Raw genomic sequence first — 113,722 nt, forward strand, 5'->3', positions numbered from 1 at the left:
CGTCCAAGCCGCTCACCCACGCCTGGATGTCCTCATCAACCAACACAAGATCGACAAGCTAGCAGAACATGATCACGAACTGCGGCTGGAGTACTAGTCTGGCTGAGCTGTCCGGGTGTATCGAGCCGTGGTAGTTGTCGTCGTGTGCTGGCATCACCCCCGCCGGGCGTTGGCTGTTTGACGATGAGGATCAGCGATGACCGTGTCCACTCTGTTGCGTCCGTCCACGCTGGCGGAATGGCTCGCGTCCACGGCTCCTGAGGGGACCTTCGGGCCTGCGGTCGAGGGCCCGTTGCGGTTTCTGTTCTACGGGAGGGCGTCCACCGCCGAGCACCAGGACCCACGGACGTCCCGGTTATGGCAGGTCGACGTCGCTCACAAGCTGGTGGCCGGTCACGGCAGGATCGTGGCCGAGTACTTCGAGGTCGGCTGCTCCCGTCAGGTGCCCTGGCACAAGCGCCCGCAGGCCGCCGCGCTGCTCGCAGCCCTGGGCGACCCGGCCAACCGGATCGACGCGATCGTGGTCGGCGAGTACGAGCGGGCCTTCGACACCGGACAGCTCGACGCCCTGCGCCCCATCCTTGAGCGGCATGGAGTGGGGTTGTGGTTGCCGGAAGCCGGTGGACCGGTCGAGTTCGGGAGCCCTCTGCACGAGGCGTTGGCCGCGGTGCTGGCGGCACGGTCGCACGCCGAGGTCGTGCGCGCTCGCCATCGCGTCGTCGCCGCGATGCGCCTGCAGACTGTCGAGCAGGGTCGTTACCTCGGCGGGCGGCCTCCTTACGGCTACCGGCTGGTCGACGCGGGCCCACACCCCAATCGGGAGCTGGCCCGTCGTGGTGTCCGTGTGCAGCGCTTCGCCCCCGACCCGAACACCGCGCCCCACGTGCGATGGATCTTCGGGCAACGGCTCGCGGGTCGCAGCTGCGCCCACATCGCGCGCCGACTCAACGAACGCGCCATCCCAGGCCCGTCGGGCGCCGACGACGGCTGGTCGCTGCGCACCGTCACCGAGATCCTCCGCAACCCCCGCTACACCGGATACCAGGTGTGGAACCGCACCAGCGCGGACCGCACCGACCGCTCCGCTACCGGACGACGCCCCACGACCCGCAACAGCCGCCACGAGTGGGCGCTGTCCCGCCGCATAGCCCACCAGCCGCTAGTGTCCGAACAGGACTTCCTCGCCGCCCAAACCATCCACGCCGGACGCCCCAACGCCGAGGGCGGCAAGCACGTCTACATATTGACCGGAAGCCTTCACTGCGCGGTGTGCGGGCGGCGGATGGAAGCGCACCGGGTACATGACCGGCCCGGCTAGCTGCCGCCACGGACACACCAGCGCCCGGACCCGCCCCGACAACGCACCCCGCAATCTCTACCTCCACGAGGACCACCTACTGGCCCACATCGCCGACCAGCTCACGTCGGTGGGCATCGCCTCAAACCCCACACCCCAGCAGACTGCCCGGCTCGTCCATGACCTCGGCCTGGCCTTCCGCTGCGACGCCGCCACCGTCACCCTCTTCGACCGGCCCGTCGTGGCACCGGCACCACGACCGGAGACGAGGACCGCTCGACGGTCGTCCGCTGAGCTGGCAGTGCCCAGTCTCCATACCGAACCGCCTCCGGTCGACCCTCTGCAAGATGAGGACGACACCGGTCAACTCGTGCTTGACCTGTGCTTCGAGCCCGACACCGCCGAGACGGGGCGGTCAGGTGCACCCTCCGATCACAGAAGCACCACACGCGGCTCGCAGCCCTCCGGACGTGAGGACAACGCTTCGGTCGGCTCCTCTGCCAGCGTCTGCGGTACAGCACACGACCGCCCTGCGAAACAGCGCGTGATAGCGACTCCAGCGCCACCGCCACGCAGTCCCGATCTCGTGGGACCCAGCCAACGGCGCAGACTGTACGAACGACAAGGGCGTGGGCTCAAGCTGCCATCCCCGGGCTCCACCTCGTCAGTTGTCAACGAGCGAACAGCTCAGGACCAACACCCGGACGGCCCACGAACAGCAAATACCCCACGCCGCCGTCCTGATAAGATCAGAAGTAGCGCCGTGGGGTAATGATGTGTCCGAGGGGGGACTTGAACCCCCACCCGTGGGATACATTTCCACCGGGGGGTCGAATCCCCGCGCCTCGTCACCGCGATGATGTTGTTGGTGCCCGTCCCGCCGTGGGGACGTGTCACACGTAGAACGTAGCACAGACGATCTTCGGTGTCACACCGTCCACAATGGCGGCGGCACTACCTGAACCTCAGGCTGGGATTCGGTTGGTGGCCGCTTATCCGAGTCGCGGCCCGGGATGGATCGTCGAACTGCGTTGGGGTCACGTCGGTCGGCTCAGCAACACAGGACGACCGGAACCAGCTCCGTGCTCGGCTGAGGGGTTGGAACTGCACGATCCGCGTAGGCAAGAGGTGGCCATTGGAGTCCTGTACTTCGCTTTGGTGCAAGCGATGTACAGCTTCCGGTCGATCTCTTCGGCGTTGTCCGAACCGCAGGAGCCTCACCATCAGATCGTTAGCGTTCGTTCGGTGATCACACCGTCTCGGACTGGAGAGGGTCACTGTCTGATCCGCTTCCCCGCCGCATGGGGATGCCTTGTGTTGTGCCAAGTGGGGATCTGGGTATCTGGTCCTCATGGACAACTGCAGCTCACGTCGTGATCGTTGTCGTGATGCCGACCTGCTGTGCTACAGGTGTCCAGATATCGGTGTCGACGTCGGGGGTCGCGATCGAGACGATGAGGCTGTAGCGGGCTTCGTGGTCAACACGGCCGCGTGCGGCTTGTTCCTTCCACCAGCCGCCGACTGGGTAGACGGCGACGAGTCCGCGCTGCGCCAGGTCGGATGCTGTTCCGGTCCAGATGTCCGTGTGCAGCGAGCCTGGGGCGCGTTGCGCCTCCGGGCCGAACAGCCAGTCACCCGTCTCCCCTGCTGATTTCGGACGTTGCTCGCCTTGTTGCAGTGCTTTGAGGTTGAGGCGCTTGTGGAAGTCCTGAGTGGACTCGGTCGCTCGCCGTACGTCGAACCGCAAGCCGTGGGAGGCGTAGTTGTAGCGGCCGTTCCACCCGCGTCGGGCAGGGTTGGGCTCGATGAAGTACGACAGGGTGATCCGCAACCGGACGAGGGTAGCTCCAAGGTTGACGAGTTCATCGGTTGGCCAGGGCAGGTCATGAAAGTGGATCTCGCCAAGCTTGTCGCCTGTGAAGGGTGTGATGGTTTCCTGGGCGATGAGCGTCAGGGCGTCGCTAGCGCTTCGGGTGGCTCGCGTGAGGTCGGGTACGCCCATGCCGTAGCGGCGTAGGACGGTGCGCTTGGCACGTTTCGTGGATGTCTGGTCGAGGTGGGTGCGCATGGCGGGTGTCCACTCGGCGGAGTGGACGATCAGCCCTCGCACGGCTTCCGGCCACAGGCTGGGATAGTCGGCCATGATGCGGGCAGCCAAGTGAGCCGCCTGGGCAGTGGCGGCGCTGGTGGCGCCTGCGGTGGTCAACTGGCGACTGCTTCCCGCTGTGCCGGGAGTCATTGGTGCAGCGGTGGTCAGCAGTTCGAGGGCACCGAGGGGATGACGCTCGGCTCCGTCGGGAGATTCCGCGACGTTGCCGCCTTCCATGACGATCTCGGGTTTGACCGGCCATGTGCTGTTGAAGGCGACGGACGTGCGGCTGAACGGGGACAACTCGCCGCGCTGCGCGAGCGGGCTCCACCCGTCGTAGACACCGGGTGGGTGTAGGAGGGTGTCTCGGTTGGTGAAGGCGCCGACCGTGAGCACGTTCCATGCCTGTCCCGGGTCCTGCACGGGCTCTAGATCGCTGCGCGTCAGGTGGTCTCGGTCGAAGGTGGTCACGTTGCCCGCGGAGACGACAAAAAGCCTGTGGGCTTCAGGGTCTGCGTCACTGAGCAGTGCCAAGCCGGTGTCGGACTCGACGACTCCGCGTCCAGCTGCGAGAGCGTCCAGAGATGCCGACCATGAAGTGGGTTGTCCGAGGACCAGGCCAGCGTGTTCGTCCGGAGACGGACCAGGTGTCACGGCGGTGACGGCCATCGAGTAGGCGCGAGGACGTTCCGTGCCCTCCACTTCGACGGTGGAGACGCCCGCGGCGGTGATCGCGCCGTAGAGTGCGGGCTCGTTGTCCGGGAAGCCCGGTGGTGGTAGCAGTTTCAGCGATTCGAGCCTGTGTCTCAGTGGCAGCGGGCCGGTGGCGTCCATCGCTTCTCCGAGGTCGCCATAGAGCGCCAGCCCTGCCATCCGCGTGCCGTGACCGTTGTCGTCGAATTCGGCGGGCCAGGTGGGGTCTGCGGAGTGGCAGTTGTGCGGCTCCAGAGAGCCTGTCAGCAGCGTGTGCGTGTGGTGCACGCCGGTGTCCATCACGCACACCACAGGAGCGTCTGCCGGCGCCGGAGTGACTCGCGCTACCAACTCGTCGACGAACTCCCGCTGCGTCGCGGCGTCCTCGTCGGCAAGGAACTCGGCGCGGTGGTGAGGGCTGCGCAGCTCGGCGATGTCGTCGAGGATGTCCATGGCCAAGGAAAGTTGGCGCGCCGTTGTGCGTGCAAGGACGACTGTACGGGTGTTGAACCCGAGCGCCCGGCGACCGATCCGCATGTCAACGCCGTCGGCTTCCGCATACGTGCGCAGGCGTGTCAGCTCGTTGCCGTCGCGGCGTCGTAGCCACAGTTCCCACCACACCTGCTCGTCAGCCGGCGGGAACTGCGAGGTCGGATCGGTCCACAGGGCCTCGACAGTGGCCAGATGGACGGCCTGGATCCGGTCCACCAGGTTGCGGTGGTTGGGCTTGCTCGCGTCGACCGAGGACAGGTAGGCGTCGAGGCGATTGAGGAAGTGACTCATCGTGCCGTCGGGAACGAACACTGTCGCGAACTCGACGAGTTGCCCACTCACCTCATCGATCCGGACCGCACGGAGCTCGGGGTGGGTGGTGCCTGAGCGGGGGTCGAGGCTGTCGAGGGCCAGTTCGACATCGGGGAAGCTTTCGAAGGTTACGTAGGTGCCGGGGATGGATTCGGGCACCGCTACGGAGTTGGCCTCTCGTCGAAGCCGCGCTTCTTGTTCAGCCGACTGAAGCCCACCGCGAATCGCACTGGCGTGGGCCTGACGGTCAGTTGGTTCAGGTGGCTGCTTGGAGTCGCCGCCCGATCCGACAGGCGTGTAATCGGAGGTAGCGCATCGACCGGATATGAGTAGGTGCGCCTTGTTCCGTTGCGCCATGCGTCCTCGAACTGTCGGTCAGCTGGTCCTGTCGGGTTTGCGGGCCTCCAGCGCTTGGCACAGTGCCGCCGTCGTGACTGGGCCGCCGCCGGTGAGGATGGCGTCCTTCGCAGCAAGTTCGGCGGCGATGGTGACCTCGCCCTGACTCAGTCCCGCCGCAGCGTGGTCGATCTTAGCCCAGTTCAACCGCGTCACCTCAACAGTGGCCAGACGATTCTTGATCACCCGTCGAGCCACCGCTGAGTCCGGAAGAGGGTACTCGATTACGGTGTCGAAGCGACGGAACATCGCCCGATCGAGTAGTTGCGGGTGGTTCGTCGCAGCGATCAACAAACTTTCGGACGAATGCCCCTCGAGGAACTGCAGGAAAGAGTTGAGCACCCGTCGTATTTCGCCGACGTCGTTGCCGTTGGCCCTCTCGCCTGCCAGTGCATCGACCTCGTCGAACAGGTATACCCCACGCGTCTCGGACAACGCATCGAACACCAGCCGTAGCTTGGCTGCGGTCTCGCCCATGAACTTCGTTATCAATCCGTCGAGACGGATGACGAACAGCGGGAGCCGCAACTCGCCTGCCAGGACCTTGGCAGACATCGTCTTCCCAGTTCCGGGAGCCCCGGTCAGCAACAGCCGTCGAACCGGCTGGAAGCCGAAGGAGTGCAGCTTGCCAGCCTGTCGCTGCTCCAGGATGACGCGCTCGAGACGGTTCATCACATCTGGACTGAGCGCCATGTCGGCTAGAACGAGTTCCGGGTAACTCACGGTCAGCAGTTGAGCCAGCTCACCGCGTGGCTGCGCGACGGCGACGAGCCTACCCTTGGCGCCTGTCCGTCCCGAGCCCTGACGCAGTGAGTCGACCAGGTCCTTCAGTTCCTGGGCGAACCGCCCGTGGCCGTTGCGAGCAGCACCGGCAGCCACCTGAAGCGCAACTGAGTAGAAGCGCGTGTCATCACCATCCGCATGACTTTTGACCAGCGCTTTGACCTGATCCGCCGTCGCCACCGCTCTCACCTCCCCGCTGCGCACACTGGTGTCCTGCCGACGCCGAACGATAGCGCCACCATCCCGTCAGCCTCCCACGCCTGACACGTCCGTGGGTCGTCATTGATTCGAGTGGGCTATGCGAAGCGTGGCGAGCCGATGACCGACCGCGACACATGGTGTCGCATGCTTCCAACAGGAAGACGAACACGCAGCGCGCCCGCCTGGCGACTCATAGGCTGGCTACGTCGCGTTACCCACCCATGTCTGTGGTCAGCCGAGGTCCTGCAGCCAGAGCACGCGTTCGATGATGACGCGTTGCTGCTGTTCGAGGATGATGTAGATGACGAGGCCGTGGCCGAAGCCGTAGATGAGTTGGCGTAGGGCTCCGGTCGGGTTGGCGCGGTGGTAGGGCTCGCCGTGCCAGGGTTCGTGGGTGAGCAGGGTCATCGCCTCGGCGAGCGGGGTGGCGGCTTCGGCGGGTAGCGCGTGGACCTGGTCCCAGACCTCGTCCGGGAATTCGATCGTGTAGGTCACCTACAGGCCGCGTTCCGTTCGCAGTTCGTCCCAGGTGCGCAGCCGCGGCGGGGTCTGGCCGGTGAGGGTCTGGTCGACGCGGGCGAGCATGCGTCGGTGGGCGGCGGGGTCGTGTCGGGTGACGGTGGCGATGCGCCACCAGTGGTCGAGCACGTCGCGGACGGGTTGCAGGCTGGACTGCTCGACGGCCTGGCCGAGGGCGTGGCGGCAGTCGGCGTCGAAGGCGTCGCGTTCCTCGGGCAGCAGCGCCGCACGGATCGCCTCGGGAGTCTTGGCGATCTCCGGGTGCGGTTCGTGTGCGGCGGCTGCGGTCACACCGACACGATAGCGCCACCGGCGGCGTCCGGCGCGGCCCACCGGCGAAGGGCTGTCGCCAGAAGCTCGTGGCGGACGGCGAGGTGACATCGGGGTTCGCCGGGCAGGCCGTCGAATCGGACATCCAGGGCGCGTTAACCGTGCCGGACCGCCGTGACGGCATCCAGAACCAGCTTGTTTGCAGCGGTTCTCGCGGCACCTGCCCAGCGGTGATAACACCGTACCCGCCTGCACGCCGGCAGAGGCAGTGGAGCTGTTCAGAGGTATGGCCTGCTCCATACAGGTGTTCGTAGAGGTGTCGCTGTCATGGTCGTGGGCGGGTGTGGTCCCAGGGGTGTCGTGTCCTTTGAACGAAGGTGTGGCACCCATGACGACCAGCGCGGCTTCTATGGATGATCAGGGCTTGTTGGACTGCTGGTTGCACAGCAGGCAGCGCGAGGGTGAGCGAAGGCGTTCACAGGACCCGCACGTCCAGCTCGGCTTGCGGTTTGCGTTCTACGGGCGGATGTCGACCTCGGAGTACCAGGACCGGCGCTCGTCAAGTTTGTGGCAGCGGGAGGTCAGCGAGCGCCTGGTCGCCGGGCACGGGACGGTCGTGGCGGAGTTCTTCGACGAGGGCGCCTCCCGACGACGCCGGTGGTCCAACCGACCTGCCGCTGCCCGGTTGCTGGAGGCGCTGGCCGACCCGGACCGCGGGTTCGACGCGATCGTGGTCGGCGAGTACGAGCGGGCGTTCTGCGGTCGACAGTTCGACGAACTGGTGCCGCTGCTGCGCGCGGCAGGGGTGCAGGTGTGGTTACCGGAGGTCGGCGGGCGGGTCGACCTGGACGACGGCGAGCACCGCAGGTTGATGGCGTTCCTCGGAGCGCAGTCGGAGCGGGAGGTCATCCGGGCCCGCAACCGGGCGCTGGCCGCGATGAAGGCCCAGGCCGAACTGGGCCGCTACCTGGGCGGCCGGCCCCCTTACGGATACATGCTCGTCGACGGCGGACCACACCCCAAACGCGCCGACGCACGGTGGGGACGGCGGGCGCGGAAGCTGGCACCGGATCCGCGGACCGCGGGGCACGTCAGGTGGATGTTCACCCGCCGGCTCCAGGGGATGTCGCTGGCCGGGATCGCCCGCGAACTCAACGACCGCGGCGCACCCTGCCCCTCCGCCGCCGACCCGGAACGCAACCCACACCGCCACGCCGACCGGTGGAGCGTGCAGTCGGTGCGGACCATCCTGGAAAACCCCCGCTACACCGGCCGCCAAGTCTGGAACCGGATCGGGACCGACCGCGACGACGTCAACCTCCGCACCGGGCGCCCCGGGCAGGTGCCCAACCTGCCCGGGGAGTGGGCGGTCTCGCCGGAGGTCGTGCACACGCCGCTGGTGAGCATGCGGGACTTCGTCGAGGTGCAGCGGGTGCGCGCCCGACGTCCCAACGACAAGGGCGGTCGACGCGAGTACCTGTTGGCGGGCTTGGTGGTCTGCGGAGTGTGCGGGCGGCAGATGGACGCGCACTGGGTACACGGCCGTCCGGGCTACCGGTGCCGTCACGGCTACGGCAGCGCAAGCCCGCGCCCGGCCGACGGACCCACGCCGCTCTACTGGCGCGAGGACCACCTGCTGGGACACATCGTGGGCGCCGCGGCACCCCGGCAACCGGAATCGACTGCCGCCGCCATGGCGGAACTACATGAGCAACGTATCGTCGTGCTGTGCGGGCGCAACGCCGTCGAACTTCGCCGGATGCCCTCCGAGCGCACCCTGTTCGATGCCCACTGAACAACGGTGGAACCACGCGGGGGCCTGACATCATGGGGTGTCGAGGCCGCCGCACCACCCAGTTCGCCCCCGGCGCAGCCGCCTGAAAGCTCGCTCCCAACATCCGCACATGTCGATGGCAGCGCCGTGCCGAGCCGCCCGCCACCCTGACTCACGATCCAGGTTGTGGATTGCCACTGCCGGTCAGCGGCAGTTGCCGCAGGGCGACACCTCGCCACCGACCTGTGTCCGGGCGAAGTGTTCGAGTTCGGCCCGGGTGCCGCACAGCTTGATGTACTCCCCGGTCCACCGGACCCCGCGTGCCGGGACTCCGGCGATCGTGTGACAGGTGGCCCGGTGGAGCTTCAGGTAGGCCGGTGTGGGGGTGCGGGTGGTGTTGAGCACGTAGAGGTCGGGATGACCGGCCAGCCACCGCTCGTAGCCGGCGTCGTCGTCCTGGAAACGTTCCACGCCCACATCCTCCACCCGACGGGAAGACAAACCTCCGCTCATGCCGAGTGGCGGACCTGCACCCTGTGACGTCGCCGGTCCGATAGCCATGCGCGCCTGACGACGGGCACGTGATCGAGCACGGCGGAAACTAGCCTCGGCCACCACGGGGCCGCCGTCGCCATCTGCACCATCGCCGTCGAGCGCGCCGACGAAGTCGGCGACCCGTGGCTGCAGTCCGGCGCGCTGTCCACCCGCGCCCGCGCCCACCCCAAGGCCAACGACCCGCACGCCGCCCTGCCGGACCTTCAACGGTCCCTGACCATCGCCGAGGAGATGAACGACGCCCGCAGCATCGCCCTGTGGCACCGCCGCCTCGGCGAAACCGCGCTGCACCCCAAGATCGGCGACGCCCGGCTCGCGGCCCACCACCTGCGGCTGGCGGCGAGCATGTTCACCGGCATCGGCGACGACATCGGCCACGCCCGCACCGTCCTGCACTTGGCGCAGGCTCTGACGCTGAACGGGCAAGCCGCCGAGGCGCTGTCCGAACTGGCCGCGATCGAGCAGGCCGTGCACGACTACGGCTCGGTCGGCTACCTCGCCGACCAGTGCACCGTGCTCGGCGAGGTTCACGCCGCGCTCGGCGACACCGCCCAAGCCAACCGCCGCTACGGCGAGGCCGTCGACTACTACACCGCCGCCGGCCCCGGCGCCGACAAGAGCAAGGCCGCCGTTATCGACCGGCGCGCCGCCCTCGACCGACCGGCCGCCCTGAACGGCGAACAGGAGGGAATGGCATGACAGCACACACCACGATCAAGGGGAAGCGGATCACCGGGAAGCCCGCGTCAGGATGGCCGCCAACCTGAAGTTCCCTGTCAAGTTCTTCTGTTTAGCTTGACACGAGCCGACGCCCTGCGAGCGCCCTTAGATACCCGGACCGGGTGTCGCGGCGAGATGATCATGGCGTGAGTCGACGTCTCCGACGGACCTGTCGCGGTCCCGCAGATTGAAACGGCCGTGCACGACGCGGCTCGAGACGTACCCGTGCGCCCTTCGGCGTGAGGTGGTTCGCAGCGGAGCCGTGAAGCAAGACTACGATGTCGGCTATTTGGTTTCTGTACGCCCTTCGGCGTGAGGTGGTTCGCAACCCTGCGTATTCTCGGCCGACCTGACCAGGGGTTTTGGCCAGGGTCTGCACGGCAGGTCGCACACCGGCGAGTTGAAGATCGTTCCGAGCGGTCGATTCCGGCATTCGTGCAAGTAGGCGCTTTGCGCGCGAGACAGGTTCTTGATCTTCGCGGCGTCATCCTCCAATCGGTGTAGTTGCTGGCGGTCACAGGGCGACCCAATAAGGCCGATCTGGTTCGTGGTCGGCTTGTCCGTGGACGGTGCTGCGGGTCCAGCAAGTCTGGCATAGGGGGACGATGTGGACCACGTCGGTGTCGGGGGTTGATCAGCGTATCGACGTGGGTGCGAAGTTCGGTGAGTTTGTCGGGGTCGAGGTGGCAGAGGAAGACGCTGCGTTGGATGCGGTTTCCGCGGTGTTGGAGGTAGGCGGCGAGGCGGGCTCGGGTGATGTCGTCGCTGACGTCGTAGCAGACCAGGGTGGTCATCGCCATGTCAGGCCGACCAGGGTCCGTGGTGGGTCGTGGACGCACGCGGCGAGAGTCTGGGCTTGGCGGTGCAGGTGGCGGCGGAAGCTTCCGGCGAAGTCGGGCAGCGCGCCTTTGGTGGTGTGGAGCATGCGGCGTTCGTAGGCGTCGAGGGCGATCTCGCGGCCGGCGGTGGTGAGCAGAACTCCGTCGCATTCGGTGTCGTGGCGGGCGTGCTGGAGGGTGAGCCGGTTGCGGCGGGCGGCTTCGAAGGCGAGTTGGTCGACCACGAGTCGTCGGAAATCCTCGGCGAGGTCGAGGGAGAGGCTGGGGCGGCGGTCAGCGTGCCAGGGCGGAACTTCCCGGTGCCCAGCGCGGCGGCCAACTCCGCGATCCGGTCCTCGGCCGCGTCCAGGAAGCGCCGCACAACCGCCGACAGCACGTCATCCTCGGCATCGGCGGCCAGCACGTCCGCCCACGCCCGCGACAGCGTCGCCACCGACGCCACCCGCTCCATTAACGCGCCCACGACGGCCTCACCCCGGCACCACCCGCACACCGCCGAACCCACGCGTGGTGTGCGCACCCACCCCCGCATACCGGGCCAACTCGAACAACGCCGCGACCGCCCCCGCCCCGACCGGCGCGTCGACCACGTAGGTCACCCGACCCCGGAACCCGCCCGCGGTCACCCACACCGGCACCAGACCGCCCACGGCGTCCCGACGCTCGTGCAGCACAAACCGCTCCACCTCACTGGCCCCCTCCACGGCCGACACCACCACCGGCTCGTCGGCCAGATCCAACTCCACATCACCCACCACCGGCGCCCCGAACACCCGCCACACCGCCCGCAAACCACCCAACACCGCCGACGGCGACGGCCACGGCAACAACCGGTTCCCGCGCCGGAACGTCACCGGCGACACGAACTCCACCCGCCACCGCGACACCGCCGTCGCGACGGGCGCACGCCACGCCCACGACGACACCTCCTCAACCGTGGACCCGGCACCGGCCCTCAACCGGCCCACCAACCCGTCATCAAGCAACCCCACCTCGACACCACCCACGACCGGCTTCCACGACCACGCCTTACGCCGCGCATGATGATCCACATCAAGCCACGACGCCAACCGCGCGTGCACCACCCGCCGATCCAGAGGACCCGACCACCCCACCCGCCACAACCCCGGCACCGCCCAACCCCTTTCACCCCCCAATCGCCACCCCGACAGCCGCCGTTTCACAACGACCCGACCAAGGCCACGAGTCGACGGCGGACAGGTTGCAAGCCTCGACGCGCGCTCGGCATCCGCCACGCGCCGCCGACGTAGCGGACGTCAGCCCGGCCGGTCCAACTGGACCACCAACGAGGACCACAAGTATCTGTACGCCCTTCGGCGTGAGGCGGTGCGAAACCATCACCACTTCGGCCCCGGTACAACACCGGGTTTCTGTACGCCTTTCGGCGTGAGGTGGTGCGGAACCCTGAGCTGATCGGAGATGGATCGTCGCTTCCAGTTTCTGTACGCCCTTCGGCGTGAAGTGGTGCGGAACAGAGCGGATGCTCCGGATCGGGAAGAGCTAAGGATTTCTGTACGCCCTTCGGCGTCAGGTGGTGCGGAACCCCTGGTTGGATCGCGAGCATGGTGAGCTGCAGAAACGGGTGCCCTCCGCACGGCGGCGCTCGCAACGAGCTCGCGAAGATCATTCCATAGCAGCCGAATCGGCGTTTGCGCTGGTCACGGTGTTGCACGCGAGACGGGTTGTGGATCTTCACCACATCCCCCCGTTCGGGTGAAGGCGGCGGTACGAGTTGGGCGAGCGCGGTGCAGGCTGACGTTGCCGTTCGGGTGGCGCTGGAGGTCGACCGGGACGAGCAGGTCGTGGCGGTGGGGTGCGGCTGCGGCGACGAGGCGGGCGACGATCAGCCAAGGGGCGGGCCGGGGGTCGGGCAGTTCGGTGGTGGCGTCGGGTGTCAGGTCCGGCGGGGCACGGTGAGAGTGTCGGTGACCAGCGGCTGGCGGGGGTGCGCTGGTCGGTGACGCGGGCGGGGATTGGTGCCGGGGGCAGGGTGAGGGTGCCGTCGTCGGTGGTGATGACGACGGGGTGCGGGGTGGGGTTGAGCAGCGTGGTCATGGGTTGGCGGCGAGTGTGGCGGGGTCGAAGGTGTGGCCCTGTTGGGTGTGGGGACGGGGTGTGCCGTCGGGTCCGGGTTGGGTGGCGACGTAGACGCAGCGTGCGCCGTGGGTGGCGGCGGTGCGCAGCATGGCCAGGGTGAGCGGGATGTTGCCGCCGGTGACGTCGACGAGGACCCTGTCGGGGGGCGCGGCGAGGTCGCGGAGCCGCTGGACGATCTTGTCGGTGCCGGCGACGGTGGCGGTGGGGTCGTGGACGTCGTCGAGGTGCACGGTGACCAGGGTGATGCCGTCGGCGGCGAGTTCGGTTTCCAGGTTCTCGGCGCGGTCGGCGGTTTTGGGGTTGAGCACGGCCACGACGGTGGTGGGCCGGACGTGGTCGCACAGGTATTCGGGGACTTCTGGGTTGCCGGTGCGCCCGGCGGCGCGGGTGTAGGGGGTGCCGCGGGGGCTGATGGGCAGGACGAGCACGTCGGCGCTGGGCAGTGGGGTGAACGGGGCACGCGAGCGCGCGGCTCGGCGTCGGGTCCAGGCGTTGCGGGCCGCGCCGACCAGGACGGCCACGACGAACACGGCGGCGACGGCGGCGAGGCGGAGCAGGCCGTCTCGGGCGGGGTTGTCTGGTGTGCCGAACCAGTCGACGAACAGGTCGGGCAGGACGGGCACGAGCAGGACGGCGACGAAGACGCTTTCGAGGTTGCGTCGGGCGCCGAAGACACGGTTGCCGGCCCAGGTCAGGATGCTCACGGTCGTTCCTTCAGCGGCGGTCCGCCCAGGGGCGGCAGGGACTGGGCGCGGTCCTTGGCTTTGTCGTTGGCGACGAACCAGTCGTAGCCGGGATCACCGGGCGCGGCGCGGGGGTAGTGGACGTCTTGGTCGGCGGGGAAGCCCGCGGCGGCGTGGCGGTAGGCGGCCAGCAGTGCCCGGCACGGCGGGTTGTTGCTCATGGCCGCCTCGAACTCCTCGGCGAGCGCGCCGGTGGCGGTGGTGGGGTGTTGCGCGCCGAGCGTGCGCAACCGGTGGGCGATCTGGGTGCCGGTGCTCGCGGTGACGGCGGTGGCGCGCAGGTGGATCGAGCCGAAGCCGAGGGGTTTTGCGTGGCCGAGGCGGAATCGGGCGGGTCTGCCGGTGTGGCCGGTGCGGTCGGGGTCGAGCAGCCACAGCAGCGCGCCGAGTTCGATGCGGCTCAGGTCGCGGAACTCGACGGTGGCGGTGAACGTGGCGCCGGGGCGGATCCAGTCGTGCAGGGTGCTGTTCTGGCTGTCGCGTTCCGAGCGGCCTTCGGGTGGCCGGTGGCGGACGCGGTCGCGGATCGTGTCCGGGTCGGCGTTTTCCATCCACTGCTGGTGGGGGTAGACCTTGCGGCCTCGCGGGATCTGTCCGGTGGTGAACCAGTCGGCGCCGGTCAGTGTCGGATCCAGTGGGGTGACGCCCTTGTCGGGGTCGGGTCGGCCGAGGTAGAAGCGGCCTTGGGCGGGTTTGGGGGTGGACAGGGGCGGCAGGGTCAGCGGCTCGATCGGGGTGACGGCGTCGGCTGCGGCGGGGCAGGTCAGGCGGGTGACGGCCAGCTGGGCGCGGTGGGCTCCGGAGCCTGCGGGGTGGGTCCAGCCGAAGACCCGGTCGGCCGGGGACAGTCGGGCGGGGTCGTCGGCCGGGCGCAGCGTGGAGTGGAGCAGGTCGGCGGCGGCGTGCTCGTGCAGCAGGCGGGAGACCATGACCGGGCGCAGGCGTCGTCGGCCGCTGGTCTCGACCCAGCAGGGCAGCGGCGCGGTGGCGGTGTCCAGGTCGCCGTGCTCGGTGAGGGTGTCGGGGACCGAGGCGGGCGGGTGCGCCGTCGCGGGTCTGGTAGAGGTGGCGGGACCAAGCGGTCTTGCCGGGCTCGTGGCCGAGGTAATCCCACGGGTTGCCGTCGCGGTCCTCGATGTCGTTGGAGTGGGCGTGCTGGTGCAGGTTGCGCTGGTGGCCGACGAGTTCGACCAGATCGGCGATCAGGCGTTCGGCTTCCCGTCCGGTGATGCGTCGGCCGCCGGTGAGGGTGAGTTCGCCGTGCCCTTCGACGATGTCGGTGACGAAGAGCCGTTCGTCGCGTTTGTTGTCGACGCTGGGGCCGGTGACGCACAGGATGCCGCGCACCTGGTACCACTCGTCGGACTGATCGCGGGTGAGGTCGAACTGTTCGTCCTCGGTCAGCAGCGACTCCACCCGCCACGTCCTGCGGCGGGTGCGGGACAGGACGGCGTCGACCTGCTGGCGGTGGCCGAACGGGCCGAGGTCGTAGTCGCGTCGGTCGCCGCGGGTCCAGGTGGGCACGGGGATGGCGGCGGAGGCCCGGTCCCGGCCACGCAGGACCAGTTCGCCGAGGACGTCGATGGTCGAGCCGCGCACGAGGGCGGGGGCGAGGCGGCGGGCGGACTCGACGGTGGCGCGGTGGCCGGTGCGGTGGGTGTGGTCGAACACTGCCAGCCGCGAGTTGGTGACGGCTTCGTAGGCGGCGCGCAGCATGCCCTTGACCGAGCTGGCGGCCAGGTCGACGCGGGCGGTGCCGTCGTGGTCGGTGACGGTGGCGGTCTCGTGGTGGGGGTGGTTGTCGACGGTGTCGCGGGTGCGGGTGATCAGCAGTGGGGTGACGGTGGTGAACTCGATGTCGACGGTGCCGGTGAGCAGGTCGAGGTGGTGGCGGTGGTGGCCCGCGGGTGGGGCGTCGCGCAGCCCGTCGGGCATGGTGTGGCGGGGGAAGGCGGGCAGGAAGTTGTAGGGGTTGTGGAAGGGCATCAGCGGTCCTTGCCGTCGGCTGGTGCGGCGGTGGTGATGCCGGTGAGGCGTTCGTCGAGCACCGACAGGTTGCCGTAGGTGTCGGTGACGAGGTATTCGCGGTAGGTCAGGCACAGGTACCGGGAGGGCCAGTCCTGCCCGGCCGGGGCGGCCGGGTCGGGAGGCGGGTGGGGCAGGTCGAGCCGGCCGATGCGGCCCTCGACCGCGCGGCACCAATCGGGGTGGCCTTCGACGGGCTGGAACCGCCTGCCCCACAACGCGTACTGCCCGTCCACTGTGGAGTCGACGGTGGAGTGTTCGGTGGTCCAGCCGGGTGGCGGGTCGTCGGTCTCGGTGAGGATTGCGGCCTCGCCGAAGCCGTTGTGGTCGTGGTGCCAGCGCAGGTCGATGCCGGCGTCGAACAGGCGGGCGGTGAACACCCGGTCCAGCGGGCACGGCCCGTCCGGGGTGGTGGGGCGGCCGTCGCGGCAGCGGGCGACCCGGTGGTCGGTGGCGGAGCCGAGGAACGCGACCAGATCCCGGTCGGCGACCGCGTCCAAAGCCTGGCGCAGGGTCAACGGGGCCGGCGGGGTGTGCACGCGCAGGGTCACGACGGTCCTCCGATGCCGAGCAGGATGTCCAGCGGTGCGCCGTCGGCGAGCGCCCGCAGCCAGGCCCACCAGTCGCCGGTGTAGGCGGGGCCGGGCAGCCCGGCGACGGTCACCCCGAGCGGCTGGATGCCGCCCAGCCCGCGGGTGGTCGCGCGGCCCAGGCGTGCGGTGCCCTCGACCAGGGGTGCGGCGGCGATCCCGAGCAGGACCAGGGTGGCGGTGCCGTGCTGGTCGGGGACGCGCGCGAGGTCGAGGTCGAGGGTGATGGGTTCCCAGTCCGGGATGTGGGGTTCGAGGGTGGTGTAGAGGCGGGCGTCGGCGGCGCCGCCGGTCCACCGGTCGATCGCGGCACGGGCGCGAGCGCGGCCCCACGGCGGTAGCGGCGGTGGCTTCTCGGTGTACTGGCGGGCCCACTCGTCGGGTGGGACGCCGGTCGCGGGCGCGGCGGCCACGTCGGGGACGCGCAGCGCCCCGGCGCGTTCGCGGGACCCGAACAGCACCGCCATCGCGGGCACCCGGGCGGCCAGTGCCTCGGCCGCAGCGACCGGGTCGTCGCCGGGGTCGGCGGTGGGCTCGCTGTCGGGGTCCAGCAGGGTCCGCACGGCGCGTTCGGCATGCGAGCGCAGCATCCCCTTGATCGACGAGCCGGGCAGCACCGGCACCAGCACCCCGTCCACGGTGGTGGTGGTCAGTGGCAGCAGTCGGCCGTCGCCGCCCTCGGCGGAGGCCCCGACCAGCGCCGGCTCCGTCGATCGCCAGGCGATCCGCACACCCGCGGCGATCTGGCCGGCGGCGGCGGGGTCGACCGGTTCGGCGGGGGTGTCGTCGACCAGCAGGGCGAGCAGGCTCGCGCGGGAGTTCAGGTCGGTGCGGCGCACGGTCGCGGACAGGCAGTCCAGCCGGCCCAGGCCGCGGCTGCCCGCCGCGCCGACGGTGAGACCGGCGGCGCGGACGTGGGCGACCAACGCCGCCAAACCGAGGCTGGGCGGGCCTTCGTAGCGCAGATCGAGTGTGAACTCCCAGCCCGGCGGGATGACGACCCGGTCGTAGAGCAGTCGCTCGGCCGCCGCGCCGGTGCGCCGGTCGATACCGACGCCGGTGCGCAGCGCCAGGTCGCCGCCGGGCGGCTGCTGCACGACGGTGTCGAACACGCTGAGTCCCGAGGCGTGGCCGCGGCGCCCTCGGCGAACCCGAAGACCGCGTTCTCCTCCTGTGGCGCCACCGTGCGCATCACCGCGCGCAGCGTCCCCGCCCACGACGTGCCCGGGATGATCAGGCGGCCCAGACCGTCCACGGCGAGAGGCAGGTCGACGGCGCTGTCCGCGCCGGCCGCGCCCACGTGCACCGGGGTGCGGGCGCGGAAGGTCAGCCGGTAGTCCTCCCGGACCAGTGTGCCGGTCGTGCTCACGGGGCCTCCCCCTCTCGTCGCAGACTGTCGACGGCGTCACAGACCAGCGCGGCGATAGCCGCCGCCCGGTCCACCTCGCCTGTCACCGGCACCCCGTGTTCCTCCAGCACCCGCCACCACGATCGGATGTCCGGCCCGGTGCGGCGGCCGATCAGACAGTCGAGCGTGAGCGCCACCATCTTGTCCGGGCGCCGACGCGGCAGGTTCGTGGCCACCGCCCGGTCGATGCGGGCCGTCAACGGCTCCAGCGAGCCCGCGACGGCGGCGGCCACGCTCGTCGCACGCCACTCGCCGCGCCCGCTGCGCGTCAACCGCCGCAGCACCGCCACCAGCTTCGGGTACTCCACGGAGCCCCTGGTGTCGGGCAGCAGGTCACGCGCCCGGTCGGCGACGATCGCGGCACGCAGCCGGTCGGGCAACCCGGCCACTCCGGTCGACCGCGCCGGCGCGGCCCGTTCGGGTGGCCGGGCGCTGACTTCGCGGGCGGACAGCAGCGGGGCGTCGGCCACGACCTCGCCGCAGCCCTCGACGGTCCGCTCGCCGATGCCGATGGTCAGCAACTCCCGCCACGCCGCGGGGTCAGGCGGGCCGTCAGGGAACCGCAGCAGCAGCACGCTCCCGGCGGCTACGCCGATCACGCTGTCGCGGGGCAGTTGCCACCGGCCCTGCCAGCCGTCGCGGCGCCGGGTCCGCGCGGTCGCCGACACCAACTCCACCGCCACCCCCAGCCGCCGCGCCACGGCCGCGGCCACGAGATCCGGATCGGCGGACAACCGACCAGCCCGGGTGCGGACCACCACGTCGGATACCGCCCACAACGCGCACACCACACCGGGCCGGGCCGGTTCCTCCACCGGACAGGGCACGGCGGTGACGGTGACCGCGCCGTACTCGCCGCGCCGCCGCGCACCCCACCGCGCAGGACCCGACAGCAACGCCCACGCCTCACCCGGCACCGACGCCAGCAGCGACTCCCGCACCAGCACCCGGCCGCGCAGCCGTGTGCCCGCCGGGATCGCCTCCACCTCGAACACCCCGGTGCGCGACGTGGGCCGACCGCTGTCCGGGTCGACCGCGTTGTGGCTCACCCGCGTCAACGGCACCGCCGCCAAGCCGATCATGCCGTCGGAGACCTCGCCGGTGGTGTAGCGGCCACGCACCTGCCGGCCGCCGACCGGAGCGACACCGTCCGGGTCCGCACCGTCCGGGTCGTGCGTGGCGAGGTGGAACCGGTGCTCGTCGTCGCGCGAGGCGTGCAGGGTCAGCGGCGCGGGCAGACCGCGCACACCGTCGACCTCGGGCAGCGCGTTGCGCACGATCAGCGCCCGGTGCCACACCCCGGCGTCCACCACCGCCTGCCCCCACCGCTGCGCCAACCACGGCAGCAACAGACTGCCCGGCACATGGTCCAGGCCGCGCACGATGTTCCCGGCAGCCTGGTACGGCACCCGCAACGGCGCGTCCACGTCCACCACCAGATCAGCGGCCACCCACGGGCCCGACGGCGGCACGTCCACGCCCAAGTCGTGCGTCAGGGCGGCGGAGCGGGAGTCGGGCGGGTCGGCGGGCACGAACCCGGACTCGGCCAACCACCGCGCCCACACCCGCGCATCGTGCCCGCCGATATCGAGGCGCACCCGACCCAGACCACGCCGGCGGTCCGCGCCCACCTGCTCGCACCACGCCGCGCCCAACACCAGCAGCGCGGTGACCGCCGTCCGCGCGTCCTCGCCGTCGGGCAGCGGGTCCAGCGTCAACTCGGCGTGCAGGTCCAGCCCTGCTCGCACCACCTCGACAAACCGCAGCGCCTTATCCAAGGCCCGCCCGGTGTCGGGGTCGATCGCCACCCCCACCCGCCGCGCCAGCAGGCCCTCCGCCGCGCCGGCCGCGATCACCGCCTCCCGCACCTCCGCCGCCGGGCGGGCCGCGCCGATCCCGACCAGCGCGGGCCGCAGTCGCCCGTCGGCGCGACCGCCGGGCTCAGCTGGCGCGGTGCCGAACACGACGGTGTGCCAACGCCGCCACACTCCGCCGGGCACGCCGTCGTCCAACGCGACCGCCACCACTCGGCACGCCTCCCGCAGCACCCCGGTCAACGACGTGCCCGGCAGATACGGCACCCCGTCCGGGTCCCGGCGCGCCACCGCGTTCAGATCACCCGGTATGCCCTGACCCGTGCCCACCCTCCAGTCCGACAGGGTGTGCACCACGACCGGCTCGGCCGCCGACAGCACCGGTGGACGCGCGCTCCCGCCGCTCACGCCGGCACCTCGGTCACCGCGAACTCCGCCAACTCCAGCAAATCCAGCACCGGTGGCGTGCCAGGGCCGGACAACGCCGCCGCCAACGCCCGGTCCTGCGGCGACCGTGCCGAACGCCGCCACTGCCCGACCCGCCGCGCGGCTCGCACCGGGTCAGTGCGTAATTCCCCGCGGAGCGCGTGCAGCTGGGTCCGCGTCACCACCCGCCCACCGTCGGCCCGCGCCGCGTCCCGCACCAACCCCGCGTGCCCGGTCAGCCACCGCCAATCCCGCTCCACGGGAACCTCGACATCCCCGGAGGCAGGCAGCAGGAACGGCCGGCGGGTCGCCGACGACCACGCCTGACCGTCCCACACCCGGTAGCCCTCGCGGATCGCCTCCAGATCAGCCACCGACGTGTCCAGCAACACGTGCACGTCCAACCCGTGACACCCCGGATGCGCAGCCACCACCCGCTTCGCCGACCGGCACAACTCCTCGGCCAACCCGTAGGCGGTCGAGAACGGGAAATGCGGCTTGACCACCGCCACCCCAGCCGACGCCGTCACCCCTCCCACGACCCCGGCCGTCACCGCCGACACCAGCGGGTCTCGGGCCGCCCACGCGCCGAACCCCGCCACGAAACGCTGCGCGAACGCCGCCGCGTACCGGCCGTCCACCAGCACCGTCAGATCGTCACCGCCGACCACCAACGGCACCACCGGCAACTCCCGGGTACGTCCCACCAGGCCCGCCACCACGGCAACCGCCTCGCCGAACGCCTCCTCCGCGCACCGCCGCACCGCCGCGCTCAACGCCCCCAACGACCGGTCCCCCGCGAACCCCTCCAAACCCGCCAACACCTCCGGCGCGGACTGGAACACCCGCCCCAACCGGTTGCCGTCCGCGTGCACCACCCCCACCCACTCCACCCCGTCGAGCAGATCCCCGGTGTCCACCAACCGCAACCCCGCACCAGCGACCGTCGAATCCAACAACTCCGCCATCCGTGCCTGCGCCGCCCACCGCGCACGCCGCCTCGCCACCACCGACGCCGACAACGCCACCGGCGCCTCCCCCTCCGGAAACACCCCACCCACCCGCACCCCGTCGGAGAACCACCCGGACGCCGGCAGATCCGCCGACGCGCACGCCGCCACCACCGGCAACCGCGGCCACCGCCCACCCACCCCAGCCGCCCAGTCCACCCGCCGCCGCCACAACCGGTGCACCACGGCGATCTCCGGCCCCGTCGGCTCCGCACCCGCGATCGGCATCCACACACCGGTCACCGACAACCCCGGCGCCTCAAGCACCGCGAACCCCGACACCGCACGCACCAGCGACCACGCCGCCTCCCGCGACCCGACCACGACCAGCGCCGAGCCCGAGGACACCGACACCACCCGACCGTCGCCCAAGTGCCGTCGCACCGCCGACGTGGTCGCCTCCGCGATCAGGAACGACGCCCCCACCGCCTCCCGCAGCCGGTTGCCCGCGAACACGAACGCCTGATTCCCCGACGTCGCCACCAGCACCAGCCACACGCGGCACCCCTCCGATCAGCATTCCGTGCCCGTCAGATCGCCCGCACAGCCGAACCGGTTACACCCAGACACCGAACAGGTGTCATGCAAGCCCAAGGGTTTCGTCCCGGTTCGCGGCCTGGACTGGCTTTCGCGCGTCCAGATGTCCACAGCGCGCTGCGTCGATTCAGCCTGTCCAGCCGTTGCAGCAGACACCGGCAGCTGCCTGATCAACCCACCGGCGAAGCACCACGAACCGCCTCCACCGGCCAGCTCGGCTCGGGAATGGGCCTCCAGTGCCAACCGGCGTACCAGAGCCTCGCGGCAGCTCGCGAGTAACAGTCACACCGCCAACTTGCGAGCCGTCATCGCGAACTCATGGCGTACGTTCTCCAGCCCACGGCTGGCTTCATGTATCGCTTTCGGCGGCTGATTCCTGTCGAAGACGGCACCGTCGTCGCCGGTGAACCTGGCGGCGCGCAGCGCACGTTCAGCCTCCCACACGGCCATCGCGGCTTCTACCAGCTTGTCAGGGCCGCTCAGGCGTAACAGCATCACCGTCTGTCGCAGCTCCTTGCGCGCGACGCGATACAACTCAAACAACTCGTTCTCACGAGCCGGGTCCGCCTCGGTCCCGGACGCGACTCTGCGGTGTTCAAGATTGAGGGCCCACAAGCGGGCACGGCACTTCATCGCGGCCTCGATCAACGTCGCGCACCGCGCTGCCCGCTCCTCACGGACTCGGGCACGTCGAGCCGCACCCAGCTTGAGCGGCTCTACGAGGGCACCGACGGTCACACCGCCGAGGGCGGCGATCGCGGCGACCAGCGCAGGTGCCAGAGTGGTCCACATACCTGCGAAGTGCAGTCAGCGGCCGGTCAGGTACGCACGCGACACAGTTCCCAGCCGAATGGATCAGTCGCCCACCTGTTCAGCCGCACGGAGCGAATCACGGCTAACTGCCGCCTCCGGTGCCTGCTCGGTTCGGAGCGCCCGGCAGACTACGTGCACCACCACTTCGGGCCGGGCGCTGCTGCGCAGGCTGCCCGTCGAGCCTTGCCACATCAGTCGGTTCGGGCTCCAGCCGCCGGGCCGAGTGGCTAGGCGGTGGGCCGACTGTGACGGGACCGTCCACCGCCTACATGCTGTTCCGCGCGTCGGCGCAGCAGTCGCCGTTGGCGATGTCACCGTCGCTCTTGGAGCCGTAGGCGGGCTGAGTGACGGGCCCGCACGCTCACCGTCGACATCTCTCTTAATCTGCACGGCCCCAGCCGAGCGGCTACGAGCTTCCATCAGGACGTCTCTACCCGCCGTCACCCGAGACTCGCCGAGGCGCCTCGGACGGCGGATTAGGCGTGGATGGTGAAGGCCGCCTCGTACGCCGGGTTGCGGTTGAGGTCCTCGTACACGGTGGTTGTGCGGAGGCGGTTCCAACGGTGGCCGAGCATCAGCGCGAGTCCCATCGGGCTGGCCAAGAACAGGTGGATCTTGTCGGTGTCTCGGCATGCTCGCCGTACAGCGTCGCGCATGCCGGTGGCCAGCGCGTTGGCGGTCGCGCTGTCGGGTACCGAGTGGTCGTTGGTGCCGCCGGGTGGGCGCAGGACGAGGAGCCGCTTGGCGGGGAGGTTCTGCTCGCGGATGAAGTGTTCCACGTCTGGAGCGAGGTCGGCGGCCACCGCGACGGCGACCGCGAGGTCGGTGCCCAGGTCTAGCGGGGTTTCCTCCAGGAGCGGCTGCAGTGGGGCCTCGTAGGGTTCGTTGGTGGACCACGACTGGCCGCGTTGGGAGACGGCGAGGTCGGTTCCGGTGACCATGCGGAACGACGTGCCGAGAAGGAACGCCGGGGCCAGACGCAGGGATCCGGTGATAGCGATTGCGGTCGCGTCGGCTGGCAGCCGACGCGGTGCTTGTTCGATGTCGGTCTGGAGCTCAGCCCAGGTGGCAGGGGGAGCTGGCCGTCGCTTGCTGTAAGGGTCGCCTCCTTCGAAGCGATCGGTCCAGTCCAGCGCGTAGTCGGCGTCATTCCGGACGGGATCGGGCTTGAGCGTCGCCACGGAGAGGATCGCGCGCGTGGGTCCGCGGTGAAGGCCAAGATCTTCGACAGCTTGGCGGATCAGGTCGAGATCGAGGCACCGGTGTCCGTCCCGTACCTGCCGGGCCACCCAGCCGGTTCCGCTGTGCACGGCGGCCTCGTCGTGGCGCAGGCCGGTCGCGAACATGAGTTGCTGGAGGAGTTCGACGACGTGTTCGGGGTCACGCGCGATGTCGAACCGGAGCGCGCCCAGGAACTGGAGCAACTCCTCCTCGGTGGTGCTCAGTGCGGCGGCCCACCGCTGACGGGCTTGCCCCGCCTGGGACGCCGGTCCTTGGGTTCCCGCGTGTGGCAGGAGGAGCTGGGTGCGGGAATCGCGGCGGGACACCAGCGGGTCGTGGGGGTCGGGTGCGCGATTGCTGATCAACCGGAGCTCGAACGGCTGACCCTGGGTGGTGAGGTTTTGCCAGGTGGCAAAGATCTTGCCCAGGATGGAGTTGCCTGTGGGCGAGCTGGCGTCGAGTAGGTAGTCCTCGTTGATCGGGGTCTGGTTGTCGACGGCGTACTTGACCTGGGCGTAGTCGTTAGGTGGGCTGGCCCGGTAGAGCGCGACGTCGTCGAGGTTGCCGATGCCGTTTACCTCGACACCGACCGCGACCACCGGGTTGTCGGTGTGCAGTTGCGCGTCGCGGAGCGCGCGGAGGCATCCCTGCCAGACAAACAGCCACTGGTAGAGGTCGCCGGCGATGCGTACGCCGGTACGGCTGGGCCTGGGCAGTGCGGTCATGGTTGCTCTGTGAACACTGGGGTGGGTGCGAGTTCGGAGGCGAGAGTGAGGAGGTGCTCGTCGGTCACGGCCCGGTCGGGGAATGCGGTGATCAGCGCAGCGGGGACGAGCCGTTGCGTGAGGTCCGAGCTGGTGAATCCCGGCTGGTTGCCGGACGGGCCGGTGAGCTCGACGAGCTTGGTGATCGTGTCGGTCCGCACCCCCAGACCGTCGAGGGCCGCCGCCAGGATGGCGTGCCGTTGCTGGTCATCGGGTCGGGTGAAGGTGAAGGTCGCGGCGGATCGCCGCATGATCGCAGGGTCCAAGGCGCCGACGCGGTTGGTGCACAGCACCACGAGCACAGGCAGGCCCGCGCCGGCCAGGCTGTCGACGCCTGCCAGGAACGCGTCGACGCCGGCGCGGTCCTCGTGGTGCATCTGGCGGGCTTCGCGGGACTGCACGAGGGCGTCCGCTTCGTCCACGACGAACACCGTGACGGACGTGGGCCCGCTGGCCGACAGCGCGCGGTCGGCGACATCCCGCAGGTGGGTGAACGCCTCACCGATCAGGGACGTCATCTCCCCTACTAGACCGTTGCCGCGGGTGGCGAGCTTGAGTCGGTAGAGGAACACCGGCAGGTCCAACATGTCGGCCAGGTCGCAGCCGAAGGACTCGGCCAAGGCGGACTTCCCGGAGCCTACGTCGCCGGCGAACACGAACAGCGGTGCGCGGTCGGTCAGGAGTCGCAGCGCGGGGAGGTCCATGCCGGGGTGGAACCGTTCGGCCCAGGCTCGGAGCCGATCAGGGGCGGCCAGCAGCGCGGCCTCCTTGCGCAACCGGAGCTTGGTGTCGTCCAGCCCGACGAGCCGGTCGTAGCGGGCTTGGCGCACGGGCTCGGGCAGTTCGACGACGGGGTGGAACAAGTCGTCCTGGGTGCTCATGTCACTGCTCCAGTGCGGTCAGATGTCGAGGGCTGTGAAGACGTCCCGGCTGACGCCGGTGCCGTGGCGACCGTAGGTACGGCCTGGGGTGCTGCCGCCCAACGCGAGCGGCGTCTCCTCGGCGCCGTTACGGGTGATCGGCAGGGTTTGCTTGAACGCGGACTGCTCGGCACGCGGGAGGCTGGTGAAGACGTTGGAGTAGGAGAGGTAGCTGTAGAAGGGCAACCCGGTCACGTTCCTGGATCGGGGAACTCCGCCCGGGTTGGTGTCGACGAGGTTGCCGCCGATGGTCGCGCGGTAGCGCAACCGCAGCTTCCAGACCCCGGCGTTGGTGTCGCGGAATCCGTAGTCGACGGTGCCCAAGTACCCCTTGTTGAGCAGGAGCGCAACCTCCTCGACGTAGTTGTCGATCATGGTCAGGTCGCTGGGCTTGCCGTACACCGCGCGCAGGATGCGGAGGTCGGCGGCGATCTTGGCTCCGACGTAGCGGGCGTCGGTGAGCGTGAAGGACGCTGACCGGGTGAGCGAGGAGGTCATGATCATGCTCCGGGAAAGGTCGGGCCGAACAGGGCACGCCAGGCGTCGTTGGCAGTGCCCTTGGCCGGCGTCGTGGCCGCCCAGGTGATGCTGTCCAGGGCCTCGCCGGCGAGGTCGACCAAGCGCTTGCGGTCCACGTCGGTGTACAGGGACGTCACGTTGTTCTGAGGGTTTACCGGGTCCCAGACCTGGACCGGGTCGGAGCACGGGGCCACGGCGGAGGGGGCGTAGTAGTCGCCGAAGGTGATCGGGTCGGACAGCCCGGTGTGCGCGATGTAGCCGAGAACCTGCTCGAACGCCTCGGGGTAGTCGTTCACCTGCAACGGCCGACCGTTCCACCCCTTGTCCCACAGGTGGGCGACGATCAGCTCGAGCAGGAAGCTCTTGCACCGAAGCTGTGGGTCCAGGCGCTTGGCTTCGCGGATCCAGCCCTTGAGCAGCCGGATCAGCTCCGGGTAACCCAGGCCAGCCTTGTTGCGGCGCTCGCGGATGAACGCCAGGTGCATGGTCACCGAGGTGAGAACCCGCTGGCCCTCTTTGGTAACGAGGTAACCGCGATCCTGCTCCTCGCCCTCGTACAGCACCGGCGCGACGTCGATCTTGAGGCCTGACCCCCGCAGCGTGATGCCGACCGCGTGGTGCGAGATCTTGAAGTCTTCGGCCACCTTGGTCGCGCCGTAGACCTCGCGGCAGCGCTCCAACAGCCAGTCCAACAGGGTCGACTCCTCGATTTCGAGGTCCGAGACCCGCAGGTAGGCCGCGACGTCTGCGTCCGAGCCCTCGCCCCGACGGCTCTTGATCGCGGTGTGCTTGGCGGTGCTGCCGGACGCCCGCAGCTTCACCAGGTCGAACCCCGGGTTCGCCGCGATGTGTACCTCCAGCCGTGTGCGCAGGTAGTTGACCTGCCTCCGGCGCTCCTGCGCGACCTCCTTGTCCACGTTGATCTTGTCCCGCGCGAACCGCGCAAGAACGCGGTGGTCCACGTGCTTCTCCCCTGCCACGCCAAGCCTCCCAGCTCTCGTCTCCGTCCCGGCTCCAGCGTCCGCAGCTACGAAGAGTTACATATACCTATCCGGTGCATGTCATCGCCGACCGCAGCGAAAGGTATCATGCGCCTGTCCGGTACACGGAACTCAGCCTCGGGGTCGGTATGAACGTCGAGTTCCGCTCGAAGGAACTGGCTCGTGTGTGCAACAGCGACTCCGCGCGCCTGGCCACGTACGGCCCCGATGGCAGCGCAGTGATCCGTCGACGTCTCGGACAACTCCTCGCCGCGGTCCGTCTGGCCGACATGCGAACGTTCCCCGGCACCCGGATCCGGACAGCCCTCACCGGCGGCCGGCACACGGTCTTACTCGCGGCCGGACCGACACTCGACGTACTCCTCCGTCCCGGCAAAGACGATGCACCCGCCGACTTACCTCTCGACGAAGAGTGGGTGAAAAGTGTCGTGATCGACGACATCGTCTCGATCACCGCAGCCTCAAAATCCGCACGTTCGACCGCCGCCCCGGCGCGAAAGAGGATTTCCCAATGACCTCCCGCCAGCGTTTCTACGCCTACCAGCCGGAGTCGTTCGCACCGCCGGGTGAGACCCTAAAAGAATACCTTGACGAAGAGGGAATCAGCCAAGCCGACCTCTGCCGCCGCACCGGACTTTCCACAAAACACATCAATCAAATCGTCCAAGGCGCCGCTAGCCTTAGCCCCGAGACAGCAGTACTTCTAGACCAAGCGACCGGAATCCCCGCAATCGTTTGGTCGCGCCTCGAAGCAGCTTGGCAGGTCCACCAGAGCGAAATACAAACGCGAGCAAAGCTCGAAGAGCACGTTTCCTGGGTGTCGAACTTTCCCCTCGGCTACCTTCACAAGATGGGCATTCTTCGGGACAGAAAACCAAGCCTAGAAAACCTACAGGCGATCCTCAAGTTCTTCGGCGTTGCCAGTCCCGATGTCGCACAGCAGGCATGGCGCGAATACAGGACGGCTTTCAGAAGGTCGACCTTGGTCGATGGCGACGAATACGCCGTGGCTACCTGGCTGCGCTTGTGCGAAAAAGCTGCACGTGAAGTCGGGTGCTCGAACTACAATAAACAGAACCTCGTCGAAGCACTACCCGAGCTCCGCAAACTGACAATGGAACCACCGCAGGTGTGGATTAAGAAGCTACCCGATCTGTGCTCGAAACTCGGAATAGCGCTCGTCTTCAAGCCCGCACTGAAGAATACCCACGTCTCCGGTGCCACACGCTGGCTCACTCCCGAAAAGGCAATGGTGGCACTCAGCGATCGCTTTAAGACCGATGACACATTCTGGTTCTCCTTCTTTCACGAAATAGGGCATCTGATCCTGCACGGAAAGAGGCTGACCTTCCTCGATGAAAACCCTGGCGAGGGTGGCGAACTCTTGCTGCACGGGGACTCAAAGAGCGATCGCAAGGCCAGCCCGGAGATTGAGGCGGACAATTTTGCGCGCAATGCTCTTATTCCAGACGCGGTGTTCGACAAGTTCGTGACGCAAACCTTCACGAACGACCCCGGGAGCATCGCGCGGTTCGCAAGGAAAGTCGGCGTCTCGCAGGGGATTGTGCTGGGTCGCCTTCAGCATGAAGGTATCGTTCCGTGGTCACGCTGGCGTGACATGAAGCAGTCCGTCACTTTCTCTGATTGAAACGGTCCCCGAACCTCGGCCTCGGATGCACCCAGCAGCTGTCCTCCATGTAAACCACGCGCTACCTTCAGTCCTCAGTCGTGCGAGGGGTACTCCCGACGGCTATGTCCGACCAGCGCGAAGGCGCCGTACGGTCCTTCAGTAGTTTTCTCTTACGTACTCGTTGTCCTGTTGAGGATGCCGATGGTCGGGTCGAGCCCGGCGGCGTGCAGGGCGCTGGTGGTCTCGGAGGTCAGGACCGCGTAGCCGAAGGACAAAGCGGCGCTGACCAGGTCGCGGGGCGAGCGGCCAGCACCACGGCTTCGCCGAGATGGAGTAGCGGGCCGGCACCTCGCTGGACGCGTCGACTGTCACTGCCAAGCTCGAGTGGGATACTGGGCGCTCAGGACACGAAGCCGGACAAGGGGCGATGGCTGTGACCACAGCACGGCGTCTGGATGGCTACACGCTGGACGATTGGGAGAGCCTTGAGCCTGCCGAGGGGCACCGGGTGGAACTGGTCGACGGACGTTTCGTCGTGAACGCCGCCCCCTCGGTCCGACACCAACGGGTGGCCGACCGGCTCTGCCGACTGCTGGACGACGCAGTGGCACCGGAAGGCATGGAAGCCCTGACCGCGGTCGGTGTGCGCATCCGAGAAGGGCTGGCCTACATTCCTGACGTCGTCGTGGCCACCGAGCGGGTCGAAACCACCTCGGTGGACGTCGACACCGTCGCACTCGTCGCCGAGGTCGTCAGCCCATCGACCAAGAAGACCGACCGGCTCGAGAAGCCCGCAGCGTTCGCAGCGGCCGGGGTACCGGCGTACTGGCGGGTCGAACTTGCCGACGAGCAAGGTCCCACGATCTACTGCTACCAACTCCGCGAGGGCGTGTATTCCGAGGTCGCAGTGCTGACGCCGGGGCAGGCGGGCGAGGCTGCCGTGACCGGTGCACTCAGGCTAGCCTTCGATCCTGCGGACCTCCACCGCCCTCGACGGTGACACCCCGGCTACCCCACGCCCCTTACGACTCCACACCAGGCCGACACGCCGTCCCGTTGAGCGCTGCGCTGGACCAGTGAGTCCACTGAGCCATTCGACTGCCTCCAAGCCCGGACAGCACCACGATCACCGCTCACGGCGGTCCGGTCAGCCTGCTAGCCCGGTCCAGGACGTCGGCCATCGAGCCGTGAACGCGCCGGAGAGGATCACTGGCCCGCGTGCCGCCCGGACGTCGGCGACCTGAGCGCGCCGTTCTCACACGACGTGGTGGCCTCAGAGCGTGGGGCTTGGCGTCGGATCGGTAAGCGCGCCACCAATCCGTCACCAGAGCGGGCATCCCGGCGGCGAAGCGGTTGGCGCCGTCATACAAGTGCACCAGCGCCAGCCCGGGTAGCACCGGCCTGCTGCGGGTCGCTGACATCTCCTAACGACGAGTGGTCCGGCGAGCCCGTGCGCCAACGCCTCGAACGACGCACGGGCGTGCCGATGTACCCGGTAGCCCGGACCTACAAGGGCATGACCCACGGCATGACCGAACTCATGACCCTGACCCGCTCACGCGGCTGGTCCCACCACGGCAACCCCGTCGCCGAGTGGTGCTTCGACGCCGTCGAAGTCCGCCACCCACCCGGCGAACCCGACCTCATCCGCCCCGACAAACCCGAACGCGGCACAAACCGGACGCCAAATCGACACCGCCGCGATGGCGATCGGCGGATGGAAGTTGCGTGGCCCAGAGATCAAGAAGTCGAGTCGGATGGCGGTGATGAGGTAGGCGGGGCCGCGTGTCGCCCGCTCGCGTAGTCCGAGATCACCTCCTGGATCTCTCGTTCCTGCGCATCCCATTCCATCAACCCAAGGTCGCGACGGAACGCCTCTTGCAGGCGGCTGCCGTACATCAGGGCGGCATTGAAGGTGCGCACGAGGTCGGGCTCGACGTTCAATCCGGACACCAGGGTGAGACTGAGACGACTTAGACTGTTTTCCGCATTCACAGCCACGAGCCAGGTCTCATACGAACCCAACGTGCGAACACGAGTAATCAAGTCTTTGAAGGTTTCGCCGTGTTCAGTTAGCCCCCTCTTCACATCGTCGTCCGGCTCCTTGAAGGTCCGCCTCGATGCATCGAAGTGGGGACGCAAAGATGCCAGCCAACGCTCATATCCATCGAATAGTTCGAGGTAGACCTCGAAGCGCCTGTCTAGCCAGTGCTTTCTCAATTCATGTGAGCGATCATCATTCAGCCGAGCACGTTCACGTTCCCATCGAAGATCTTCACGTTGTAGCTCGCGCCGCCAACGACGATCTTCCTTCCAAGCATTAATCAACTGGCCCGCGATGACGCCGATGATGCCCAGTACGGCGACCACTACCGGCACCCAAATAGAGACCTGTCCTGAAGGCACGTCCTGACCGTAGCGGGTTCAACGGCGGTGATCGTCTTGATCTCGACGAAGTTGGACCTCGCTCCCATCCAGTGGATCGCCAGGCTAGCGCGGCTGCACAACGCCGAGATTCCCGAGCTGGAGTTGTTGGACGTCTACTACGAGGGCGACGAAGCGGCCCTCACCCGTCAGCCTCCCCGCGGCCAGCGTGCTATCCGGTCGCTTCGGCGATCCGGGAGCCCTTCGCGGATGGCGTGCCCGATCTCCGCGCCAGCGAACATGACCGCCGAGGCCAATAGGATCGACCCGGCGTTTCGCTCAGCCGCCGTGACGGCCTCCTCACTGTCGCCGAAGGGCAGATGACCTCCCAGGCCCTCCGAGCGGCCCCACCCCCCGTCGCCGTCTCCAACGCCTCCTGGAACAGACGTAAGTACCGCGCCGACGGAGAACGGTCGCCGCACTCGGCCAACTCTTCTGGATACTCGCCAGGACCGTGTCCCGCTGCATGATCGCCTCCCTGCCTTATCCGCCACGGCGACGTCCGGCGACCGGCCACCGCACGGATCGACTACCCGGGAGGGACCTACCAGACCCGCAAGACAGGCCAGGCCATACGGAGCGTCCGCGCGGTCGCGGCGGAACGGTCTGGTTCTCCAGCGCCGCAAGGGAAGCGCTGGCGATCTGCTTCGGGGTGAGGAACTGGTTCGGGGTGGCGGGCCTCCTTGGTTACTTGCCGCCGAACACCAGGCGGGCGATGGCGTCGGGGGTGTCGCCTTCGGCCTGGCCCTCGATGCCGGTCGCGCTGGCCGGGGTCAGCGCCTCGACCGGGCGACGGCCCGGCGGCAACGGCGCGGCGGCCAGCGCGGGCGGGGTGGTGGTGGGGGTGGCGGCGGTGCGGATTAGCTCGACCAGGGCGGCGGCGGCGGCCGCCAGCTCGGTCTCGTCGGCCCCGCGAAGCCGCTCGGCGAACGCGTCCAGGAGCCCGGCCGCCCTGGTGACGGTCAGGCGGGTCCCCTGGGACTCGGCGAGCCGGGCGCGTTCCTCGGCGGCCTGGGCCGCCGACTCCAGCTCGGGCGGCCGCGCGGCGGCGGCCTGCGCTTCGGCGAGCTGCGCGGCCAGCGCCGCGCCGTCGGCCTCGGCGGCCGGGGCTGGCCCGGCGCGACCGGGGCGGGTGAAGTGGTGGGCGCCGGGGCGGGTGGTGCCGCGCCCAGTTCGGCCGGGGCGGGCGGCTGGTCGGCAGGGGTCGGGGCGGTCACGGGTGCGCGGCTCCTTCGCAGCTGTAGATCGGGGGGCGGGAAGGGGGCGCCCGCCCGGGCTCCACCGGCGCTCAGCGAGCGGTGGTTGGGCTGTCGCGTGGCAGCGCGGGCGGGCACTCAGGAGGGGGAAGGGGGTTCAGGCCGCGCGCTGCCGCGCCTCGAAGGCGCGACGGAACGCGTTGCGGGCCTTGCAATCGGACAAGCCCTTGGTGGAGGTCGCCCACAGCTCGGCGAACTCCACCGAGGCGGCGGGCGGGGAACCGTCGCGGTAGACCGGTTCCACGGTGCACAGCCGTCCGTCGTGGAAGGTGTCCGGGTCGCCGTCGCGGATGGTGAACGTCGCGGCGCATTGCGAGGCGTAGAACGTGCGCCGGTCGGGCGGCATGGCGGAGCGGGCGGCGAGCATCGCGCAGAACGCGCACGGCTTGGCGCTGGTGACACGGTGGTAGCCGATGATCGCCTGGTCGACGCGGCGGGCGTTGTGCAGCAGGTCGCGGCCACCGGCCGCGCCGTGGCGCAGCGCCGAGGCGGCCAGCAGCGGCGCAGCCTTCCCAGCGGCGGCCTTTGGCTCAATACCCCCGGCGTCAACCGTTTGACCGTGCTCGGCCCGGTCACCAGCAACGACACCGCCGCCGCGTCGCGCCACCCGGAGTCATCCAGCAGCGTGAGCGGGTTCGGTGGGGTGGTGCCGATCTCGGCCAGCCGGAACCGGGTCAGGTAGTCGGCGGCCAGCCGTGCCGACCGGTCGCGGTAGTCGGTGACCAGGTCGAGCACCAGGCGCACCCACGCCGGGGCGGTCGCGTCCAGCCGAAACGGGTTCAGCAGCGGCCACAGCGACAGCACTTCGCGCACCAGCAGCGCCGAGGTCGGGCCTGCTCACGGCGGTGCTGCTCGGTTGCTCGGGTGCCCGCAGGGGTGGCGGCCATGTGCACCCCGAAACGGCACCAAGGGCGCTTCGCCGCTCCACAGCCTGTTACTTAACGGCTGTATACCTTCGGACGGAGTAACAGGCGGGCTTGCCGAACACTAGGGTTCACCCTGTCTACTGGGCCTGGGAGGTGGCCATGTGGACAACCCTGGGCACAGCCGGAACAGTGGGCGGTCTGGTTGCTTGCTGCGTCGTGGTCGGGCGTGTGCTCGGTCTGCTGATCGCGCTTCGCGGTACCGCACCAGCGGACCGACCCGAGATCATCCGCGCGTTGAACGACAGTGGTTTATCACCGCGCCGCCCCAGATCCGCACGCGCGCCAGCCCGTGCGGTCCGAAGTCGGCAAGTTCCTTAGACGGTCGGGTCGGTGGCGCGGGTGAGGACGTCGGCGAGCAGCCCGTGACCGTCCGGGGTCACCAGCATCTTGGCCCAGCGCTGCACGTCGGTGTCGGTAACGCCGGGCAGGCGTCCCCAGGTGGCGCGCTCCGGCACGCCAAGCACGGTCACCGCCTTGCCCCAAGCGTCGACCACGGCGGCCAGCGAGCGGGTCTCGGTGTCGCGCCGCCGGAGCCGAGTAGTGGTGTCCAGCCATCCGGCCAGCAGGCTGCACAGCCGCAACACCTGCTCCCATGACTCGCCGTAGCTGGCGCGGCGTACGCCGACCCGGCGCTGTAGACCGGACTCGGCCGCCGCCAACGCATTCTCCGACAGGTCCTGAGGCTGCCGAGCAGGGCCTGGGGCGGGGTCTGGGTGATCGCGGCCAGGTGCCGCAACACCTGTTCCAGCACCTCGACGTAGCCGCTCAACGGGGTGACGTCGAACGACCCGAAGCGGGTTTCGGGGCTGTCGGAGTGCAACAGCCGGTCCGGCCCGATGGGCGGTTCCTCGCCCTCGTCCAGCTCCAGCCTGGCGGCCCAACGCTGCCGGTGAGCGCCGTGCTCCCGGCCATGAGCAGCAGGAACGTGGAGTAGTTCAGCCGGTCCTGAATGTCGATCACGGGTTCGACCACGCCGGGGATGTCCGAGTCCAGGTCGTCCTCGTCCACGAACCGGATCACCGGCACGACCCCGGCGTTGTGGTCGCGGTGCTCGACGTAGGACAGCGACCCGTCACCCTCGGCCCCGAGGAAATACATAGAGGTCTCGTCGTAGAGCCGGTAGAGCGTGCGCGGCCCGGACGGGGTCCACGACCGGGCGCGCTCGACCGCGTACACCGGCCACTCGTTCGCCTCGTCGGCGTAGAACGCGGTCATGCTGCGCGGGGAGTGCCCCGGATCACCGGGCCGGGCTCACCGGGCAACGCCGAGACGAACGCGAGCCCGTACTTTAACGCCGCACGATGCACCGCGGACTGCCGCCGCGTCATCCGGTTGGCCGTCCAGAACTGCCACGGCCCCGCGTCGCCCTCGGTCCGACCGGTGGCGCGAATGCCGTCCACGAACAGGTTCTGCGCCAGGATCTGCACCAGCAGACGACACCAGTTGGTGCGCGACTTGCGCAGCGTCCACATGTAGAGCGCTTTCGACCCCCGCGGCGCGAACGGCAAGTCATGGTCGCCCTTGACGTACCGGTGGATGCGGTCGTTGCGGGCCCGGTCGGGCCAGCACTCGACAATCCGGCGACCGACGTCGGCGGCGTCACGAGCGGATGGGGGCAAACATACCCCCTAACGAGCTAATGCCCGTAACACCTCCGCCCGACCGGCGAATACCGGGGCAGGAACGGCAGGGCAGATCGGAACAGGTGATGGTGAACCGTCGGGGGTTTCTGGGCACAGCGGGCGGCGCGATCGTGGTGACTGCCGCCGGTCAGCTCGTCGCACCCGCTACCGCGCAGGCGGCGCCACAAGCCGGCTGGAGGAGGTGCTGCTGGAGGAGGACGGCCATACCGAACATCGGGAATGGCGCTCCTGCGCGGCGTGCCAGTGCCTGTGGTGGGCGGGAGGTTTCTCGGGTCATTGCCCCGGCGACCCCAACGGCCACCGGGTGAACAGCAGGACCGTTCGGGCGTCGTTCGCCTACGTCGTCGAACATGACCTGAGCAACCCGGAGCACGTGCACCAGACGCGCTGACGTTCGTGCTTCAAGTGCAACAACCTGTTCCTGCCCGCCTACGGAACCATTCCGGTGGACAACGGCCGGTGCATGGCCCCCTACAGCACGGGGCACGACGCCACCAACTCGTTCAACTACGCGGCGAGGGTTTTCTCCGCCTAGCTGGCTAGTGGAACACACGGAGCTTGCCGCCGCGCTTGCGCGCCCGCTTCGCCCAGCCGGGCGAGGCTAGCGCCAGGCGGCGGACGTGACGAGCCACGATCAGGCACACCAACAGGTCGATCTTGTGCGGCGACTCGCGGCCTTCCTTGGCCACCGACGTCCCGTAGCGGTTCGGGGCGCGGCGGGCGTTGAGCGGGTGGCGGCGCAACCGCCGGTCCCCGTCGTGGGTCAAGGTCCGGTCGCGGATGTCGACCAGGGTCCGGCGAGTGGCCTGGGTGAACTCCTGCACGCGGGCGCGCATGTCGAACGCCACCGGGTGCCGGTTGCGGCCGGTCGTGGCCTCGACCAACAGTTGCTCGCCGAACTCCTGCGCGCAGCCGTCCGCGTAGCTCTCGAACTCCCGGACGTCGGCGAAGAAGCCCATGACGTCGGAGCGCTCGAACGCGGTACGCACCGCCAGGTCGGCCTCGTCGCGGTTGACCTGCCACCGCGTATCGGCGGCCAGGTGCTCGGGCTTCCCCTGCAGGTGCAGGACCCCGGCGTGCCCGTCGGGCATGCGCAGACCCACCAAACCCGTAGCGTCGTCGCTCTTGCTGCCGTCGAACATCATCACGATGGTGTCGCCCTCGGCCAGCGGCGGCGCGGTCTCGTCGTGACAGCCGTCCCACTCCTGCGCGGTGGTCCACGCGGTCGCGGCGGCGTCCTCCAGGTGCAGGTGTACCGCTTGGACTCCTCCACGTCCTTGGCCGAGTCCCAGGACTCGTTCAGCACTTCCGGGCCAGGAAGGCGATTCCGACATTCCTCGCTTCGGCAAAAATGCAGCATGGAATGAACCCGTAATTGAGTCCCGGACACATCACTCGAAAGCGCCGTCATGATCATGCCACCCTGGGCCCTAGTCGGGTTGACATAGGACCAGCGGCCCACCGCGCGCCACCTGCAGGTCTGTCCATACTAGCCCGATAGCGCCGACAACCAGGCGCGATGCCAAAGAATGGCATTTAAGTGTAAGTCGTGCTGTAAGCACGTTCCGGTTCTAAGTCAAGTACGGGTCGACCGATCGACTGCCATATGTACGCAATGCCCGCGATAGTGTCACGCTAACGTGTTGCGTGAAACCGCTTGCACGGCGTGGATGACCCCGGCTGGGCGGCCGTGGTGATGGTCCGATAGATTCTCGTCGCTCCACAGGCACGTTCGTCCACTGGTCGGTCCGCCGGACCGACACACCAGCCGGTGTGTCGTCAACGGTGGTCGACCGAGAGGAGCTGAACGTGTCAGAACGAAAACCCAGGTGGAAGAAGCTGGCGGCGCAACTACTGCTTGCGCTGCTCGAAAGCCTGGGAGAAGGGGAGAGCGGCCTGCCGCCCGAATGGGTGACTAGGCCGCTCCTTGAGATCATTCGCGCCCTGCGTGCTGGCCGGTAACGCGGATGATCTCCGGTGGGCGTCGCACACGGCGACGCCCGCCCCTCTCGTAACGGTCACGAAGTAACGTTACTGCGCGAGCCTAGCACCGCCTCCGAGCCTTTAAACCAGATACCTGGTCGCCACTGACCTGCGACTACGCCTGCCTGCGGTGTTGATGACAGATGCAAGGCGTCGTGATGCAGGCTGCATCACTCGCCGGGGCACGAGTGCGCGAGGGGTCAGCGACAGCGGGATGTACGGGAGCCCTGTCGGCACCGGGGGCGGTTGCCGAGGTGACTCGACCGTTGACGGGCTGGTCCGCAAGAGGCGGACGTCACCAACATGGGCGAACATACGTTCGGTGCTGATCAGAGTGCAACCACATTGTTGCGGCGTCGTACCCGCGCTGAGTGTGCCCGCGCCGCCGAGTAGGAGCAGCCGACCCGGCGGGCGATCTCGGCGGCGTTGGTCTCGCCGCTGTCGAACAGCTCGCGCACACGCAGCGCGACTCGGCGCGCGGCATCGCCTCGCCTTTCCGCTCGGCCAGCCGCCGGTGGTGCCGTCCCGCACCGCGTCGCGTTGCGCCTTGAACGCTTCGACGGTGCGGCGACCCTCGACCACCGGCACGAACCTCCGCAAACGTCGGCACCGGCGGTGCCTCCTGCGTTCGCCTGCCCGCCTCGGGCCGCTCGGCCACCAACGTGTCGAGGTCGACCAGGTCCTCGATGCGCCGATTCATCCGCGCCAGCAACTGCGTGGCCATCGCCACGTCGGCCGGATCGGGAACGGCTTCAGCCACGACGCCCACCTCCCGATCCCGGAGATCCGGCAGCAGGACGTGACGCCGGGTTCTGGGCCACGCGTAGTCGCGCCTTTGGGCCTTCGCCGGAACCGCCGGTCTGGTTCGCGACTGCGCGGGCGGTGGCGACCCGGCGTGGATCGGGCAGGGCGCGGTTCAGCTTCTCCTGGCCGAAGATCGGCAGCACCGACAACTCCGGCACCGCGCGCACCAGCACCAGTTCGCGTTCGCCGAAGGAGCATCGGCGCCGGATGGCGGAGGGTATGTGCAGGAACCGCCTGAGGTGGCGGTAGCCGTGGTGGGGCAGGGCGGGCAGCTGGCTGTGGCGTCCCCGGCCGCCGTGGCGGTGTTGAACTGCTTCGGCGAGGTCATCACCAGCATGGCCGGCCACCCCCGCAGCGCGGGCGAAGTTCGCCATCTCCCGCCACGCCCTGGACCTATGGCCGCGATGGCTGGACATGCTGCTCGGCGCGGCCAGCGACGTCGCGCCCGTGACCCGTACGACGGGTACCACCGACTCGGGAGGGACCACGTTCCCCAGCGCGGTTCCACCTGCGACCACTGGTCGCGGGCTGGTGCCGGGTGCCACGCACCCGCCTGATCGTCCCAGTGGCACCGGTTCGGGCCCATATGGTTCACGCGGCCGTCGCGAGCGGTCAAGGCGGCATGCGATCCCGATTGCCGCTGCTTCACAAGCGGATTCGCGTGCCCCATCGCGTGCCGGGTCGACCGGCGGCGTGGAACTCATCATGGCCGTTCCGGGGTTGCGGACAGGATTTCGGGCAACCTGCTCATGAGGCAGGGACTACGACAATGGTCATCTGGTTGACCACGATCGTCACTTGGCGGAGATCGATCACGCTCAGGGCGCTAAGCAGATCGACTGAGGCCAGGACGAGGGGGCGTACCGTTCGGACCTTCTACGACCCAGGTTCAGGATCTGGAACGCGGCGACGAGCAACCCGATGGCGTCGGCGTTCCGGTTCACGGTCGCAAGTGCCGTACCGACGCGGATGAGCGCCTCGGACAGCTCCGCGACAGCGGAGTCCGGAACGCCGCCGCCCGCATCGAGCACGACCGACACGGCCATGGAACACGCCTTGCGCGCATCGTCGAGCAAACCGGCTTCGTACTGCGTGGTGCTCAATTCGACGAGGGTGCGGATGAGGATCGACTGTGAGCCTGGCACCTGTCGCGCGAAAGCCACAGCCGTTGCCACGGCTTCGCGGCCCACCACGAGCGCTGGGGCGAGATCGCTGGCTTCCCGCATGGCGGCTCCTCGTCGCAGCAGCGCGGTGATGAGCACTTCCGGGTGCTGCCCAGGCGGTGACACGTCCCGGACGGCGGGCGACATCGGCACGGCACGAACTAGGTCACTGCCGGTCGTTTCGGAGCGGCATCCGAACCGGCAGAGGCGATGACGCGCGTCGGACGGCGTGCGGAGGACGCCGGCGGGCGGCGTCGAACTCCACGGCGCCGCGGTCGATCGCCCTCGAGGACGATGGCCGAGTACGGCCGAACCGGCCTTTGGGCCGCATCGGCGATCGTCGCGCGGGAGACGGTGACGGTGGTCGTCGCCGAGCGTCGTGCGCCCACCTGACGGGCCCGGAGGTGGATGACCCCGTTGACGTCGCACTCCACGGTGACCTCGATGGAGATCTGACCACGTGGTCCGGGCTGCAGGTCGAGCAGCACGTCGCCACGACCGTGTCGTCGCCCGGGACATCGGGGCGAACTGGTGGAGCCGGACCTGCGCGGTGGCCTGGTTGTTCCTGGTCGTGGTGAACACCTGCGAGCGCTTGGTCGGGACGGCGCTGTTCGCGCTGATGATCGTGGTGCGGGTGCCCGCCGTTTCGACGCCCAGCGCCAACGGCGTCACCTCGAGCACCGCCACTTCCCGGACGTCCGCGGTGAGCATGCCTGCCTGCAGGGCGGCACCCGCCGCGGTCGCCTCATCGGGGTCCACCCCGGCAACCGGATCACGCCCCGTCAGGCGTCTGACGAGTGCGGCCGCCGCGGGCATCCTCGTCGCGCCACCGACCAGCAGCACGTCGTCCAGTTCGTCGGCACCGACCTCGGCCATCTTCAATCCCTGCTCGATGCGCACGCGACACCGGTCGAGCAGGTCCGCGGTGAAACCCTCGAACTCCGACCGGGTCAGCGTCACCATCAGGTGGCGCGGCACGCTCTGGGACGACGCCAGGTAGGTCAGGTTCACGGTGGTCTGCGTCTCGCGCGACAGCTGGAGCTTGGCCGCCACCGCGGCGTCGCGGATCCGCTGGACGGAGTGGGGTTCCACCAGGTCGACCCCGTGCTCCTCGGCGAAACGAGCCATCAACCACTCGGCGATGCGCTGGTCCCAGTCGTCACCCCCGAGATCGTTCTCCCCCGTGGCAGCCCGTACCTCGACGACTCCACCGGACAGCCGCACGACGGCGACGTCGAGCGTGCCACCACCCAGGTCGATCACCAGGACCGTGCCCCGGGCTTCGGCACGCGCACCGCGTGGACGAGAGCGGCGGCGGTGGGCTCGTTGATCAGGCGTTGCACCGACAGGCTCGCCTTCCGCGCAGCGACGACCAGCGCTTCACGCTCGGCGACACCGTAGTACGCGGGAACGGTGATCACGGCGGCGTCGGCGTCGGCCGAGTCAGGGCTGCCATGTCGCCTGAGAAGCCACCTTGGGATGATCTTTGCTTCCTTTGGTGCGGAAGGTGGCTGTCGTGGTGTTGTCCGGTCGGGACGTGCTCACGGACTGGATGGGACTGCGGGCCGAGGACGGCACCGGTGCCTGTCGTGCTTTGCGGCCAGCAGTTGTGGGTGATCTGCGGTTCGCGTTCTACGGCCGGACCTCGACCACCGAGCATCAGGACTCCGCCACCTCGCGGGCCTGGCAACTGGAGGTCGCGCAGGAACTGGTCGCCGGTCACGGCACCATCACCGCCACCTTCTTCGACGCCGGGCGGTCACGGCGTGACCGGTGGCGTGACCGGCCGCAGGCCGCGGAACTGCTGGCCGCGTTGCGTGAGCCGAACCGAACGTTCGACGCGATCGTCGTGGGCGAGTACGAACGGGGCTTCGCCGGTGATCAATTGGAGCGGCTGCTCGCGCTGTTCCGGCGTCACGGCGTGCAGGTGTGGCTGCCCGAAGCCGGCGGTCCGGTCGACCTGGACACACCGGAGCACCGGGCGCTGGTCAGGATGTTGGGTGCGCAGTCGCTGCGCGAGGTGGTCCGCGCCCGGCACCGCGCGATGGCGGCCATGCGCGCCCTGACTGAACAAGGCCGCTACCTGGGCGGACGGGCGCCCTACGGCTACCGCCTGGTCGAGGCGGGCCCGCACCCGCACCCGGCAGGCGCACGCCGCGGCCGCAGCATCGTCCAACTGGAGCCCGACCCCGACACAGCGCCGACGGTGCGGTGGCTGTTCGCCGAACGCCTGGCCGGACGCAGCATCGAGCACCTGGTCGAGACCCTCAATCAGCGGCGCACGCCATGCCCGGCCGAACACGACCCCGCACGCAACACCCACCGCACACGGCGCCGTTGGACGGTCGAGACGGTGACCACGATCCTGCGCAACCCCCGCTACACCGGGTGGCAGGTCTGGAACCGGCAGACCGTGGACCACGACCACCACTCCCCCACCGACCAACGCCGCCACCGCATGACCAAGCACAAACCCGCCCACCAGTGGGTCCTGTCCCACCAGCGCGCCCACACCGCCCTGGTCAGCGAACACGACTTCGTCGCCGTCCAACGCATCCGCGCCCAACGCCCCAACCAGCACGGAGAACGACGCGAGTACCTGCTGGCCGGGCTGCTGCGCTGCGGCGCATGCGGGCAACGGATGGAGTCCCGTTGGACACACGGACGACCCGGCTACCGCTGCCGCCACCACCGCGGCCCACGCACCGAGGCGACACCGCCGACCCTCTACCTCCGCGAAAAGCAGCTGATCACCAAGATCGGGCACGCCCTGCACCTGCCCGCCGCGGCGAGCCCGCGCCTGGTCGTCGACACACTGCGTACCGACCGGGCCGTGATCATCTGCCATGCCGACCGAGTCGTCATCGACGAACCACGCGTGCCGGCGGGCCGGTGAAAAAGACGAACCCCACGACGCCGGGCCGACAAATCGTCGACCCGCCCCGTGGGGTAACAGTGTGTCCGAGGGGGGACTTGAACCCCCACCCCCTTGCGGGGACTAGCACCTCAAGCTAGCGCGTCTGCCATTCCGCCACCCGGACTCGGCTCTCGCCGTGGTGTGGTCATAGGTTACATGATCGTCTTTTGTGGTCCAAATCGGGGTATGGATGGCGCATTCTCGCTGCATTTGCGCTGGTCACAGGCTTGACTGGCGAGGAGGGCTGAATCAGGCGGACGCCGTGCTCCGCCGTGCACTGGTCGAGTTTGCGGTGGGCGACACCCTTGCCGGCGTTGATCGGCAGCCCGGCTTGTCGGTGAACAGGTGGGGTTCATGGTCGCGGGTGGTCATGAGCATGTGCCGCTGTCGAGTCCGGATCGGCCGACGCCGCAGGTGCAGCCGCAGGCTCGCAGCCCGTGGGGAGGAGAGCACTGGCCCGTGGTCCCGGACTCGACGTCAGCCACCGGCGGTCCGCTGGTTGATTCGGCGAGAGGTGCAGGTGGGGGCGCGTGCGGAGCACTCTGGTCGTGGCTCAGGCAGCCGCGGGTACAAGTTGTCGGGTGCCTGGGGTGGATGGGGCCTGAGCGCGAAGTTGCGGGGGTGATCGTCGGACTCGACGGTGATCGCGGCGTGGGTGGAGGGGATGGGCGGGGGGTGTTCAGGTGTGGTTTGGCGGGTGGCGGGTTTTTGGCGGGTTTGTGGGCGGCGCTGTGCGGTGCGCAGTGTCGCCTCCTGTTTGAGTCCGTGTTGGTGTCATCGGGATCTCATGTGTGCTGGCGCAGGGTGGTAGCCGGAGACCAACGCCTTTCGCACACCGCAGGTAGGGGGTCAGGGGTATGTCGAACGTCGGAGAGCCGCAGGGCACGATCGTCGCGCGGATCCTGGGCGGTGCGGCCACGGTGCGTGATGTGGAGATTGCGGCCGGGAACTTCGCGCGTTGGCTGACCGAGCAGTGGAAGGGCAGCGCGGAGCGGGCGCTGGCCTACTGCGTCAACTCGTTGAGCACGGCGTTCGACGGTGTCTGGGACGCTCTGCCCGAGCGCGACCAACAGGCCCACCTGTGGCTGTTCACCTTCCTGTGCCCGCAGTCGCTCAACGCTCGCGGCGAGGTGGACTTCTCGGCGCTGGACCACGAGGCCGAGGCGTACGCCGCCCTGGTGCACGCCAATGGCGGGTGCGGCCGGTTCGCGCAGCGGATCAGGCGGGTGCGCGGCGAGGAGTAGCGGCCATGCGGGCGCATGCAGGGGCGGCTCGGGGTCGTCGTAGCGGTGGGTCCGGGGTTCGGGGGGACGATTCCGCCGGGGGAGTGATCGGGTGGTCGTTTCCGGCCGGCATCGGGTTGCCCCATTGACACCGACCGCGGCAGTTCATGTAGTTCTTTCACATATCGCTCTGCGCCCACCCCTGCACGCAGAGTACGAGGGAGGAACGGCCGTGTCCCTGTCGCATCCCACCCGGTTCGTGGTCTCGACGCTCGGTGCCCTGGCGGTCACCGCCGGCTTGGCCACCGTTCCGGCGCACGCCGCGCCCACCGCACCCACCGGCTCCGTCGCCGCGATCACCGACCACATCGCCGCCCGGCTGGCCGGGGACCTCGCCGACGTCGCCCGGCGAGCCGGTCTGCTGTCCACCTCCACCCGACCCGTGCCCCTGGCCCGCGCGGCGGCGGGCACCACGCTGGGGCGTGCCGTCCGTGACGCCGACCGGGCGGTCCTGGCCGCCAAGGGCTTGCCGCAGGACGGCACGTCCCTGCTCACCGTCCGCCTCGCGCACGCCGACATGGCCGCCGCGCTGGACCGCGGCGTCGCGCCGCTGGTCGCCTCCTCCCCCGCCGACGACGAGGCGACGGCCGTCACGGCCTACGACCGCGCGGGCCACCGGGTGACCCTGCCCGCCGACCGCGTCCCGACCCGTCCGGTGTACCTGGTCGAGATCGACACCACGACCGCGCTGGCCAAGGGGACGCAAGTGCTCCGCTCGGCCCTGTCACAGCGCGGCCTGTCCCCCGCCGCCCTCGCGCCCGCCTCCGGCTACTGGGCCACCAAACTGACGTCGATCCGCCTGGAGGACGACAAGGAGCCGTGGCACAAGGGCGACTCCGAGATCTTCACCATCACCGCCGGGTTCGGCCTGGACGGCAAGGTCGCGGTCGACACCGTCCAACTGCCCTACCTCGACGAGGACGGCAAGACCTACTACCCCAACCAACTCCTGGTCCACTTCTCCGGCTACAAGTACAACCTCGCCGACATCGTCATGATGGAGGAGGACGGCGGGACCAACTACCGCGACCTCGCCCTCGCGCTCACCCAGGCGCTGTTGACCATCGTCGACGGCGGCGCCTACATCCCCCTGGTCAACGCCATCATCAACGCCCTGCCCGACAGCTGGTGGACCGACGACCCGGACTACGTCGACTCCTGGTACACCCTGGCGACCACGACCTCCGGCACCCTGCGCGGCGCGGCCGGCAACGGCACGATGACCGTCACCCCCTACTGGGTCGCGCCCCTGTAACGCATCCCACGAAGGTCGGCCCCACGCACCGATGTCAGCCCGTTGCTTCGCGGGCGTGGGGCCGCCGACCGAGTCGCCGACCGGCGGTCGCCCAGCACGTGCCCAGAGCAGGAAGAACGGCGACCACAGCAGCAGGTCCCACCTGGCGAGGGTGCGGGCCAGGTCGGCGTGCTCGGCCGGCGGTGGGCTCAGGTCGGTCAGCACCAGGGTGTCGCCGACGAAGCCGAAGCCGACCGGGCCGATCGCCCGCACGATCATCAAGACGCCCAACGTCCAGGCGATCAGCCGCAGCAGGCGCGGCAGCGGTCCGCCTCGGACGGTGGCCAGCGCGACCACGACACCGACCACCGCCGCGCCGGCCAGCACCCAGTGGCTGGCCACGAACAAGGGGTCGCGGGCCAGCAGGCGCTCACGCAGGTGCGGCGGCAGGGGGTCCTTGTCGGCCAACGCGTTCGCGCCCAACGCCTGCGCCAACTTCATCGAGCCGTAGGCCGCGGCGCACGCCGCCGCGCCGTAGCCGGCCCACCGCCCCCGGTCAGACCGCGACACGCTTGGTCACCGCCACGTAGGACCGCACCGTCTCCACGCACAGCGCGCCGACCACGAGCCCCACGACGCCGTGGTACCACCGCCAGCCCACGCCCAGGCCGATGAACCCGCCCAGCGCCATGATCCCGGCGCCGCCCACGACGGCCGCCGCCATCACCGCGAGCGCCACCAGCATCAGCCACCGCGGCACCGCGCGCAGCCCCCACGCCGTCACGGTGGCGAGGGCGATCCCCGCGCCCACCAGGCCCGAGGCGGTCGCGAACCACTGGGCGAGCGCCGGGTCGAGGAAGTACGCCTCGGACTCGGCGGCCGACACGGGCGGTCCGCCCGGGAAACCGAGCCGGGACTGGGCGGCGAACACCGCCTTGCCCCCGGCGTAGCCGAGGAACAGCACCGCCAGGGCGTACGCCGGCCAGCGACGTCTGGGCTGTGGACCGACCATGACGCGACCGTAGTTCGTCGCTCATGAGGAAAGCGCGGCTTCGCGCGTGTGCGTTCTCAGCCACAGCGGGCGGCGCGTGCAGATACCCCAGGGGGCATACGCCGATGCGTGCTACCGTGGTTGGTAGATACCCCCCGGGGTATGACTGAGTGAGGAGTCGACATGGCACCTGAGATCGACCAGAACGCCTTCGCTGCCCGCCTCGCCGCGGGGAACGCCTTCGTCGTGGACGTCCGCGAGGCGCGCGAGTACCGGCCGGGTCACGTCCCCGGCGCCCGGAACGTGCCGCTGAGCGTCCTGCCCGTCCGCGTGGGCGAGCTGCCCAAGGACCAGCCCGTCTTCGTCATCTGCCAGTCCGGTGGTCGCAGCGCCCGGGCCACGGAGTTGCTGCGCGCTGTCGGCGTCGACGCCGTCGACGTCCTCGGCGGCACCGGTGCGTGGATCGCGGCCGGTCGTCCGGTCGAGGCCACGGCGGTTTGAGAGGGGAAAACCTGATGATCACCGTTCTGCCCATCGACACGCCCGGGCTCGGCGACCGGACCTACCTGGCCCACGACGGCGAGGTCGCCCTGGTCGTCGACCCGCAGCGCGACTACGACCGGGTGCTCGGCCTCGCGCGCGCCGCGGGTGTGCGCATCACCCACGTCTTCGAGTCCCACATCCACAACGACTACGTCACCGGCGGTTACGAACTGGCCCGCGAGGTCGGTGCCCGGTACCTGCTCAACGCCGACGACCCGGTCTCCTTCGAACGGGTGGGCGTTCGCGACGGTGACGTGGTCGAGGTCGGCGGCCGGATGCGGGTGAAGGTCCTGCACACGCCCGGTCACACGCACACCCACCTGTCCTTCGCGCTCTCGGAGGGCGGGGAACCGATCGTGGTCTTCACCGGTGGTTCGCTGCTGTACGGCTCCACCGGTCGCCCTGACCTGCTCGGGCCCGACCACACCGACGCGCTGGCGCACGCCCAGTGGCACTCGGCCCGGCGACTGGCGCGCGAGCTGCCCGACACGACCGCCGTCTACCCCACGCACGGCTTCGGCAGCTTCTGCTCGGCCACGCAGTCCGACGGCACGGCCAGCACGATCGGCCGGGAGAAGCTGGCGAACCCCGCCCTGACCAGGGACCTCGACGCCTACGTCGAGCAGCTGCTCGCCGGGCTCGACGCCTACCCCGCGTACTACGCGCACATGGCGCCGGCGAACTCCGCCGGGCCGGGCGCGCCGGACCTGTCGCCGCCCGCGCAGGCCGACCCGGCCGAGCTGCGCCGCCGCATCGGGGACGGCGAGTGGGTGGTCGACCTGCGCGACCGGACCGCGTTCGCGTCCGGTCACGTCGCGGGCACGCTGAACTTCGGCCTCGACGGGCCGTTCGTCACCTACCTCGGCTGGCTGATCCCCTGGGGCACCCCCGTGACGCTGCTCGGCGAGACCGCCGAGGACGTCGCCGAGGCCCAGCGCGAACTGGTGCGCATCGGCGTCGACCGCCCGGCCGCGATGGCCACCGGCGGCCCCGCCGACTGGGCCGGCGGCGAGCCGCTGCGCCACTACGCCACCGCCTCCTTCGCCGACCTCGCCGCCGCGCTGGCCCGCGACCCGCGCACCGCCGTCCTGGACGTCCGCCGCGACCAGGAGCGCGCCGAGCGGCACGTCACCGGCTCCACGCACATCCCGATCCACGAGGTGCTCGGCCGCCTCGACGAGGTCCCGGCCGGCCCGGTCTGGGTGCACTGCGCGGGCGGCTACCGCGCCGGTGTCGTGGCCGCCCTGCTCGACGCCCGCGGCGTCGACGTGGTCGCGATCGACGACTCCTTCGACAACGCCGGCCCCGCCGGCGTCCCCCTCACCACACCCGCCCACCACGACCTGGAGGTCCACGCATGACCCGCCCCACCGTCGACGCGTCCTCGCTGCGGGAACGCCTGGGTGACGGCCCGTCCGCGCCGCGCCTGATCGACGTCCGCTCCCCCGCGGAGTTCGAGGCGGGGCACATCCCCGGCGCGGTCAACGTGCCGCTGGACCGGCTGCGCGACCAGCTCGACGACCTGTGCCCGCTGCTGCGCGACCAGGACGTCGTGCTGGTCTGCCGGTCCGGTCAGCGCGCGGGCCGGGCGCAGGAGGTGTTCACCGGCGCGGGTCTGGGCCACAGCACGGTGCTCGAAGGCGGCATCGCCGACTGGGAGCGGGCGGGCGGCCCGCTCAACCGCGGGCGGCGGGTGTGGGACCTGGAGCGCCAGGTCCGGTTCGTGGCGGGCTCACTGGTCCTCGCGGCGGTGCTCGCCAGCGTGGTCGTGCCCGGCGCGGAGTGGGTGGCGGGCTTCGTCGGCGGCGGGCTGGTCGTCGCCGCCCTGACCAACACCTGCGCGATGGGCATGGCGCTGGCGCGGATGCCCTGGAACCGACGTCGTCGCGGTGGCCCGCCGGCCGCCGGCCTCCCCGGGGACCGGTGAGCCGTGCTGGTGCTGACCGTCGCGCTGGCCGTCGTCGTCGGGGTCGCGCTGGGCCTGCTCGGCGGCGGCGGGTCGATCCTGATGGTGCCCCTGCTGGTGTACGTGGCCGGGATGGGCGCCAAGGAGGCCATCGTCGCCTCCCTCGTGGTCGTGGGCGTGACCTCGGCCGTCGGCGTCGTCGGTCACGCCCGCGCCGGGCACGTCCGCTGGCGCACCGGCCTGCTGTTCGGGCTCGCCGGCATGGCGGGGGCGTTCGCCGGCGGGCTCGTCGGCGGCCACCTGCCCGGCCCGGTGCTGATGGGGGCCTTCGCGGTGATGATGGTCGCCACCGCCGTGGCGATGCTCCGCGGTCGCCGCACCCCCGCGCCCGCCGCGCGCACGGAACTGCCGGTGGTCAAGGTGCTCGTGGAGGGCGCCGTCGTCGGCCTGGTCACCGGCCTGGTGGGCGCGGGCGGCGGCTTCCTGGTGGTGCCCGCGCTGGCACTGCTCGGCGGGCTGCCCATGTCGGTCGCGGTCGGCACGTCGCTGCTGGTCATCGCCATGAAGTCGATCGCGGGCCTGGCCGGTTACCTGGCCACGGTGCCGATCGACTGGGCGTTCACCGGGGTGGTCACCGCCGCCGCCGTGGCGGGCAGCCTGGTCGGCGCGCGGTTGGTGGCCCGCGTCCCCGGCGACGCGCTGCGCCGGGGGTTCGGCTGGTTCGTGCTGGCGATGGGCGCCTTCGTCCTGGCCCAGCAGGCGCCGGAGCACCTCCGCGTCCCCGCGCTGCTCGTGGTCGCCGGGATCGGTGTCGCCGTCGGCACGTGCGTGGGCTTCGTGCCGCGGTGCCCGCTGCGCCACATCGGCGGGAAGCACCCGGTGCCGGCCGCCGGGCGGTGAACCCGTGCGCCGGCCCCGGAATGCCGCGGGGCCGGACAGCGCTGTACGGGTGTACCCGCCGGGGTATCCGGTGGCGGGAGAGGATGAGCACATGCAACTGGAGAACGCCCAGGTCGTCTCGGACGTCGTCAAGCGGCTGCGCCGCGCGGAGGGTCAACTGGCGGGGGTGGTCCGGATGCTGGAGGCGGGCCGCGACTGCGAGGACGTGGTCACGCAGTTGGCGGCCGTCTCGCGCGCCCTGGACAAGGCGGGTTTCGCCATCATCGCCGCCGGGCTGGAGCAGTGCATCACCGCCGGGGAGAACGGCGACGTGCTGGACCGCGCCCGGCTGGAGAAGCTCTTCCTCTCCCTCGCCTGACCGGCGGGGCGGTCAGGCCGGTGGCCGCAGCGGGAAGCCCAGGGCGCGGCCGGCCTCGGCGAGTTCGTCGCGGACCCTCGGGTGGGCCACGTGGTCGATGATCTGCTGGGCCTGTTCGCCGGCGTCGTGGCCCCAGATGGCCGCCGCGCCCTGTTCGCTGACCAGGTAGCTGTGCTGGAACGACGTGACCGGGCCGGTCAGGCGGGGCACGACGGTGGACACGTCGGCCTTCGGGTGCCAGGACGGCAGGGCCACGATCGCCCGGCCGCCCGGGGAGTGCAGGGCTCCCACCACGAAGTCGGTCTGGCCGCCGAACCCCGAGTAGATGACCCCGTGCACGCGACTGGCGTTGGCCTGGGCGTACAGGTCCACCTGCAACGCGCTGTTGATCGAGACCAGGCGTTGGTGGCGGGCGATCAGGCCCGGGTCGTTGGTCTTCTCGGTGCGCAGCAGCCGCACGCGCGGGTTGCGGTCCACCCAGTCGTAGAGCTCCCGGCTGCCGAACACGAACGACGCGGTCACGGGGGTGTCCGGGTCCAGCGCGCCGGCGCGTTCCAGGCCCAGGACGCCGTCGCTGAACATCTCCGACCACACCGCCAGGCCCCGGCGCGCGGTCAGCGCCGCGAGCACCGCGTCGGGCACCGCGCCGATGCCCATCTGCAGGGTCGCCTCGGCCGGGACCAGCGCCGCCACCCGGTCGGCGATCGCGCGGGACACCTCGCCGATCGCGCGGGGCGGCGGCGAGGTCAGCGGCTCGTCCACCTCGATGGCGTAGTCGACCTCGTCGCGGGACAGCACCCCGTCGCCGTGGGTGTAGGGCATCCTCGGGTTGAGCTGGGCGACCACCAGGCCGCCGCGGGCGCGGACCGCCTCGATCGCCGCGGGGAGGACGTTGACCTCCGTGCCCAGCGACACGCGGTCGCCGACCGGGGTGGAGGTGTGGACCAGCACGACGTCCGGCGGCAGCGACTGCCGCAGCAGGTGCGGCACCAGCGACAGCCGTGAGGGGAAGTACCGCAGCATCGGCCGGCCGCGCATGCCGGGCCCGACGAACGGCGTCTCCAGCACGACCCCCTCACGGTCGGGGATGCCGTCCTGGGCGTTCAGCGCGAACAGGCGGTACTCGGCCACGACCTCGTCCAGCACGGCCAGCGCGCGGTGCGGGGTGGCGTGGTTCCCGCTGACCACCACCCGCGGGCGGTCGGGAAGGCCGGACAGGACGGCGGCCAGTTGGGACTCGGACAGGACTCGCATGGGATGGACCACCCGGCTGTCGGTGGGGAAGGCGTGTCCGGCTGACCCCGCCCTGCGCGAGCTCGTGCCGCCTTCTCGGATCGGCGAGTCCGGCTCCTCGATCGTAGCGAGCACCGTCGTGGTCGAACCACTCGGCGGTCGACAGTGGACGCGGGCCGAGCGCGCCCTCAGCGGCGGGACCTGGCGTAGTCGCCCGGGGTGGTGCCGTGCCAGCGGCGGAAGGCGTGGATGAAGCTCGCGGCCTCGGCGAAGCCCAGTCGGGTGGCGATCTGCTCCACCGACCACCGGTGCTGGTCGAGCAGCGCGGTGGCGCGTTCGGCGCGGGCCTGGTCGAGCAGGATCTGGTAGGTGGTGCCGGACTCGGCCAAGCGGCGTCGGAGGGTGCGCGTGCTCAGGCCCAGGGATCGGGCGACGGTGCTCATGGGTTCGGTGAAGCGTTCTGAGTGTCGGAGGAGGTCGCGTACCGCTGAGGTGACGCCTTGGCGGTCGCGGCGGCGGGTGGCCAGGGTTCGGCATTGCTGTTCGCAGGCCGCGGTTGTCTCCGGGTTGGCCAGGGGCAGGGTTCGGCGCAGGACTGTGGCGTCCACGACCAGTCTGTTGTGGTGCGTGGCGAAGGTGGGGTGCACGCCGAAGGTGTCGTGGTGCGGGCGGGTGTCGGCGGGCGGCTGGTGGGTGAAGGCGACCGACAGGGTGGGAGCGCCGCCGGGCGCCAGTTCGTTGATCACGGTGTGGATGGCGGCCAGGTCGCGTTCCACCAGGAACGTCGACACGTCGGCGGGCAGCGAGCGGGGGTGGAGTCCGATCACCAGGTGGTCGTGCTCCAGGGCCGCGGTCGGGGCGGTGAAGGCGAAGCTCAGGTCCAGGTAGCGCAGCGCGGTGTCCACCGCGTCCTGGACCGTGGCGGCGCTGAGGAAGGCGAAGCCGAGAACGCCGAAGGTGGTGGCGTGGTAGCGCGTGCCGACCTCGACCCCCGCGTTGGGCAGGTGTGCCGCCAGGTTGCGGACCACCCGTAGTTCTTGGTCGGCGTCGACCTCGGCGGTGGGGTCGGCGAGGCGGGCCGGCGTGATGCCGCTGCCGGCCAGCAGGTCCGGTGCGGGGACGCCGTGTTCGGCGCCGAAGCGCAGGAGCAGGGCGACGCCGGCGATGCCGCGTGGGAAGTCCCAGTGCCGGACGGCGGGCTCGGCGAACGAACTCATGGCCGCGATTGTCAATTCCGCGGCCCGCGTTGTCCTGGTGCGTTCGGGTGGTTCTTCCTAGCTTCGGGTGCTGTGCGAGCGGATCCCGAAGTGGTGGTCGTGGGCGCCGGGTTCGGCGGGCTGGGTGTGGCGTTGTCGTTGCACCGGGCCGGGTTCCGGCGGTTCACCGTGCTGGAGCGGGCGGACGGGGTGGGCGGGGTGTGGCGGGACAACACCTACCCGGGGGCCGCGTGCGACGTGCCGTCGTCGCTGTACTCGTACTCGTTCGCGCCGAACCCCGAGTGGCCGCGGCGGTACGCGGCGCAGCCGGACATCCTGGCCTACCTGGTGCGGGCTTCGGCGGTGGTGCGGGACCGGATCCGGTTCGGCGCGGACGTTGTGGCTGCCCGGTTCGGGGGTGGGCGGTGGCGGGTCGAACTCGCCGACGGGCGGTCGGTCGGGGCCGATGTGCTGGTTTCCGCGGTGGGGCAACTCTCCCGGCCCTTGGTTCCCCGCATCTCCGGGGTGGAGCGGTTTGAGGGGCCGGTGTTCCACAGTGCGCGTTGGGATCATGCGGTTGACCTGCGCGGACGGCGGGTGGCCGTGGTCGGCACGGGGGCGAGCGCGGTGCAGTTCGTGCCGGCGATCCAGCCTCGGGCGCGGGCGGTGACGGTGTTCCAGCGCACCGCGCCGCACGTGTTGCCCAAGCCGGACGCCGTACGACGTGGGGCCGCGCGCCCGGTGGCGTCGAGGGCCGCGAGGTTCGGGACGTGGTTGGCGGGTGAGGCGCTCACCGCGCTGCTCACCAGCGGACCGGTCGGGCGGGGCGTGGTCGCCGGGTTGGCCGCCGCGCACCGGCGGATCCGGGTGCCCGACCGCGACCTGCGCGCCCGGGTGCGGCCGACGACGCGGGCGGGGTGCAAGCGGGTGCTGTTCAGCAACGACTGGTACCCGGCGTTGCGGGCGCCGAACGTCGAATTGGTCACCGAGCCGATCGCCGAGGTCACCGCGTACGGCGTGCGCACCCGCGACGGCCGCGAGCACCGCGCGGACGTGCTGGTCTGGGGCACCGGGTTCGCCGTCGCCGACTTCGCCCTGCCGCGCGTGACCGGGCGGGACGGGGCGGACCTGGCCGAGGTGTGGGCGGGCCGGCCGCGCGCGCACCTGGGGATGTGCGTGCCGGGGTTCCCGAACCTGTTCCTGGTCTACGGCCCCAACACCAACCTCGGCGGCAACTCGGTGCTCACGATGATCGAGGCGCAGTGCCGGTACGTGGTGGCCGCGGTGCGGCACCTCGCGGCCACCGGCGCGGCGTCGCTGGAGGTCCGGGCCGACGTGGCCGAACGGTTCGACGCGCGGCTGCGCGACCGGCTCGCGGGCGGCGTGTGGGCGGGCTGCTCGTCCTGGTACCGCACGCGGGACGGGTCGATCACGACCAACTGGCCCGGCCTGACCTGGGAGTACCTGCGGCGCACCAGGCGGTTGCGGCTCGCCGACCACCTGGTCCGGGCGGAGGGGTGAGCGTGGACTACGACGTGCTGGTGATCGGCTCCGGGTTCGGCGGCTCGGTGACGGCCCTGCGGCTGACCGAGAAGGGTTACCGCGTGGGCGTGCTGGAGGCCGGCCGGAGGTTCCGCGACGACGAGTTCCCGCGCACGTCCTGGCAGGTCCGCGACTACCTGTTCGCCCCGGCCCTGGGCTGCACGGGCATCCAGCGGATCACGCCGCTGCGGGACGTGCTGGTGCTCAGCGGGGCCGGGGTGGGCGGCGGTTCGCTGGTGTACGCGAACACCCTCTACCAGCCCCCGGCGTCGTTCTTCCGCGACCCCCGGTGGGCGCACATCACCGACTGGGAAGCGGAACTGGCGCCGCACTACGAGCAGGCGAGCCGGATGCTCGGTGTCGTCGACAACCCGATCACCACGCCCGCCGACCTGCTGCTGCGGAAGGTCGCCGAGGAAGCGGGCGCGACGTTCAGGACGACGCGGGTCGGAGTCCACTTCGGACCCGGCGGCGAGGACCCGTTCTTCGGTGGTGCGGGGCCTGTGCGCGGGTCGTGCACGGCGTGCGGCGCGTGCATGACGGGGTGCCGCTTCAACGCCAAGAACACCCTGCCGAAGAACTACCTCCACCTCGCCGAACGGGCGGGCGCGCAGGTGTGGCCGCTGACCACCGCCACCGGCGTGCGCCCCCACGGCACCGGCTACGCCGTCCGCACCCGCCGTACGGGTGGCCGGGCGCGGCGCACGTTCACCGCCGACCACGTCGTGTTCGCCGCGGCGTCCCTGGGCACGCAGAAGCTCCTGCACGCGGCGCGCGGCGGCCTGCCGAAGCTGTCACCGCGCCTGGGCGCGTTGTGCCGCACCAACTCCGAAGCGGTCGTCGCGGTCCGCTCCCCCGCCGCCGGCGTCGACCACTCGCGCGGGCTGGCGATCACCTCCTCGATGCACCCCGACGCCGACACGCACGTCGAGGTCGTGCGCTACGGCCGGGGCAGCAACCTGTTCGGACTGCTGATGACCACGCTCGTGGACGGCGGTCCGCGCCGGCTGCGCCGAGGGCTGGGCCAGTTGAGCGGCGAACTCGGGAGCCTGTTGGAGCTCCACGCGCCAAAACGGTGGTCGGAGGAGACGATCGCCTTGCTGGTCATGCAAAGCCTGGACAACTCGCTGACGACCGTGCCCCGCAGAGGACCCTTCGGGCTGACGACCCGCCAGGGCGAGGGCGTGCCCAACCCGACCTGGATCCCCGCCGGCCACGACGTAGCCCGGCGGCTGGCCGCGCACGCCGGCGGTGTCGCGCGCGGCGCCTGGACCGACCTCTTCGACATCCCGATGACCGGCCACCTCATCGGCGGGTGCGTCATCGGCGACTCCCCCGCCACCGGCGTCGTGGACCCGTACCACCGCGTGCACGGCCACCCCGGGCTGCACGTGGTCGACGGCTCGACCATTCCGGGCAACCTCGGCGTCAACCCGGCGCTGACGATCACCGCCCTGGCGGAACGCGCCACGTCGTTGTGGCCCAACAAAGGTGAGCCGGACCCACGACCCTCCCCCGGCACCCGGTACGCGCGCCTGGCACCGGTTCCGCCGCGTGCGCCGGCCGTGCCCGCCGGTGCGCCGGGCGCGTTGTGGTTCGAAGGGAGGTCCGATGTCTGATCAACCCTGGCCCCCGCCGCCCTGGGACCTGCGCGGCGAGGCCGTGCTGACGGTGTGGACCGTGCGGCGGGACGCGGTGCCCGCCCTGCCGCCGGACGTGCGGCCGATCACCGTGGCGGGCCGGGCCGTCGTCGTGACCGCGTTCGTCGACTACCGCCCGCCCAGCGTGTTGGCCTACCGCGAACTGCTGGCCGCCGTCCTCGTGCGCCGCCGCGCCCGCCTGGGCGTGACGATCACCCACATCTGGGTGGACGACGCCTGTTCGATGCTCGGCGCGCGGGCCCTCTGGTCGATCCCGAAGCAGCCGGCCGACTTCAGCCCGGGCCCCGGCGTCCCGATCGCCCGGGCGCGCGAAGACGTGGTCGCCCGACCGAGGTTGCCCGTGGCGGCGGCCGTGTCGGTGTGGCAGCACGGGAAGAGCACACCGATGCGCGCGGCGGCGCGGGTCGGCCGGACGCGGCTGCGCTGGCGGTTCCCCGCCGGCGGCGGCCTGGAGTGGATGACCGCGGCGACCCCGCGGCTGCACCTGGCTGTGGCGAACCTGCGCCTGCGCTTCGGTTCGTCCTGATCGCGGCGCGACCCGTGCCGCGACGTCCCACCGATGAGGAGCGATCATGCGATTAGCGGTCCCTGCCGCCGCGTTGGCGCTGGTGGCGAACATGACACCGACGGCCGTGGCGGCCCCGCCCGACTACGGGCTGCCCGGCACGCACACCGTGGCATACACCGACGTCACGGCCGTGGCCGGGGGCAGGTCGGTGCCGGCCCGCGTCCACTACCCCGCCACGGCGTCCGGGGCGAACCAGCCCGTGGCCGCCGGCCGCTTCCCGGCCGTCGCGTTCGGGCACGGCTTCCTCCAGGCGACCTCCAGGTACACCGGCACCAGCACGCACCTGGCGTCGTGGGGGTTCGTCGTCATCGTGCCCACCACGCAGGGCGGGTTGAGCCCGGACCACGGCGCGTTCGCCGACGACCTCAACGCGGCCCTGACCTGGCTGGTCGCCCAGGACACCACCACCGGCGCCCGGTTCCGCGACCACATCGCCACCTCGGCGCTGGGCGTGTCCGGGCACTCGATGGGCGGTGGCGCGGCGGTGCTCGCCGCGGCGCGCAACCCCGGGGTGACCGCGGTGGCGACCCTGGCCGCCGCCGAGACCACCCCCTCCGCGAAGGCCGCAGCCGCCGGGTTGGCGGCGCCGGCGCAGTTCGTGGCCGGCTCGCAGGACGCCATCGCGCCGCCCGCCGACCACCAGCGGCCGATCTACCAGGCCAAACCCGCGCCCAAGCAGTTGCGGACCATCACCGGCGGCGCGCACTGCGGCTTCATGGACTCCTCGGGGCTGTTCTGCGACAGCGGGTCGATCAGCCGGGCGGCGCAGCTCACCGCCGCCAAGCGGGTCGTGACGGCGTGGTTCCGGCACTACCTGACCCGGGACCCGGCGGCGCGTGACCTCGTGTGGGGCACGCCCGCCCGCACGGACCCGGCCGTGGTGTTCGAGGGTTCGGAGTGACCGATGCTCACCGGCGCGTGGCGCGGACCGTCCGCGCCACCGCCCACACCAGCGCCGCCAGGACCGCGACCAGCAGGTACTCCACGGCCGGGATGCGCACCACCTCGTCGATCCGGCCGAGTCCCCGCCACGAGTACACGGCCAGCGCGGCGACGACGAACCAACCGGCTATCCACCACCGCGTTCGCACGCTGAAGCCGACGCCGTGCATCTGGGTCAGCACGAAGATCGCCACGAACCCGAAGAAGAACATCGGCCACAGCCCGTTCGGACCGGAGTTCATGACCGCGACCAGCGTCCCGTGCACCGCCACCAGCACTTCGAGCGTGAGCGTCCACCACCGGTTGGTGTGGGCCGTGGTGAACATCAGACTGCTTTGCAACAGCAGCAGGAACATGTAGAAGAAGCCGATCAGGTGCCCGCTGGTGGACTCCATCGGGTGGTACCAGAACGTGTAGATCGCGGCCCAGCTGAACAGGTAGCCGTGGTAGCGGCGGGCGATGCGCACGACCTCCGCGGAGATCGGGGCGGGCCGGGCCAGCAGCAGGCCGCGCCGGCGGTTCTCCATCAGGAGGACCACCACCAGCAGCAGGACCACCGAGCCCTGGGAGCTGAAGATCGACACGTCCTGCGCCAGACCGTCGTAGAACAACTGCGTCTGCACGACGTGCAACCCGATGAACGCCCCGTTGACCGCCAGCGCCACCACGTTGAGCCGGTGCAGGCCCGTGGTGTACCGGCGCACCCGGGTCTGCGCCAGGTAGATCAGCCACCACGACGCCACTTGGTGGGCGGCGTAGCCCAGCCACGCCGACACCCGCGTCCAGACGGTGGGTTCGGGCAGCTTCCAGTAGTACCAGGACGCGCCCTGGTCGGGCAGCAGGGCGACGTGCAACCGCTGCCCCAACAGCCACACCGCACCGGTGAGCGCGGCGCTGCCGAGCACACCCCACACCAGGACCGACCGGCCCGTTTTGGTCAGCACGCTGAGCATTATGCGCATTGCTCAGCAGGCTGAACAAATCCTTGCCGGCCCCGTCCAGCGGCGCTACGTTCAGCAGGCTGAGCAAATTTCGGAGGTGCCTGCCGTGGCCCGGTACACCCTGCGCGTCAACGGGGAGAAGCACGAGGTTGACGTTGACGGCGACACCCCGCTGTTGTGGGTGTTGCGCGACGAACTCGGCCTCACCGGCGTGAAGTACGGTTGCGGGGTCGGCGTGTGCGGAGCCTGCACGTCCCATGTGGACGGTGTTGCCGCGCGGCCGTGCGTGCGTACGGCGGCGGAGAGCGCGGATGCGGCGATCACGACCGTTGAAGGGCTCTCCCGGGACGGCGAGCACCCGGTGCAACGGGCTTGGCGGGCGCTCGACGTGGCGCAGTGCGGATACTGCCAGCCGGGTCAGGTGATGGCCGCGGCGGCGTTGTTGGCGCGTGATCCCGACCCGGACGACGCGGCGATCGTGGCGGCGTTGCGCGACAACGTGTGCCGTTGCGGAACCTATCCGCGCATCCGTGCGGCGGTGCGGCTGGCGGCTCGACTGTTGCGGGAGGCGCGGTGATCAGCCGGCGGGTGTTCCTGCACGGGACGGGGTTGAGCGCCCTGGTCGTCGCCGCGCCTTCCGGGGACCTTGTGCCCAACGTGTTCGTGCGGCTGGATGTCCGGGGTCGGATCACGGCGACCGTGCCGCGGCCGGACACCGGTCAGGGGCTGCGCACGGTGGTCGCGCTGCTGGTCGCCGAGGAGCTGGCCGTCGATCCGGACGACGTCGTGCTGGAGCAGGCTCCCGGCGACGTCGAGAAGTTCGGCCCGCAGGCGGTGAGCAACTCGACCTCCGTGCGGCAGCTCGCCACGCCGATCCGCACCGCCGCCGCGACGGCCCGGTGCCTCCTGGTCACCGCCGCCGCTCGACGCTGGCGGGTCCCGGTGGCCGAGTGCACGGCGCACGACGGGGCGGTGTGCCACCCGCGCCGGGGCCGGCTGCCCTACCGCGCGCTGGTCACCGCCGCCGCCGCGCTGGACCCCGCCGAGGTCCCCGTCGAGCTGACCCCGCCGCGACGGTGGCGGCTGCTCGGCCGCACCCCGGTGGGCCGGGTCGACGCGCGCGAGCACGTCACCGGCCGCACCCGGTTCGGGCTGGACACCCGTCCGCCCGGCGGCCTGGTCGCGGTCGTGGCCCGGCCGCCCTGGATCGGAGCGGTTCCCGAGAGCGTCGACGACAGCGCGACCCGTGCGCTGCCCGGGGTCGTGGACGTCGTGACCCTCACCGCGCCCGGTCAAGGCCAGGGCGGCGTGGCGGTGCTGGCTCGAACCACCCACCAGGCGTTGCGCGGGCGTGAGGTGTTGCGGGTCACCTGGCGCGGCGGCACGCCGCGGGCCGACAGCCGGGCCTGGCTGGCCGACCTGCACGCCGCGCTGCCCGCCGAGAGCCCGATCGCCGGCGTCCAACAGGTCTACCGGATGCCCCTGCTCGCCCACGCGCCGATGGAACCGATGAACGCCACCGCCCACGTCCGCCCCGACGGCGTCACGGTGTGGGCGCCCACCCAGGACCCCGGCGGTCTGCGCACCCAGCTCGCGCGGGTGCTCGGCGTCCCGGCGTCATCGGTCCGGGTCGAGGCGACCGCGTCCGGTGGCGCGTTCGGGCGGCGCATCGAGTCCGACCCCGTGTTGGAGGCGGTGGCGTGCGCGCGGCGCGCCGGAGTGCCCGTCTCGGTGCTGTGGACCAGGGACGACGACATGCGCCACGACTCCTACCGGCCCATGTCGGTGCACCGGGTGACGGCCGTCGTGGACGCCACGGGACGGCCCGTGCGGCGGGCGCACGAGGTGGTCACGTGGCCGTTGACCGTCGTGCCGCCCTTCGCCAACCCGGCCGTGATCCGCGCCAGCGGCGACCACTTCCCCTACGCCGTGCCCGGCGAGGTCAGCGTCACCGTGCGCCCGGCTCCGCTGCGCACCGGGTTCTGGCGCGCGGTCTACGCCGGGCAGTTCGGCTACGCCGAGGAGTGCTTCCTCAGCCACCTCGCCGACCGGGCCGGCCTGGACCAGGTGCGGTTGCGCCGCGACCTGCTGCCCGCCGGCTCACGGCTGCGCCACGTGCTGGACGCGGTGGCGCAGCGGTCCCGGTGGGCGAACCCGGCGCGGCCGGGCACGACGCGCGGCGTGGCCTGTCACGAGGACTACGGCTCGGCCATCGCGGTGGTCGCCGTCGTGGACCCTTCGGCTCGGCGGGTGCTGCGCGTGCACGCCGCCGTCGATGTCGGGGTTCCCCTGCACCCGTCCGGTGTGCGGGCGCAGGTCGAGGGCTGTGTGGCGGACGCCGTGTCCACCGTGCTCGGCGCGCAGGTCACCGTCCGCGAGGGGCGGGTCGTGCAGTCGTCGTTCGGCGACTACGGGTGGGCCCGGATCGACCAGGCGCCGGACGTGGACGTGGTCCTGGTGCCGTCGGACGCGCCGCTGGGCGGCCTGGGCGAGCTGGCCTACCCGCCGGCCGCCGCCGCGATCGCGTCCGCGCTGGCCACCGGCGCGGCACCGGTGACCGGGATGCCCCACGGCGCTGAGGTCGGCTGACCGGCGTCTGGGATGATGAACCCGTGGCCGATGGGGACGAGAGGCAGGTGGCGCGCCGCCCGGACCAGGTGGACGCGGACGTCGCCTCCTGGCCCACCGGCCGGCTGCTGTCGGTCGCGGCCCGCGTCGTGGAGAAGCGCTTCACCGACTTCCTCACCGGCCGGGGACTCACCCACGCCGGTCTGATCGCCCTGCACCACCTGGCCGACGGCCCCCGGTCGCAGCGGCAGCTGGCGCAGCTGTGCCGGGTCACCGACCAGACGATGAGCCGCACGATCGACCACCTCACCCGCAGCGGCCACGTCGAACGCCACCCGGACCCGCGCGACCGCCGCCGCACGTCGGTGCGGATCACCCAGCCGGGCCGCCGCGCCCTCACCGCCGCCCGCCGCGCGGAACGCGAGTCCGACCTGCTGCTGGGCGCGGTGGACGACTACGACCACTTCCGCCGCCAGCTGATCACCCTGATCGCCGCCGCCACCCCGGCCGAGGGCTGATCACCCTTCCGCGGGGCGCACCACGGCCACCGGGCACGGCGCGTGCAGCACCATCGCCTGCCCGATCGAGCCGAGCAGCATCCCGACGAACCCGCCGTGCCCGTGGCTGCCCACGACGAGCAGTTGCGCGTCCTCGGCGTGGTCGATCAGCGCCCGGGCCGGCGACTCGTGGACCACACGGCGTTCGACGGTGACATCGGGGTAGCGCTCCTGCCACCCGGCCAGCCGCTGGGCGAGCAGGCGCTCACCCTCCCGCTCCAGGACGTCCCGGTCGAACGCCAGCCGTGGCGCGGCGTCGGGACCGGCCACCACCAGCGGCGACGGCACGTGCACCGCCCGCAGCGCCGCGCCCCGCGCCGACGCCGCCTCGAACGCGAACCCGATCGCCGCCTCACCGGCCGGCGCACCGTCCACGCCGACCACCACCGGCCCGGTCGTGCGCTCGTGGCCCCGGACGACGACGACCGGGCAACTGCCGTGCGCCGCCACCGCCGTCGCGACCGACCCGGCCCGCAACCCCTCGAACCCGCCCGTCCCGCGCGCGCCGAGCACGACCAGGTCCGCCTGCCGGGACTCCGCCACCAGCGCGTCCACCGTCCCGGCCTCGACCAGCCGGGTCTCCCCGGCGTGCCCGGTCTCGGCCAGGATCCGCCGACCCTGCTCCTCGTACTCCCCGCGCACCTCCTCGGCGGGCAGCAGCGACACGGGGAACCCGATCGGCGGGACCCGGTAGGCGTGCACGAGGCGCACCGGCAGCCCACGCCGCTCCCCTTCCGCGACCGCCCACCGCACCGCCGCCTGCGCCTCCCGCGAACCGTCCACGCCGACCACGATCACTCCGACTCCTCCTTCTCGCCCGGCCGACCGGTGATGGTCAGGACCGGTTCGGAGTTTTGCACGGTCACGGAAACGCGGTGGCCCGGGCGCAGGTCACCGGAGAGCAGGGCACGGGACAGGCGGCGGTCCAGTTCCCTGGCGATGGCGCGGCGCAGGGGGCGGGCGCCGTGCTCGGGGGTGTAGTCGGTGGTGGCCAGCCAGGTGACGGCCTCCTCGGTGACGTCCAGGGTGATGTCCTGGGCGGCCAGGCGGTCGCGGGTGTCGTTGAGGAGGAGTTTCGTGATCCGGCGGAGGTCGTCGGCGTCCAGGGCGCGGAAGAGGATGGTCTCGTCCAGGCGGTCGAGGAACTCCGGGCGGAAGTGCAGGGCGTGCTCCGGGCCGGTGTTGCTGGTCATGATGACGACCGCGTTGGCGAAGTCCGTGGTCCGGCCGTGGGCGTCGGTCAGGCGACCGGTGTCCAGGAGTCGCAGCAGGGTGTTCAGCACTTCGGGGTGGGCCTTGTCGATCTCGTCCAGCAGGACCACCGAGTACGGGGTGCGGCGGACCGCGCTGGTCAGGGCGGGGACCACGTGCTGCCGGGCGTATTCGGACATGTCGAAGCGGATCAGGCGGTCCGGGGAGCCGTAGAGGGCCTCCGCGAGGGCTCGGGCCACCTCGGTCTTGCCCACGCCGGTGGGGCCCAGGAAGAGGAACGAGCCGGTGGGGCGGTTGGGGTGCTTCAGACCGGCTCGGCCCAGGCGCACGGCGTCGGCCACCGCTTCCACGGCCTCGTCCTGGCCGATGATCCGGCGGTGGAGCTGGTCTTCGAGGGTGAGCAGGCGGTGGCGTTCGGACTCGGTGAGCTGGGTGACCGGGATGCCGGTGCTGCGGGACACGACCTCGGCGACGTCGTCGGCGTCGACCCGGGGGGCGTCGGCGAGGGCGGCTCGGGCGGCGGCCAGCTCGGCTTCGGCTTCGGGCAGGCGTTGGTCGGGGTCGTCCTCGCGGAGGCGTCGGACGCGGTCTTCCAGGGCGTCCACGTCCGGGGGCGGGGACTTCTGGCGCAGGCGGACGCGGGCTCCCGCGCGGTCCATCAGGTCGATGGCCTTGTCGGGCAGGAAGCGGTCGGTGACGTAGCGGGCGGACAGTTCCACCGCCGCCCGGACGGCCTCGTCGGTGATGCGGACGGCGTGGTGGCGTTCGTAGCGGCTGCGCAGGGCGGTGAGGATGGTGATCGTCTGGGCGGGTGACGGTTCGTCGACCAGGACGGGTTGGAAGCGGCGTTCCAGGGCGGCGTCCTTGGCGATGTGGCGTTGGTACTCCTCGACCGTGGTGGCGCCGATGAGTTGCAGGCGGCCGGTGGTGAGGGCGGGTTTGAGGATGTTGGCGGCGTCCATGACCGCGCCTTCGGCGCTGCCCGCGCCCACGACGGTGTGCAGTTCGTCGATGAAGAGCACGATCATGCGGTTGGTGGCGGCGACCTCGTCCATGACGCCCTGGAGGCGTTCCTCGAACTCGCCGCGGTACTTGGAGCCGGCGACCATGGCGGCCAGGTCGATCGAGATCAGGCGGCGGCCGGCCAGGGTGGGCGGGACGTCGCCGGTGGCCATGCGGGTGGCGATGCCCTCCACGATCGCGGTCTTGCCCACGCCGGGGTCGCCGAGCAGGACGGGGTTGTTCTTGGTGCGCCGCGACAGCACCTCGACCACCTCGTCGATGACGTCGTCGCGGCCCACCACCGGGTCCAACGCCGCTTCGCGCGCGGACGCGGTCAGGTCCCGCCCGAACCGCTCCGCCCGGCGGGTCGGCGAGACGGGCGCGCCGCCCAGGCCGGCGAACAGCTTGCCGACGAGGTCCTCCAGGGGGTTGTCGCCGAAGCGGAAGAAGTCGTCCGGCATCGCGGTGCCACCTCCGTTCGGGACGCCTCCCCCATGGTCCTCCCCCGTGACGCGGGCGCAAGGCGGGTCGGGCCGCAGTGGTAGGAAGGCGGGGTGAGCAACGTCGAAGAAGGCCTCCGGGTGGCGCAGGACGAGGTCGTCGGCCTCGCCAGCGAGCTGATCAGGATCGACACCACCAACACCGGGGATCCCACGACGCTCGTCGGGGAACGGAAGGCGGCCGAGTGGGTCGCCGAGAAGCTCGAAGAGGTCGGGTACGAGACGACCTACGTGGAGTCCGGCGCCAAGGGGCGCGGGAACGTCGTCGCGCGGTTGGCCGGGGCCGACCCGTCGCGGGGGGCGCTGCTGGTGCACGGGCACCTGGACGTGGTGCCGGCCGACCCGTCGGAGTGGTCGGTGCACCCGTTCTCGGGCGCGGTGCAGGACGGGTACGTGTGGGGGCGCGGGGCCGTCGACATGAAGGACATGGTCGCCATGTCGTTGGCCGTCGCCCGCCGGTTCAAGCGCGACGGCGTGGTGCCGCCCCGGGACATCGTGTTCGCCTTCCTGGCCGACGAAGAGGCCGGCGGGCTGTTCGGGGCGAAGTGGCTGGTCGACAACCGGCCCGAGCTGTTCGAAGGGGTCACCGAGGCGATCTCCGAGGTGGGCGGGTTCTCGATCACGTTGAAGGACGACGTGCGGGCCTACCTCGTGGAGACCGCCGAGAAGGGCATCCGGTGGCTGAAGCTGCGGGTGCGCGGGACCGCCGGGCACGGGTCGATGATCCACCGGGACAACGCGGTGGCGAAGCTGGCGGCGGCGGTGACGAAGCTGGGGCAGCACCGGTTCCCGGTGGTGATCACGCCGTCGGTGCGGGAGTTCCTGGACGGGGTTTCGGAGATCACCGGGTTGGAGTTCCCGGACGACGACGTCGAGGGCGCAGTCGGGAAGCTGGGGGCGTTGTCCCGGATGATCGGGGCGACGTTGCGGGACACGGCCAACCCGACCATGTTGAACGCGGGGTACAAGGCGAACGTGATCCCGTCGGTCGCCGAGGCCACTGTGGACTGCCGGATCCTGCCGGGGCGGGAGGAGGCGTTCGACCGCGAGGTGGCCGAGTTGCTGGGGCCGGACGTGGAGCGCGAGTGGATCGGGCTGCCGCCGGTGGAGACGACCTTCGACGGGGCGCTGGTGGACGCGATGACGGCGTCGATCACGGCGGAGGACCCGGGCGCGCGGGTGCTGCCTTACATGCTGTCCGGGGGGACGGATGCCAAGTCGTTCCAGCAGTTGGGGATCCGGAACTTCGGGTTCGCGCCGTTGAAGCTGCCGGCGGACCTTGACTTCTCGGGGTTGTTCCACGGGGTGGACGAGCGGGTGCCGGTGGACGCGCTGCGGTTCGGGGTGCGGGTGTTGGACCGGTTCTTGCGGAGCAGCTGAGGGTTGGTTGTCGGCCGTCGTGCGGTCCGGGGTGCCGGGGCGTGCGGCGGCCGACGGCGTTGTGGGGCGTTTCGGGGCTGAGGGGCGGCGGGGGTTCGGCGGCGGCGCGGGCTCGGCGGGGGTTTGGCGGGCGGCGCGGGCTCGGCGCGGGTTCGGCGGTGGCGCGGGCTCGGCGCGGGCTTGGCGGGCGGCGCGGGCTTGGCGGGCGGCGCGGGTTTGGCGGGCGGCGCGGGTTCGGCGGGGGGCGCGCGGCGGCGCGAGTTCGGCGCGGGTTTGGCGGGAGCGCGGCGGCGCGGGTTTGGCGGCGGTGAGTAGCGGCTGCGGGAGGTGGTGCAGCGCGGGCAGGGGCCGGCCGGGCGGGCGGGCGGCATCACCGGGATGGCGGTGAGGTGTGGCCTCCGGCCCCCGGTTCGATTGTCTCACGGGGGACCGACAGTTTCGGCGAGTCTCGGCGCGCGGGGATGGGCTGGGCGTGGTCTCTTGGACGGGTCGGGAGGTGGGTTGTGGGCTTGCCGTTCTTCGCCCACCCTGCCGTCCTCGCCGAGTTCCGCGGGCGGTGGCGGCGGGTGTTTCCGCTGCTCCTCGCCGGGTTCTTCGGGCCGCCGGTGGAGAGTGCGGTCACCGCCGCGGTGGGTGGGACCCGGGCCGGGGGGTGGTGGGTGGTGTTGGTGGTCGGGTGTCTGGTGCCGGTCGGGTTCTTCGCCGCTCGGGGGTTCGTCCGGGCCGACGGGGGCTGGGCGGTGGCGCTCGGGGCGGTGGTGCAGGTGGTGGGGGTCGTGGGGGTGACCGGGCGCGCCTTGTTGGGGGTGCCGCCGGTCGTGGCCGGGGTGTTGGGGGTGTTGTTGGTCGAGCGGGCGCATGCGGTGTTGTTCGACGCCGCCAGTGGGGCGGTCGCGGGGACCTCGTTGGTGATGCGCAGTCGTGCTCGGGCCGTGCGTGGGCTGGGGGTCTGGAAGCCGGTGTTGGCGACCGCCGGTGTTGACGGCCGGTGGTTGTGGTGGCGGGTGGGGACCGGGGTTGACCTGCACGGGGGGCGGGTGGCGTTGCGGGACGTCCGAGGGGTCTGGGTCGCTCACGCCGACGGCCCGCCCGGCGGACCTGTGGTCGCCGTGCGGGCCGAGGGACGGGTGATCCAGCTGGTGGTCGGCGATCCCGAGGGGTTCGCCTGGTTGTTGGATCGGCGGGTCCGGGCGTTGGGGGCTACTTCAGACCCACCGTGACGTACTTGGTCTGGCCGTCGTCCAGCTTCACGCTGATCCTGTAGTGGTAGCCGGGCGTCAGGCCCTTGGTCTGCCAGGTGTGGACGTACTGGCGGGCTGTCTCGTCCCAGCGGAACGTGCCGCCGGTCAGCGTCTCGGCGCCCGTCGACTCGTTGACCGGGGTCGTCGTCGCGCCGCCCCGGACCGGGGTCAGCCAGGTCGGCGGGGTGGCCGCCTGGACCGGCGTGCCGGCGGCGTCGAACAGCTGGAACTTCACGGGCACCGTGCTGCCCGCCTTGAACACGCTCACCGGGGTCGCCGGGTCGTTGACGGGTTGCAGGTAGCCGCTGAACCGGTAGCGCCGGACCTGGTACTTGCCGGTGCGGGTGGTGGTGTTGCCGGCCTGGTCGCGGGCCGTCGCGGTGAAGGTGTGGACCCCCTCGGCCCCGGGCTGGACGGTGACGGCGCAGGTGTCGATGCCGGAGACCGGGTCGGTGGCGGTGCACGTGGGGGCGGGGGCGGTGAAGTCGTAGATCGCGCCGTCGGTGACGGAGACGCCGGTGATGGTCGGTGCGGACTGGTCGATGTCGATGCCGGTGAGCGCGGCCTGAGCCGTGTTGCCGGCCCGGTCGGTGACCGAGGCGGTGGCGGACTGGGCGGCGCCGTCGGTGGACAGGACCACGTCGTCGGGGCACGCCGTGGCCGGGATGCCGGAGCCGTTGTCGGTGCAGGTGAAGCGGATGGTCACCGGGGAGGTGTGCCAGGGCTTCGCACCGCCGACCAGCTCGGCGGTGATGGTGGGCGGGGTCTTGTCCAAGCGGACGGTGACCGTGTCGGTGCCGGTGTTGCCGGCCAGGTCGCGGGCGGTGCCGGTGATGGTGGTGCCGGCGGTCTCGGTGGCCACGACCGTGGGCGGGGTGGGGGTGGACGGGTCGATGCCGGAGCCGGCGTCGTCGTCGCGCGCGGTGAAGGTGACGGTGACGTCGCTGTTGTTCCAGTCGTCGGCGTTGGGGGCCGGCGAGAGGGTGTGGGTGATCGCGGGCGCGATGTTGTCCCACTTCAGAGCGGCGGTGTTCGGGCTTTCCGCGTTGCCGGCCGCATCGACCGACCAGTAGGTGATGGTGCCGGAGCCGGTGCCGTCGAGGGGGACGGCGACCGTCGTGGTGGTGCCCGCGGCGGTCTGCTCGGGGCCGTCGTCGACGCGGTAGTGGATCTCGGTGACGCCGGACAGGGCGTCGGACGCGGTCAGGACGACCGTGGCGGTGGAGCCGGTGCACCAACCCGTGCACGGGTTGTCGGCGGTGGTGGTCGGCGGGGTGCCGTCGATGTCCACGCCGCCGAAGGTGACCGGGGCGCCGGTGTTGCCGGCGAGGTCCGCGGCCGGGTCGGCGGTCACCGACTGGTCCACGCCGTCCCCGCGCAGCACGCGGCTGGTCGGGCAGGTCGCGACGCCCGAACCGTCCGTCTCGTCGGCCAGGTCGGGGTCGGTGCAGGTGAAGTCGACGACGACCTCGTCGCGGAACCAGCCGGCCGCGTTGGGCGCGGTGAGCGTGGTGCCGGCGACGACGGGGGCGGTGCGGTCGATCATCACGCCGGTCACCGAGGCGGGGGCGCTGTCGTTGCCCGCCTTGTCCTTCGCGGTCACCGGGCCTGCGGCCAGGGACCGGCCCTCGCCGGTGATCACGCTGTCGGCCGGGGCCGAGTCGATGCCCGACAAGCCGTCGGACGCGGTCCACACGACGGTGACGTCCGAGCGGTGCCAGCCGGCGGTCGGGGACGGGGTCAGCGTGGGCGGGGTGAGGTCCACGTTCAGGCCGGTGACGGTCGTGGTGGCGGACTTGCCGACGCCGTCGACCGCGTGGCCGGTGGCGGACTGGTCCGCGCCTTCGCCGACCTCCACCGCGTCGGCGCACCCGGCCACGCCGGACTGGGTGTCGTCGCAGGTGAACGTCACGGTGACGGGGGCGTTGTGCCAGCCGTGGGCGTTGGCGGCCGGGTGGTCGGCGGCCACGGTCGGGTCGGCGTCGTCGATCCACACGGCGAGGGCGTGCGGGTCCTCGGTGTTGCCGGCCGCGTCGGTGCTCCAGTACGCGATGGTGTGCTTGCCGCCCGTGGTGAAGGCGAACGTCCCCGTGTAGGGCTGGGTGGGGCCGTCGTCCACGCGGTAGTGGGTGCCGGCGACGCCGGACAGGGCGTCGGCGGCGTTCAGGGTCACGTCCACGCGGTCGGCGTGCCAGCCGGCGGCGACCGGCGCGGCCCGCGTGGCGGGGGCGGCGCGGTCGATGCGGATGCCGTCGGCGGTCGCGGTGGTGGTGTTGCCGGCCTTGTCGGTGCAGGTGGCGGTGGCGGCGAGGTTCGCGCCCTCCCCCGTCACCGTGCCGGGCGCGGGGGCGTCGAGCACGCCCGAGGCGGTGTCGGCGCAGGTCCAGGTGACGGTGACGTCGTCGGTGCTCCACGCGGTGGTCGACGGGGTGCCGGTGAGGGTGGGGCCGGTCTTGTCGACGTTCAGGGTCAGGACGGTGGTGGCGGAGTTGCCGGCGGCGTCCACGGCGGTGCCGGACGCGGAGTGGGCGCCTTCGCCCAGGACGGTCGGCGACGGGCAGGTGTCCACACCGGACAGCGCGTCGGCGCACGTGTAGGTGACGGTGACGTCCTCGCGGTACCAGCCGTGGGCGTTCGGGGCGGTGGCGGGCTCGGCGGTGATGGTCGGCGCGGTGCGGTCGAGGTGGACGCGGACCGGGTCGGTGGCGGAGTTGCCGGCGTGGTCGGTGGCGGTGCCGTCGGCGGCCTGGTTCGCGCCCTCGGCGGCGACGGTCCGGTCCGGGCCGCAGCTCGCGACGCCCGAGCCGGTGTCGGCGCAGGTGAACGCGATGGTGACCGTCCCGGCGTGCCAGCCGTTGGCGTTGGCGTCGGGGGTCATGGCGTGGGTGATCGACGGCGGGGTCTTGTCGATGTCCACGGTGACCGTGCGCGCGGTCTCGGCGTTGCCGGCGTGGTCGACGCTCCAGTAGGTCAGCGTGTGCGTGCCCTCGGCGGTGAACGGGACGCTGGCGCCGGTGTTCTCCGGGCCGCCGTTGACGGTGTAGCGGGTCTCGCGGACGCCGGACAGGGCGTCGTGCGCGGTCAGCCGCACGGTGACGTCTGTGTTGGTCCACGTGCCGGGCGCGGTGGCGGTGGTGACCGGTGCGGTGCGGTCGATGTCGATGCCGCCGTGGGTGGTGGTGGCCGTGTTGCCGGCCTTGTCCGTGGCGGCGCCGGTGGCGGACTGGTCCGCGCCTTCGCCGTCCAGGACGACCGGGGCGGCGCAGGTGTCCACGCCGGACAGCGGGTCGGCGCAGGTGAACGTGACGGTGACCGGCTGGTTGGTCCACCCGGTCGCGGCGTGCGAGCCGGTGATCGCGGGTGGGGTGGTGTCGATGGCGATGCCGCCGGCGGTGGTGGTCGTGGTGTTGCCGGCGTTGTCGGTGGCGGTGCCGGTGACGGACTGGTCCGCGCCCTCGGCGGTGAGCGCGCGGGCGGCGGACGTGGTGTCGTCGGCGTGGCAGGAGGCGATGTGCGACAACGGGTCCGCGCAGGTGAAGGTGACGGTGACCGGGCCGTTGCGCCAGCCGTGGGTGTTCGCGGGCGGGGTGGTGGCGGCGCTGATCGCGGGCGCGCCGGTGTCGCGGCGGACCACGACGGACGCGGTCGGGCCGGTGTTGCCCAGGGCGTCGGTGGCGGTGCCGGTGACCGTGGTGCCGGCGGTGTCGTCGCCGACGGTGGACGGGGGCGTGACGGTGCCGCCGCCCACTCCCCCGCCGTCGTCGGCGGTCCAGGTCAGGGCGACGGCGTCCCGGTGCCAGCCGGCCGCGTTGGCGGCGGGGTCGAGGGACGCGGTGGCCGTGGGGCCGGTGTTGTCGAGCACGTGGGAGACGCCCGTGGTGGCGGTGCGGACGGTGCACACGCCGTTGGTGTTGACGTTCTCGCCGATGGTGACGGTCGCGGTGCGCACGCCGTCCGCGCCGGAGCCGGCGGGGCGGGTGAAGGTCCAGGTGGTCTTGGCGCTCGGCGAGGTCTGCGTGGTCAAGCCCGTGACCTGCACGCATCGGGCGCGGTCGTCGGTCTTCACGGTGAGCGTCAGGGTGCTGCCGGACTTGGCGTAGTAGTGGCCGCCGGCGGAGATGCCGCCCGCGGTGTAGGCGGCGGCCGGGGAGCCGAAGGTGGTGGCCTGCGCGACGGGCGGGGCGAGCAGCGCCAGCGCCGCGACGACGACGAGTCCTCGCCGTGAGGTCGGGTTCATGGGTGCACCGGTTCCGGTCGAGGGCCCTGCCGAACGGGTGACGCGGGCGCACCCGTTCGGTCGTTGACCGTTCAGCTGTTGGTCCGTGTTTCGGGTGGTGCTCACGGCCTGTTAGCGGTTCCGCCGGATTGGGGTCTTTGGTCCCGTCCGGACGGGGACCTTCGCGGCGGAACCGTGACGTTCCGTTCGGCTCGTCGTTGATCCGGGTGAGGTCCGACGACGAAAGGACGGCGGTATGGCGACCGAGCGGTTGCGGCTGGAAGACGGCACCGAGCTGAACCTGGTGCGCAGCGGCACGCCCGACGCCGAGGTGACCGTGGTGCTCGCGCACGGCTACGCGTTGGACCACCGCAGTTGGCACCGGGTGGTCGCGGAGCTGCCGGAGTCGGTGGCGGTGATCGCCTACGACCACCGCGGCCACGGCGCGTCCGGCCCGGCCACCCGGGAGACCGCGACCATCGAGCAGCTCGGCGACGACCTCGGCGAACTCATCGAACGCCTGGTCCCCACCGGTCAGGTGGTGATCGCGGGTCACTCGATGGGCGGAATGGCGGCGATGGCCATGGCCGAACGGCGACCCAGGCTCTACAAGCAGCGGGTCGCGGGGCTGGTGTTCGTGTCCACGGCGGCCAGCGGCCTGTCGGAGACCTCGCTGGCGTGGCCCAAGGCGCTGGGCAAGCTGGTGCGCGAGTTGGAACGCGCGTTCGGGCCGATCGTGCGGGCGGTGCGCGAGCGCATCGAGCCGGCGAAGACCGCGGGCCTGCGGTGGTGGCTGTTCGGCGACGAGCCGCGCCAGGAGGACGTGGACCTCACGGCGGACATGGTGTGGGCGCACTGGCCGGAGACGATCGCGCTGTTCCGCCCGGCGGTGGACCGCTACGACCGCGAGGCGGCGCTGACCGTGGCGGCGGAGAAGCCGGTGATCGCGATCGTGGGCGACGAGGACCGCCTGGTCGGCGAGTACAACGCGCGGGCGTTGGCCGAGGCGGTGGGCGGGGAGTCGATCGTGGTGGAGAACGCCGGCCACATGCTGCCGCTGGAGGCCCCGGTCGAGGTCGCGGCGCAGATCGTCAAGCTGTCCTGACCTCCGGCGGGCTGCGCGGTGTCACGCGCGCAGCCCGCCGGTCGTCAGACCGCCCGGTGCAGGCCGCGGACGCGGGACGCGTTCGCGTAGAGCCAGGCGAACAGGATCCACATGCCGGCGAAGATCAGGCCCACGATCACGTACGCGACGGCCCACAGCACGGCCGGTGTGTCGCTCTTGCGTTCGCGTTGCAGGAAGTCGATCTCCGCCATGAACGCGCGTGCCCCGTCGCGTGCCTCGATGGCGGCGGCGCCGGCGGCCGGGTCGGCGGGCGCGTAGATGGGCAGGATCGCCATCACGCCGTCGGGGGTGTGCAGGCGGACGCCGGACTTCCACTGGCCGTAGACCGGCAGCGGCTGGGCGGTGCGGTAGACGCCGTCGCCGACCTCGTGCAGCGGGGTCGTGGCGAAGTCGCCGCCCTGCCACGCGAAACCGTTGAGCCACACCGGGTTGTCCACCGGGTGTTCCAGGCGGACGGTCGCGTGCACCCACTTCGGCGTGGCGTCGCTGTTCGGGTTGGACACCTCGAAACCGGCGCCGGCCTCGGCCAGCGTGAGGGTCCCGCTCATCGGCTTCGGGTCCTGCGGCACCGCGACCGAGGCCATCAGCCCGACCGCCGCGAGCGCGCCGACCAGGCCGGGCAGGTGGCGCGGGCCCGTGCTCTCGGACCGGTCGGCGACCTCCTCGACGCGTTCGTGCTGCCACACGCCGATCAGCGCGCCCGCCACCGCCGCCGCCGTGCCGTAGGCGACGAACCAGACCAGTTGGTGCGACGGCCACGGGTTGGGCATCAGGGTCCGCGACAGCGCGGCCTCGCCGAGCATGCCGACCGTGCCCGCGCCGACCCCGGCGACCAGCGCGAACCGCCAGCGCGTGAAGAACAGCGCCGCCGCCTCGACGATGACGGCCTCGGCGACGTACGGCAACGGCACCGCCACGTGCAGGTCGGCCAGCGCCGGGATCGCCGAGTACAGCACCCGGCTGCCCAGCAGCACCGCGAGCACGATCAGCGTCCCGCCCGGCCCCCACGACAGCCGCCCGACGGTCAGCGTCCACGCCCCGATCAGCCCGACCAGCACCACCTGCGCGAGCATCGGGAACTGCGGCACGCCCAGGTCGAACTCCATCAGGAACGTCGACGCGCCCATCAGCCACGCGCCCGCCAGCACCGGCCCGAGCAGCCGCACCAGGCGGCCGTGCGCGCCGACCTGGCGTGCCTCGGCCAGCAGCAGTTGGAGCCCGATCACGACCCCGACGCCGCCGCCGATCATGAGGATGTGCGTGGGCCCCCACTCGGTGACGTCCTGCCCGAACAGCCGGTGCCACACGTCGTCCAGCGGGAACCCGGCCACGCCCACGAGCCCGGTCGCCGTCATCTGCACGCTGCCCATCGGCACGCGCCAGTCCTTGGTGATGCGCAGGGTCCGCGTCGGCAGCGGGTCCTTCGCCAGAGCCGCGCTGATCAGGCCGCTGGCCATGATGCCCATCAGGCCGAAGTAGATCGGGAAGTGCGACGGGTTGGCCAGCGGCCCCTCGTCGCGGCCCAGCTCCATGTGGATCGGGACGTCCCAGTAGACGCCGACCAGCGCCGCGAACCCGGACAGCCCGGCCAGCCCCATCGGCAGCGCGGCCCAGCGCGGCAGGCCGGTTCGCTGTGCGGCCCGGTCGGCGAGCCGCCCGAGGAGGTTGGGCCGCCCGGCCCGCTCCTTGACCGCGAACAGCAGCACCGGCACGAACACCACGGCCGCCATCCCCGCCGCGACCAGGACCTGCCAGAACTCCGCACCGCCCGCCGGTGGTGCCTCGTGTGCCAGGACGTGCATCGTCGCCTCCTGCCGTGCGCCGGGTTTCGGTGACCATACCAAATAGGTGTAACTTCGAGTAGCAGTTACTGAAGATCGCAGCTATCCCTCTCTAGGCTGACCGGGTGATCTACACCGACACCGAAGCCCGCACCCTGCGCACGGCCGTGTTCGGCGCGATGGTCCTGGTCTCCACCGCCGAACCGGGCGCGCTGGACCAGGAGAGCCACGCCGGCATCCGCGCCCTGACCACGTTCTCGCCGGCCCTGCGCGAGGTCCTGTCCGCCGACCACCCGGTGCTGCCGGAGGGCACGGTCGCCGACGTGGAGGCGGGCGTCCTGACGGCGCTGCGCCGGTCGACGGAGATCCTGTCCGCGAAGTCCCCGGCGGACGCGCGGACGTTCCCGGAGGCGGTCCTGGCCATCTGCCGCGAGGTCGCCACGGCCGACGGGTTCGTGGGCGAGGGCGAGCACGCGGTGATCACCCGCGTGCGCGCGGCCCTGACCGGCTGAGCCGATCACACGGCGACGATCGTCACCTGCGTGGGCTACCGCTGAACTCCAGTGATGGATCGATCGTCGACCGCGAGGTAGATGTCCTCGGTGGCCGCCTCCAGGTACCCGGAGACTGGTTCGGCGCTGAACCTCGGTTCGCTCCCGACCAAGTCGTCCCACTCCGACTCCGCGCCCCTGTGGTAACCCTGCTGGGTCTCGGCGGCAGCGGACGACCGGCGCTCGCGCTCGAAGACGTGCAGGTGGTGCAGTCGTCGTTGGGAGGCGTCCTCGATCTCGTTCCCGCCGGCATCGGGTCGCGGAGGTGGTTGCCGGACGTTGACCTCGGAAACAAGCTCCGCCTCTACCCGCGCGAGGCTCGCGCAAGCGCCATAGAGGCGGCGCGACATGCCGATGACCAGATCGGTGCCGGGAACCTGGGCCGTGAGCATGTCGGACTGCCGAACGCCCCTGCGCCCTGGCCGAGACCGCGCCTCTCGGCGTGCTTCCTCAGTCGCGGGATCGTCCTCCAACAGCGCGACCGTTCCAAGTCCGCCCCGGCGTCCGCGCTGCTCCGCGACACCGGAGCCGACCGGCAGCACGGTGAGCGACTCTGTCGGCATGGCCCTCAACGCGAGGTACAGGAGCATGCGTGACCGCGCGAGTGAAAGCAGGCCGTCGGCGGTCGACCAGTCTTCCCGGGGCGTACCGGACACCTCCTCGACGTCGATGGTCATGAAGAGCCTGTCCTCAAGACTGGTGCCGCACAGCACTCTCATGTGGGGACCCACCATGAGGCCCTGGCGGCACAGTTGCTCGACACCCTTCGCGAGCATCGGCTGGCCCAGTCTTCGACTGCCTTTGGCTTCGACCAGCCACGTCAAGTCACCGGTCGCCGGGTGACGACCGACGAGGTCCGGCAGCCCGGAGGCGGTGGACCAAGCAGGACCAGCGTCAACGGGTGTCAGCGACTCGGCATGAGTGGTCGGGCCGAGACCCAACAAGCCGCGACACGCCCACTCCGCCATGGTCATGCCCATGCGGTAGCCGAAGGCGGTCCTGGCCGTCGCTTCGGTACCGTCCGTGTACACGACGTTCGGCTCCACGACGAAGCCCGTGCTCCCCCAAGCCGGGCGCGAAGTGCGGCCGAGGTAAGCCGACAGCGGAGCCCTCCGTGCGACGATCTCCGCCCACGCCAGAACAGGGGTCGCCGTCAGCCACGTCGTCACGTCCCGACCGACGGACATCGCCGCGTCGATGACGTCGCGCCAGGTCGTGGCCACCCGGTAGGCCCCGGACGGTGGCACGTCCGAGGGCGTCGGCCAGGTCCTGGACGCGCCGGCGACCGCGTTGGGCCTGGGACGCACGCTCGGGCTGAGCGGTGCGGATCGACGGACGAAGACGGGGACGTCGAACGCGTCCGCTGGTCCGATGAGTGAACCCGTGGCACCCGGCGGTGGCTGCATGGTCGCGAGCTTCCCAGAGTCCGGCGTGCGTTCGCGTTCCCCTGAACGAACCCTTCTCCGGCTTCAGCGGAGCGAGCCGGAGAAGGGCGCCCCCGTCACGCCGTCGCGAACTCCGCCGCGTGCACCCGCGCCCACGTCCCGAAGTCGCGCGGCGGGCGGCCGGTCACGTCCTGGACCGTCGGGTGCACGCGGGACTCGTCCAGCGTGCCGTCGCCGTAGAAGCTGAAGAACGCGTGCACGTACTCCGCGGGCATCGCCGCCGACAGCTCCGCCCGCGCCACCTCGTCCGACAGCGCCACGAAGGACAGGTTGCGGCCCAGCACCTCGCCCAGCACCCGCACCCGGTCGCCCGGCAACAGCTTCTCCGGACCGCTCAACTCCAGCACCTGCCCGGCGAAGTCGGACGTCAACGCCCGCGCCGCCACCTCGCCGATGTCGTACGGGTCGATCATCGCCACCGGCACGCCGCCGAACGCGTCGCGCACCACGTTCCCGGCGGCCAACTGCGACCGCCAGCGCAGGGTGTTGGACATGAAACCGTTGGGCCGCAACACGGTCCATTCCAGACCGGACGCGAATACCGCCTCCTCGGACCGGATCATGTACCGCGACACGGCGTTCGCGGTGTCCGACGCGGTCACCGCCGGGCTGGACAGCAGCACCACCCGGCGCACGCCCGCGTCCGCGGCACTGGCGAGGACGCCCGGCATGTCCCGGTAGCCGGGCAGCAGGAACAGCGACTCCACGCCGAAGAACGACAGCGACGCCGGGTCGTCCAGGTCGCCGACCACCTGCGGCACGTCCAACGGCGTCGGCGACCGCACCAGCGCCCGCACCTCGACCCCCAGCGCCACCAGCGCGCGCACGACCTCCGCGCCGGCGTTCCCGGTCGCGCCGGTCACCAGCACGGTCACAGCGTCTCCCGGAAGTGCGCGGCGGCGGCAGCCGCCGACATGGTCACGTTCGGCTCCCGGTCGTAGAAGTCGAACTGCGTGCCCTCGGTCCACACCAGCGCCTTGTGGCCGGGCAGCCCGGCGTAGAAGCGGCGCGTGCCCTCGGGGATCGCGGCCTGTTCGCTGTGGACGATGATCGTCGGCGCGGACACCCTCGGCGCGAGGGCGATCGAGTCGTAGCCCAGCCAGCCCGGCCACGCCATCACCGCGAACCGGTTGGGCCACTGGGGGATGCCGCCGCGCTCGGGGTCGAGGTAGAAGTCGATCTCCATCGGCATCGCGGCCCTCGGGTCGGTCCCGCTCACCACCGGCACGTACTCGACCTCGCCGGTCGCCTCGAACCGGGCCCGCGCCTGGTGCCCGGCCTCGGTCCGTGCCGCCACGCCCTCGGCACCGCCGTACGCCTCCTCGCAGATCGCGGCGTCGTGCAGCCACGGCGCGACCAGCGCCAACGACCGCACCCGCGGGTCCTCGACCGCGGCGCCCGCCATGTACATCGCCGCCGCGCACACGCCCAGCGCGCCCAGCCGGTCGCCCATCACCTCGGGGTGTCCGGACAGGAACGTCAGCGCGTCGCGGATGTCCTTGATCTTGCCCGCCGGGTCCTCCACGTCGCGCGGCTCGCCGGTGGACTCGCCGAAACCGGTGAAGTCGAACGACAGCGCGGCGATGCCGCGGTCGGCCAGGCGGCGCGCGTACCGGTCGGCCATCAGCTCCTTGACGCTGGTCCACGTCCCGGCCACGACCACGGCGGGCGCGCGGAACCCCGGCAGGTACAGGTTGCCGGTCAGCTTCTCGCCGGCGCTGTCGAAGACGACGCGCTCCACGATGGTCACGACGCGCCCCCGGCGGCGGCAAGGGCGAGCAGGTCCTTGTTGCCGTCGGCCCAGACCACGGTCATGACCACGCCCGCGATCTTCCAGGAACCCTCGACGCGCACCAGGTGGAACTCGTAGTCGCCGCCCAACGTCCACAGCGGCGAGCCGAACCGGTTGGCCAGCACGTGCGTGGCCTGGAAGGACGCCGTGCACACCGCGCTGTCCCCGGCGGCGGTCACCAGGTGGTTGGTCACCAGGTGCTGCGTGGCGTCGAACGCGCCGAGGAAACCCGACCACGCGGCCACGATCTCCGCCGGGGTGAGCACACCCGGCTCACCCCCGTTGAGGCTGGTGTAGTCAAGGGTCACCGCGGGCGCGAAGACCTCGGCCAGCTCGTCCCACTCCCGCCGGTCGGCGTGCACGGCCATGCGCGTGCACACCTCGACGATCTCCGCCCTGTCGTCCACGGTTTCCCCCTCTGCGAACCCGGTTGTCCGTGCGAGGATCGCCGGAAGATCATTGCGGCTGAAGTCCAACAACCTGCACGGTCGCTGCAGCTTGTTGCAGGCAACCGAACCGGGGGTCGCGAGCGTTGAACCTGACCAGCCTGGGGCTGACGGCCGACCAGGAACGGGTGTACCGGCACCTGCTGCGGTCGCCGGGCCGGGCGCCCACCGACCTCGACGGCCTCGACGTGCCCGCGGTCCTGGCCGAGCTGCACGAGCTGGAGGTCGTGGACGCCACCCACACCCCCGTCCCGCCCGCGGTGGCGGTGGACCGCCTGATCCGCCGCCGGGTCGAGGAGACCTCGCGCGAGCTGCACAACCTCAGCTCGGCATGGGTGGTGGTGCGCGACCTGGTCGAGGAGCAGACCCGGGGCCGGCCGGTGGAGCTGGTGGAACGCATCGAGGGCGCGGACACCGTCAACAACCGGGTGTGGCAGCTGGCGTCCACGTGCACCGAGACGATGAACATGAAATCGCGCCCGATGAGCCGCGCGCGGGCCGACGACAAGGCGGTCCGCGCCTTCCACCGCCGGCTCGCGGCGGGCCTGCGGTGCCGGACGCTGGTCCCGTCGGCGTCCCTGGACGACCCGGCCCAGCACGACTACGCCCGCCGCCAGCACGCCGCCGGCGACCACCACCGGATCAGCGACGAGTACCGCCGCCAGGTGCTGATCATCGACCGGGCGGTGGCGTTCGTGCAGCTGGACCCGGCCGACGGGCAGGCCGGCGCGCTGGAGGTGCGGCAGCCGGGGATCGTGGCGACGCTGGTCGAGGCCTTCGAGGGCACCTGGTCGCGGGCGCGGGAGCTGGACGTGCCGCTGACCACGATCGAGCGCCAGGTGCTGCGCAGCCTGGCCGAGTACGACAAGGACGAGGTCGCGGCGCGGGCGGTCAACGTGTCGCTGCGCAAGTACCGCACCCACGTCGCCGACCTGATGGCGCGGCTGGGCGCGGCGACCCGCTTCCAGGCCGGGATGCTCGCGAAGGAACGCGGCTGGCTCTGACCACTTCCGATACAGCGGTGTACCCGATACATTGGTGTATCGAGAGTGAGGTTCGCATGCCGCCCACCCGCCGCCGGGCCGAGACGCTGCGCCGCCTGCACGAGGCCGCGCTGGCGGTGTTCGCCGCCGAGGGCTTCGGCCGGGCCAGCGTCGAGCAGGTGTGCGAGCGGGCCGGGTTCACCCGGGGCGCGTTCTACTCCAACTTCGCCTCGCTGGACGAGCTGTTCCTGGCCATGTGGGCGGAGCGGTCGCGGGCGCTGCTGGAGGACCTGCGGGCGGCGCTGGCGGCGGCCGACACCGCCGACGTGCGCACCGCCCGCGACCTGGTGGAGCTGGTCGACGCGGCGGTGGGCGTGGACGACGCCTGGTACCGCGTGACCGCCGAGTTCACCGCGCACGCCCTGCGCACGCCGGGCCTGCGCGAGGTGGTCGCCCAGCGCGAGGACGCGATCGCCGGCACCCTCACCCCGGTCCTGGTGTCGTTCCTGCGGCGGGTCGGGCGCGCGGTCGCCGACCCGCGGGCGCTGGCGCTCGCGCTGGTCGCCGTGCACGACGGGACCACCGTGCAGTGCCTGGTCGAGCCGGACGACCCCGCGGCGCGCCGCCGCCGGCTGGACCTGTTCGAAGCTGTCGTGCTCGCCTACACCACCCCGGGAGGGGACGCATGAACCCGGACGTCATCGTCGTCGGTTCCGGACTGGCCGGCCTGGTCGCCACGCACGAGCTGGCCAAGGCGGGCAAGAAGGTCCTGGTGCTGGACCAGGAGAACCGCAACAACCTCGGCGGGCAGGCCTTCTGGTCGCTGGGCGGGCTGTTCCTGGTCGACTCGCCCGAGCAGCGCAGGCTGGGCGTCAAGGACAGCTACGAGCTGGCCATGCAGGACTGGCTGGGCAGCGCGGCGTTCGACCGCGAGCGCGAGGACCACTGGCCGCGGCGGTGGGCGCAGGCCTACGTCGAGTGGGCCGCCGGCGGCAAGCGCCAGTACCTGCACGACCTGGGGTTGCGCGTGCTGCCCATGGTCGGGTGGGCCGAGCGCGGCGACGGCAGGGCCGACGGGCACGGCAACTCCGTGCCCCGCTTCCACCTGACCTGGGGCACCGGGCCGGAGGTGGTGCGGGTGTTCGCCGAGCCCGTGCTCGGGGCGGAGAAGCGCGGCTTGGTGGAGTTCGGCTTCCGCCACCGGGTGGACGAGCTGGTCGTCGAGGACGGGGCCGTGGTCGGTGTCCGGGGAGCGGTCCTGGAGCCCTGTGACGACCTGGAGCGCGGCAAGGCGTCCTCGCGGGAGGTCGTGGGCGAGTTCGAGCACCGGGCGGCGGCCGTGGTCGTCGCGTCCGGCGGCGTCGGACACAACCACGACATCATCCGCAAGTACTGGCCCACCGAACGGCTGGGCAAGTGCCCGGAGACGCTGATCTCCGGCGTGCCCGCGCACGTGGACGGCCGGATGCTGGGCATCAGCGAGACGGCCGGCGCGAACGTGGTCAACCGCGACCGGATGTGGAACTACACCGAGGGCATCGTCAACTGGGACCCGATCTGGCCCGACCACGCGATCCGCATCCTGGCCGGCCCGTCGTCGCTGTGGTTCGACGCGGCGGGCAAGCGCCTGCCGGCCCCGAACTACCCGAGCTTCGACACGAACGGGACGCTCAAGGCGATCCTGGCCGACGGGTACGACTACTCGTGGCTGGTGCTGACGCAGACGATCATCGAGAAGGAGTTCGCGCTGTCGGGGTCGGAGCAGAACCCCGACATCACGAGCAAGGACGTGAAGCTGGCGTTGAAGAGCCGCTTGGCCAAGGGCGCGCCGGGCCCGGTGGAGGCGTTCAAGCGGCACGGCGTGGACTTCGTGGTCGCGCGGACGCTGCGCGAACTGGTCGACGGCATGAACAAGATCGCCCGCGGCCCGAAGATCGACCACGACGAGCTGGAGCGGCAGATCGTCGCGCGCGACCGGGAGCTGGGCAACAAGTACGGCAAGGACCTCCAGCTGGCGGCCGTCGAGCACGCGCGCCGGTACCTGGGCGACCGGATCACGCGCGTGGCCAAACCACACCGCATCCTGGACCCGGCCCACGGCCCGTTGATCGCGGTGCGGCTGAACATCCTGACCCGCAAGACGTTGGGCGGGTTGGAGACGAACCTGGACTCGCAGGTGGTGCGCGCGGACGGGTCCGTGCTGCCGGGCTTGTACGCGGCCGGTGAGGTCGCCGGGTTCGGCGGCGGTGGCGTGCACGGGTACAACGCTTTGGAGGGAACGTTCCTGGGCGGGTGCGTGTTCTCGGGACGGGCGGCGGGCCTGGCACTGGCCCGTTCGCTGTGAGGCGCGTCGCCGGGTCGTTCACGTCGGTCGGAGGGCGGTCGGTCCACTACCGGGTGGACGGGCCTCCTTCCGGATCGCCGCTGGTGCTCCTGCACGGCTTCGGCGGATCCCTGCACTGGTTCGACCGCGTGGTGCCGCTGCTGACCGGGTGCCAGGTGGTCCGGGTGGACCTGTTGGGGCACGGGATGACCCGTGGTCCGGCTGCCGATGCCGACGAGCAGGCGCGAGTGGTGGCCGGGGTGCTGGCCCGGTTGGGCCTGTCGGGGGTGACGGCGGTCGGGCACTCGTTCGGGGCGGACGTGGCGCTGTCGCTGGCGGAGACGTCGGGCCGGGTGGCGCGCGTGGTCGTCGTGGCGCAGGCACCGGACTATTCGGACGCGACTTTCCCGCGCGGTGACTTCCTGATGACCCTGCCGGTGGTGGGTTCCCTTCTGCACCGGTTCGCGCCGGCGTTCGCGGTCCGGGCGGTGGCGGCGCACGCGGTGGCCCCCGGGTTCCGCGTGGGGGCGGCGCTGGCGAGGCAGGCGCTCGACGACCACCGGGCGTTGGACGCGGGCATGTTCCCGATCGTGCTCAGCCACCGCCGCCAGCGGCTCGCAGCGAACCCACTCGACACCCGAGTCCGGAACCTGGGGCTGCCAACGCTGGTGGTGCTGGGCGAGCGGGACCGGTTCTACGGGGCGCGGTCGGCACGGCGGTACACGGCGGCGGGCGCGCGGGTGGAGACGATCGCGCAGGCGGGCCACTCCCCCGTCGTGGAGACGCCGAGCCGGGTCGCGACCCTGATCAGGGCTTTCGCGGACGAGAACTGACCGAGTCCCCGGACGGCTCAGGGCCTCGTGAGGTCACGACCCAACCCGGGCTTCTTGCTTGTGTCATCTCCGGCGGCCTGCCCGCCGGCGAGGCGCTTTTTGATCTTGAGAGCGCGCAGCGCGTTCGCTTGAGAGCGCGCAGCGCGTCGCCCGAAGCAAAGCGCCGTTCCCGGTCGCGTGCGCCAGCAAGCGCGACCGGGAACGGCGTGGGGGACGCGCGGGCGGTTATTCCTTGGGGGGTTCGATTTCCGCCAGCGCTTTTGTGGTGAACGTGTGCAAGAACGAAGGGATCAAGAGGAACACCGCCACCGCGAAGACCGCGAACGCGACCTTCATGCCGAACCACTCCGCCAGCAGGCCGCCCAACCCCGCACCCAGCGGGATCGCGCCCCAGCTGAACAGCCGGGCGGCGGCGTTGTAGCGGCCCATCATCTCGGTGGGCACGATGCCCTGGCTCAGGGTCCGCGAGTTGACCGTCCACAGGGTGCCGCCCAGCCCACCCACGAACGCCGACGCCGCCACCAGCCACACCGACGGGAACAGCACCGGCACCAGCACCATCGCGAACGTCCCGATGAGGTCGGCCAGCATCACCCACCGCCGGCCCACCAACCGGTTCAGCGTCGTGGTGACGAACGCGCCCAGGGCACCGCCGACGCCCATCGCGCTGATGAGCACGCCGTACCCCGCACCGTCCAAGCCCATGACACTCGTCGCGTACAACGGCATCAGGCCGAACCACGCGCCCCAGCACGCGCACAGCACGGTCAGCACCAGTGCCATCATGCGCAGCATCCGCTGGTGCCACAGGAACTTCAGCCCGGCCGCGATCTGCTTGTTGACCGACTCCCGCGGCTCGTCCGTGGACCGCGCGACCTTGAACGTGCCGACCAGGCCCAGCAGGACCACGATGCCGATCAGGTAACCGGCCACCGACGTGCCGAACGCCAGGGTGGCGCTCGCCGCCACCAGCAGACCGCCGACCAGCGGCCCGGCGAACTCGTTGCACACCGTCTCCGCACCGGCGACCCACGAGTTGGCCCGCTCGCGGTGCGCGGGCCGGACGGCGTCGGGGACCAGGGCAGCCGCCGACGTCAGGGCCACGACCTCCGCCACGCCCAACGCCAGGCCACCGCCGTACAGCACCGGCAGTGACACGGCGTCGCGCACGACCGTCCACAGCACGCCGGCCACGACGACGATCCGGACCAGGTTCGCCGCCCACAGCAGCTTGCGCCGGTCCACACGGTCCACCAGGACGCCCACGTGCAGCGCGGCCAGCAGCCACGGCAGCCACAGGGTCAGCGCCACGCCCGAGATTTGCGCTGGTGAGCTGGTGATGGTCGTCGCGAGCAGCGGGAACGCGATCTTGGTGACGCCGTCGGTCAGGTTCGTGACGGCGGTGAAGCCCACCAGGACGGCGGTGTTCCGACCGCTGGGATCGGCCGTCACCCGCTCGGCCGCCACCGGCTCGGCCGCCACCGGCTCGGCCGCCACCGGCGCAACCGCCTGCTCGGCCGCCACCGGCTCAGCCGCCTGCTCGGCCGCCACCTGCTCGGGCGGCGCGTCGACGGCCCTGGTCTGCTCGGCCATGTTTCGGCTCCAAGAAGTTAACCGGCTACCGGGTTGGCTGGACAGTACGCCCGCGAAAGACGATGCTGTACCCATCACCACGAAGTAACCACCGAATGGCGTAGCCGGGCACCGAGGGAGGTCGCCGATGATCGAGGCGTCCCCCGAGGCGCAGTTGGTCGCCGCGTTCGCGAACACCGTGGACCTGGAGGACGAGACCGACGTGCTGGCCTCCGCGCCCGAGGCGGCGGGCTGGTTGCTGGAGCGCGGGCTGGTGGACCGGCCGGTGGCGTTGACCCGCGAGGAGCACCGGATGCTGCTGGACCTGCGGGCCGGTGTCCGGGACGCGCTGGGCAGCGACGGGCCGTCGTCCCCGCACGTGCTGGCCGTGGCCAACGCCGTGCTGCGCGACCTGCCGGTGCTGGTGTTCCTCTCCGCCGACCCCGACCCGCAGGGACCGCCGCCCCGGCACGCCCTGCGCCCGGACCCGGCCCTGCCCGCCGCGCGCAAGGCGATGGGCGTGCTGGCCATCGCCTGGTCGGAGGTGGCCGTCACCGGGCAGGCGCAGCGGCTCAAGCGGTGCGCGGACGAGACGTGCGGCTGGGTGTTCTGGGACGTCTCGCGCAACCACTCGCGCCGCTGGTGCACCATGCGCGTGTGCGGCAACCGGGCGAAGGCCCGTTCCTACTCGGCCCGCAAGCGCGCCGCCGCCGACCCGCGACCCTGAGGCAGCGGGGACCCGAAGCGCACATCGACCGCGAATCACGAGCACATCGACCGCGCATCGCCACTGTGAACCATCGCTCCCGGATGGTGTGACCGGCCCCACGCCGGCGCACGGACGGACGATCTGGGGAGCATCGTGACGACCGCACCAGTGGATCTCGACGCGGCCATCGCCAAGCACGCGACCGCGGCCTACGACGACTCGACCCCGCTGCTCGACGCCGGTCTGGAATCGCTGTCGCTGCTGCGCCTCGCGGTGGAGGTGGCCGGCGACGACGACACCGAGATCGACGCCACCCGCATGGTCGACCTGCGCACCATCGGCGACCTCAAGGCGTGGCTGGCGGAGATGGCCGGCCAACCGGTGGCGGACGCCTGATGACCACCGACACGACGACCCCGGCCACCACCGCGACCGACACCGCGCAGGCCGACACCGCGCAGGCCGACACCGGGCTCGCCGCGCTGCCGTTGACCGAGTCCCAGAAAGGGCTGCTGGTCGTGGACGGCTGGGTCACCACGGCCCAGATCTACAACCAGCTCATGCACGTCGAACTGGACCCGTCGCTGCCGCCGGACACCGTCCTGGACGCGTTGACCGTGCTGGTCGCGGTGCAGCCGGGCCTGCGGCAGGTGTTCCTGTCCCTGCCGGAGCCGCACGCCCGCCTCACCCCGCCGCCCACGCGCGAGACCCTGCCGCTGGAGCGCGTCGACTCCCCCGCCCCGACCTACGCCGCCGCGTGCTCGACCCTCGCGGCCAAGCTCGGCGGCGAGCCGTTCGACCTGCACACCGGCCCGGCCTACCGGTTCGGCTACGTGCGGGCCACCGACGGGTCCGCGGCGGCGGTCATCCTGTGCGCGCACCACGTGGTCGGTGACGGCGTGTCGATGGGTCCGCTGGTGCGGGACCTCGAAGCGGCGTTGGCGGGCAAGCTGACCACGGACCTGGTGGCCGCGCGCGAGACCGCGTTCGTGCGCGAGCTGAACGCCCAGAACCGCACCGCCACCGCTCAGTCCACAGTGGACGCCGCAGGGGCGTGGGCCGAGCGGCTCCGCGACGTGCCGCCGCTGGTGCTCAGCCCCCGCCCGGACCGGCCGCACGAGACCGACTTCACCGGTGCGCGCGTGTCGTGGCTGCTGTCCGAGCGGGACAACGAGTTGCTGCGCCAGACCTGCAAACGCCTGTCCGTGACGCCGTTCGTGCTGTTCACCGCCGTGTACGGGGCGGTGCTGGCGCGGCACGGCGGGGTGACCAGCGTGCTGGTGGGCAGCCCGTTCACCGCGCGCCGGACCGTGGGTTCCTACGACCTGTGCGGGTTCTTCGTCAACACCCTGCCGGTGCGGGTGGACGTGGACTGGTCGCGGACGGTCGACGAGCACGTGGGCGAGGTGGTGCGCGCGGCCGTGGACCACTGCCGCGCCAACGTCGGCGTCACGTTCAACCAGCTGGTCGCGCTGCTGCGCCGGGACCGCACCAGCAACCGCAACCCGCTGTTCTCGGCGATGCTGGCCATGCAGGACACGTTCGAGGGCACCCCGGGCAGCACGGTCCTGGACGTGCGGGAGCCCGGCAACGACACCGCGAAGTTCGACCTGTGGCTGGGCGCGACCCCGCGCGAGGGCGGCTGGCTGCTGGAACTGGAGTACGACCGGCAGCTCATCGCGCCCGCCGTGGCCGACGGCCTGCTGGACTCCCTGCGCACCGCGCTGCGCCGGGCGGTCGCGGACGGGACGCGCCCGGTGGCGGACCTGTTCACCGACTCGTCGTGGGTGGACTCCCTGCGCACCGACGGCTATCCGGGCCGCGTCCCGGCGGCGACCCTGGTGGACTGGGTCCGCGACACCGCCCGCACGAGCCCCGACGCGCCCGCCATCGAGGAACCCGGCGCGGGCCTGACCTACGCCGAACTGGTCGCGGGAGCCGAACGGCTGGCCGGCGAGCTGGTGGCGCGGGGCGTGCGACCGCACGACGTGGTGGGGTTGGCGGCGGAGACGTTGTGCGACACCACGACCGCCCTGTTCGCGATCCTGATGTGCGGCGCGACCTTCCTGCCGCTGGACCCGACCCTGCCCGCCGACCGCCTGGAGTACATGGCCGACAAGGCCGGGTGCCGGCTCGTGGTCGGCCGCGGCGTGGAACTGGCCGGCGTGGAGGTGGTGCCGGCGACCCCACGCGACATCCAGAGCGCGGCGGCAGGCGAAGTGCCGGGTAGTGCGGCGGCGGGCGAGGTGCCGGGTAGTGCGGCGGCGGGCGAGGTGCCGGGCGGGGTGGCCGAGGCCGCGCCGTACCTGATGTTCACCTCCGGCTCCAGCGGCCTGCCCAAGGGCGTGCTGATGGGTCACGGGCCGCTGCTCAACCTCACCGCCTGGCAGATCGGTTACCTGAACCAGGGCCGCGAGACCCGGTTCCTCCAGTACGCGCCGTTGGGTTTCGACGTGTCGTTCCAGGAGATCGTCCCCACGCTGGCCGCCGGCGGCACGGTGGTCGGGCGCGGCGGCGTGGACCGGCGGGACTTCCCCGCCCTGGTCCGCCACGTCGCCACGACGCAGGTCACCCACGTCTACCTGCCGGTCGCCGCCCTCCGGCCCTTCGTGCAGGCCGCGAAGGACGCGCGCACGAGCTTCCCCCACCTGCGGCACGTCTGCGTCTCGGGCGAACAGCTCATGGTGGACGACGGGATCCGGGACTTCTTCGTGCGACACCCCCACTGCGCCCTGGTCAACCTCTACGGCCCGACCGAGACCCACGCCGTCACCACGCACCGGCTCACCGCCGCCCAGGCAACCTGGCCCGCGCACGTCCCGATCGGCCTGCCGCTGCACGGTGTCACCGCGTACGTGGTCGACCAGACCGGCCACCTGGCCCCTGCGGGCGTGCCCGGTGACCTGCACCTGGGCGGCCTGTGCCCGGCCGAGGGCTACCTGAACGACCCGGAGAAGACCGCGAAGGGCTTCCTGCCCGACCGGTTCGCCGGCACCGGCCGCATGTACCGCACGGGCGACCTGGTGGTGCGTGACGAGCACGGCGTGCTGGTGTTCCTCGGGCGCGGCGACACCCAGGTCAAGATCCGGGGCTACCGGGTCGAACTGGGCGAGATCGACACCGTGGCCAACGGCGTCGAGGGCGTGCGGCAGGCGGTCACCGTCGCGGTCGGGGCGGGCGCGGACCGGGAGCTGGTGCTGTTCCTGGTGGGCGGGGCCGACCACCGGCGAGTCCGGGACCGGCTCGCCGCCGCGCTGCCGTCCTACATGGTGCCCACGCGCATCCACGACCTGGACAAGGTCCCGACCTCGGGCACCGGCAAGACCGACCACGCCGCGCTCGCCGAGCTGGCCGGCCGGCTCCAGAAGACGCCGGAGAGCACGGGTCCGGTCGAGTACGCCGACGGCCTCGAACGGGACCTGGCGGCGCTGTGGTGCGAGGTGCTCGACGTCGAGGAGGTCGAGCCGGACCGGTCGCTGCTGGAGTACGGGGCGCACTCGCTCAACGTGTTCACCGCGCTGGCCCGGGTCGAGGAGGACCACGGCGTGGCGGTGCCGGTGGCGGACTTCTTCCGCGTGCCGACGGTGTCCGCGCTGGCCGCGCTGGTGCGGCGGCTGCGGGAAGAGGACGGGTCGTGAGCGCGGGCACGCTGCCCGGCCGGCTGATCCCGTTCGTGCGCCGCAAGGACCGGCCGGTGTGCGTGATGGTGCCGGGCGCGGGCGGCGGGCTGGGGCCGTACCTGCGGCTGGCGTCGTTCCTGGGCGACACGCACAACGTGTACGCGGTGCGCTCGACCGGGTTGCTGCCCGGCGAGGAGCCCGAGGAGAGCATCCCGGGCATGGCCGCGACCGTGCTGGCCACCCTGGACGACGCCGGGATCGTGCCGGACCTGGTGTTCGGGTGGTCGCAGGGCGGGGTGGTGGCGTGGGAGGTGTGCGCCGACCTCGCCGCGCGCGGCGCCACCCCGGACCTGGTCGTGGTGGACAGCTCGCCGGAGCCGTGGCTGTCCACTGTGGAGCGGGACGGGGCGATCCGGGACGTGATCGTGGCGCAGTTGGGGGCGCGGCCCGCGCCGGACACCGTGGACCGGCTGGTGCGCACGTTCGACGCGCACGTCCGGGCGTTGTCGGCGCACCGCGTCGAACGTCCCTACGCCGGCCGGGTGCTGTTGCTGCTGTGCGCCGACGAGGGCGTGCCGCCGGCGGAGGCCCAGCGGTGGCGCTCCCTCGCGGGGCGCCTCGACCGCGGCACCCTGCGCGCGAGCCACTTCGAGGTGTTCGACCCCGAGCACCTGCCCGAGCTGACCGACGCGATCGGCGCGTTCCTGGGCCGTGGGAAGGGCGGGCGATGAGCACCGTCGAGGAGATCCTGGCGACCGCGACGGCGGCCCGCGCGCTGGCCCCTCCCCCGGGCGACGACCGGTACGCCGCGTACTGCGACGAACTGGCCGTGCGGCTGGGCAAGCACTGGGACGCGGTGCTCGACGCCAACGCCGAGGACGTGGCGCGAGGGGCCGCCAAGGGGCTGCCGGAGTCGCTGGTGGACCGGTTGCGGCTGACCCGCGACCACCTGGGTGTGCTGGTGGAGCTGGCCGAGCGGGTGAAGTCGTGGCTGCCCGCGGTGACCGCTCTCGGCGAACCCGTCACCGGCGAACTCGGCTTCACCGCGCGGAAAGTGCCCAAACCGCTGGGCGTGGTGCTGATGATCTACGAGGCCCGGCCGACGGTGACCGTGGAAGGCGCGCTGCTGCCGGTGGCCGTGGGGAACGTGGCGATCCTGCGCGGCGGCGGGGAGATCGCGGCCACCAACGCCGCCCTGGGCGGCGTGATCGGCGAGGCGCTGACCGCCGCCGGGCTGCCGGGCATGGCGCACGTGCTGGCCGAGACCGACCGGCGCATGGTGCGGGAGCTGCTCAAGCGCTACGACGCGATCGACGCGCTGATCCCGCGCGGCAGCCCGTCGCTGGTCGACCACTGCCGCACCACCTCCGCCATCCCGGTGATCGCCAGCGGCGGCGGGGTCAACCACCTGTACGTGGACCGCAGCGCGGACCTGGACGTCGTGGTGGACATCGCGCTGGACGCCAAGCTGACCGAGCCGACCGCGTGCAACAGCCTGGAGATGGTGCTGGCGCACGACGAGGTCGCCGACGAGCTGGTGCGGCGGTTCGAGGCCCGGCCGGACGCCTTCACGCTGCGCCTGGACCCGCGGCTGCGCTCCGCGGACCCGCGCGTGGTGCCGCTGGCCGGGCACGACGACGGCCGCGAGTTCCTGGACCGGTCGTTCGGGGTGCGCCCGGTGCCGGACCTGGACGCCGCCCTGGAGCACATCCGGCGGCACGGCTCGCGGCACACCGAAGGGGTGGCGGCGACCGACCCGGTGGTGGTGGACCGGTTCCTGCGCGCGGCCGACGCCGCCGCGCTGGTGGTCAACGGGTCGATGCGGCTGCACGACGGCCCGACGATGGGCCTGGGTCCGGAGCTGTCGATCAGCACGGGCCGGTTGCACGTGCGCGGCCCGGTGGGGTTGGCCGCGCTGCTCACGCACAGCTGGGCGATCCGCGGCCGGGGTGCGGTCCGGGGAACGGGAGGGGCTCGGTGACGACCACGCACAGCAGGCGCGACGAGGTGACCGAGGCGGTGAAGCGGCTGGTGGTCCGGGAGTCCCGGCTGTCGCTGTCGCCCGCCGACATCGCCGACGACGAGCCGCTCAACGGCGCGGTGCTGCGGATCAACTCCCTGGGGTTCCTGGGGATGCTGGTGCGGCTGGAGGACGAGTTGGACGTGACGCTGCCCGACGACCTGTTCACCGGCAAGGTGTTCACCGTCGTGTCGGACCTGGTGGACGTGGTGCTGCGGGCCGTGGAGGAGCACCGGTGAAGGCCTGGCGCAGTGTCCTTCCGCACCTGGGCTACGACCTGCCGCCGGACCTCACGCCCGAGCGCGCCGAGGGACCGGTCAGCACCGGGTTGCCGTTGGAGCTGGTGCGGCAGAGCATCTCCCTGCGGGAGTGGTGGGACATCCCCGACGAAGTCGTGGCGCAGTACCGCAAGTACCGGCCCACTCCCCTGTGGCGGGCGACGGCGTTCGAGCAGGAGGTCGACGCCCGCGTGCCGGTGTACGTGAAGTACGAGGGCGGCAACATCTCCGGCAGCCACAAGCTCAACACCGCGCTGGCGCAAGCGTTCTACTACAAGCGGGCCGGGATTCGCGAGGTGGTCACCGGGACCGGCGCGGGCCAGTGGGGCACGGCGCTGGCCGCCGCGTGCGCCGCGTTCGGGTTGCGGTGCACGGTGTTCATGGTTGGCGGCAGCCTGCGGGACAAGCCCTACCGGGGCAGCCTGATGCGGCTGCTCGGCGCGACCGTGCACGCGAGCCCGAGCGGGCTGACGTCGTTGACCGGAGGCGGGAACTCGCTGGCGTTGGCCATCGGCGAGGCCGTCGAGCACGCGCGGGGCGGCGAGGGTCGGGCGTTCTGCATCGGCAGCGGCGAGAACTACAGCATCCTGCACCAGTCGGTGATCGGGCTGGAGGCCGCCGAGCAGCTCGCGGCGCTGGACGCCGAGGTGGACACCGTGGTCGGCAGCGTCGGCGCGGGCTCGAACTTCGGCGGGGTCGCGCTGCCCTTCCACGCCCGCCACCGCGCGGGCGAGGCGGAGGCGGTGCGGCTGCTGGCGGTGGAGTCCAGCGCCACGCCCAAGCTGACCCGCGGGGTGTACGCCTACGACCACACCGACGCGACCGGGTCCGGGCCGATGGAGGCCATGTACTCGATCGGCAGCTCCTTCCCCATCCCGGCGTCGCACTCGGCGGGGCTGCGCTTCCACGGCGCGGCGAAGCTGCTGTCGGCGATGCGCCACCACGGGTCGATCGACGCGGTCGCGGTGGGTCAGCGGGAGGCGTTGGACGCGGGCCGCCGGTTCGCGGTGTCCGAACTGGTCGTGCCCGCGCCGGAGTCCGGGCACGCGCTGGCCGGCGCGGCGCGGGCGGCGCGCGAGTCGCGGCGCGGGGTGCTGGTGTGCGTGAGCGGGCACGGCCTGCTCGACCTGTCCGCCTACGACGGGCTGCTGGCCGGCCGGGTGCGTGACCTGGCCGCCGACGACGCCGCGCTGGCCGCCGCCACCGCCGGGTTGCGCCTGGTCGAAGCCGATCTGACGGGGGTGGGGTGATGGTCGTGACCATGCCGAGCGAGACCGTGGACCGGACGTGGTCACCGGTGCTGGACGGCGTGCACGCGGCCGAGCTGGACTGCTTGCAGGCGAACCTGGCGGTCCTGGCCGACCGCCACCACGGCGCGGGGACGCACGTGGCGCTGGGGGCCGCGCCCCGGTTCGCGCCCGCGTTCCCGCCCGACGGGCCGCCCTCGCTGGACGTGCCGCTGGACGGGCGACTCACCGAGGCGTCCCGGCTGCTGGGTCTGGCCGTGGCGGTCCGGGAGGACGGGGTGGACGGCCCGGCGCTGCGCCGCCTGGCCGCCGCGCACGGGCCGCTGTACGTGGTGGGCGACGCGCACACCATGCCGTGGGTGCCCTACTTCGGGCAGAAGCACATGGAGCACAGCTTCCTGCTGACGGCCGTGGGCGACTCGTGCACCGTCGTGGACGCCTACCACAACGACACGCCGTGGGGGTCCGCGCGGCCGGCCGTGTGGCGGATGGCGGTGGCCGATTTCGACGCCGCGGCGCCGAAGTCGTCGGCGTTCGCGGTGACCGCGTCGGCCGTGCCGGCGCTGGACGTGGGTGCCGAGCTGGCGGCGTCCGCGCGGGCGCTGGGCTTCGTGGACCGGTACGTCGAGGCGGTGCGGGAGCACGGCGACCGCCCCGCCGGGTGGGACGCGCTGGTGCTGGACGTGTGGCTGGTGGCGCGGACCCGGGCCCTGCACGCGCGGTGGCTGGCCCGGGCCGGGGTGGACGACGGTGGCCGGGCGGCGCGGGGCGCCGCGGCGTGGCTGACGTTGGCCGCCCAGACCTACGTGGCGATGCGGCGGGCCCGGCGCGGCGGCGGCATGTCCGGTGCGCTGGTGGACCGCGTGCACGAGCTGTTGGTGGCCGACCGGGACCTGGCGGTGGAGCTGGCGGTGCGGTCGGCGGTGGTCGGGGCGTTGGCCACGGTGCTGGAGCTGGACCCGGCGGGGGTGGCCGGGCCGCTGCGGGAGCTGCCGAGGTTCAACTCGTTCCGGCTGGTCGACGTGATCGAGCGGGTCGAGGCGGCGCTGCGAGTCGAGCTGGACCCCGACGACCTGGCCACCGGCGACCTGCGGGACGTGGACGCGTTGGCCGGGCTGTTCCGGAGGGCGGTGAGCGGGCCGTGACGCTGCTGCACGACCTGTTGGACCGCGCGGTGGCCGCCCACCCCGACGCGGTGGCGTTGACCCGCGGCGACGAGACGGTGACGGTCGCCGGGCTGGACGCGGCGGCGCGGCGGGCGGCCGGGGTGCTGGCCGGGTTGGGAGTGCGGCGCGGCGACCGGGTCGTGGTGTGCGTGCCGACCGACGCGGCGGTGCCGGCGCTGCTGTTCGCGTGCTCGCGGGCGGGCGCGGTGTTCAGCGTGGTGCACGAGCGGACGCCGGTGGCGGCGCTGGTGCACGTGCTGGAGGACTGCGAACCGGCCGTGCTGGTGACCGACGACCCGGCCGCGCAGGTGGCGGCCGTGCAGCGCGGGATCAAGACCGTCAGCCTGGCCGAGGTCCGGGCCGGGGCCGAGGCGGAAGTCGAAGCGCCCGTGCTCGCCGTGGACCCGGTGTGCCTGATCTACACCTCGGGCAGCACCGGGCGACCCAAGGCGGTGGTGTCCACGCACGCCCAGGTGGTGTTCGCGGCCACCGCGATCCAGTCGGTGTTGGCCTATCGGCGCGACGACGTGGTGTTCTGCGCGTTGCCGTTGTCGTTCGACTACGGGCTTTACCAGGTGTTCCTCGGTGTGCTGTCGGGCGCGTGCGTGCGGTTGGCGTCGGCGGAGGACGCCGGGCCCCGGCTGTTGCGGGAGTTGGTGGCGCACCGGGTGACCGTGCTGCCGGCGGTGCCGGCGATGGCGAAGGGCCTGGCGCGGCTGTTGTCCCGGCCCGGCGCGCAGCCGCCGCCGCTGCGGCTGGTGACCAACACGGGCGCGGCCATGCCCGAGGAACCGTTGCGGCGGTTGCGGTCACGGGTGCCGGGGCTGCGGGTGCAGTTGATGTTCGGGCTGACCGAGTGCAAGCGGGCCACGATCATGCCGCCGGACGAGGACCTGCGCCGGCCGGGCGCGTGCGGGCGGGCGTTGCCGGGCACCGAGGTGTTCACCGTGGACGACGAGGGCCGGCGGCTGCCGCCCGGCGGGGTCGGGGAGATCGTGGTGCGCGGACCGAACGTGATGGCCGGGTACTGGCGGCGGCCCGAGCTGACCGCGCAGCGGTTCCGGCGGGTCGAGGGCCTGTTCCCGCAGTTGCACACCGGCGACTACGGGCACCTGGACGTCGACGGCTACCTGTACTTCTCCGGCCGCCGCGACGACCTCTACAAGGAACGCGGCTTCCGGGTCAGCGCGACCGAGGTCGAGGCCGCCGCGCACCGCGTGCCGGGGGTGCGGTCGGCGGCCGTGCTGCCGCCCGGCGACGGCCGGGAGGGCGCGGTGCTGTTCGTGGTCGCCGAGGTCGCGCCGGAGGCGGTGCTGGCCGGGCTGCGGGTCGAGCTGGAGGAGTTCAAGGTGCCCGGCCGGTGCGTGGCGGTGGAGGAGATCCCGTTGACCCGCAACGGCAAGATCGACCGGCGGGCGTTGGCGGTGGCGCTGTGACGACCACCCCGGCGTACGTCTACGACCTGGACGAGGTGGACCGCTGCGCGGCGTTGCTGCGCGCCGCGCTGCCGTCGCCGAGCCGGTTGTACTACTCGTTGAAGGCCAACCCGCACCCGTTGGTGGTCGCGGCGCTGCGGGCGGCCGGCTGTCACGCCGAGGTGTGCTCGCCCGGTGAGCTGGACGTGGCGCTCGCGGCGGGGTTCTCCCCGGAGGACGTGCTCTACACCGGGCCGGGCAAGCGGGACGCCGAGGTCGCCGGCGCGTTGCGGCTGGGGGTGCGGTGGTTCTCGGTGGACTCGCCGCACGCCATCGACCGGCTCGACCGGCTCTCCCCCGGTGACGCGCGGTTCCTGCTGCGCGTCAACGACAGCGCGCCGGTGGCCGGTCAGGGGTTGACCATGACCGGGGTGGCGTCGCAGTTCGGGGCCGACGCCGAGTGGGTGCTGGCGCGGCCGGAGCTGTTCGGCGCGCGGGACGCGGCCACGCCCGCCGGGTTCCACCTCTACATGGGCACGAACCTGACCGACGAGGACGCCCTGGTCGCCCAGTTCACGCAGGCCGCCGCGACCGCGCGCAAGCTGGCCGACGCCTGCGGGTGGGACGTCGAGGTGCTGGACCTGGGCGGCGGGTTCGGCGCGCCGTTCGCCCGCGCCGGGGACCTGCCGGTGTTCACCGGGCTGGCCGGGCGGGTGGCGGACCTGCTGGACTCGGCGTTCCCGGGCTGGCGGGACGGGCGGCCGACGGTGGCGTTCGAGTCCGGCCGGTACCTGGTCGCGACGGCGGGCCGGCTGTTGACCCGCGTGCTGGACGCCAAGGTCTCCCACGGCACGCCCGTGCTGGTGCTGGAGTCCGGGATCAACCACCTGGGCGGCATGTCCGGGTTGCGCCGGCTGCCGCCGATGGTGCCGCACCTTCTCGCGGATTCCCCCGCGGAGGTCCTGCGCGGGGCGATCGTCGCCGGGCCGCTGTGCACGCCGCTGGACACGTGGGGCCGGGGCGTGGACGTCGTGGCCGCGCGGCCCGGTGACGTGCTGGCCGTGCCCAACGTCGGCGCGTACGGCCTGTACGCGAGCCTCGTCGCGTTCCTCGGGCACCCGCTGCCCGTCGAGGTGACCGTCCGAAGTGGACGCGTTGTGGACGTCTCCGCCCTGGCGCTGCGCCGGGAGCGCGCCACCGATCACGACTGGGAGTGAGGCAGAAGTGGATTCCCGTTTCGCGGACATGCTGCGGCCGTTCCTGAAGTACGCGGGCGGCGCGGAGATCACGGTGGAGTCGTCGTTGCGCGACCTGGGCCTGGACTCCATGCAGGCCATCGAGCTGCTGTTCGCCATCGAGGACACCTACCAGGTGTCGCTGCCCGACGAACTGCTCACCGACACCACGTTCGCCACGGCCGGCAGCCTGTGGGCGGCGATCTCCGGGGCGCGGCCGTGCTGACGCTTCCGGAGGTGCTGGCGGTCGTCGCCGAGGAGGCCGGCGAGGCCGACCGCGAGGCGCGGTTCCCGGTGCGGTCGCTGGCGGCGCTGCGGTCGTCGGGGCTGCTGGGGCTGCTCGTGCCGGGCGAGTTCGGCGGCATGGGCGGCGGGTACGCCGAGATGGTGGACGTGACCCTGCGGCTGGCCCGCGAGGACATGTCGGTGGCGATGGTGTTCGCCATGCACTGCCAGCAGGCGGCCACGCTCGTGCGGCACGCCGGTCCGTCGCTGCGGGAGCGGGTGCTGCCGGCGTTGGGGCGCGGCGAGCTGTACCTGGGGTCGGTGACCACCGAGCGCGGCAAGGGCGGGCACCTGCTGGTGTCGGAGTCGGCGACCACCGGGGACGCCGAGGTGCTGCGGGTGGACCGGGACGCGCCGATCGTCACCGGCGGCGAGCACGCGGACGCCTACCTGATCACTGCGCTGGCGCCGGACGCGACCTCGCCCAGCCAGGTGTCGCTGGTCTACGCGGACCGGTCGCAGCTGGACGTGTCGGTGCTGGGCGGGTGGGACCCGCTGGGCATGCGGGCCACGCGCAGCGTGCCGATGCGGTTGACCGGGGCGGTGCCGGTGGCGCAGATCGTCGGCGCGCCGGGCGGGTTCCGCGACATCGTGACGGCGACGTTCGGGCCGTTGGCGCACCTGGGGTGGGCGGCGGCGTGGCTGGGCGCGGCGTGCGGGGCGTTGTCGCGGGTGGTCGGGCACATCCGGTCGCCGGAGGGGCGCAAGCAGTTCGACACCGAGTCCGACCTGCTGCTGTCCCGGTTGGCGGTGGTGCGCGGTCGGCTGGAGGTGGTGAACGCGGTGCTGCGGCGGGCGGTGGACGTGGTGTCCTCCGCCGCGGACCTGTCCGCCGCGCCGGTGCGGATGCTGGTCAACACCCTGAAGGTCGAGGCCGCGTCGCAGTGCTTCGCGGCGGTTGACGTGCTGGTCGAGGTCGTCGGGTTGCGCCACGGCTACCTGCGCGGGTCGGCGCTGTGGCTGGAACGGGTGTTCCGGGACCTGCGGTCGGCGTCGCTGAACTACGCCGACGACCGGCTGCGGCTGGCCAACGGGGTGGCGGTGCTGCTGGACCCGGAGGTCCGCCTTGCGTGAGGCCGTGCCGGACGTCGACGCGCGGGCGGTGTGGGCGTCGCTGGGGCGGTCCGGGGTGCTGGCCGGGGACCGGCCGGTCGAGGTGTTGCGGTCGCTGCTGCCGTCGCTGGACGCCCGCCACCCGTTGGGGATCGTGCTGTCGGTGTGCGTGCAGATCGCCTCCGCGTTGCCGATCCTGCGCTCGCACGGGCCGTCCGGTGTGGTCGGGCGGGTGTGCGCGGAGGCGGTGCGCGGTGAGGCCGTGGTGGCGTTGGCCGCGACGGACGCCGGCGCGGCTGGGTCGGACCTGATGGACCTGACCACGTCGGCCCGGTTGTCGCCGGACCGGGTGGTCGTGGACGGCGGGAAGCGGTGGATCACCAACGCCCTGTCGGCCGATCACGCGTTGGTGCTCGCTCGGCATCGGCCGCAGCGGCACTTCACCAGTTTCGTGTGGGTGCTGGTGCCGCTCGACGCCGCCGGGGTGACGCGGGAGTCGGCCGGGTCGTGCTTCTCCGGCGCCGGGGTGGGGCATCTGACGTTCTCCGGGGTGTCGTTGGGGCGCGACCACGTGGTGGGTGCACCGGGGCGGGGGTTGGCGGTGTTCGCCCGGCACGTCGCGACCGAGCGGTTGGCGGGGGCGTTGTGGGCGGCCGTGCTGTGCCGGCGGGTGTTGGCCGAGACGCGGCGGGTGTTGGTGGCGCGGCCGTTGGGCGGCGGGGTGGCGTGGGACAACGCCGTGGTGCGGGACCGGTTCGCGCGCGGGCTGGTGGAGGCGCGGCGGGTGGAGGCGTTGTGCGCCTCCTTCCGGGAGGGGGAGCTGGTGGACAGCATGCTGGTGAAGGTCGCGGTGGCCGAGAGCGTGGACCGGGTGCTGGCGGCGTGCGCGGAGTTGCTGGGGGCGGACGCTTTCGCCGACGGCGGGGTGGTCGCGTTGCGGGCCGAGGCGGCGATGTTCGGCATCGCCGGTGGCGCTTCGGGCGCGATGCTGGCCGGGATCGCCGAGCACGCGGAGGACCTGGTGGGTGGTGCGCGGTGACTTCGCACGCGGGCACTGTCGCCTCGGCGGGCGTTTCGGTTGTCGCGCCCGGGGTTTTCGCGGTCGCGCCGGGGGTGTTCGCCGCGGTGGGGCGGGCGGCTTGCGCGTCGGAGGGGTTGGCGGCGCGGGGGTTGTTGGCCCGGTTGCTGGGGGTGGTGGAGCCGTCGGCCGCGTTGCTCCCGGTGTCGTCCCGGCGGAGCGGGCAGCCCTTTCTGGAGGGGCGGCCGGAGCTGTCGGTGAGCCTGTCGCACGACGGCGGGTGGGTCGCGGCGGCCATCGGGATCGGCGTGGAGGTGGGTGTGGACGTGCAGCCGCCGTTGCCGGTGTCGCACGGGATGTTGCGCCGGTGTTGCACCTCGACCGCTTTCGCCGCACTGTCGTCTCTGTCCACTGTGGATGGTGAGTTCGCGTGGATGTGGTCGGTGCAGGAGGCGTGCGTGAAGGCCGAGGGGACGGGGATCGGCGGGCTGCCGTGGAGCGTTCCCGTCGAGGTCGGGCAGGTGACCGGCGCGTGGCACGGCTACCGCTGGCACCGGCTGCCGACCCCCGTCCCGGCGAGTTGCGCCTACCGGGAGCCGGCATGAGCGAGTTCACCGGGTTGAGCTGTTACACCGCGAACCTGCTGGCGTATCTGGCCGCCGTGGACGACACCGCTTTGGACCGGTTCGCGGAGTCCGTGCGGCTCGCGGTCCGGCTGGACGGGCCGGCGTTCTCGCACCACCGCACGCCACTGGACGTGCTGCCGGACGGCTCAGTGCTGCGGTACGCGAGTGGCGGCGAGGAGACGGTGGGGGCGTTGCGGGCCGAGATCGCCTTGCACGGACGGGTGATCGTGGTGGCGGACAACGCTCGGCTGCCGTGGTCGCCGTCGTTCGGGACCGGGGCCACCGCGCCGCACTGGGTGCTGGTCGACGGGTGCGCGGGCGACGAGTGGCACGTGGTGGACCACTTCGCCGGGTTGCTGCCGACGGGAGAGCAGCGGCCGTTCGAGGGAGTGCTGAGCACCTCCGCGCTGACGCACGCCATGGACGGGCCGGAACGCTTGTCGCCCATGCAGGTCCGGCGCAACGCGTTGGCGTTCGGGCACCCGGTCGAGGCGCCGGGCGGTGGTCGGACGTGGCTTCGGCGGGAGCGGGGGGTGGCCTCCGGCCCCCGGTTCGATTCTCGCACGTGGGTACGACAGTTCGTGGGTGTCGGCGAGGCGTTGCCGTTCCTGGCGGAGTGGTTCCGGCGGGATCCGGTGGGGGCTTCCGTCGTTCTGGACGACCTGTGGACGGCTTCCGGGCACCACGTGTTCCGGTACCGGCGGGTCGGGGACGACGGGGCCGCCGACGCCTGGCGGCAGCTGCCGGGGGCGCTGCGGTTCGCCGTGGACTCCGCTCGGCGCGGCCGGCCCCGGGACTCGCTGGTGGACCTGACGTTTCGCAACCTCCTGCACATCGAGAGCGGTCAGGACGCGGTCCTGCCGTCACGCGGAAGGACAGCACGATGACATCCCTCTACGCGCGGTTCCGGACCGCCGCCGAAGCCAACCCCGACCGGATGGCCCTGGAGGTCAACGGGGTCGAGCTGACCTACGCGGCCCTGCGAGCGGCGGCCGAGTGGATGTCCGCGCGCATGGTCGAGGCGTTGGGGGGCGCGTCGCCGACGAAGGTCGGGCTGCTCACCTCGCGGTGCGCGGTCAGCTACGTCGCCTACCTGGCCGCCCTGCGGCTGGGGGCCACCGCGGTGCCGCTGAACCCGGCCGCGCCCGCCCTGCGCAACCTCACCATCACCGAGGACGCGGGCCTGGAGCTGACCGTCGTGGACGACACCTCCGGCGCGGACGTCGGCGAGTACCGGCAGAAGACGCCCGGCGGGGTGCTGGACCTGACCGGTGACCGGTGGCGGCCGATGCTCGACCCGCGCGGGCCCGTGCCGCCGGAGGCCGGGCGCGGACCCGACGACATCGCCTACCTGATCTTCACCAGCGGCACCACCGGCAAACCCAAGGGCGTCCAGGTCACCCACGACTGCATGGACTCGTTCCTGGACGAGATCGTGCCCCGGTTCGGGTTCGGGCCCGGCGCGCGGGTGTCGCAGACGTTCGAGATGTCCTTCGACGGGTCGGTGATCGAGATCTTCGGCGCGCTGGCGTCCGGCTCGACGCTGTGCGTGGCCCAGCACAGCGACGTGTTCACGCCGGTGAAGTTCGTCAACGAGAAGCAGCTCACGCACTGGCTGTCGGTGCCGTCGCTGATCTCGTTCGCCAAGCGCTTGCGCGCCCTGGCCCCGGGGTCGATGCCGACGTTGCGCAGCAGCCAGTTCGGCGGCGAGGGGCTGACGTTCGAGCAGGCCGAGGCGTGGTCGGCGGCGGCCCCGAACTCGAAGGTGCAGAACTGCTACGGGCCGTCGGAGGCCACGGTCATCGTCACCGGGTACGTGGTGCCGCGCGACCGCGCCGACTGGCCGGACGTGTCCAACCGCCACATCCCGCTGGGCCACCCGTTCCCGAACGTCGAGTGGGTGCTGTTGGACGAGGACCTGCGCGCCGGCGACGACGGCGAGCTGTGCCTGCGCGGCCGGCAGCGGTTCCCCGGCTACCTGGACCCGGACGAGAACGTGGGCCGGTTCGTGCGGTTCGAGGACGGCCGGGGCACGCTCTACGACGGGTCGGAGCCGTTGACCCCGCGGCACTACTACCGCACCGGCGACCGGTGCCGCATCGAGCACGGCGAACTGGTGCTGGTGGGCCGCATCGACGAGCAGGTGAAGATCCGCGGCAACCGGGTCGAGCTGGGCGAGATCGAGTCGGCGCTGCGCAAGCACCCGGCGGTGGTCGAGGTCGTGGTGATCACCGTGACCGCCGACGACGGCGAAGTGGACCTGCACGCCCTCTACACCGGCGCGGAGGTGCCCGCGGCGGAGTTCGCCGAACTGCTCGGCGGCCTGCCCCGCTACATGCACCCGCGCGGGTTCCACCGCCGCGACGCCATCCCGTTGACCACGGTCGGGAAGGTGGACCGCAAGAAGCTGACCGCGCAGTTCGCGGCCGGCGGTGAGTGACCCGAGGGCCACCCCGGCGCAGGAAGCGCTGTGGTGGGCGCACCAGCGGGCGGCGCGCAAGTCCGTCTACCACATCACGTGGCGGCTGGGCTGCGCGTCCCCGCCCGACCCGGCCGCGCTGCGCACCGCGTGGCAGGCGGTGGTCGACCGGCACGACGCCCTGCGCATGGGCCTGGCCGCCGACGACGGCGTGGTCCGGGCGGTCGTCGCCGGCCGGCTGACCGCGCCGGTCCGGACGGTGTCGGTGGACACGTCCGGCCCGGCCGCCCCTCTGCTGGCGCGCATCGCGGCGGAGGTCCACGACGAACCCATGCCCCTGGACCGACCACCCCTGGCGCGCCTGGTCCTGGTCCGGGTCAACGACGAGCACGAACTCCTGTTCACCGCGCACCACTCCGTAGTGGACGGTTGGGCGATCCGCCTGGTCCTGGACGACCTGTCCACCGCCTACGAAACCGCTCTGAGCGGCGAGCAGCCCACCTTCCCCGAAGCGCCGTCCTTCGCCAAGTACGCGCTGGACCAACGGGCGGCGGAGGAGAAGGGCCGGTGGCGCAAGGCGATCGAGCACTGGCGGAGCGCGCTGGACGGCGCGTCGGCGGTCACCGTCGCGCCGGACCGACCCGTGCGGGCCAGACCGGGCGCGGCGGGCACGACGCTGCGCCACGAGATCAGCCCGGAGGCCGCGCGCGGCCTGGCGGCCCACGCCGGGGCGGCGGGAACGACGTCGTTCGCGGTCGTGTTGGGGGCGTTGCAGGCGGTCCTGGCCCGGGGCGGGGCCGGCGGCGACGTCACGGTCGCGACCCCGGCGGCCAACCGCCTGACCGCCCGCGAGCAGAAGCTGGTCGGCTACCTGACCAACCTGGTCGTGGCCCGCGCGCACATCACCGACACCGACACCGTCGCGGACGTCACCGCCCGAGCCCGCGACTGCCTGTGGCAGGTGCTGTCCCACCAGGCCGCGCCCTACCCGAAGGTCTTCGCCGAACTCCCGGACCGGACCAAGGCCGCCCTGGGCGACATCCCGCCGGTGGTCCTGACCTACCTGGGCCCCCTCTCCTCGGGCCTGAGCCTCGGCCCCATCCCCCTGACGACGCACCGCAGCCCCAACCGCGCGGCCCGAGCCGACTTCACCATCGGCTACTGGGACACCGACGAGGGGATCGTCATCGAGGTCGAGTACAACGAGGACCGCTACGACCGGGCCACCACCCTGCGCCTCCTGCACGACCTGGACACAGTCCTGGCCGCAGCGCCAACCGACCCGCTCGACTCCCTCCCCCTCCGCACCAAGACCACCGAACCCCGCACCCCCGCCGAAGCCCGCACGCCCGCCGGACCCGAAGTTGTCGGTCCCCCGTGGGACAATGGAACCGGGGGCCGGAGGCCGCGCCCCACCACCACCGCCCCGCCGCAAGACCCGCCCCTCCCGCCGGCGATCACCCACGCCTGGCAACAGGTGCTCGGCCACCCGCCAACCTCCCCCGACCAGGACTTCTTCGCCGCCGGCGGCACCTCCCTCACCGTCCTGCACCTGGCCGCGGCCGTCGAGGCCGCCACCGGCGAACGCCCGGACCTCGTCACCTGGCTCGCCGACCCCACCCCGCGCCGCCTGGCCGACCAGGGCCACCCCGACACCCCGACCAGCCTGGTCGTCCTGCGCGACACCACCGGCCCCCACCTGCACCTGGTCCACGGCGCCGGCGGCTCCCCCCAGGACTTCCGCGACCTGGTCGACGCCCTGCCCGGCTGGCGCGTCACCGCCTCCCAGGACCGCACCACCCACACCACCGTCACCGCCCTGGCCGCCACCTACGCGGCCGACCTCCCGGGCCAGGCCCCCGACGTCATCGCCGGCTGGTCCTTCGGCGGCCTGGTGGCCCACGAAATGGCCCACGGGATCGCCCATGCGATGGCCAACGACGCCGCCCTCCTGCTGATCGACACCCCACCCCCGACCGGCCACCCCGACCAACCGACCACCGCCGACTTCGCCGCCATGGTCACCGACCTCAAGGTCCCGGACTCCGACGACGACACCCTCGCCGTCCGCGCCCTCGCCGCCCAGCTGGCCGTGACCGGCGAGGACGTCCCCGCCTGGGCCCTGGTCGACCGCTGGCACGCCTACCGCCGCCACGCCCGCGCCGGCGCCGCCCACGTCTCCGACAAGAGGACCCGGACCGCCGCCGCGGTGATCGCCGCCGACCTCACCGACGACGACGTGACCCGCTGGCGCGCCCACCTGCCCGACGACACCCGGGTCGTGCGGGTCGCCGCCGACCACTGGACGGTCCTGCGCGCCCCCGCCGTCGCCCGGGTCGCCGACGCCGTCCGCAGCCTCCGGGAGACCCGATGACGACCCTGTTCACCCGCATCGCCGAGACCGCCCGCCGCCACCCCGACCGGACCGCGCTGGAGGTCGGCGACGACGTCCTGACCTACCGCGAACTGGTCGACCTGGCCGAGCGGACCGCCGCCCTGCTCAGCCGCGACGGAACCCCGCGCGCGGTCGGGCTGCTCGCCGCCCGCAGCCTGCCCGCCTACGCGGGCTACCTGGGCGCGTTGCGGGTGGGCGCGGCGGTGGTGCCGCTGAACCCGGCGTTCCCCGTGGCGCGCAACCGGACCATGTGCGAGCAGACCGGCGTGGACGTGGTGGTCGTGGACGACCGGGGCGCGGAGACCGCCGCGGCGGTGACCACCGGCCCGATCGCCGAATTGCGCGACCTGCCGCCGCCGCACCGCGGTCCCGTCCCCGACGACCTCGACGCCGTCGCCTACGTCCTGTTCACCTCCGGCTCGACGGGGACGCCGAAGGGCGTGCCGATCAAGCACCGCAACCTGGCGACCTACCTGCCGTTCTGCGCCGAGCGCTACGAGGTCGGCCCCGGCGCGCGGGTGTCGCAGGCGGCGGACCTGACCTTCGACATCTCCGTGTTCGACCTGTTCGTGGCGTGGACGTCCGGCGCGACAGTGGTGGTGCCGCAGGCCGACGAACTGCTCGTGCCGGTGCGGTTCGTGGCCGGGCGCGGGATCACGCACTGGTTCTCCGTCCCGTCGGTGATCTCCATCGCGCGACGGCTGCGCGCGTTGCGGCCAGGGGTGATGCCGGGGTTGCGGTGGAGCATCTTCGGCGGCGAGCGGCTGACCCGCGAGCAGGCGCGGGCGTGGGCGACCGCCGCCCCGAACAGCGTGATCATGAACGTCTACGGCCCCACCGAGACCACGATCACCGTCACCGACTACCGCCTGCCCGCCGACCCCGACCAGTGGCCGCGCACGTCCAACGGCACCCTGCCCATCGGGCACGTCTACCCGCACGTGGAAGCGGTGGTGCTGGGCGAGGACGGGCGGCCGGCACGCGAGGGCGAACTGTGCGTGCGCGGCGAGCAGCGGTTCGACGGGTACGTGGACCCGGCGGCCGACGCGGGCAGGTTCGTCACGACCGAAGGCCCGTCCTGGTACCGCACGGGCGACCGGGTGCGGGAGGAGGACGGCCTGCTGGTGCACGTGGGCCGGGTGGACCACCAGGTCAAGATCAGCGGCTACCGGGTGGAGCTGGGCGAGGTCGAGGGCGTGCTGCGCGACCACGACCGGGTCCACGACGCCGTGGTGGTCGCGGTGCCCGGCGCCGGCGGGGACCTGGTGCTGCACGCCTGCTACACCGGCGCGCCCGGCCTGGACCGGGAACTGGCGCAGGCCGCGGGCCGCCGCCTGCCGGTCTACATGCTGCCCTTCGCCTACCGTCACTTCGACGGGTTCCCGGTCAACGCCAACGGCAAAGTGGACCGGTCGCGCCTGGCCGAACTGGTGGGTTCTCCACCGAAAGTGGAGGCACCCTCGTCTCCAGTCGCGTCGGGCACGGACGCCGGCTCGCCTCGGGTGTAGGTCGTCACCGACGATTGTCCTGATGTGCCAACGATTCCCGGTGTGCGATGGTTGAGCATCGCTCGGGTGTGGGGAGGGTCGTTGGCGACTTCGGCGTTCGGCGGCGCCCGGTTCCGGTTGTTGGGTCCGGTCGAGTTCTCCTGCGGCGACGGGTGGCGGTCGATCGGGTCGACCAAGCAGCGCACGTTGCTGGCGCTGCTGTTGCTGCACGCCAACCGCGTGGTCCCGGTGGCCCAGCTGCACGCCGAGCTGTGGGGCGACCGGCCGTACTCGCGGGTGAAGAACCTGTTGGCGGGTTGCGTGTGGCGGCTGCGCGCCGCGCTGGGCGACGAGGCCGGGCGGGCGCTGGTGACCCGGCCGGGCGGGTACCAGCTCACCGTGCCGCCCGGCGCGTTGGACTTGGTGGAGTACCAGCGGTTGGTGGACGTGGGCCGGGTGCGGCGGGCGGCCGACGACCTGCCGGGCGCGCTGGAGGCGTTCACCGCGGCGGTGCAGCTGTGGCGCGGCGAACCGCTGGCGGACGTGTCGTTCACCCAGTCGGTGATGGCCGAACGGGCGCGGCTGGAGGAATCCCGGCTCACCGTGGAGGAGATGCGGCTGGGGCTGCGGATCGAGCTGGGCGAGCCGGACGAGGTGCTGCCGGAGCTGAAGCTGATCATCTCCCAGCACCCGCTGCGGGAACGGCTGCACGAGCACCTGATGGTCGCGCTGTACCGGTCGGGCCAACAGGCCGACGCGCTGGGCGCGTACCGGGACCTGCGCCGGCTGCTGATCGACGAACTCGGCGTGGAGCCCAGCAAACCGTTGCGGGACCTGCAAGCCCGCATCCTGGCCGAGGACGTGGGCCTGCGTGCCGCGCCGCCGTCCCGGCCCGCGCCGGACCTGCTGCCCGCGTGCGACCCGGTCTTCCACGGGCGGGAGGCCGAGGTGGCGCGGGTGGCGGCGGCGTTGGCCGAGGGCGCGGTGTGCGCGGTGCACGGCATGGCGGGCGTGGGCAAGAGCGCGGTGGCGGCGCGCGCGGCGCACGCGGTGGCCGACCGGTTCCCCGACGGCCGGGTGCACCTGGACCTGCGCGGCTCCACCGACCACCCGCTGGACCCCGCGGACGCGCTGACCGCTCTGCTGGACGCCTTCGGTGTGCCGCTGGGGGAAACGCGGCCGGCCGCGCGGTGGGCCGCGGTGGTGGCGGAGCGCCGGGTGCTGCTGGTGCTGGACGACGTGCGTGACGCGGACCAGGTGAAACCGTTGCTGCCACCGGGATGCGCGGCCGTGCTGACCGGGCGGGCGGCGGTCGGCGCGGCCGACGGGCACCGGCAGCTGCGGCTGGGTCGGCTGCCGGTCGCGGCGGCGGTGGGGTTGCTGCGGCGGGTGGTCGGGCCGGAGCGGGTGGACGCCGAGCCGGAACAGGCGGCGGCGGTCGTGTCGTGGTGCGAGTGCCTGCCGCCGGCGGTGCGGGTGGCCGGCGGCAGGCTCGCCGCGCGTCCGGAGTGGACGGTCGCCGACCTCGCCGACCGGTTGGCCGACCCGGGCCAGCGGCTGGAGGTGCTGACCGGGGTGCGGGAGCTGCTCGGGTCGTGCGTGCGGCGGCTGCACGCCGACGGCGACCGGACGGCGGTGACCGCGCTGACCCTGTTGGCGGAGCTGGACCTGCCGGTGGTCACCGCGTCGACCGTGGCCGCCCTGCTGGACACCGCCGAGGGCCCGGCGCGCTGCGCGGCCGAACGGCTGGTGGACGCCGGCCTGCTGGAACCGTTGCCGCACAACCGGTACCGGGTCGCGGCGCTGGTCCGGCTGCACGGCGCGGGCGCGGACCCGGACGCCGACCCGGCGGCGGCGGTGCAACGGGTCGTGGACCGCTACCGCGAGCAGGTGCGGGAGCTGACGACCCGGCGGTCCGGTGGGCTGTCCTGGTACCGCGAGCACCGCGGCACGCTGCGCGCGCTCGCCCGCCTGGACCGCACGGACAGCCTGCCCGCCGCGGTGGACCGGTTGCGCTGGACGTTCACGCGCCGCCCCGCCGTGCCGACGCAACCGCCGTACCGGTGAGGCGGCGGTCACAGTCCGCTACCCGGGTGGTCGCCGTGGCGGGACCCCGAAGCCGTCAACCCGCTTTGTGGTCCCGCACGGGTGCGGCTCCCACATTCCGGGAGGCATCATCGGGCCCTGGCCAGACCCGTGAGCGCGTTGGGGGCGAGTGGATTGGCTGTAGAAGTGCCGGGTGTGCGCCGCAACGGCGCGGCGCCGCCCTGCCGGGTGCTGCTGGACGAGGACAACGAGCTGATCCGCACCGGCCTGCGGATCGTGCTCGACGCCGAACCGGGCATCACCGTGGTCGGCGAGATCGCGCCGGGCGACGACCCGGCCGCCGTCCGCCGCGACACCCGGCCCGACCTGGTGGTCAGCGGCCGGGCGGGCGGCGCGTTCACCGGGTTGCCGGTGGTGGTGCTGTGCCGGGACGCCTCCGCCGAGGAGCTGGAACGGGCGGTCCGGGACGGCGCGCGCGGCCTGCTGCTGTGCAGCGACTCCGCGCGGCACGTGGTCGAGGCGGTCCGGGCGGTGGCCGAGGGCAAGGGTTTCGTGGCGCCGTCGCTGGCCGGGCAGGTGCTCGACCAGCTCACCTCGTGCCTGCCCGCCCCACGCACCCAGGGCAGCGCCCGCTTCGAACTGCTCACCGCGCGCGAACTGGAGGTGCTCAGACTCCTGGCCAGCGGCCTGACCACCGGCCAGGCGGCGAAGGCGATCCACCGCAGCCAGGCGACGGTGAAGTCGCACATCTCCCACGCCCTGGCGAAACTCGGCCTGCACGACCGGACCCAGGCGATCGCGATGGCCTACCGGACGGGCCTGATCACCGAGCGGATGTGACCACGCGCCGCTGCTCGACCAGCAGCAGGACGCCGATCAGGACGACCATGACGGCCGCCGACCCGTGCACGGCCAGCGCGTACCCGACCGTGCCGCCGTGCGTGGCGACCGCGATGCAGTCGCCGATCGGCATGATCGCGTTGCTGAGGATGACGTAACCCAGCGCCTTGCGGTGGTTCATCAGCAGCAGGATCAGGGCGGTTGTGCCATAGGCGATGTCCCGCACGCCCTTGACGATGTAGTAGCCCGTGCCTTCGTCGGTGGGCCACGGCTTGATCCCGAAGCCGGAAGCCGAGCCCACCCCGTCGAGCAGGAAGCTCAGGCCGAAGTAGAAGCCCGCGAGGACGACGAGAACGGCCAGGACGGTGTTGACGCGCTTCATTCGATGCTCCAGTTTCTAGCGCTGCTAGGTGTGAGAGCGACACTAGATGGCCGCCGCTCGGTTGTCTAGCGGTGCTAGCCTCGGGCCGTGTCCATCCAACAGCGCCGTGAACGCGAACGCGCCGAACGCCACCGCCTGATCGTCGACGCGGCCCGGGACCTGGCCGAGACGGAGGGCTGGGAAGCGGTGACCACGCGCCGGCTGGCGGAACGCGTCGAGTACAGCCAGCCCGTGCTCTACAGCCACTTCAAGGGCAAGGACGCGATCGTGTCCGCCGTGGCGATCCAGGGCTGCGGCGACCTGGCGCAAACCCTGGCGGAAGCCCGGGACGCGCACCGCGACCCCGTGTCCGCGCTGCGCGCGGTGGCCGAGGCCTACCTGAACTTCGCCCGAACCCGCCCGGCGCTCTACGACGCGATGTTCGTGCAGCGCACCGACATCCCGTTCGGAACCCCGGAGTCGCCACCGGAACTGAAGGCAGCCTTCGGCGCTTTCGTCTCGGTGGTGCAGCCCCTAGCCGGCAACCGCGACCTGGAAACCCTCACCGAGGTCCTGTGGAGCGCCCTACACGGCCTGGCAACACTGACAGGCAGCGACCGCCTACGCCCAGACCACCACAACACCCGCCTGGACCTCCTGCTCAACGGCCTACTGCCCTAAGCACCAAACGCCCTTCACCGCGGCGAAGCCGCCAACGGGCAGCCCACCGGAGGGGACACAACCCAACCCGGGCTTCTTGCTTGTGTCATCTCCGTATGGCCCGCCCGAAGGGCTACCACAGATTTCCCGGGTGCGGCCGAATTTTTTGTGAGGAACGAGCAAAAAATTTAGCGGCACCCGGGAAATCTGTGGTTGGCTTTGCCGGGTCATGCGGAGATGGCACAAGCAAGAAGCCCCCGCTTTGGTAGTTGTGTCCATCTTCGGTGGCTCGCCCGCCGGCGAGGCTCTTTTACGCTTTGGACTCACGCTGTCGCTCTCAAGCCCTCGCTTCGCGGGTCCGAACGCAACGCGCTCCGCGCTCTCAAGCTCGAACGCGCTGCGCGCTCTCAAGATCAAAAGCGGCTGGGGAGGCCTCCAGTGGGGGGAAGGGCCTGCGTGTTCCCCACCGCATGACCTGGCGGAGCCGACCACAGATTTCCCCGGGTGCCGCTAAAACTTTTGCTCGTTCCTCGCAAAACTTTCGGCGTCACCCGGGGAAATCTGTGGTAGCCCTTCGGGCAGGTCATACGGTGGGGAACACGAAGGCCCCTTGTGGCTGGGAGCCCAAACCAAAAGCACGCCGCTGCGCGGCGGGCCGCGCTGCGCGCGGGAAAGCGTCGGGTCAGCCGGTCAGGGGGATGGTGAACTTCGGGGCCGCTCCCCCGGTGCTCGACACGGTCGTCGTCGCCTCCACCGGCGTGCCCGACGACCCGTGCGTGATGCGGTGCACCACCAGCACCGGCTCGTCTTCCCCGATCCCCAGCGTGTCCGCCTCCGAGCGCGTGGGCAGTCTCGCGTCCAGTTGCACGGTCGCCACGATCGGGTCCAAGCCGGCCGTCCGCAGCAACGGCGTCAGATCGGGGTGCGGCGTGTCGGCACGGTCGGAGATGTCGTGGCCCGTCTGCTCTTCAATCACCGTCGCGACGCTGCGTGGCAGCCACTGCTGGTCGATGCTCGTCACCCGCGCCCCGGTGTGGTGGTGGCGCACCCGGTGCACCACGAGGCTGCCGGTGTCCAGGCCGAAGCGGTGCGCGACCTCCGGGCCCGCGGCCGTCCAGCCGGAGAGCACGACCTTCGGGTACGTCGCCCCGTCGGGCAGCATGCGGGGCACCTGCTTCTGCGGCGGGATCGTCGTGCCGCACACCAACGTGCCCAAGCCCTGCTTGGACGTCGCCACGCCCTGGGCGATGAGCACCGCCACCGCCGCGCGGGCCGTCCCCCGGGCCACGCCGAAGCGGTCCATCAGCTCGTGCAGGGTCGGCAGCACGCTGCCCACCGGGTACTCGCCGCGGTCGATCGCCCCGATCAGGTGATCGGCGATCCGCCGGTACTTCACGTCTTCCACTGTGGCCTCCCCAAACCTGTAGTGACGTGAACAGGGCGCACTTACTAACGAACCGTTCGATACTCTGCTATGGTCTGGACCACCTGTCAAGGGTCTGGCTCTGCTAGCGTGCGCGGCACGAGGCGAAAGCGAGGCGGGGCGTGTCAACCGGATCAGCGGCCACCGGTCCCCACGTGCTGCGGCGGATCAACGCCACCGCCGTGCTCAACGCCCTGCGCGACGCCGACGGGCAGACCGCCACCGTCTCCGACCTGGTCGTGGCCACCGGGCTGTCCCGACCGGCCGTCACCCGCGCCCTGACCTCGCTGGCCGAGGCCGGCATCGCCGAGTTCTCCGGCACCACCGAGCACCACATCGGCCGGCCCGCCCAGCGCGCCCGCTTCCGCGCCGAACTCGGCCACGTCGCCGGCATCGACATCGGCCCGCACAAGGTCCTGGTCATGGTCGCCGACCTGGCCGGCACGGTCCTGGCCCAGCGCCAGGCCGCCACCCCCGCCGGGCACACCGGCGACGGCATGGTCCGCCTGCTGCGCACCACCCTCACCGGCGTCGCCGCCGAAGCCGGCATCACCCCCACCGACCTGTGGTCGGTCGCCGTCGGCACCCCCGGCATCGTCGACCACGAGCGCGGCGAGGTCGTGCTCGCGCCCAGCATCCCCGGCTGGTCCAGCCTGCCGATCATCGCCGAGCTGCGGGACTGGCTGGGCTGCCCGGTCGCCATCGAGAACGACGTCAACCTCGCCGTCGTCGCCGAGCGCTGGCGCGGCGACGACGGGGACAACCTGCTGTTCGTGCAGTGGGGCGAGCGCATCGGCACCGGCATGGTCATCGACGACAAGCCCTACCGCGGCGCGTCCTCGGCGGCCGGCGAGCTGGGGTTCATCGACCTGGTCACCGACCTGGACGACGAGCCCAAACCGCCCGCCGACGGCCTCGGCGCGTTCGAACGGCTCGTCGGCGCGGGCGAGATCCTGCGGCTGGGCATGGCGCGCTGCGACCAGCCGCTGCGCGACCGGCTCGCCGAGACCGGCGACATCGCCGTGCTGTTCGACGCCGCCGCCGCGGGCGACGAGGCCGCCGTGTCCGTCGTGGACACCATCGCGACCCGGTTCGCCCGCGGCCTGGCCGTCCAACTGCTGATCATGGACCCGCGCTGCGTCATCGTCGGCGGCGGCGTGTCCCGAGCGGGTGACGTGCTGTTCGACGCCGTCCGCAAGCGCCTGGGCCGGCAACTGCTCGTGCCCGCCGACCTGCGCGTCTCCGCGCTCGGCGTGAACAACGTGGCGCTGGGCGCGGTGCGGATGGCGCTCGACGCGGTCGAGGAGCGGTTGACCGCGCTGCTCTAGCGGTGGAGGGTGATCACGTGGGAGCTGCCGAAGAACGCGACGGCGTCGCGCTGACCAACCTCGACCAGCCGCTGTTCGCCGACGCCGGGGCCACCAAGCGCGACCTCGTGGACTACCTGGACGCCGTGCGCGACCGCGTCCTGCCCGGGTTGGCCGGCCGGCCCCTGTCGGTGGTCCGGGTGCTGCGCGGCCAGGACCCGTTCATGCAGAAGAACCTGCCCAAGTACACGCCGGACTGGGTGCGCTCGGTCGAGGTGTGGGCGGAGGCGTCGCGGCGGTCGATCCGCTACGCGCTGTGCGACGACCGCCGGACCCTGCTGTGGTTCGCCAACCAGCGCGCCATCGAGTACCACGTGCCCCTGCACGACGCCGAGGAACGCCGCAAGCCGCACCACATGGTCCTCGACCTCGACCCGCCCGAGGGCGAGGACTTCGGCCACGTCGTCGCCGCCGCCCGCCTGGTGCGCCGGGCCCTGGCCGACTGCGGCCTGTCCGGCGCGGTGAAGACCAGCGGCGCCAAGGGCCTGCACGTCTTCGTCCCCATCGACGCCACCGACGACGACGCGGCGGCGGCCACCCGGGCCCTCGCCGCCCGCGCCGAACGCCTCGACCCGGACCTGGCCACCACCGCGTACATCCGCGACGAGCGCGGCGGCAAGGTCTTCCTCGACTCGACCCGCGCCTACGGGGCCACCGTCGTGGCCGCCTACAGCCCCCGCATCCGCCCCGGAACGCCGGTGTCGTTCCCGGTGTCGTGGGACGACCTGGACGACGTGACCCCGCGCGACTTCACCGTCCACACCGCGCCAGGGCTGCTGGCGTCCCGCGACCCGTGGGCCGAGGAACTCCCCGCGCCGCAACGGCTGCCCGCCGACCTGGTCGAGGAGGGCCACACCATCCCGGTCGCCCGGGTGGTCGCGATGCACGAGGGCAAGCGCCGCAAACGCGCCGCCCAGCAGGAGGGCTGACCCCGCGGCGCTCCAACGGCTGCCGCAACTCCACCGACGCTCGTCTTCCGCAGGTCAGAGCGGGTCTGCGCGGATCACGGATTCCAGTCCGCACTGAAGTGATGGAATAAATCGAGGAATCCCATTTACCCCGAACGAGCCACGACGAACGTCGCTACCGCCGGGTCCGCGCAGCCCGCAGGCTCATCGTGGCTTTCCCTACACCCTGCGGAGGCAGCCATGTCCCTCAAGCGGACAACCACGGTCGCGGGCGCGCTGTTGCTCGCCGCCGCCTTGCTGAGCCCACCCGGAGCCACAGCGCAGCAACCGGCCACGCTGGCCGTGCCGGACATCTCGCTGGCCAACGTCCAGGCCCACCTGAACAGCCTGCAGACGATCGCCACGAACAACGGCGGCAACCGGGCGCACGGCCGGCCCGGCTACAAGGCGTCGATCGACTTCGTCAAGGCGAAGCTGGACGCGGTCGGGTTCACCACCCAGGTCCAGCAGTTCACCTACAACTCCGCGACCGGCTACAACCTGATCGCGGACTGGCCCGGCGGCGACCCGAACGACGTGCTGATGCTCGGCGGCCACCTGGACAGCGTCAGCGGCGGCCCCGGCATCAACGACAACGGCTCCGGCTCGGCGGGCATCCTGGAGACCGCCCTGACCGTGGCCCGCGAGAACCTCCAGCCGCGCAAGCACCTGCGGTTCGGCTGGTGGGGCGCGGAGGAGTTGGGCCTCATCGGCTCCAACCACTACGTCAACAACCTGCCGGCGACGGAGAAGTCGAAGATCAAGGCCTACCTGAACTTCGACATGATCGGTTCCCCGAACGCGGGTTACATGGTCTACAGCGCCTCCGGCCAGCCCACCGGCTCGCTCGCGCTCCAGCAGACCCTGGAGGCGGCGTTCGTCGGCAAGGTGGCCACCGAGCTGACCTCGGTCGGCGGCCGGTCCGACCACGCGGCCTTCGCGCGGGCGGGCATCCCGATCGGCGGCCTGTTCACCGGCGCGGAGGTCACCATGACCGCCGCCCAGGCGCAGAAGTGGGGCGGCCAGGCCGGCGTCGCCTTCGACCGCTGCTACCACCGCTCGTGCGACACGACGAGCAACATCAACACCACGGCGTTGGACCGGATGAGCGACGCCATCGCCTACGCCCTGTGGACCCTGGCCGGCACCGGCACCCCGCCGGGCCAGAAGTTCGAGAACACCACCCCGCTGAACCTGCCCGACCTGGCCACCGTGGAGTCCTCGATCACCGTCTCGGGCGTCACCGGCAACGCGCCGTCGGCGCTGGGCGTGGGCGTCGACATCACCCACACCTACCGGGGTGACCTGGTGATCGACCTGGTCGCGCCGGACGGCACGGCCTTCCGGCTCAAGTCGTCCAGCAACGACAGCGGCGACAACATCAACACGACCTACACGGTCAACGCCTCCGGCGAGGTGGCCAACGGCACCTGGAAGCTGCGCGTCCAGGACGTGGCCGCGCAGGACGTGGGCAGGCTGAACAGCTGGTTCCTGCAGTTCTGAGCGAAGAACGGCCCGGGTCCGCGGTTGGCGGACCCGGGCCGTTGCGGGCTCTTACGGGCGCACGTCCTCGATCGGCAGCGGCGCGCCGACCAGGCCCGCCGCCAGCGTGGACCCGTCGGCGGGCTCGATCACCAGGAACGCCCCGCCCCGGCGCACCGACCCGTAGTCGTCCAACGGCAGCGGTTCGGCGGTGCGGAGGGTGACCTGGCCGATCTCGTTGAGCGTCAACGTGCCCGGTGAGTCCACACTGGACAGCGTCTGCTCGTCGAACCTGGTCCGCAGCTCGGTGACCACCGCCTGGACGGTGCGCGTGCCGTGCTTGACCAGCACCCGGTCCCCCGGTGCCAGCGCCTTCTCCGCGAGCCAGCACACCGTGGCGTCGAACTCGTCGGTCACCCGGGGCCGCTCCCCCGCCACGACCAGGTCGCCGCGCCCGATGTCCAGGTCGTGCGCCAGCAGCAGGGTCACGGACTGGCCCGCGGCGGCCTCGTCCAGCGGACCGTCGGCGGTGTCGATCTTCTCGACGGTGCTGCGCAGCCCGGACGGCAGGACGGTGACCTCGTCGCCCACCCGGACCGTGCCGGCGGCGACCTGGCCCGCGTACCCGCGGTAGTCCGGGTGCTCCGCCGTGCGGGGCCGGATCACGTACTGCACGGGGAACCGGAACGGCGCGTCGTGCGGGTCCGGCTCCACGGGCACGGTTTCCAGGTGCTCCAACAGGGTCGGCCCGTGGTACCAGGGCGTCTTCGCCGACCGCTCCACCACGTTGTCGCCGACGAGCGCGGACACCGGGATCTCCAGCACCGCCCCCTCCGGGTAGCCCAGCGCGGCGGCGTGGGCGGTGAACTCCTTGGCGATGTCGGTGAACGCCAGCTCGTCGTAGTCCACGAGGTCGATCTTGTTGACCGCCAGCACCAGCCGCGGCACGCCCAGCAGCGCCAGCACGGCCGCGTGCCGCCGGGTCTGCTCGACCACGCCCTTGCGCGCGTCGACCAGAAGAACACCCAGTTGGGCGGTCGACGCGCCGGTCACCGTGTTCCTCGTGTACTGCACGTGTCCTGGGGTGTCGGCCAGGACGAAGGAGCGCTTCGGGGTGGCGAAGTAGCGGTAGGCCACGTCGATCGTGATGCCCTGCTCGCGTTCGGAGCGCAGGCCGTCGACCAACAGCGACAGGTCCGGGG

At 71.7% G+C, this 113,722-nt stretch carries 100 protein-coding genes, 1 tRNA gene and 4 pseudogenes; 57 read left to right on the top strand and 48 right to left on the bottom strand.

Annotation, left to right across the window (positions count from 1 at the left end; translation table 11 throughout):
* The first annotated feature begins 196 nt into the window (after positions 1-196).
* The gene (locus ABD126_RS33165; RefSeq protein WP_343938514.1) at positions 197-1,318 is read left to right on the top strand and encodes a recombinase family protein; all 1,122 of its coding nucleotides are present in this window, start codon (positions 197-199) and stop codon (positions 1,316-1,318) included.
* A gap of 1,345 nt (positions 1,319-2,663) precedes the next feature.
* On the opposite strand, the gene ABD126_RS33170 is transcribed toward ABD126_RS33165, so the two are convergent.
* The 4 genes from ABD126_RS33170 to ABD126_RS33185 form a co-directional block, all read right to left on the bottom strand.
* The gene (locus ABD126_RS33170; RefSeq protein ID WP_343938516.1) at positions 2,664-5,042 is read right to left on the bottom strand and encodes a S8 family peptidase; all 2,379 of its coding nucleotides are present in this window, start codon (positions 5,040-5,042) and stop codon (positions 2,664-2,666) included.
* A gap of 216 nt (positions 5,043-5,258) precedes the next feature.
* Positions 5,259-6,242 (bottom strand): AAA family ATPase, encoded by a 984-nt coding sequence (locus tag ABD126_RS33175; protein ID WP_343938518.1) that lies wholly within the window; start codon positions 6,240-6,242, stop codon positions 5,259-5,261.
* Between the two features lie 252 nt (positions 6,243-6,494).
* Positions 6,495-6,758 (bottom strand): hypothetical protein, encoded by a 264-nt coding sequence (locus tag ABD126_RS33180; RefSeq protein WP_343938520.1) that lies wholly within the window; start codon positions 6,756-6,758, stop codon positions 6,495-6,497.
* Positions 6,759-7,073 carry a DUF6247 family protein gene (locus ABD126_RS33185; RefSeq protein WP_343938522.1) on the bottom strand — a complete coding sequence of 105 codons (315 nt, stop codon included), beginning with the start codon at positions 7,071-7,073 and terminating at the stop codon, positions 6,759-6,761.
* Between the two features lie 388 nt (positions 7,074-7,461).
* Here ABD126_RS33185 and ABD126_RS33190 point away from each other — a divergent pair, with 388 nt between their 5' ends.
* Positions 7,462-8,847 (top strand): recombinase family protein, encoded by a 1,386-nt coding sequence (locus ABD126_RS33190; protein WP_343938706.1) that lies wholly within the window; start codon positions 7,462-7,464, stop codon positions 8,845-8,847.
* Between the two features lie 183 nt (positions 8,848-9,030).
* On the opposite strand, the gene ABD126_RS33195 is transcribed toward ABD126_RS33190, so the two are convergent.
* Positions 9,031-9,297, bottom strand: coding sequence for a hypothetical protein (locus ABD126_RS33195; protein WP_343938524.1), 267 nt, complete (start codon positions 9,295-9,297; stop codon positions 9,031-9,033).
* 315 nt (positions 9,298-9,612) lie between these two features.
* Between ABD126_RS33195 and ABD126_RS33200 the strand changes: the two genes are divergently transcribed.
* Positions 9,613-10,080: a hypothetical protein gene (locus ABD126_RS33200; protein ID WP_343938526.1), complete on the top strand. Its 468-nt coding sequence runs from the start codon at positions 9,613-9,615 to the stop codon at positions 10,078-10,080.
* Positions 10,081-10,157: 77 nt separating this feature from the next.
* Here ABD126_RS33200 and cas2 read toward each other — a convergent pair whose 3' ends face one another.
* The 5 genes and pseudogenes from cas2 to ABD126_RS33220 all read right to left on the bottom strand — a co-directional run bounded on the left by cas2 (position 10,158) and on the right by ABD126_RS33220 (position 14,730).
* On the bottom strand, positions 10,158-10,901 hold the full coding sequence (cas2, locus tag ABD126_RS38885; RefSeq protein WP_425542920.1) for a CRISPR-associated endonuclease Cas2: 744 nt from the start codon (positions 10,899-10,901) through the stop codon (positions 10,158-10,160).
* A pseudogene (locus ABD126_RS33205) lies at positions 10,892-11,203 on the bottom strand (CRISPR-associated endonuclease Cas1); the annotation flags it as partial. The pseudogene ABD126_RS33205 and the gene cas2, both read right to left, overlap by 10 nt.
* A gap of 207 nt (positions 11,204-11,410) precedes the next feature.
* Positions 11,411-11,932, bottom strand: a complete 522-nt coding sequence (gene cas6 / locus ABD126_RS33210) for a CRISPR system precrRNA processing endoribonuclease RAMP protein Cas6 (protein ID WP_343938528.1) — start codon at positions 11,930-11,932, stop codon at positions 11,411-11,413.
* 1,080 nt (positions 11,933-13,012) lie between these two features.
* Positions 13,013-13,762 carry a hypothetical protein gene (locus tag ABD126_RS33215; RefSeq protein ID WP_343938530.1) on the bottom strand — a complete coding sequence of 250 codons (750 nt, stop codon included), beginning with the start codon at positions 13,760-13,762 and terminating at the stop codon, positions 13,013-13,015.
* Positions 13,759-14,730, bottom strand: a complete 972-nt coding sequence (locus tag ABD126_RS33220; protein ID WP_343938532.1) for a hypothetical protein — start codon at positions 14,728-14,730, stop codon at positions 13,759-13,761. The genes ABD126_RS33215 and ABD126_RS33220 overlap by 4 nt, the downstream gene beginning before the upstream one ends.
* Before the next feature lie 223 nt (positions 14,731-14,953).
* Here ABD126_RS33220 and ABD126_RS33225 point away from each other — a divergent pair, with 223 nt between their 5' ends.
* Positions 14,954-15,865: a hypothetical protein gene (locus ABD126_RS33225; protein ID WP_343938534.1), complete on the top strand. Its 912-nt coding sequence runs from the start codon at positions 14,954-14,956 to the stop codon at positions 15,863-15,865.
* Here the strand turns inward: ABD126_RS33225 and csx19 are convergent.
* From csx19 to ABD126_RS33270, 10 genes and pseudogenes are all read right to left on the bottom strand, one after another.
* Positions 15,787-16,377 (bottom strand): type III-D CRISPR-associated protein Csx19, encoded by a 591-nt coding sequence (gene csx19, locus ABD126_RS33230; protein ID WP_343938536.1) that lies wholly within the window; start codon positions 16,375-16,377, stop codon positions 15,787-15,789. The genes ABD126_RS33225 and csx19 overlap by 79 nt on opposite strands.
* Positions 16,374-17,528, bottom strand: coding sequence for an RAMP superfamily CRISPR-associated protein (locus tag ABD126_RS33235; RefSeq protein ID WP_343938538.1), 1,155 nt, complete (start codon positions 17,526-17,528; stop codon positions 16,374-16,376). Before ABD126_RS33235 ends, csx19 begins: the two co-directional genes overlap by 4 nt.
* A 59-nt stretch (positions 17,529-17,587) precedes the next feature.
* Positions 17,588-17,785 (bottom strand): annotated as a pseudogene (locus ABD126_RS38890) (RAMP superfamily CRISPR-associated protein); the annotation flags it as partial.
* A complete protein-coding gene (locus ABD126_RS33240; protein WP_343938540.1) occupies positions 17,782-20,046 on the bottom strand; it encodes an RAMP superfamily CRISPR-associated protein in 2,265 nt (754 codons plus the stop codon). The gene ABD126_RS33240 and the pseudogene ABD126_RS38890, both read right to left, overlap by 4 nt.
* The gene (locus ABD126_RS33245; protein ID WP_343938542.1) at positions 20,043-21,572 is read right to left on the bottom strand and encodes a Cas10/Cmr2 second palm domain-containing protein; all 1,530 of its coding nucleotides are present in this window, start codon (positions 21,570-21,572) and stop codon (positions 20,043-20,045) included. Before ABD126_RS33245 ends, ABD126_RS33240 begins: the two co-directional genes overlap by 4 nt.
* A 321-nt stretch (positions 21,573-21,893) precedes the next feature.
* Positions 21,894-22,403 (bottom strand): hypothetical protein, encoded by a 510-nt coding sequence (locus ABD126_RS33250; protein ID WP_343938544.1) that lies wholly within the window; start codon positions 22,401-22,403, stop codon positions 21,894-21,896.
* A 497-nt stretch (positions 22,404-22,900) separates the two neighbouring features.
* Positions 22,901-24,370 (bottom strand): SAVED domain-containing protein, encoded by a 1,470-nt coding sequence (locus ABD126_RS33255; protein ID WP_343938546.1) that lies wholly within the window; start codon positions 24,368-24,370, stop codon positions 22,901-22,903.
* Positions 24,367-25,290 carry an AAA family ATPase gene (locus ABD126_RS33260; RefSeq protein WP_343938548.1) on the bottom strand — a complete coding sequence of 308 codons (924 nt, stop codon included), beginning with the start codon at positions 25,288-25,290 and terminating at the stop codon, positions 24,367-24,369. Before ABD126_RS33260 ends, ABD126_RS33255 begins: the two co-directional genes overlap by 4 nt.
* Positions 25,291-25,308: 18 nt before the next feature.
* A complete protein-coding gene (locus tag ABD126_RS33265) occupies positions 25,309-25,827 on the bottom strand; it encodes an HORMA-1 domain-containing protein (RefSeq protein ID WP_343938550.1) in 519 nt (172 codons plus the stop codon).
* Between the two features lie 2 nt (positions 25,828-25,829).
* Positions 25,830-26,828 carry a CBASS oligonucleotide cyclase gene (locus ABD126_RS33270; RefSeq protein ID WP_343938552.1) on the bottom strand — a complete coding sequence of 333 codons (999 nt, stop codon included), beginning with the start codon at positions 26,826-26,828 and terminating at the stop codon, positions 25,830-25,832.
* Between the two features lie 149 nt (positions 26,829-26,977).
* On the opposite strand from ABD126_RS33270, the gene ABD126_RS33275 reads away from it, so the two are divergent.
* Together ABD126_RS33275 and ABD126_RS33280 are read left to right on the top strand one after the other, a co-directional pair.
* A complete protein-coding gene (locus tag ABD126_RS33275; RefSeq protein WP_343938554.1) occupies positions 26,978-27,364 on the top strand; it encodes a hypothetical protein in 387 nt (128 codons plus the stop codon).
* On the top strand, positions 27,361-28,497 hold the full coding sequence (locus ABD126_RS33280; protein WP_343938556.1) for a helix-turn-helix domain-containing protein: 1,137 nt from the start codon (positions 27,361-27,363) through the stop codon (positions 28,495-28,497). Before ABD126_RS33275 ends, ABD126_RS33280 begins: the two co-directional genes overlap by 4 nt.
* A gap of 152 nt (positions 28,498-28,649) precedes the next feature.
* On the opposite strand, the pseudogene ABD126_RS33285 reads toward ABD126_RS33280, so the two are convergent.
* A pseudogene (locus ABD126_RS33285) lies at positions 28,650-28,775 on the bottom strand (CRISPR-associated endonuclease Cas1); the annotation flags it as partial.
* Between the two features lie 137 nt (positions 28,776-28,912).
* Here ABD126_RS33285 and ABD126_RS33290 point away from each other — a divergent pair.
* Positions 28,913-29,479 carry a Uma2 family endonuclease gene (locus ABD126_RS33290; RefSeq protein ID WP_343938558.1) on the top strand — a complete coding sequence of 189 codons (567 nt, stop codon included), beginning with the start codon at positions 28,913-28,915 and terminating at the stop codon, positions 29,477-29,479.
* 740 nt (positions 29,480-30,219) lie between these two features.
* Here ABD126_RS33290 and ABD126_RS33295 read toward each other — a convergent pair.
* Positions 30,220-30,885 carry a hypothetical protein gene (locus tag ABD126_RS33295; RefSeq protein ID WP_343938560.1) on the bottom strand — a complete coding sequence of 222 codons (666 nt, stop codon included), beginning with the start codon at positions 30,883-30,885 and terminating at the stop codon, positions 30,220-30,222.
* 27 nt (positions 30,886-30,912) lie between these two features.
* Between ABD126_RS33295 and ABD126_RS33300 the strand changes: the two genes are divergently transcribed.
* A complete protein-coding gene (locus ABD126_RS33300) occupies positions 30,913-31,227 on the top strand; it encodes a hypothetical protein (protein WP_343938562.1) in 315 nt (104 codons plus the stop codon).
* Between the two features lie 1,029 nt (positions 31,228-32,256).
* On the opposite strand, the gene ABD126_RS33305 is transcribed toward ABD126_RS33300, so the two are convergent.
* The 4 genes from ABD126_RS33305 to ABD126_RS33320 form a co-directional block, all read right to left on the bottom strand.
* On the bottom strand, positions 32,257-32,766 hold the full coding sequence (locus ABD126_RS33305) for a VG15 protein (protein WP_343938564.1): 510 nt from the start codon (positions 32,764-32,766) through the stop codon (positions 32,257-32,259).
* A gap of 633 nt (positions 32,767-33,399) precedes the next feature.
* Positions 33,400-33,966, bottom strand: a complete 567-nt coding sequence (locus ABD126_RS38895; RefSeq protein ID WP_425542921.1) for a phage portal protein — start codon at positions 33,964-33,966, stop codon at positions 33,400-33,402.
* Positions 33,851-34,300, bottom strand: a complete 450-nt coding sequence (locus ABD126_RS33315; protein ID WP_343938568.1) for a phage portal protein — start codon at positions 34,298-34,300, stop codon at positions 33,851-33,853. Before ABD126_RS33315 ends, ABD126_RS38895 begins: the two co-directional genes overlap by 116 nt.
* Positions 34,297-34,704 (bottom strand): phage portal protein, encoded by a 408-nt coding sequence (locus tag ABD126_RS33320; protein ID WP_343938570.1) that lies wholly within the window; start codon positions 34,702-34,704, stop codon positions 34,297-34,299. The genes ABD126_RS33315 and ABD126_RS33320 overlap by 4 nt, the downstream gene beginning before the upstream one ends.
* A gap of 205 nt (positions 34,705-34,909) precedes the next feature.
* Between ABD126_RS33320 and ABD126_RS33325 the strand changes: the two genes are divergently transcribed.
* Positions 34,910-35,119 carry a hypothetical protein gene (locus ABD126_RS33325; RefSeq protein ID WP_343938572.1) on the top strand — a complete coding sequence of 70 codons (210 nt, stop codon included), beginning with the start codon at positions 34,910-34,912 and terminating at the stop codon, positions 35,117-35,119.
* Between the two features lie 148 nt (positions 35,120-35,267).
* On the opposite strand, the gene ABD126_RS33330 is transcribed toward ABD126_RS33325, so the two are convergent.
* The 5 genes and pseudogenes from ABD126_RS33330 to ABD126_RS33345 all read right to left on the bottom strand — a co-directional run bounded on the left by ABD126_RS33330 (position 35,268) and on the right by ABD126_RS33345 (position 40,099).
* Positions 35,268-36,062 carry a hypothetical protein gene (locus ABD126_RS33330; RefSeq protein WP_343938574.1) on the bottom strand — a complete coding sequence of 265 codons (795 nt, stop codon included), beginning with the start codon at positions 36,060-36,062 and terminating at the stop codon, positions 35,268-35,270.
* Between the two features lie 1,401 nt (positions 36,063-37,463).
* Positions 37,464-37,889 (bottom strand): hypothetical protein, encoded by a 426-nt coding sequence (locus tag ABD126_RS33335; RefSeq protein WP_343938576.1) that lies wholly within the window; start codon positions 37,887-37,889, stop codon positions 37,464-37,466.
* 950 nt (positions 37,890-38,839) lie between these two features.
* On the bottom strand, positions 38,840-39,166 hold the full coding sequence (locus ABD126_RS38900) for an Hsp70 family protein (RefSeq protein ID WP_425542923.1): 327 nt from the start codon (positions 39,164-39,166) through the stop codon (positions 38,840-38,842).
* Positions 39,167-39,266: 100 nt separating this feature from the next.
* Positions 39,267-39,941: pseudogene (locus tag ABD126_RS38905) on the bottom strand (Hsp70 family protein); the annotation flags it as partial.
* Positions 39,938-40,099: an Hsp70 family protein gene (locus ABD126_RS33345; RefSeq protein ID WP_343938580.1), complete on the bottom strand. Its 162-nt coding sequence runs from the start codon at positions 40,097-40,099 to the stop codon at positions 39,938-39,940. The gene ABD126_RS33345 and the pseudogene ABD126_RS38905, both read right to left, overlap by 4 nt.
* A gap of 77 nt (positions 40,100-40,176) precedes the next feature.
* Between ABD126_RS33345 and ABD126_RS33350 the strand changes: the two genes are divergently transcribed.
* A complete protein-coding gene (locus ABD126_RS33350; protein WP_343938582.1) occupies positions 40,177-41,574 on the top strand; it encodes a recombinase family protein in 1,398 nt (465 codons plus the stop codon).
* Between the two features lie 62 nt (positions 41,575-41,636).
* Here ABD126_RS33350 and ABD126_RS33355 read toward each other — a convergent pair.
* A tRNA-Leu gene (locus tag ABD126_RS33355) sits at positions 41,637-41,719 on the bottom strand.
* Between the two features lie 733 nt (positions 41,720-42,452).
* Between ABD126_RS33355 and ABD126_RS33360 the strand changes: the two genes are divergently transcribed.
* The 3 genes from ABD126_RS33360 to ABD126_RS33370 all read left to right on the top strand — a co-directional run bounded on the left by ABD126_RS33360 (position 42,453) and on the right by ABD126_RS33370 (position 44,623).
* Complete coding sequence (locus ABD126_RS33360) at positions 42,453-42,839, top strand: hypothetical protein (protein ID WP_343938584.1); 387 nt, start codon at positions 42,453-42,455, stop codon at positions 42,837-42,839.
* Between the two features lie 211 nt (positions 42,840-43,050).
* Positions 43,051-44,133, top strand: coding sequence for a DUF3103 family protein (locus ABD126_RS33365; protein ID WP_343938586.1), 1,083 nt, complete (start codon positions 43,051-43,053; stop codon positions 44,131-44,133).
* A 31-nt stretch (positions 44,134-44,164) separates the two neighbouring features.
* Entirely contained in the window at positions 44,165-44,623 is a 459-nt protein-coding gene (locus tag ABD126_RS33370) for a hypothetical protein (RefSeq protein WP_343938588.1), read from the top strand.
* Between the two features lie 45 nt (positions 44,624-44,668).
* On the opposite strand, the gene ABD126_RS33375 is transcribed toward ABD126_RS33370, so the two are convergent.
* Complete coding sequence (locus ABD126_RS33375) at positions 44,669-45,124, bottom strand: hypothetical protein (protein WP_343938590.1); 456 nt, start codon at positions 45,122-45,124, stop codon at positions 44,669-44,671.
* A gap of 162 nt (positions 45,125-45,286) precedes the next feature.
* On the opposite strand from ABD126_RS33375, the gene ABD126_RS33380 reads away from it, so the two are divergent.
* From ABD126_RS33380 to ABD126_RS33400, 5 genes are all read left to right on the top strand, one after another.
* On the top strand, positions 45,287-45,604 hold the full coding sequence (locus ABD126_RS33380) for a rhodanese-like domain-containing protein (protein WP_343938592.1): 318 nt from the start codon (positions 45,287-45,289) through the stop codon (positions 45,602-45,604).
* Positions 45,605-45,618: 14 nt separating this feature from the next.
* Positions 45,619-47,007 carry a rhodanese-like domain-containing protein gene (locus ABD126_RS33385; RefSeq protein ID WP_343938594.1) on the top strand — a complete coding sequence of 463 codons (1,389 nt, stop codon included), beginning with the start codon at positions 45,619-45,621 and terminating at the stop codon, positions 47,005-47,007.
* Complete coding sequence (locus ABD126_RS33390) at positions 47,004-47,573, top strand: rhodanese-like domain-containing protein (RefSeq protein WP_343938596.1); 570 nt, start codon at positions 47,004-47,006, stop codon at positions 47,571-47,573. Before ABD126_RS33385 ends, ABD126_RS33390 begins: the two co-directional genes overlap by 4 nt.
* 3 nt (positions 47,574-47,576) lie before the next feature.
* Entirely contained in the window at positions 47,577-48,452 is an 876-nt protein-coding gene (locus ABD126_RS33395) for a sulfite exporter TauE/SafE family protein (protein WP_343938598.1), read from the top strand.
* Between the two features lie 91 nt (positions 48,453-48,543).
* A complete protein-coding gene (locus ABD126_RS33400; protein WP_343938600.1) occupies positions 48,544-48,810 on the top strand; it encodes a metal-sensitive transcriptional regulator in 267 nt (88 codons plus the stop codon).
* A 12-nt stretch (positions 48,811-48,822) separates the two neighbouring features.
* On the opposite strand, the gene ABD126_RS33405 is transcribed toward ABD126_RS33400, so the two are convergent.
* Together ABD126_RS33405 and ABD126_RS33410 are read right to left on the bottom strand one after the other, a co-directional pair.
* Positions 48,823-50,064, bottom strand: coding sequence for an acetyl-CoA hydrolase/transferase family protein (locus ABD126_RS33405; protein ID WP_343938602.1), 1,242 nt, complete (start codon positions 50,062-50,064; stop codon positions 48,823-48,825).
* 167 nt (positions 50,065-50,231) lie between these two features.
* Positions 50,232-51,260 (bottom strand): AraC family transcriptional regulator, encoded by a 1,029-nt coding sequence (locus tag ABD126_RS33410; protein WP_343938604.1) that lies wholly within the window; start codon positions 51,258-51,260, stop codon positions 50,232-50,234.
* A 72-nt stretch (positions 51,261-51,332) separates the two neighbouring features.
* On the opposite strand from ABD126_RS33410, the gene ABD126_RS33415 reads away from it, so the two are divergent.
* From ABD126_RS33415 to ABD126_RS33430, 4 genes are read left to right on the top strand one after another with little or no spacing between them, the layout of a single operon-like run.
* Complete coding sequence (locus ABD126_RS33415; protein WP_343938606.1) at positions 51,333-52,760, top strand: flavin-containing monooxygenase; 1,428 nt, start codon at positions 51,333-51,335, stop codon at positions 52,758-52,760.
* Positions 52,761-52,762: 2 nt separating this feature from the next.
* Positions 52,763-54,400 carry a GMC oxidoreductase gene (locus ABD126_RS33420; RefSeq protein WP_343938608.1) on the top strand — a complete coding sequence of 546 codons (1,638 nt, stop codon included), beginning with the start codon at positions 52,763-52,765 and terminating at the stop codon, positions 54,398-54,400.
* On the top strand, positions 54,393-54,968 hold the full coding sequence (locus ABD126_RS33425) for an acetoacetate decarboxylase family protein (RefSeq protein WP_343938610.1): 576 nt from the start codon (positions 54,393-54,395) through the stop codon (positions 54,966-54,968). The genes ABD126_RS33420 and ABD126_RS33425 overlap by 8 nt, the downstream gene beginning before the upstream one ends.
* A 46-nt stretch (positions 54,969-55,014) precedes the next feature.
* Positions 55,015-55,911, top strand: a complete 897-nt coding sequence (locus ABD126_RS33430; protein ID WP_343938612.1) for an alpha/beta hydrolase family protein — start codon at positions 55,015-55,017, stop codon at positions 55,909-55,911.
* Between the two features lie 7 nt (positions 55,912-55,918).
* Here ABD126_RS33430 and ABD126_RS33435 read toward each other — a convergent pair whose 3' ends face one another.
* Entirely contained in the window at positions 55,919-56,896 is a 978-nt protein-coding gene (locus ABD126_RS33435) for a hypothetical protein (RefSeq protein ID WP_343938614.1), read from the bottom strand.
* A 103-nt stretch (positions 56,897-56,999) separates the two neighbouring features.
* Between ABD126_RS33435 and ABD126_RS33440 the strand changes: the two genes are divergently transcribed.
* Genes ABD126_RS33440 through ABD126_RS33450 form a run of 3 tightly spaced genes read left to right on the top strand, consistent with a single transcriptional unit; the run spans position 57,000 to position 59,979 of the window.
* Positions 57,000-57,470 (top strand): (2Fe-2S)-binding protein, encoded by a 471-nt coding sequence (locus ABD126_RS33440; RefSeq protein ID WP_343938708.1) that lies wholly within the window; start codon positions 57,000-57,002, stop codon positions 57,468-57,470.
* A complete protein-coding gene (locus ABD126_RS33445) occupies positions 57,467-59,482 on the top strand; it encodes a xanthine dehydrogenase family protein molybdopterin-binding subunit (protein ID WP_343938616.1) in 2,016 nt (671 codons plus the stop codon). Before ABD126_RS33440 ends, ABD126_RS33445 begins: the two co-directional genes overlap by 4 nt.
* A 23-nt stretch (positions 59,483-59,505) precedes the next feature.
* Positions 59,506-59,979, top strand: a complete 474-nt coding sequence (locus ABD126_RS33450) for a MarR family winged helix-turn-helix transcriptional regulator (protein WP_343938619.1) — start codon at positions 59,506-59,508, stop codon at positions 59,977-59,979.
* Here ABD126_RS33450 and ABD126_RS33455 read toward each other — a convergent pair whose 3' ends face one another.
* Positions 59,980-60,816 (bottom strand): universal stress protein, encoded by an 837-nt coding sequence (locus ABD126_RS33455; RefSeq protein WP_343938621.1) that lies wholly within the window; start codon positions 60,814-60,816, stop codon positions 59,980-59,982. It lies immediately after the preceding gene.
* Positions 60,813-62,693: an ATP-dependent Clp protease ATP-binding subunit gene (locus ABD126_RS33460; RefSeq protein ID WP_343938623.1), complete on the bottom strand. Its 1,881-nt coding sequence runs from the start codon at positions 62,691-62,693 to the stop codon at positions 60,813-60,815. Before ABD126_RS33460 ends, ABD126_RS33455 begins: the two co-directional genes overlap by 4 nt.
* A 93-nt stretch (positions 62,694-62,786) precedes the next feature.
* On the opposite strand from ABD126_RS33460, the gene ABD126_RS33465 reads away from it, so the two are divergent.
* Positions 62,787-64,112 carry a M20/M25/M40 family metallo-hydrolase gene (locus tag ABD126_RS33465; RefSeq protein WP_343938625.1) on the top strand — a complete coding sequence of 442 codons (1,326 nt, stop codon included), beginning with the start codon at positions 62,787-62,789 and terminating at the stop codon, positions 64,110-64,112.
* 503 nt (positions 64,113-64,615) lie between these two features.
* Positions 64,616-65,332, top strand: coding sequence for a hypothetical protein (locus tag ABD126_RS33470; protein ID WP_343938627.1), 717 nt, complete (start codon positions 64,616-64,618; stop codon positions 65,330-65,332).
* On the opposite strand, the gene ABD126_RS33475 is transcribed toward ABD126_RS33470, so the two are convergent.
* Positions 65,313-69,590, bottom strand: coding sequence for an OmpL47-type beta-barrel domain-containing protein (locus tag ABD126_RS33475; protein WP_343938629.1), 4,278 nt, complete (start codon positions 69,588-69,590; stop codon positions 65,313-65,315). The genes ABD126_RS33470 and ABD126_RS33475 overlap by 20 nt on opposite strands.
* Positions 69,591-69,825: 235 nt before the next feature.
* On the opposite strand from ABD126_RS33475, the gene ABD126_RS33480 reads away from it, so the two are divergent.
* Positions 69,826-70,674 (top strand): alpha/beta fold hydrolase, encoded by an 849-nt coding sequence (locus ABD126_RS33480; RefSeq protein ID WP_343938631.1) that lies wholly within the window; start codon positions 69,826-69,828, stop codon positions 70,672-70,674.
* A 44-nt stretch (positions 70,675-70,718) separates the two neighbouring features.
* On the opposite strand, the gene ABD126_RS33485 is transcribed toward ABD126_RS33480, so the two are convergent.
* On the bottom strand, positions 70,719-72,497 hold the full coding sequence (locus ABD126_RS33485) for a hypothetical protein (protein ID WP_343938633.1): 1,779 nt from the start codon (positions 72,495-72,497) through the stop codon (positions 70,719-70,721).
* Between the two features lie 104 nt (positions 72,498-72,601).
* Between ABD126_RS33485 and ABD126_RS33490 the strand changes: the two genes are divergently transcribed.
* Complete coding sequence (locus tag ABD126_RS33490) at positions 72,602-72,988, top strand: hypothetical protein (RefSeq protein WP_343938635.1); 387 nt, start codon at positions 72,602-72,604, stop codon at positions 72,986-72,988.
* 35 nt (positions 72,989-73,023) lie between these two features.
* On the opposite strand, the gene ABD126_RS33495 is transcribed toward ABD126_RS33490, so the two are convergent.
* The 4 genes from ABD126_RS33495 to ABD126_RS33510 all read right to left on the bottom strand — a co-directional run bounded on the left by ABD126_RS33495 (position 73,024) and on the right by ABD126_RS33510 (position 76,671).
* Entirely contained in the window at positions 73,024-74,250 is a 1,227-nt protein-coding gene (locus ABD126_RS33495; RefSeq protein WP_343938637.1) for a hypothetical protein, read from the bottom strand.
* A 278-nt stretch (positions 74,251-74,528) separates the two neighbouring features.
* The gene (locus ABD126_RS33500; RefSeq protein WP_343938639.1) at positions 74,529-75,347 is read right to left on the bottom strand and encodes an NAD(P)H-binding protein; all 819 of its coding nucleotides are present in this window, start codon (positions 75,345-75,347) and stop codon (positions 74,529-74,531) included.
* Positions 75,344-76,222, bottom strand: a complete 879-nt coding sequence (locus ABD126_RS33505) for an alpha/beta hydrolase (protein WP_343938641.1) — start codon at positions 76,220-76,222, stop codon at positions 75,344-75,346. The genes ABD126_RS33500 and ABD126_RS33505 overlap by 4 nt, the downstream gene beginning before the upstream one ends.
* A complete protein-coding gene (locus ABD126_RS33510) occupies positions 76,219-76,671 on the bottom strand; it encodes a nuclear transport factor 2 family protein (RefSeq protein ID WP_343938643.1) in 453 nt (150 codons plus the stop codon). The genes ABD126_RS33505 and ABD126_RS33510 overlap by 4 nt, the downstream gene beginning before the upstream one ends.
* Positions 76,672-76,796: 125 nt before the next feature.
* Between ABD126_RS33510 and ABD126_RS33515 the strand changes: the two genes are divergently transcribed.
* From ABD126_RS33515 to ABD126_RS33530, 4 genes are read left to right on the top strand one after another with little or no spacing between them, the layout of a single operon-like run.
* On the top strand, positions 76,797-77,714 hold the full coding sequence (locus tag ABD126_RS33515) for a hypothetical protein (protein ID WP_343938645.1): 918 nt from the start codon (positions 76,797-76,799) through the stop codon (positions 77,712-77,714).
* A 56-nt stretch (positions 77,715-77,770) separates the two neighbouring features.
* Entirely contained in the window at positions 77,771-78,382 is a 612-nt protein-coding gene (locus ABD126_RS33520) for a TetR/AcrR family transcriptional regulator (RefSeq protein WP_343938647.1), read from the top strand.
* The gene (locus ABD126_RS33525; protein WP_343938649.1) at positions 78,379-80,037 is read left to right on the top strand and encodes an FAD-binding dehydrogenase; all 1,659 of its coding nucleotides are present in this window, start codon (positions 78,379-78,381) and stop codon (positions 80,035-80,037) included. Before ABD126_RS33520 ends, ABD126_RS33525 begins: the two co-directional genes overlap by 4 nt.
* Positions 80,034-80,849, top strand: a complete 816-nt coding sequence (locus tag ABD126_RS33530) for an alpha/beta fold hydrolase (RefSeq protein ID WP_343938650.1) — start codon at positions 80,034-80,036, stop codon at positions 80,847-80,849. Before ABD126_RS33525 ends, ABD126_RS33530 begins: the two co-directional genes overlap by 4 nt.
* Positions 80,850-81,074: 225 nt before the next feature.
* Here the strand turns inward: ABD126_RS33530 and ABD126_RS33535 are convergent, their stop codons facing one another.
* The gene (locus ABD126_RS33535; protein WP_343938652.1) at positions 81,075-82,442 is read right to left on the bottom strand and encodes an MFS transporter; all 1,368 of its coding nucleotides are present in this window, start codon (positions 82,440-82,442) and stop codon (positions 81,075-81,077) included.
* Positions 82,443-82,569: 127 nt separating this feature from the next.
* Here ABD126_RS33535 and ABD126_RS33540 point away from each other — a divergent pair, with 127 nt between their 5' ends.
* The 20 genes from ABD126_RS33540 to ABD126_RS33635 all read left to right on the top strand — a co-directional run bounded on the left by ABD126_RS33540 (position 82,570) and on the right by ABD126_RS33635 (position 106,280).
* Positions 82,570-83,148, top strand: a complete 579-nt coding sequence (locus ABD126_RS33540; RefSeq protein WP_343938654.1) for a CGNR zinc finger domain-containing protein — start codon at positions 82,570-82,572, stop codon at positions 83,146-83,148.
* Positions 83,149-83,283: 135 nt separating this feature from the next.
* Entirely contained in the window at positions 83,284-83,526 is a 243-nt protein-coding gene (locus ABD126_RS33545; protein ID WP_309112092.1) for an acyl carrier protein, read from the top strand.
* Positions 83,526-86,768: a non-ribosomal peptide synthetase gene (locus ABD126_RS33550; RefSeq protein ID WP_343938656.1), complete on the top strand. Its 3,243-nt coding sequence runs from the start codon at positions 83,526-83,528 to the stop codon at positions 86,766-86,768. Before ABD126_RS33545 ends, ABD126_RS33550 begins: the two co-directional genes overlap by 1 nt.
* Positions 86,765-87,481, top strand: coding sequence for a thioesterase domain-containing protein (locus ABD126_RS33555; protein ID WP_343938658.1), 717 nt, complete (start codon positions 86,765-86,767; stop codon positions 87,479-87,481). The genes ABD126_RS33550 and ABD126_RS33555 overlap by 4 nt, the downstream gene beginning before the upstream one ends.
* A complete protein-coding gene (locus tag ABD126_RS33560; protein ID WP_343938660.1) occupies positions 87,478-88,731 on the top strand; it encodes a glutamate-5-semialdehyde dehydrogenase in 1,254 nt (417 codons plus the stop codon). The genes ABD126_RS33555 and ABD126_RS33560 overlap by 4 nt, the downstream gene beginning before the upstream one ends.
* Entirely contained in the window at positions 88,728-89,009 is a 282-nt protein-coding gene (locus tag ABD126_RS33565) for an acyl carrier protein (RefSeq protein ID WP_343938662.1), read from the top strand. The genes ABD126_RS33560 and ABD126_RS33565 overlap by 4 nt, the downstream gene beginning before the upstream one ends.
* Positions 89,006-90,298, top strand: a complete 1,293-nt coding sequence (locus tag ABD126_RS33570) for a TrpB-like pyridoxal phosphate-dependent enzyme (RefSeq protein ID WP_343938664.1) — start codon at positions 89,006-89,008, stop codon at positions 90,296-90,298. Before ABD126_RS33565 ends, ABD126_RS33570 begins: the two co-directional genes overlap by 4 nt.
* 5 nt (positions 90,299-90,303) lie before the next feature.
* Positions 90,304-91,440: an acyl carrier protein gene (locus tag ABD126_RS33575; protein ID WP_343938666.1), complete on the top strand. Its 1,137-nt coding sequence runs from the start codon at positions 90,304-90,306 to the stop codon at positions 91,438-91,440.
* A complete protein-coding gene (locus tag ABD126_RS33580) occupies positions 91,437-92,897 on the top strand; it encodes a class I adenylate-forming enzyme family protein (protein WP_343938668.1) in 1,461 nt (486 codons plus the stop codon). The genes ABD126_RS33575 and ABD126_RS33580 overlap by 4 nt, the downstream gene beginning before the upstream one ends.
* Positions 92,894-94,093 (top strand): type III PLP-dependent enzyme domain-containing protein, encoded by a 1,200-nt coding sequence (locus ABD126_RS33585; RefSeq protein WP_343938670.1) that lies wholly within the window; start codon positions 92,894-92,896, stop codon positions 94,091-94,093. The genes ABD126_RS33580 and ABD126_RS33585 overlap by 4 nt, the downstream gene beginning before the upstream one ends.
* A gap of 7 nt (positions 94,094-94,100) precedes the next feature.
* Positions 94,101-94,337, top strand: a complete 237-nt coding sequence (locus ABD126_RS33590; RefSeq protein ID WP_343938672.1) for an acyl carrier protein — start codon at positions 94,101-94,103, stop codon at positions 94,335-94,337.
* Positions 94,331-95,470 (top strand): acyl-CoA dehydrogenase family protein, encoded by a 1,140-nt coding sequence (locus ABD126_RS33595; protein ID WP_343938674.1) that lies wholly within the window; start codon positions 94,331-94,333, stop codon positions 95,468-95,470. The genes ABD126_RS33590 and ABD126_RS33595 overlap by 7 nt, the downstream gene beginning before the upstream one ends.
* The gene (locus ABD126_RS33600) at positions 95,463-96,488 is read left to right on the top strand and encodes an acyl-CoA dehydrogenase family protein (protein WP_343938676.1); all 1,026 of its coding nucleotides are present in this window, start codon (positions 95,463-95,465) and stop codon (positions 96,486-96,488) included. The genes ABD126_RS33595 and ABD126_RS33600 overlap by 8 nt, the downstream gene beginning before the upstream one ends.
* Positions 96,485-97,072 (top strand): 4'-phosphopantetheinyl transferase family protein, encoded by a 588-nt coding sequence (locus ABD126_RS33605; protein ID WP_343938678.1) that lies wholly within the window; start codon positions 96,485-96,487, stop codon positions 97,070-97,072. The genes ABD126_RS33600 and ABD126_RS33605 overlap by 4 nt, the downstream gene beginning before the upstream one ends.
* A complete protein-coding gene (locus ABD126_RS33610) occupies positions 97,069-97,980 on the top strand; it encodes a hypothetical protein (protein ID WP_343938680.1) in 912 nt (303 codons plus the stop codon). Before ABD126_RS33605 ends, ABD126_RS33610 begins: the two co-directional genes overlap by 4 nt.
* The gene (locus ABD126_RS33615; RefSeq protein WP_343938682.1) at positions 97,977-99,533 is read left to right on the top strand and encodes an AMP-binding protein; all 1,557 of its coding nucleotides are present in this window, start codon (positions 97,977-97,979) and stop codon (positions 99,531-99,533) included. Before ABD126_RS33610 ends, ABD126_RS33615 begins: the two co-directional genes overlap by 4 nt.
* Positions 99,526-101,886, top strand: coding sequence for a condensation domain-containing protein (locus ABD126_RS33620; protein ID WP_343938684.1), 2,361 nt, complete (start codon positions 99,526-99,528; stop codon positions 101,884-101,886). Before ABD126_RS33615 ends, ABD126_RS33620 begins: the two co-directional genes overlap by 8 nt.
* Positions 101,883-103,415 carry an amino acid adenylation domain-containing protein gene (locus tag ABD126_RS33625; RefSeq protein WP_343938686.1) on the top strand — a complete coding sequence of 511 codons (1,533 nt, stop codon included), beginning with the start codon at positions 101,883-101,885 and terminating at the stop codon, positions 103,413-103,415. The genes ABD126_RS33620 and ABD126_RS33625 overlap by 4 nt, the downstream gene beginning before the upstream one ends.
* Positions 103,416-103,496: 81 nt before the next feature.
* Positions 103,497-105,461 carry an AfsR/SARP family transcriptional regulator gene (locus tag ABD126_RS33630; protein ID WP_343938688.1) on the top strand — a complete coding sequence of 655 codons (1,965 nt, stop codon included), beginning with the start codon at positions 103,497-103,499 and terminating at the stop codon, positions 105,459-105,461.
* A gap of 174 nt (positions 105,462-105,635) precedes the next feature.
* Positions 105,636-106,280, top strand: a complete 645-nt coding sequence (locus ABD126_RS33635) for a response regulator transcription factor (protein ID WP_343938690.1) — start codon at positions 105,636-105,638, stop codon at positions 106,278-106,280.
* On the opposite strand, the gene ABD126_RS33640 is transcribed toward ABD126_RS33635, so the two are convergent.
* Positions 106,264-106,662: a DUF4267 domain-containing protein gene (locus ABD126_RS33640; RefSeq protein ID WP_343938692.1), complete on the bottom strand. Its 399-nt coding sequence runs from the start codon at positions 106,660-106,662 to the stop codon at positions 106,264-106,266. The genes ABD126_RS33635 and ABD126_RS33640 overlap by 17 nt on opposite strands.
* An 87-nt stretch (positions 106,663-106,749) precedes the next feature.
* Between ABD126_RS33640 and ABD126_RS33645 the strand changes: the two genes are divergently transcribed.
* Complete coding sequence (locus tag ABD126_RS33645; RefSeq protein WP_343938694.1) at positions 106,750-107,322, top strand: TetR/AcrR family transcriptional regulator; 573 nt, start codon at positions 106,750-106,752, stop codon at positions 107,320-107,322.
* A gap of 661 nt (positions 107,323-107,983) precedes the next feature.
* Here the strand turns inward: ABD126_RS33645 and ABD126_RS33650 are convergent.
* Positions 107,984-108,706, bottom strand: coding sequence for a GntR family transcriptional regulator (locus ABD126_RS33650; protein WP_343938696.1), 723 nt, complete (start codon positions 108,704-108,706; stop codon positions 107,984-107,986).
* A gap of 140 nt (positions 108,707-108,846) precedes the next feature.
* Between ABD126_RS33650 and ABD126_RS33655 the strand changes: the two genes are divergently transcribed.
* From ABD126_RS33655 to ABD126_RS33665, 3 genes are all read left to right on the top strand, one after another.
* A complete protein-coding gene (locus ABD126_RS33655) occupies positions 108,847-110,052 on the top strand; it encodes an ROK family transcriptional regulator (protein ID WP_343938698.1) in 1,206 nt (401 codons plus the stop codon).
* Between the two features lie 17 nt (positions 110,053-110,069).
* The gene (gene ligD / locus ABD126_RS33660) at positions 110,070-111,020 is read left to right on the top strand and encodes a non-homologous end-joining DNA ligase (protein ID WP_343938700.1); all 951 of its coding nucleotides are present in this window, start codon (positions 110,070-110,072) and stop codon (positions 111,018-111,020) included.
* Between the two features lie 219 nt (positions 111,021-111,239).
* Entirely contained in the window at positions 111,240-112,541 is a 1,302-nt protein-coding gene (locus ABD126_RS33665; protein ID WP_343938702.1) for a M28 family metallopeptidase, read from the top strand.
* A 51-nt stretch (positions 112,542-112,592) separates the two neighbouring features.
* On the opposite strand, the gene ABD126_RS33670 is transcribed toward ABD126_RS33665, so the two are convergent.
* The coding region (locus ABD126_RS33670; RefSeq protein ID WP_343938704.1) for a sulfate adenylyltransferase subunit 1 at positions 112,593-113,722 on the bottom strand (1,130 nt) is incomplete at its 5' end.

The organism is Saccharothrix mutabilis subsp. mutabilis, assembly GCF_039521145.1.
Lineage (GTDB): Bacteria > Actinomycetota > Actinomycetes > Mycobacteriales > Pseudonocardiaceae > Actinosynnema > Actinosynnema mutabilis.

Coding starts and splice junctions, on each gene's coding strand:
- ABD126_RS33615 (WP_343938682.1), top strand. CDS start 97,977: ATGACATCCCTCTACGCGCGGTTCCGGACCGCCGCCGAAGCCAACCCC.
- ABD126_RS33560 (WP_343938660.1), top strand. CDS start 87,478: ATGAGCACCGTCGAGGAGATCCTGGCGACCGCGACGGCGGCCCGCGCG.
- ABD126_RS33190 (WP_343938706.1), top strand. CDS start 7,462: ATGGATGATCAGGGCTTGTTGGACTGCTGGTTGCACAGCAGGCAGCGC.
- ABD126_RS33360 (WP_343938584.1), top strand. CDS start 42,453: ATGTCGAACGTCGGAGAGCCGCAGGGCACGATCGTCGCGCGGATCCTG.
- ABD126_RS33380 (WP_343938592.1), top strand. CDS start 45,287: ATGGCACCTGAGATCGACCAGAACGCCTTCGCTGCCCGCCTCGCCGCG.
- ABD126_RS33520 (WP_343938647.1), top strand. CDS start 77,771: ATGCCGCCCACCCGCCGCCGGGCCGAGACGCTGCGCCGCCTGCACGAG.
- ABD126_RS33485 (WP_343938633.1), bottom strand. CDS start 72,497: ATGCACGTCCTGGCACACGAGGCACCACCGGCGGGCGGTGCGGAGTTC.
- ABD126_RS33480 (WP_343938631.1), top strand. CDS start 69,826: ATGGCGACCGAGCGGTTGCGGCTGGAAGACGGCACCGAGCTGAACCTG.
- ABD126_RS33525 (WP_343938649.1), top strand. CDS start 78,379: ATGAACCCGGACGTCATCGTCGTCGGTTCCGGACTGGCCGGCCTGGTC.
- ABD126_RS33330 (WP_343938574.1), bottom strand. CDS start 36,062: ATGTCGGAATCGCCTTCCTGGCCCGGAAGTGCTGAACGAGTCCTGGGA.
- ABD126_RS33410 (WP_343938604.1), bottom strand. CDS start 51,260: ATGAGTTCGTTCGCCGAGCCCGCCGTCCGGCACTGGGACTTCCCACGC.
- ABD126_RS33540 (WP_343938654.1), top strand. CDS start 82,570: ATGATCGAGGCGTCCCCCGAGGCGCAGTTGGTCGCCGCGTTCGCGAAC.
- ABD126_RS33165 (WP_343938514.1), top strand. CDS start 197: ATGACCGTGTCCACTCTGTTGCGTCCGTCCACGCTGGCGGAATGGCTC.
- ABD126_RS33400 (WP_343938600.1), top strand. CDS start 48,544: ATGCAACTGGAGAACGCCCAGGTCGTCTCGGACGTCGTCAAGCGGCTG.
- ABD126_RS33430 (WP_343938612.1), top strand. CDS start 55,015: ATGCGATTAGCGGTCCCTGCCGCCGCGTTGGCGCTGGTGGCGAACATG.
- ABD126_RS33610 (WP_343938680.1), top strand. CDS start 97,069: ATGAGCGAGTTCACCGGGTTGAGCTGTTACACCGCGAACCTGCTGGCG.
- ABD126_RS33665 (WP_343938702.1), top strand. CDS start 111,240: ATGTCCCTCAAGCGGACAACCACGGTCGCGGGCGCGCTGTTGCTCGCC.
- ABD126_RS33475 (WP_343938629.1), bottom strand. CDS start 69,590: ATGAACCCGACCTCACGGCGAGGACTCGTCGTCGTCGCGGCGCTGGCG.
- ABD126_RS33405 (WP_343938602.1), bottom strand. CDS start 50,064: ATGCGAGTCCTGTCCGAGTCCCAACTGGCCGCCGTCCTGTCCGGCCTT.
- ABD126_RS33265 (WP_343938550.1), bottom strand. CDS start 25,827: ATGACCTCCTCGCTCACCCGGTCAGCGTCCTTCACGCTCACCGACGCC.
- ABD126_RS33260 (WP_343938548.1), bottom strand. CDS start 25,290: ATGAGCACCCAGGACGACTTGTTCCACCCCGTCGTCGAACTGCCCGAG.
- ABD126_RS33460 (WP_343938623.1), bottom strand. CDS start 62,693: ATGCCGGACGACTTCTTCCGCTTCGGCGACAACCCCCTGGAGGACCTC.
- ABD126_RS33425 (WP_343938610.1), top strand. CDS start 54,393: ATGTCTGATCAACCCTGGCCCCCGCCGCCCTGGGACCTGCGCGGCGAG.
- ABD126_RS33335 (WP_343938576.1), bottom strand. CDS start 37,889: ATGGCGAACTTCGCCCGCGCTGCGGGGGTGGCCGGCCATGCTGGTGAT.
- ABD126_RS33220 (WP_343938532.1), bottom strand. CDS start 14,730: ATGGTCTCCCGCCTGCTGCACGAGCACGCCGCCGCCGACCTGCTCCAC.
- ABD126_RS33390 (WP_343938596.1), top strand. CDS start 47,004: ATGACCCGCCCCACCGTCGACGCGTCCTCGCTGCGGGAACGCCTGGGT.
- ABD126_RS33375 (WP_343938590.1), bottom strand. CDS start 45,124: ATGGTCGGTCCACAGCCCAGACGTCGCTGGCCGGCGTACGCCCTGGCG.
- ABD126_RS33255 (WP_343938546.1), bottom strand. CDS start 24,370: ATGACCGCACTGCCCAGGCCCAGCCGTACCGGCGTACGCATCGCCGGC.
- ABD126_RS33550 (WP_343938656.1), top strand. CDS start 83,526: ATGACCACCGACACGACGACCCCGGCCACCACCGCGACCGACACCGCG.
- ABD126_RS33640 (WP_343938692.1), bottom strand. CDS start 106,662: ATGAAGCGCGTCAACACCGTCCTGGCCGTTCTCGTCGTCCTCGCGGGC.
- ABD126_RS33275 (WP_343938554.1), top strand. CDS start 26,978: ATGAACGTCGAGTTCCGCTCGAAGGAACTGGCTCGTGTGTGCAACAGC.
- ABD126_RS33200 (WP_343938526.1), top strand. CDS start 9,613: ATGAACGACGCCCGCAGCATCGCCCTGTGGCACCGCCGCCTCGGCGAA.
- ABD126_RS33250 (WP_343938544.1), bottom strand. CDS start 22,403: ATGTGGACCACTCTGGCACCTGCGCTGGTCGCCGCGATCGCCGCCCTC.
- ABD126_RS33535 (WP_343938652.1), bottom strand. CDS start 82,442: ATGGCCGAGCAGACCAGGGCCGTCGACGCGCCGCCCGAGCAGGTGGCG.
- ABD126_RS33370 (WP_343938588.1), top strand. CDS start 44,165: ATGTCAGCCCGTTGCTTCGCGGGCGTGGGGCCGCCGACCGAGTCGCCG.
- ABD126_RS33385 (WP_343938594.1), top strand. CDS start 45,619: ATGATCACCGTTCTGCCCATCGACACGCCCGGGCTCGGCGACCGGACC.
- cas2 (WP_425542920.1), bottom strand. CDS start 10,901: ATGGCGATGACCACCCTGGTCTGCTACGACGTCAGCGACGACATCACC.
- ABD126_RS33315 (WP_343938568.1), bottom strand. CDS start 34,300: ATGACCGCGTTCTACGCCGACGAGGCGAACGAGTGGCCGGTGTACGCG.
- ABD126_RS33280 (WP_343938556.1), top strand. CDS start 27,361: ATGACCTCCCGCCAGCGTTTCTACGCCTACCAGCCGGAGTCGTTCGCA.
- ABD126_RS33625 (WP_343938686.1), top strand. CDS start 101,883: ATGACGACCCTGTTCACCCGCATCGCCGAGACCGCCCGCCGCCACCCC.